The organism is Natronocella acetinitrilica (genome assembly GCF_024170285.1).
Lineage (GTDB): Bacteria > Pseudomonadota > Gammaproteobacteria > Nitrococcales > Aquisalimonadaceae > Natronocella > Natronocella acetinitrilica.
Genome location: NZ_JALJXV010000001.1, coordinates 56,670 through 167,738, shown reverse-complemented (window position 1 = coordinate 167,738; position 111,069 = coordinate 56,670). Strand labels below are relative to the sequence as shown.

The following is a 111,069-nucleotide window of genomic DNA, read 5'->3' as shown; positions in this document are numbered from 1 at the left end:
CCGGCAGTCCTTTCCCGCCGATGGCTGGGTGGAACACGATCCCGAAGAGATCTGGCAGAGCACCAGCGAGGTTTGCCGCGAGGCCATTCACGCCGCCGGCGATACCTTTGCGCTGGCCGGCATCGGCATTACCAACCAGCGTGAGACCACGGTGATCTGGGATCGCGCCTCCGGCGAACCCATTTATCCGGCAATCGTCTGGCAGGACCGCCGGACCTCTGCCGTTTGCCGCCGTCTACGTGATCAGGGCCAGGAGGAGATGGTCAGCGAGCGGACCGGCCTGTTGCTGGATCCCTATTTCTCCGCCACCAAGGTGGCCTGGATACTCGATCATGTGGAAGACGCCAGAGAGCGTGCAGAGCGAGGGGAACTCGCCTTCGGCACCATAGACAGCTGGCTGATCTGGAAGCTGACAGATGGTGCCGTCCATGCCACCGATGCCACCAACGCCTCGCGGACCATGCTGTTCAATATCCATGAGCAGCGCTGGGATTCCGACTTGTTGCAGCTGTTTGGCGTGCCCGAGGCGCTGCTGCCGGAAGTGAAAGACTCAGCGGCGGATTTCGGCACCGCGGTCCGTGGCATCGGTGGACGCGAGTTGCCCATTGCCGGCGTTGCCGGTGACCAGCAGGCAGCCCTGGTGGGGCAGGCATGCTTCACCCCGGGCATGGTCAAGAGCACTTATGGCACAGGCTGCTTTGCGCTCATGAACACCGGCGAGCAGGCGGTCCGGTCACGCAACCGCCTCCTTACCACCGTGGGCTATCGCATCAACGGGCGCACGACTTACGCGGTGGAGGGGTCGATCTTTGTCGCGGGTGCGGCGGTGCAGTGGCTGAGGGACAAGCTCGGCATCGTGCGCAGCGCTGCGGAAACCGAGGGGCTGGCGGCGGGCCTGGAGTCCAACCGCGGCGTGTATCTCGTCCCGGCGTTCACGGGCCTCGGCGCTCCGTACTGGGATCCCGACGCCCGTGGCGCGCTGATCGGCCTGACCCGGGATACCGGGCGGGCGGAAATCGCCCGTGCCGCCCTGGAGGCGGTCTGTTACCAGACCCGTGATCTGTTCGAAGCAATGGCGGATGATGCCGGCGAGCGACCGGCCGCGCTGCGAGTGGATGGTGGCATGGTGGTCAACGGCTGGCTGGTGCAGGCATTGGCGGACATCGTCGATGTTTCCGTCGAGCGCCCCGCGGTGGTGGAGACCACCGCCCTTGGGGCAGCGCGGCTGGCGGGACTGCAGCTGGGGCTGTTCTCGCGGCTTGACGATGTGGCCGACGCCTGGCGCCGTGATGTGGCCTGTGAGCCGGCGATGGATCCGCGGGATAGGGAACGGGCCCTGAGAGGCTGGCGAGCGGCAGTGGAGCGAGTGCGGAGCGAACGCGGCAATGGCTGAGTGTGGAGTATCCGGCCTGGCGGGGGCGCGCGTGCTGGTTACCGGCGGCGGCAAGGGGATCGGTGCAGCAGTGGTGCGCGGTTTCGCGCAGGCCGGGGCCCGCCTGGTGATTCACTGTTACCAAAGCCGCCAAACGGCGGAGAGCCTTGCGCAATCCATTCGCGATGAGGGTGGTGACGCCCATGTGGTGTCCGGCGATCTTCGCTTGCGGGGCGAAACCGAGCGTGTCGTTGCCGAGGCTGTTGCGGTGCTGGGCGGGCTTGATGTGCTGGTCAACAATGCCGGTGCCATGGTGGGGCGAAAACCTCTGGAGGAGATCGACGACGAATTTCTGGATGCCGTACTGGATCTCAACCTTCGGCCCGTGGTGCACGCATGCCGGGCCGCCGCTGCGGCACTCAGCGTCACTGGTGGCTGCATCATCAATGTCAGCTCGATTTCCGCCCGCACCGGTGGCAGTCCGGGTTCCAGCATCTACAGCGCCGCCAAGGCCTTTGTCAGCACCTTCACCCGCTCCCTGGCGCGTGAGTTGGCGGATCGCGGAGTTCGTGTGAATGCGGTCTCACCGGGTACCGTGACCACGGATTTCCATCGCGAGTACTCCACACCGGAAAAGCTCGAGAACACCCGGCGGGCGATTCCGCTGCAGCGGCTCGGCACGGCGGAGGACTGCGTCGGCAGTTTTCTCTACCTGGCTTCGCCCACGTTGAGCGGCTATGTCACCGGGCAGGTGCTGGAGGTGAACGGCGGCCAACTATTGGCGTGATTGCGCACCAGGTTTGTGCGAAATGAACTAAAGTGGTGCAAATTTTTCGCTTGGAAGCAGGGTGCCGTTCAGCTCTCCAGGGCAAGTTTCCTGTCTAAACAGGCCGTTGCATCCTCTGGCAGAGCACTTGCAGCGCTCAGGCTGCAGTCGCAGGGTATCGCAAGCCGTTTGGCTTCGAGCGTCGATAGCCGCGCTCTTACAATCTGGAACACCAATGGGTGACTAGGGTTCCGGCCCGCGTAGGCGGGTGGCTGGTCCGAGAGTCGCCGACCTCTCCCCGAGGGGTTACACGGCGGGACAAAAGCCCGGGAGATCATGCGTGATGCTCCTGTGCTGCGTTCAACCGGTAAGCCTCAAGGGAGAGGGACCATGCAAAGCCTCAAACACGCCTTTCAGCGCTACACCCTCGCTTTTCTTGTCAGCGTCGGCCTACTGACTGCCTCCGCCGCGCCGGTTCAGGCACAGGAACGCGACAGCTTCCGCATCGCCTGGAGCATCTATGTGGGCTGGATGCCCTGGGGCTATGGTGCTGCCGAGGGCATCGTGCAGAAGTGGGCGGACAAGTACGGCATCGAGATCGAGGTCGTGCAGATCAACGACTACATCGAGTCCATCAACCTCTATACCGCCGGCAGCTTTGATGGTGTCACTGCCACCAACATGGACGCCCTGACCATCCCCGCCGCCAGTGGCGTCGACACCACCGCGCTGATTGTCGGTGATTTCTCCGATGGCAATGACGGCGTGGTGTTGAAAGGCACCGATAACCTGGAGGACATTGCCGGCAAGCGTGTTCACCTGGTGGAGCTTTCCGTTTCCCACTACCTGCTTGCCCGGGCGCTGGAATCCGTTGGCATGACCGAGCGGGATATCCGTGTGGTCAACACCTCCGACGCCGACATCGTCGCTGCATTCACCTCATCCGACGTGGAGGCCATCGTGACCTGGAATCCCCAGCTCGGCGAGGTCCGCCGCATGCCGGAAGCAGAGGTGGTGTTCGACTCCTCGCAGATCCCCGGTGAGATCATGGATCTGCTGGTGGTGAATAGCGACGTGCTTGAGGCGAATCCGGACTTTGGCAAGGCCCTGGCCGGCGCGTGGTACGAAATCATGAGCATCATGTCCGGCGACGACGAAGCCGGCGAGGCGGCCCGCGCCGACATGGGTGAGGCTGCCGGCACCGATCTCGCCGGATATGAGGCCCAGCTGGCATCCACCACCATGTTCTACGATCCCGCCGAAGCGGTGGACTTCGTGGAGAGCGAGCTACCCGCGGAAACCATGGAAAATGTTCGCCAGTTCGCCTTCGAACACGGCCTGCTGGGTGAGAACGCCCCCAGCCCGGATTTCGTCGGCATTCAGTTCGCCGACGGCTCGGTGCTGGGCAGCGAGGGCAATGTGCGGTTCCGCTTCAACGCCGACTACATGCGAATGGCGCGGGACGGCGAACTCTGAGCGGTGGCTTACGGAGGCGGTGACGCGCTGTCGGGGCGCCGTTGACGGGTTTCCCTGTCCGGGACACGCCGTAAATACGTCCCTGTAGGCTCGACAGCGACATCCCTGTCGCTGACGGTCCCGTACAGGGAATCCCGTCACCGTCACCCCGACAGCGCTCCCGAACCAAGCCATTGGTGGTGGAATGAAGCGATTCATCAACCGAAAACCCGGACCGCCGGTGGCCATCGGCCTCGGTCTGCTGCCCTTCGTGGTGGTGCTGCTGGTGTATGTCGCGGCCTCGGCGGCGCGGCTTGCCGAGAACCCCGACGATCGCCTGCTGCCCTCGCTCATGTCCATGGCAGCGTCCATCGAGCGGCTGGCGACAGAGCCGAGCCGGCGCACCGGCGAGCTGATTCTCTGGGTGGATACCGCCGCCAGCCTCACCCGGCTCGGTCTGGGTGTGCTGATCAGCATGGCCATGGGCCTGGTGGTGGGGGTGGTGACCGGGCTCATTCCCTACATTCGCCGGACGTTTGCACCCTTCGTCACGGTGATCTCCATGATTCCACCGCTGGCGGTGTTGCCGATCCTGTTCATCGCCTTCGGGGTAGGAGAACTGGCCAAGGTGGTACTGATCATCTTCGGTGTTGCTCCCTTTCTCATGCGCGATATCCAGCAGCGGGTGGAGGAGCTGCCCGTGGAGCAACTGGTCAAGGCGCAGACCCTGGGGGGCTCCACCTGGCAGATCATGTTGCGGGTGGTGCTGCCCCAGGTCTTCCCCCGGCTGCTGGACGCAACCCGGCTGGCCCTGGGCTCCGCCTGGCTGTTCCTGATTGCCTCCGAAGCCATCGCCGCCACCGAAGGGCTGGGCTACCGGATCTTCCTGGTGCGGCGCTATCTGGACATGGAGACCATCCTGCCGTACGTCGCCTGGATCACTCTGCTGGCCTTCCTGCTGGACATCGCGCTGCGCATGGTGAACCGGATTCTCTTTCCCTGGTATGGCGGGAGGAAGGGCTGATGAGTGCCGTTCAGGTCAGGCAGCTCTGGAAGGCGTATGGCGACGACGTGGTGCTGGAGAACGTCAACCTCGAGGTGCGCTCCGGCGACTTCGTCACCATTGTCGGTGCCTCCGGCTGCGGCAAGACCACATTCCTGCGCATGCTGCTGGGCGAGGAGGCACCGAGCCGGGGAGAGCTGCTCATGGACGGCCGGACCATGCCCGGTGAGCCCGGTCCGGACCGGGGTGTGGTCTTCCAGAAGTACTCGGTGTTCCCGCACCTCACCGCGCTGCGTAACGTCATGCTCGGCGAGGAGCTGGCCCGGTCGCCATTGCTTGGTCGCCTGTTCGGCGGCGCCCGGCGGCGGGCCCGGGACAAGGCCATGGAGATGCTCGAGGCGGTGGGCCTGGAGCAGGCGGCGGGCAAGTACCCGGCGGAACTCTCCGGCGGCATGCAGCAACGCCTTGCCATCGCCCAGGCCCTGATGAAGAACCCGAAGATCCTCTTGCTGGACGAGCCTTTCGGCGCGCTGGATCCGGGTATCCGCAAGGACATGCACGGGCTGATCCTGGATCTCTGGCGCCGCCGCGGGCTGACGGTGTTCATGATCACCCACGATCTCAAGGAAGGGTTCTACCTGGGCACGCGCCTGCTGGTTTTCGACAAGGTGCGGGATGACCCCCAGGCCCCCGGCGCTTATGGTGCCACCATCACCTACGACATTCCCCTGGGCGAAACCGATGACGGCCTGTACCGGGAAATCCGTGAATCCGTCGGTCTGCCCGAGGAGCCGGATGTTGCGTTCATCGCCGAGCACAGAGAAATAGAGGAGAAATCGTCATGACCACCCGTGCGGATATCAGTGATCGCACTGTCCACCGGGATCGCATCCCGGGTGGCCGCTATTGGTCCATGGTGCTGAAGCGTGGCTTCAGCCTGCGCCTCATCGACCCCGAGGGCGGCGGCAACGCCGCCATGCTGCTCTACAACCCGGCCAACCTGCTGGAGCGCTACAACATGGCCGACACCCTCAAGGGCCAGCACACCTCGCGGTTGACGGCGGGCAACATGCTCTACTCCGACATGGGGCGGGTCATGCTTTCCATCGTGGCGGATACCTGCGGCTGGCACGACGCCATCGGCGGGTTCAGCACGGCGGCGGACGTGCGCCGCAAGTACGGCGAGGCCCGCTATCAGGAGCACCGCAACGATTTTTACCGCAACGGCCGCGAGCTGTTTCTCGTCGAACTGGGCAAGTGGGGGCTGGGGCGCCGCGACCTGGTGCCCAACATCAATTTCTTCAGCAAGGTCCACGCCGACGAGCAGGGAGCCCTGCATTACACGCCAGGCAACAGCGCCGCCGGCAGCTTCGTCGATCTGCGCGCGGAGATGGACACCCTGGTGGTGATGCAGACCGCGCCCCACCCCATGGATCCGTCATCGGTCTACGCCCCCGGGCCCGTGGATCTCGCCATCTTCCGCTCCGAGCCGGTGACCGAGGAGGATCTCTGCCGCACATTCCGGCCGGAGAACGAGCGCGCCTGGCGCAATACCGCCATTTTCAACTGTCAGGGGTGAGCACCATGAGCGGACAGACACTGACGCAAAGCACACTGAACCCGGAGCAGGCCCTGCGCCGCGAGGTGGTACCCGCCGGCGAGCCATGGATGACCGAACTCAGGAAAGGGCAGACCCTGCGCATTCTGGATCTTGAAGGAAACCAGGCGGCTGACACCCTGTTCTACAGCCTGGAGCGGCCCACCGTCGAGCACTACAGTGCCATCGGCACCATCCGCGCCCAGGGAAACGTCTACCTGACCACCGGCACACGGCTCATGTCGAACCAGGGCAACGCGATGCTCACCATCACGGCAGACACCTGCGGCCGCCACGACACCCTGGGCGGTGCCTGCGCCGCAGAGTCAAACCAGGTGCGGTATGCCCTGGAGAAAAAGCCCATGCACTCCTGCCGCGACAATTTCCTCACCGCGATTCAGGACAGTGACTACGGCCTCACCAAGCGGGACATACACAGCAACATCAATTTCTTCATGAATGTGCCGCTGACGCCGGACGGGGGGTTGACCTTCGAGGATGGTATTTCCGACGCGGGCAAGTACGTGGAGATGCGCGCCGAGATGGACGTGATCGTACTGGTCTCGAACTGCCCCCAGCTGAACAATCCGTGCAACGCCTACAACCCGACGCCGGTGGAAATGATCATCTGGGATGCATGAGTTGCGTCGGACGTTCATGCCGGAATGGGCGGGTTCGGCCGCTGCGGGATTCTGCACGGTCGGTCACTGGGTGTCCCGGTCCAGGACACGCCGTAAACCCATCCCTGGGGGCTCGACAGCGGCATCCCTGCCGCTGACGGTCCTGGACCGGGACACCCCATGCCCGACCTCGGCTGGTGCAAAGTTCACCGCTACCCATCGGGGACGACCCCGGTGTGGACTCGACCACCGCGGGACGACCCGCGGAGCGCGACGGGAAAGACCATGTTCACCAAGGTACTGATCGCCAATCGTGGCACGATTGCCTGCCGCATCATCCGCACCCTCCGAAGGCTGGGGGTGCAATCCGTGGCGGTGTATTCCGAGGCGGATCGGCACTCGCTGCATGTGGAGCAGGCCGACGAGGCCGTTTGCATCGGCGAGGCGCCGGCGGCGCAATCCTATCTGGATGGCGAGCGCATACTCGCTGTGGCCCGGGAAACCGGTGCCCAGGCCATCCATCCCGGCTATGGCTTTCTCTCCGAGAACGCCGATTTTGCCGAAGCGGTGGAGGCGGCGGGGCTTGCCTTCATCGGCCCGACACCCCTGCAGATGCGGGAATTCGGCCTCAAGCATACCGCCCGCCAGCTGGCGGCGGATAACGACGTGCCATTGCTCCCCGGCACTGGCTTGCTGGGCAACGTTGACGAGGCCCTGGAGGCCGCGCTGGAGATCGGCTACCCGGTGATGCTGAAGAGCACCGCCGGTGGCGGCGGGATTGGCATGCAGCTTTGCCGCGATGCACAGAGCCTGCGCGACGCTTTCGATTCCGTGAAGCGATTGTCTGCCAACAACTTCTCCAATGGCGGCATCTTTGTCGAGAAGTACGTGGAGCACGCCCGCCACATCGAGGTGCAGCTCTTCGGTGACGGACGGGGCACAGTGCTGGCGCTGGGTGAGCGCGATTGCTCCCTGCAGCGCCGTAACCAGAAGGTGGTGGAGGAGACACCGGCACCGAACCTGGCGGATGACGTTCGTCAGGCGCTGCTGGAGACCGCCGAACGGCTTGGCCGGGGTGTGGCCTACCGCTCGGCGGGCACGGTGGAGTACATCGTCGATGCCGATACCGGCGCCTTCTACTTCCTGGAAGTGAACACCCGGCTGCAGGTGGAGCACGGTGTCACCGAGGAGGTCACCGGTGTGGACCTGGTGGAGTGGATGATACGTGCCGCCGCCGATTGCCTGCCGGAACTGGCACTGCCGAAAGCGCCGCCCGGCGGCCATGCCATCCAGGTCCGACTTTACGCCGAGGATCCCGGTCGGGCATTCCAGCCCTGCACCGGGCTTCTGACCGAGGTGCGGTTTCCCGAGCAGGCCCGGGTGGAGACCTGGATCAGCCGCGGTACGGAGGTCACCCCGCACTATGACCCCATGATCGCCAAGCTCATCGTCCATGCCGGGGATCGGGCGGCGGCGCTGCGGCAACTCCATGCAGCCCTTGACGAGACGGCCCTGGCGGGGGTGGAGACCAATCTTGCCTATCTCCGGCAGGTGGTGGCCGGCGAGGTGTTCACCGCGGGTCGGCACACCACCCGCAGCCTGGATGGTTTCGACTATCGGGCGGACACGCTGGATGTGGTCAGCCCCGGCACCCAGACCACCATTCAGGACTGGCCGGGTCGTGTTGGCTACTGGGATATCGGCGTGCCGCCGTCCGGCCCCATGGACGCGCTGGCGTTCCGCCTCGGTAATCGCCTGTTGGGCAACGCCGAAGATGCCGCCGGGCTGGAATGCACCGTCACCGGGCCGACCCTGCGCTTCAATACCGATAGGCGGATTGCCCTCACCGGCGCCGACATGGGCGCCATGCTCGATGGCGAGCCCGTCGCAAACTGGCAGGTCCTGCCGGTGCAGGCCGGGCAGACGCTGGCTCTGGGCAAGGTGACGGGCGGTGGCGCCCGCACCTACGTGTTGCTGGCCGGCGGTCTGGACGCGCCCCGTTATCTCGGCAGCCGGTCCACCTTTACCCTCGGCCAGTTCGGTGGCCACGGCGGGCGTGTGCTACGGGCCGGTGATGTGCTGCATCTGGCGGCGGGCCAGTCCGGACCTTCGGGTGAGCTTGATCCTGACCTGTTGCCCGACTACGGCGCAGACTGGGCGCTACGCGCGGTCTACGGCCCCCACGGCGCGCCGGATTTCTTCACTGCCCGGGACATCGACACGTTCTTCAACACGGAATGGGAAGTCCACTACAACTCCAGCCGGACCGGCGTGCGGCTAATTGGGCCCAAGCCCGAATGGGCCCGGGAGGACGGTGGCGAGGCCGGCCTGCATCCCTCGAACATCCACGACAACGCCTATGCCATCGGCACAGTCGACTTCACCGGCGACATGCCCGTGATCCTGGGGCCGGATGGTCCCAGCCTGGGTGGCTTCGTCTGCCCCGCCACCGTGATCAGCGCCGACCTCTGGAAGCTGGGTCAGTTGCGCCCGGGTGACCGGGTGCGCTTCGTGCCGGTCTCCATGGACGACGCCAACCGTCTCCAGGTGGCGCAGAATGCCGCCATCGGGCGGCTGGAGCCCAGTCCGCTGCAGGTTGACGCCGCCCCGGCGGAGACGGCCGTGTTGCAGGCCAGGGAGACCCCTGATCATCCGCTGGGGGTCACCTACCGGCCCGCCGGCGACAAGTATCTGCTGGTGGAATACGGCCCTATCGTGCTCGACCTCAACCTGCGCTTTCGGGTGCAGGCGCTGCTCGACTGGCTGCGAGCCCAGCAGATCAACGGCATCGTCGAGCTCACGCCGGGTGTGCGCAGCCTGCAGGTCCACTACGAGCCCCGGCGCTTGCCCCTGCGTCGGCTGATGGCGTTGCTGGAGCAGGCCGAGGACGAACTGCAGGATCTCTCCAGTGCCGAGATGCCGTCGCGCATCGTTCACCTGCCCCTCGCCTGGGATGACAGCCAGACCCGGCTCGCCACCCGCAAGTACATGCAATCGGTACGTGCCGACGCACCCTGGTGTCCCCGCAACATCGAGTTCATCCGGCGGATCAACGGGCTGGAGAGCGAGGAGGCCGTCAAACGGATCGTGTTCGATGCCTCCTACCTGGTCATGGGGCTCGGCGATGTTTACCTCTCGGCACCGCTGGCCACGCCGGTGGATTCGCGCCACCGCCTGGTCACCACCAAGTACAACCCGGCCCGGACCTGGACGCCGGAGAACGCGGTGGGCATCGGTGGTTCCTACCTTTGCATCTATGGCATGGAAGGCCCGGGTGGCTATCAGTTCGTCGGCCGCACGCTGCAGATCTGGAATCGCTATCACCGCACCAGGGAATTCGAGCAACCCTGGCTGCTGCGGTTTTTCGACCAGATCCGCTTCTACGAGGTGAGCGAGGCGGAACTGTTGCAGATGCGGGAGGACTTCCCCCGGGGCCGCGTCTCCATAGCGATCGAGGAGACCACCTTTTCCCTGGCCCGGTACAACCGGTTTCTGGAAGAGAACGCCGAGAGCATCGGTGCCTTCAAGGCCCGCCAGCAGGCGGCTTTCGAGACCGAGCGGCAGCGCTGGATCGATAGTGGTCAGGCCAATTTCGAGGCCGGCGCAGAGCCACCCGCCGAAGACACCGACGAAGTCGAGCTGGCAGACGGGGAGTTCGCCGTGGAGGGTCACGTACACGGCAGTCTGTGGGCGCTGAATGTGGCCGAGGGCGACATTGTCGAGGCGGGGCAGACCCTGCTGGTGCTGGAATCCATGAAAATGGAAATCCCCGTTGCCGCCGAGCGCCCCGGCCGGGTGAGCCGGCTGCTCTGCAAGGAGGGCGCACAGGTGACGCCCGGTCAGGTGCTGCTGGTGATCAAGGGATCGACGCCACCGAATTCCGTGAACACGCGAGGTTGACCCATGGCCGTACCCACCATCACCGAACTGCTTGACGCCTATCGTGCTGGCCGACGCTCTCCCCGGCAGGTCCTGGCCGAGGTCATGGCCAAGGTTCGTGGCGAGGACGCGCATAACGCCTGGATTCGCCCGCTCGCGGATCAGGAGCTTGAGCCCTATCTTGCCAGGCTTGAATCAGAGCGCCCGCACGCACTGCCACTCTACGGCGTGCCTTTCGCCATCAAGGACAATATCGACCTCGCCGGCATTCCCACCTCTGCGGGGTGCCCGGCTTACGCCTACACGCCGGATCGCTCCGCCTTCGTGGTGCAGGCCCTCATCGATGCCGGCGCCGTGCCGGTGGGCAAGACCAACCTTGATCAGTTCGCCACCGGCCTGGTGGGTGCCCGCTCGCCCCATGGCCCTGGTCGAAACACCTTTGACCCGGACTATGTCTCCGGGGGGTCCAGCTCCGGGTCCGCCGTCAGTGTTGCCCTGGGGCAGGTCTGTTTCAGCCTCGGGACGGACACTGCTGGCTCCGGTCGTGTGCCAGCGGCGTTCAACAACCTGGTGGGCGTCAAGCCCACCTGCGGCCTGCTCAGCAATAGCGGTGTGGTACCGGCCTGCCGCAGCATCGACACGATTTCCATTTTCGCCACCACCGCTGCCGATGCACAGGCGGTGCTGGATGTGGCGGGGCGTTTCGACCAACAGGATGCCTACGCCCGACCGGATGCCACGCCAGAGCTCGGGCGGGGCAGTATCCCGGCGCACCGGTTCAGGTTCGGCGTGCCGCGTCCGAAGCAACTGGAGTTCTTCGGCAACACCGATGCCGCAAAGCTGTTCGAGCAGGCCGTGGCGAGGCTGGAGGCGCTGGGCGGCGAGGCGGTGGTGATCGACTTCGCACCGTTCCTGGAAGCCGCCCGCTTGCTCTACGAGGGGCCCTGGGTCTCGGAGCGTTACGCCGCCATCCGTCCGTTTATCGACGCACAGCCGGATGCCGTGATTCCGGTGACCCGGGAGATCACCCTGGGCGGGGCGAAGCCATTGGCGGTGGACGCCTTCCAGGCCCAGTACCGGCTGCAGGCGATCCGGCGCAGAACCGAGGCGGTGTGGGGCGAGCTGGATCTCGTCGTCACGCCCACGGCGGGCACCATCTACTCCATTGATGCGGTGCAGGCCGATCCCATTCGACTCAACAGCAACCTCGGCTACTACACCAACTTCATGAACCTGCTCGACTTCAGCGCACTGGCCGTCCCGGCAGGGCTGCAACGCGACGGGCTCCCCTTTGGCGTGACGCTGTTTGCGCCGGCCCACTACGATCAGGATCTGCTCGCTATTGGTGACCGCCTGCATCGGGCCGCCGGTTTGCCCCGCGGAGCGACCGGCGCGGCATTACCCGATGTGCCCCCGGTATTAGCCCGGCATGACCACGTTATCCCCGTGGCGGTTTGCGGCGCCCATATGCGGGGTCTGCCGCTGAATCACCAGCTCACCGATCGGCGGGCGCGCTTTGTCGAGGCCATTGCCTCAGCGCCGCGTTACCGCTTTTATGCCCTGCCGGGTGGCCCACCCCATCGACCCGGCATTGTGCGCGTGGCCGAGGGGGGTATCGCCGTGGAGCTTGAGGTATGGGCTGTGCCTGCGGATCAGTTCGGCTCCTTCGTCGCGGGCATTCCGGCGCCCCTTGGCATCGGCAAGGTCGAACTTGCCGATGGACTTGAGGTGCCGGGCTTCATCTGCGAGGCGGCCGCCACGGCCGGGGCGGATGATATCTCTGCGATTGGCTCCTGGCGGTCCTATCTTGAGACCGTGGCCGCAGAGCAGCAGTGATGGAGGAGTCTTTTGGCCAAGCTGAAGCTGGACCTGCATGACATCTACAATCGCGGATCGGATATCGACCGGGAACTGGATCGGATCATCCGCGAGGCGGTAGACAAGAAGATCAAGCTGGTGGAAATCATTCCCGGCAAGGGCTCCGGGCAGCTCAAGAAGCGGGTTCTGCGCTTCCTGGACCGCCCTGATATCAAGGCGCTCTATCACCGTATCGACAAGGACAGCCGCAACTTCGGGCGGCTGTTCGTGCGTTTCCGGCATTGATTCGGTCAGACGGAGACGGCTTCCTCCACCAGGCGCCGCGCATCGTCCGGCATGGACAGCGCCAGGGCGAGCTCATGGGCCTGTGGGGACATCTTTCGCCAGGTCTTGCGCAGTATGCGCACCATGTGGGCGTGATCGACGCGGCGCGAGAAGTCGGCGAAATAGTTCTCCAGAAAGACCAGGCAGGCACAATCCTCCAGGGACTGGGTGTCGGCGTCGGTACCCAGGCCTTCCTTGCGGATCAATGCAGCGGCACGTTCGGCATCGGTGGGGTCGTATCCGGCATCCCGCATGAGCGCCGCCGTGGTCTCGCCGGCCCGTTGCCCCTGGTCCCGCCGCCAGCTGAGATAGCCCTGGCGACCCGCAGGATAGTCGCTGCGGGGAACCCGCCAGCGCTGCAGGTGTTGGCCCCGCACCGCCAGGCGCAGAGTCTCGCTGGCATCCGGCCGGATGCGCTCCAGCCAGGCGCTCATCCGTTGCGCATGCCAGAGTTCCAGGGGCAGGGTTTGCGCGCCCGCTGCAACCTCTTTCGGATCGGCCGCATGAAGCGCGTCCAGGGCCTGTAAAGCCTGATCGAAACGGTTTTTCTGCATGAATATCAATCTCCCTGACGCGCAGCGATGAGTGTAACCCAGGTGGCAAGATTTCAGGGTGAAGGCAGGTAAACGTCGAAGCGGGTGCTGCGGCCCACGATCTGATGATGAGGGCTGGCACCGGCGAGCCGTTCTGCCTTCCGGGGCCGTTTCACGACCACGCGGGTGCGCGCATGCCGCAAAGCGGCGGTGAGCAGCGTTTCAGGGTCTGGTTGTGGTCCCAGCAGTTCCTGCAGGGCACGCATCTCCTTGCCCTGCATGGCGCGACGGTTCCTGTCCGGATACATGGGGTCCAGGTAGATCACATCAGCTGCGTCCAGTTCGTCCATCAGTGACTCCGCGTCACCTACTCGGAGAGCGAGGCGGGTCACTGCCTCCTTCAGCGCGGGCACCGGGTTGCCCAGCGCATGCTCCAACATGGCGGCGAGCAGCGCCGAGCGCTCGATCATGGTGACCTGGCAACCCGCGGCCGCCATCAGCAGCGCATCCCGTCCCAGACCGGCCGTCGCATCGATCACCGTGGGGCGCTGACCGCGGCGCGCTCCGATGGCCCGCAGCAGGCTTTCGTTGGCTGCCCCCACCTGACGATAGCGCCGGTCGTCATTGCCGGAGGCCGCCGCCACGCGCAGTGCGCCGGGCGCGCCGGGGCGGATGTCCTGCAACCGCAAGCCGTTGGCATCCACCAGCAATCGATAGCCCGCCGGCGGCGCCTCCGGTGGTGCCAGGGGGAGCTCGAGTCTGGCCGCCAGTTGCTCTGCGGTGACCCGCTGTGCTGCCGTCAGTGGCCAAACGGCACAGGCCGGCGGCGCATTCATGGTGCTGGTGAACGGATTGCTGCGAGCTGCTCTTGATTCACGTGAATAGTATCCTGTTCAGTGACTTGCGTGACTTGTGCGGCGCAATAACCGCTTGTTACAGCCGCTTTGCATGCAGTACCATGCGAGGCCTTGTGATGACCAGTCGCCTGCAATGGGCAGGTGCGCAAACACATCAACGCGGCCCCGCCGGGTTGCAACAGCCCCGCGGGGGCACACAGTAGAGGTGAAAGCATGACCGACAAGGCCAATGCGCCCGAGGGCGCCGACTCCGAAGAGCTCTCCAGAACACTGGTGGAGATCACGGAAAAGAGCCAGCAGTTGGTACAGGACTTCCTCGGCCGGGAGCAGAGCGCCCAGCACATCAGCATGGATGATGCCATGCACATGAGCTCCCTGTTCCAGGAGCTGACCACCCGCATGATGGCAAACCCCATGCAACTGGCCCAGGCCCAGATCAACTTCTGGCAGAACTACATGCAGTTGGTGAACAACGCCGCACTGCGCTTCTGGGGGCACCAGCAGGATCCGGTCATCTCGCCGAACAAGACCGACAAGCGCTTCCGGCATGAGGCCTGGGAAGAAAACCCCATTTTCGATTTCATCAAGCAGTCTTATCTTCTGGCCGCAGATTACGTCCATTCCTCGGTGAAAAACGTCGAAGGCATGGACGATCGCACCGCCAGGAAGATCGACTTCCATACGCGGCAGTTCGTGGATGCCCTGTCGCCCACCAACTTCGTCGCCACCAATCCGGAAGTGCTGCAGAAGACCATTGACACTCAGGGTGGCAACCTGCTGAAGGGGCTGAAGAACCTGCTGAACGACCTGGAAGCGGGCGAGGGCAAGTTGCGCATCCGCACCACTGATCAGGATGCCTTCGACGTGGGCCGTAACCTGGCGACCACGCCGGGTAAGGTTGTCTACCAGACCGACCTCATGCAGCTCATTCAATATGCGCCCAGTACCGAAAAAGTGTACAAGCGGCCGCTGCTTTTCGTTCCGCCGTGGATCAACAAGTTCTACATCCTGGACATGCAGGAGAAGAATTCGTTGATCAAGTACATGGTCGATCAGGGCCACACGGTGTTCGTGGTGTCGTGGAAGAATCCCCAGAAGGAGCATGCCGAGAAGACCTTCACGGATTACATGAAGGAAGGTCCGCTGGCTGCCGTGGACGCCATCACCCAGGCGACCGGCGAAGAAGAGATCAACTGTGTCGGTTACTGCCTGGGCGGCACTCTGACCGGCGCCACCCTGGGCTACATGGCCGCGCACAACGATGATCGCATCAAGAGCGTGACCTATTTCACCTGCATGCTGGACTTCGAGCAGCCCGGTGAGCTCGAGGTGTTCATCGACGAGGAGCAGATCCAGGCGCTGGAGAAGCGCATGGACAGCCAGGGCTTTCTCGAGGCGGGTGCGATGTCCAGCACCATGAGCAGCCTGCGGGCCAATGATCTGATCTGGTCCTTCTTCGTGAACAACTACCTGAAGGGTGATGATCCGTTCCCGTTCGACCTGCTGTACTGGAATCAGGATTGCACCAACATGCCCGCCAAGATGCACAGCTTCTACCTGCGCAACATGTACCAGCGCAATCTGCTGCGCGAGCCCGGCGGGATCACCCTGGACGGCACGCCCATCGATCTTCGCAAGATCGAGACACCGGCCTGTTTTGTGTCGGCAATCGAGGACCACATCGCCCCCTGGAAGACCACGTACCGTGGTGTGCACCTGCATTCCGGGCCGGCGAAGTTCATTCTCGGCGGATCCGGCCACATTGCCGGCATCATCAACCCGCCGGCGAAGAACAAGTATGGTTTCTGGACTAACAGCAAGAACCCGGAAGATGCCGACGCCTGGCTGGACGGTGCCACACATACCGAGGGCTCCTGGTGGCCGAGCTGGAATACCTGGTTGGTGCGCCGTGCTGGTGCCAAGGTGGACGCACGGCAGCCCGGCGACGGCAAACTCAAGCCCATCGAGGATGCCCCCGGCAGCTACGTCAAGGAAAAGGCCTGATTCGTTGATGGTTCGGGGGCCGCAATTCCCGGGCGGCCCCCGGTTACTCCCGCCCCCTTGTCTCCCACGGCCGCACGGTGTTCCATGGTGTGGTGTCCCCGCGCGGACACCAAGAGGCACACGTGACCTACGTGGACCTTGAGCTGGAAATCAGTCGTGACACCCTGATGCTCTACTATCAGGGAGTCGCAGCCAATGTGGTGACGCCGGCACTGGATGGCCGCAGTGTCAGTTTTCCGGCACGAATACTGCGCGATTTTGTGAACCATTCGGGTGTAAGCGGGCGATTCCGCCTCTATCATGACGAATCGGGTAGGTTCATTCGCATGGAACGCCTTCGCTGACCGGCCTCGCCGGTATCGTCTATGCACTCCCTGCACCGGCCTGGAAACTTCACAGCGACGAGGTTGGCTCTATGAGTCCCCCGGATATCAAGAAGCTGGATGCGCTTCCCGCCCTGCCGCGCGCTGTGCAGGAAATCTTTCATGTGGTCAACGACAAGGATGCGCCGCTCTCCGCCGTTGCCGAGGCGCTTGGTCGTGATCCGGCCACGGTTGCCCGTATCGTCGCAGCGGCCAATGCAGCGTTTTTCGTTGGCCACCACACCGTCTACACCGTTGATGACGCAGCCGTACGGCTGGGGCTGAACCGTGTCCGCGTGCTCGCGACCTCGACCCTGCTGGCCTCGCGATTTCGCCCGCAGGACTGCCCGGCCTTCGATCAGGGGCGGTTCTGGCTGCGGGCCATGAGTGTGGCCATGTGCGCCAGCAAGCTTGCCAATTACGTGCCGCTGGAAACCCCTTCGAGTGCGGCCTATCTGGCCGGCCTGCTGCATCACTGCGGCGTGCTTGCCCTGGCTTATGCCTATCCCAGGGAATGCGAGCGCCCACTGATGGCCTACGAAGTCGATCGTGACTCCCGTCGCCTGGATGATCGACTCTCCGAGGTGCTGGGCTTCGGCCATCACGCCGCCGGTGCCCACGTGCTGCGTAACTGGGGCGTGCCGGAGGCCGCTGCTGCCATTGCGGAGTCCTACAGTCAGGATGACTACGATGGTGACTATGCCCGTCTTCAGGCACTGATCAGGACCTGTATTGCCTGGTATCGCGAGGGGTATGGGGATATGCCGGACAGCCCGCTGTTACGAACCCTGCCCGACACCAAGATCGCGAATATCGGCGCGAGCTGTCGCCGGGAAGATGACCAGTTGCGTTCCTTTGCGCTGCAGCTTGCCTCGGCGGCCTGAGTAGGCCCGCCTCTCAGGCTCAGGCGAACTCGTCGATCAGCGTGCCCAGGGTCTCGTCGCTGGCCCGCACGATCGTGGCGCCGGCTGCAGCCAGGTTTGCGTCCACCGTTGATTGCACCAGGGCGGTGTTGACGTCCTCACTGCGGTCCAGCCCGGCGGAGCTGCGTGCGATCACCGAGGCACTGCGCTGCAGTCCTTCTTCAGCACGCTGAAAGGCCGTGATACCTGCATTGAAGCCCGCGTTGATATCCATGATTGGTGCCTGCGCCCCACAGGGGACGTGATTGATTGATAGACCAATGCACGGTCAGGATGCGCCGGCCCCGCCATCGATACTGCGAAGTCGGTCACGTTTTGCCGTGCCTGCCAGCCGCTTTCGGATCGCTGCAGCGATGCCGGCCGCATCCAGTCCGGCTTCTGCCAGCAGCGCCTCCCGGGAGCCATGGGGCAGATATTCGTCCTCAAGCCCGAGCTGCAACACCGGTACGGTGAGATGCTCGGCCTGGAGGAACTCCAGCACACCAGAACCCGCACCGCCGGCCACGGCATTCTCTTCAACGGTGACCAGCAGTGCGTGCTCTTCCGCCAGGCGCCGGATCAGATCTGTGTCCAGTGGTTTGACGAAGCGCATGTTGGCTACTGTTGCATCAAGCTCTTCGGCAGCTTCAAGAGCGGGTTGCAGCATGCTGCCGAAGGCAAGAATGGCGATTTCACGGCCTTCACTACGCAACTCGCCGCGGCCCACGGGCAGTGTCTCCAGGCCATCCGGAAGCGCTTCGCCCATGCCGTTGCCACGGGGATAGCGCACCGCGGAGGGCCCCTTGATCTCCAGGCCGGTACTGAGCATGCGATAGCACTCCGCCTCGTCGGCGGGTGCCATGATGGTCATGTTGGGAATGCAGCGCAGGTAACTGAGATCGAAGCTGCCGGCATGGGTCGGGCCATCGGGGCCCACCAGTCCAGCCCGGTCGATGGCGAAAACCACCGGCAGGTTCTGGATGGCCACATCGTGGATCAGCTGGTCATAGGCCCGTTGCAGAAAGGTGGAGTAGATCGCAACGACGGGGCGCAGGCCGTCACAGGCCATGCCTGCCGCCAGGGTGACGGAATGCTGTTCGGCGATGCCCACATCAAAGTAACGTTCGGGGAAACGCTCGGCGTACTCCACCATGCCGGAGCCTTCCCGCATGGCCGGTGTGATGCCCACCACCCGGGCGTCCGCCGACGCGGCATCACAGAGCCAGCGCCCGAACACGGCGCTGTAGCTCATGGCCTTCTTGGCGCCGCCGGACCCGGCGGCGATACCCTTGGCCGGGTCGAACGGACTCACGCCGTGGTATTTCACCGGATCGGCTTCAGCCGGCGCATAACCCTTGCCTTTGCGCGTGACGACGTGGAGCAGGCGTGGGCCCCGCTGCCTGACGAGATTGCGCAGCACCGGCAGCAGGGTTGGCAGATCATGGCCGTCAACCGGGCCGTAGTAATTGAAGTTGAGCTCTTCGAACAGCGTGCCAGGCACCGCCATGCCTTTCACATGTTCTTCTGCGCGCCGTGCCAGTTCCTTGACCGGCGGCACCTGATCCAGCATCCATTTGCTGCCTTCCCGCAGGCTGTTATAGAGCGGTCCGGACAGCAACCGGGTCAGATGGCTGGAGAGGGCGCCCACATTGGGGGAGATGGACATTTCGTTGTCGTTGAGGATGACCAGCAGGTCGGCGTCCACATCACCGGCGTGGTCCAGGGCCTCGAAGGCCATGCCCGCCGTCAATGCCCCGTCACCGATGACCGCGACGACCTTGCGGCGGCTCCCCGATTGTTCGGCCGCCAGGGCCATGCCCAGAGCCGCGCTGATGGAGGTGCTGGAGTGCCCTACGCCAAAGGTGTCGTAAGGGCTTTCCTCGCGTTTCGGGAACGGGGCCAGGCCACCGTCCTTGCGGATGGTGCCGAGGCGGTCGGCGCGGCCGGTGAGAATCTTGTGGGGATAGGTCTGGTGACCCACGTCCCAGACGATGCGGTCATCCGGGGTGTTGAGAATGTAGTGCAGGGCGACGGTGAGTTCCACGGTGCCAAGGCCGGCACCAAGATGGCCGCCACTCTGGGAGACACTCTCCAGCAGGTAGCCCCGCAGTTCATCGACGACTGCCGGGAGTCGTTGTTCGGGGAGGTCGCGCAAATCGCTCGGCGAATCGATGCCCGCCAGCAGCGGAAAGTCAGAACGGCTCATTGTCGGCTACCTCACCCCTTCGTGCTCTTCGAGCATTATGGCATGGCTCTTTGTGCCCCGCCTGCAGTAGACCACAGTCACCGGAGTTGATTCATGCCCGGGTTGCGATTCCCGGGCATGGCAATCGGCGGAGGAAGGCGCGTAAAATGCAGGGCTTTTTCCGCCTGGAGTCGAACATGAAGGATAGTCCGCTGGTCGGTGTCATCATGGGCAGCCGCTCCGATTGGGAGACCATGCGCCACGCCGACGAGGTGTTGACGGAATTCGGGGTCGCCCACGAATGCCGTATCGTGTCTGCCCATCGCACCCCGGATCTCATGGTCGAATATGCCCGTGAGGCGGAAGACCGCGGCCTGCAGGTCATCATCGCCGGAGCCGGTGGTGCCGCCCACCTGCCTGGCATGGTTGCCGCGCTGACGACGCTACCGGTGCTCGGTGTCCCGGTGGAGAGCCGCACCATGAAGGGTATCGACTCTTTGTATTCCATCGTGCAGATGCCCGGCGGCGTGCCCGTGGGCACGCTGGCCATTGGCAGTGCTGGTGCTCGCAACGCCGGCCTGCTGGCCGTCTCGATCCTGGCGAATCACGATGATGGCCTGCGTGCCCAGTTGAAGGTTTTCCGCGAGCGCCAGGCACAAAGGGTTGGGGAGGACAAGCTGCCGTGAGTGGCGTGATTGCGCCTGGATCCACCATCGGCGTCCTCGGCAGCGGGCAGCTCGGGCGCATGTTGGCCATGGCTGCGCGTCGTCTGGGCTATCGCGTCCATACCTTGTCGCCGGCCAGCGATACCCCCACCGGCCACCTGGCGGATGTTGAAATCACCGCCGACTACGACGACCTGGACGCGGTAGCGCGCTTTGCCGCCGCCGTGGACGTGGTGACCTTCGAATTCGAGAATGTCCTGTCCGCAACCACCGACTGCGCCGCGCGGCATGCGCCGGTGCGCCCGGCGGGCTCCGTACTGCACGTCTGCCAGCACCGCCTGCGGGAGAAGTGCTTTCTGCGGGACCGTGGGTTTCCGGTCACCCCGTTTCGCGCCGTGACCGATCTCGCCAGCCTGCGGATGGCCGCCCGGGAACTCGGCCTGCCAGCGGTCCTCAAGACTGCAGGTTTTGGCTATGACGGAAAGGGCCAGGTGGTGGTTCGCAGCGAAGCCGAACTGGACGGCGCCTGGGCGAAGCTTGATGCGCATGAGGCGGTACTCGAGGCCTTCATCGATTTCCAACGTGAAGTGTCAGTGGTCGCCGCCCGGGGTCTGGACGGCGATTTCTGTCACTGGGGTGTGGTGGAGAACGACCACCACAATCACATACTCGACGTCTCCACCCCGGACGCTCCTGTCACCCCGAGGCTGGCGCGAGAGGCGGTGGAAGTCGCCCGCGGCATACTCGAGGCGCTGGACCTGGTCGGCGTGCTCTGCGTGGAGTTTTTCATTGGCAGTGACGGCAGCCTGATGGTGAACGAACTGGCGCCGCGACCCCACAATTCCGGCCACTTCAGCTTCGATGCCAGCATGACCAGCCAGTTCGAGCAGCAGCTGCGTGCAGTCTGTGGCCTGCCGCTGGGTAGTACGGAATTGCTGCGGCCTGCTTCCATGGTGAATCTGCTGGGGGATCTCTGGGCCACCGGTGAGCCGCGCTGGGACGCGGCATTGGCTGATCCCCAGGTCAAGTTGCATCTCTACGGCAAGACGCCGCCGGCACCCGGCCGGAAGATGGGCCATATCGTTGCCTTCGGCAGCGACCGGGACGACGCCCGACGACGTGCCATCGCCGCCCGTGCCGCCCTCACCGGGGCTCGCTGACGACACCCCTGCAAACTCTCAACCGATAGGGATACCGCTCTCGCATGTGGTTCAAGAATCTGTGCCTGTACAAGCTCGAAACCGCCTTCCCCTACGATGCCGAAGCGCTTGAGGAGCGACTGGCGGCGGATCCGTTCCAGCCCTGTGGCAAGCTCGACCAGGAGTCGGCAGGCTTTGCGCCGCCCCTTGGCGATGGGCATGAACAACTGGTCCATGCCGCCAACGGCTATCTCATGGTTTGCCTGCGGGAGGAGAGCAAGCTGCTCCCCGCCTCGGTGGTGAAAGAGACCATGGATGAACGAGTCGGCGCCATCGAGGCCCAGGAGATGCGCAAGGTCCGCAAGCGCGAGAAGGATCGGCTCAAGGACGAGATCATTCTCGATCTTCTGCCGCGGGCCTTCAGTCGTAGCCGTCGTACCTATGCCTACATCGATCCGCGGGACGGCTGGATCGTGGTGGACGCCGCCACCTGGAAAAAGGCCGAAGAAGTCACCGAGCACCTGCGCGAGGTGCTGGGCAGCCTGCCCATCGCACCGCCGCAACTGGACACGGCACCCCAGGCGGTCATGACCCGTTGGGTGTCCGGGAAAGCCATGCCGTCGGACTTCGAGCTGGGTGATGAGTGCGTGCTCACCGACCCGCAGCTGGAGGGTGCCGAGGTGCGCTGCAAGCGGCAGGATCTGCACGCCAGCGAGATTGCCGCCCACCTCAAGGCGGGCAAGCGCGTCAGCCGTGTTGCCGTGCAGTGGCGGGAGCGTATGAGTTTCGTGCTTGACGCCGACATGAGCGTGAAACGGCTGCGTTTCAATGATGTGGTTCAGGAAGACACCGCCGATGGCGAGGCCGACAGCGCCGCGGAGCGGTTCGATAGCGACTTTTCCATCATGACCCTGGAACTGGCCGGGCTGATTCCGCGGCTGATGGAAGTCATGCAGGACACGACAGCAGATTGATCGCGCCCGGCCGGGGCTGATCGAACTTCAGCCCCGGATCATGGGTCTGAGCACCGTCCAGACATTATCCAGGATGACCGGTTGGGCGGCTTCTGATGGATGAATACCGTCCCCCTGGAACAGGTCGGCCCGTTCCTCGACTTCGGCGAGGATGCTGGGCAGCAGTGGCACATCGACGGCATCGGCCACGTCGTGGAATACCTGCTCGAAGCGTCGCGAATAGGCTGGGCCGTAATTGGCGGGAATGCGCACGCCGGCCAGCATGACCTCGGCACCGGCTTCGCGGCTGAGTTCGATCATGCGCTCCAGGTTGTTGCGGATCTCCACCGGCGGCAGGGCGCGCAGGCCGTCATTGCCACCAAGCGCAATGATAACGATGCTGGGGCGATGTTCGTCCAGCGCCCCGGGCAGGCGGCTGAGTCCGCCGCGGGTGGTATCCCCGGTTATGCTGGCGTTGGCGACGTTCCAGCCCGGCTGTTCGCTCTCGAGCCGCTGGTGCAGGAGATGAACCCAGCCCTGGTCCCGGTCCATGTTGTAGGCAGCCGAAAGGCTGTCACCGACGACCAGCACAGTCCGGGTGTCGGCGTGCACCACGGCCATCACGGGGACGAGCAACAGCAACAGCAACGGCAGGCGAAGGCCCGCCGACTTGAGGGTGGTCATGACAGCGAACAACGGGCAAAGCATTCTGCGAACTGAAGCACTGGGCATGATGTTCAACGGTCCGGACGGCGCCATACGCCTGTTCGAGGATCTTAGCCTCGACATCGGTCCGGGGGAAACTGTGGCCATACTGGGCGCCTCGGGTTCGGGGAAATCGACCCTGCTGGGACTGCTGGCCGGGCTGGATGTTCCCAGCCGGGGTCGGGTGTACATCGGCGATACCGACCTCACCAGCCTCAGCGAGGATGCCCGTGCCGGCGTGCGGGCGCGGGAACTGGGCTTCGTCTTCCAGGCGTTTCATCTGCTGGGTGGTCTCACGGCGCTTGAGAATGTGATGCTGCCGTTGGAACTGGCCGGCGAGAGCGACCCCGAGCCCCGGGCGCGGGATGTCCTGGGGCAGGTAGGGCTTGCCGCCCGCCTCGGCCACTATCCCAAGCAGCTCTCCGGCGGTGAGCAGCAGCGCGTGGCCATTGCCCGTGCCTTCGTAACGCGACCGCGCCTGCTGCTGGCCGATGAACCCACCGGCAACCTGGACCGGGACACCGGTCATCGCATCCAGGACCTGCTGTTCAGCCTGAACCAGGACTACGGTACCACCCTGGTGCTGGTCACCCACGACCCGGAACTCGCCCAGCGATGCGAGCGAGTGCTTTCCCTGGATGATGGTCAACTGGTGGCAGCTGCATGAATCCCGCCCGTTACGCGCTGAAGCTTCTGGTCCGGGACTGGCGGGCCGGTGAGCTGCGTTTGCTGGCGCTGGCCCTGGTACTGGCCGTCACCGCCATCACGGCGGTGGCCTGGCTGGCGGACAGGGTCGGAGCTGCCACCGAAAGTCGGGCCGCGGAATTGCTTGGCGGCGACCGCGCCCTGATCTCCGATCGTGCCATTCCCGAGGCATTCGATGCCGGTGCAGCCGAACTCGGCCTGTCCACCGCGAGAACGCTGGAATTCCCCAGCGTCGTACTGCTCGACGACATGACCCAGCTTGCTGCCATCAAGGCGGTCTCGGCGGGTTATCCGCTGCGGGGCGCCATGCAGGTGGGTGATCACCCCGACGACGACCGCCGGGTCGCCGACGGCATTCCCCCCCGCGGTGAGGTCTGGGCGGAGCCGCGGCTGCTCATTCAGCTGGATGCCGCCGTCGGTGATCAGGTGGAACTCGGCGCGGAGACGTTCCGGATCAGTGGTGTGGTGTTCGTCGAGCCGGCGCGGGGTGGTGGTTTCCAGAATCTGGCTCCGCGCCTGATGATGAATCTGGACGATGTCGCGGCCACCGAGCTGGTGCAGGATGCAAGCCGGGTGCGCTACGGCCTGCTGGTGGCCGGCAGCGGCGAGGCTGTCAGCACCTGGGTGGACGGTGTCAGCGGTGAGCTGGGCCGGCACATCAGCCTGGAGACCCCCGGCGAAGGCCAGCCCGGTGTGCAACAGATCATGGACGCGGCAAAACGCTTCCTGGGGTTGAGCGCCCTGCTGACGGTCGTGGTCGGTGGCGTGGCCATGCTGCTCACCATTCGGCGCTATGCATCGCGCCATCTGGACCGCGTGGCCATCATGCGCTGCCTGGGTGCGACCGGCGCCCAGATTGGCTGGATGCTGGGCTGGAAAATGGTGTTTCTCGGCCTGGCTTCGGGGGTTGTTGGCACCATTCTTGGCTACGGTGTGCACCTGCTCATGCTGGGTGTGCTGGCGGACCTGCTGCCGGATCTGCCCCCACCCAGTCTGCGGCCTGGTCTGACCGGTATTGCGGCGGCCCAGGTCATCCTGCTCGGCTTTGCACTGCCCACCATCCTGCGGTTGCGCCATGTGCCGCCCCTGCGGGTGCTCAGGCGTGACCTTGGTGACAATCTGTTCCGCGGCGGATGGGCCTATGTCAGCGCGCTGGCAGCCATCTTCCTGCTCATGTGGTGGCAGGCCGAGGAGTTGCGTCTTGCCGCCTATGTGTTTATTGCCGTGATCGGCACCCTGGGCCTGCTGGCGCTGGGGGCTGCGGGTATCGTCTTCTCCCTGCGTCGTGCGCGGCACCGGCGCGCCGGGATCGGCCTGCTGTTCTCCGGGCTGGCCCGCCGCCCGTGGACCGCGAGTATCCAGATCATGGCCCTGGGTCTCGGCCTGATGGCCTTGCTGTTGCTGTCCGTGGTGCGACAGGACCTGCTCGCCACCTGGCAGGATCGGGTGCCGGACGACGCGGCCAACTACTTCCTGATCAACATCCAGCCGGAAGAGGCGGACGATGTCGCCGCACGACTCTCCGCCCAGGGTATCGACGCCGAGGTGGTGCCCATGGTGCGTGGGCGGCTGGTGGGCATCAACGAGCGGGATATCCGGCCGGATGACTACACCGAGGCCCGGACCCGCCGCCTGGTGAGCCGGGAGTTCAACCTTTCCTGGCTCGAGGATCTGCCGTCCGATAACCGCATCCGCGCCGGCAGCTGGTGGAATGCTTCGGCGGCCAACGGCGACAGCGGCGAATTCTCCATGGAGACCGACATTGCCGAACGTCTCGGGGTAGGTGTTGGTGACGAACTGCGCTTCGACGCCGGTGGCCGCGAGTTCAGCGGTCGGATCACCAGCCTGCGCGAGGTGGAGTGGGACAGTTTCAACGTCAACTTCTTCGTGATCGCCTCCCCGGGCTTGCTGGACGAGGCGCCGGCCACCTACATCACCAGCTTCTATCTGCCGCCGGAGGACAACCGGTTCCTGTCCGTGCTGATTCGTGAGTTCCCCAGCATCACGCTGATCGATATCGGCGCAATCCTCGATACCGCCAGATCCATCATGGAGCAGGGGGCAAGGGTGGTGGAGCTGATGGCGCTGCTGACACTGCTCTCCGGTCTGGTGGTGTTGCTCGCGGCCCTGCAGGTGACCCGGGAGGAGCGTCAGTTCGAAAGCGCCCTGCTGCGTTCGCTGGGTGGTCGCCGGAGCCTGATTCGCCGAATCAACCTCGTCGAATTCGTGCTGCTGGGTGGTGCGGCCGGGCTGCTGGCGGGCGTAGGCGCCTCGGGTGCCGGATACGCCATGGCCAATGGCCTGTTCGAGCTGGAGTACGGTTTCAACTACTGGCTGCCGGTGCTCGGTGTCATCGCCGGTGCCGGTGTGGTGAGTCTGGCCGGTGTTGCGGCCACGCGCCGTCTGGTGCTGGTTTCACCGATGCGGCTGCTGAAAGGGGGCGAAGAGGGCTGACGACCCGGGCTCCATTCAGTATGCTGGGTGTAGTGCAGCGCAACATCCGCGGTACGGGGAACCTGTCGTCATGACCACCGGCTATACCTTCGAGCAACTGGAAGTGGGCCTGAGCGCGAGCCGCGGCCGCACCGTGACCGAGGCGGACGTGGTTGCCTTTGCCGGCATGAGTGGCGACTACAATCCCATGCATGTTGATGAGGAATTCGCCAGCAGCACCCGTTTCCAGGGGCGCATTGGCCACGGCATGTTTACCGCCTCCCTGCTGTCGGCAGTGCTGGGTATGGACCTGCCAGGCCCGGGCGCCATCTATGTGCATCAGACCCTGCACTTCAAGGCGCCGGTTCGGATCGGTGACACGGTCACGGCCCGCGTCGTCGTGCGGGAACTCAAGACCCACAAGCACATGGTCGTGTTCGACACTACCTGTCTGGTTCGCGGCGCCCCTGTATTGACGGGCGAGGCGGTGATGATGGTACCGCCACGAGAGACTGCGCCAGCGGTGTAGGCGCATGCGCCCTCCCACCGGAGCGAGCCGGATGCTAACCTCCGCGAGTTCCATGTCACAGGAGGCCAGCGGTGTCGGACACCAGCCAGTGGTTCGGTCAATTCAACCTCGAGCCCCATCACACCAGGACCTGGCGGGTTGGCCCGCTGAGTTTCTGGGTGAATCGCGCCTACCACGAGTGGCGCCTGCGGGTGGAGACCGGTGGCGACCCCTACTCGCCGTCGGTGGAACTGGACCTGTTCGAGGAGCGCCAGGCGGATGTGGAAGACCGCAAGGTGCAACGTTTCCTGGTCAGTGACGAATCCCGGCGTCTGGATATCGGCCTGTTGTTGCCGGACCGCCCCATCGTCTCAAGCCCCGCCAGCCCGGTGAGTATCCCCGGCGGCGAGTCGGTGCGCTTCTACCTCAGTTATCCGCTCTGGGTCAGCCTGTCGGCGGGTGATCCGGGCCGGACCTTGACGGAGTTCGCGAGCTACCGGCTGTCCGATACCTGGTTCGGCCCCAACACCCGTGAGGGCATGCTCTGCTACGCCACACGCAGCCGCTGTCGCCTGAATGTCTCCGATCACCCCTATCTGCCCTATCGCGCCATCACCCCGCTGGTCATCAGTAACCGGGCCAAGGACGCACTGCCACTGGACCGGGTCAAGCTACCGGTTTCCAGCCTCAGCCTGTACCGCTCCCGTGGCCCGGGCTGGTTGTGGACGCAGGACGTGACCTTGCTGCGGCAGGAGGGTGGCGACATGGCCGAGCTGCAACTCGGTCGCGGAGCACCGGAGGAGGCCGACGCGGCCGATCTGGTTGCCGGGGCCCGGGAATTGTCGCCACGCAATGCCATGGTCCGCGCATTCAGCGCCCTGTTCTGAGGAGAGATGACGTCGTGACCGATCTGCTCTGGCAACAGTTCATGGCAATCAACTGGCTGGGTATCTTCCAGGCTTTGCTGATCCTGGTGGTGGGGCTGGTGGCTGCGCGGCTGCTCTCCAGAACGGTGAGCCGTGCCATCGGCAAACGGGTGGGCGTGCACCAGTCGACGCTGATCCAGCGTTTCGTCTTCTACTTCCTGGCAGCGCTGATCATCGCCTCGTCGCTGCACCAGCTGGGTTTCAAGCTGGGGGTGCTGCTGGGCGCCGCCGGGATCCTGTCCGTGGCCATCGGCTTTGCATCCCAGACCTCCGCCTCCAACCTGATCTCGGGGCTTTTCCTGCTCGCGGAGCGGCCCTTTCAGATCGGCGACACCATCAAGGTGGCGGACAACACCGGTGAAGTGCTGGCCATTGATCTGTTGTCGGTAAAGCTGCGGACCTTCGACAACCTGTTCGTCCGCATTCCCAACGAAACCATGGTCAAGAGCCAGGTCACGAACTTCTCCCGATTTCCCATCCGCCGCTACGATCTGCAGCTCGGCGTCGCCTACCGGGAGGACCTGGCCCGGGTTCGCAAGGTGTTGCTGGATATTGCCGAGCGCAATCCCTTGTGTCTGCAGGAGCCCAAGCCGCTGGTCATCTTCCAGGGGTTCGGCAATTCTTCGGTGGATCTGCAGCTCTCTGCCTGGGTGCGGCGGGAGAATTTCCTCGACCTGCGCAACTCGATACCCGACGAGATCAAGACCGCCTTCGAGACTCATGGCATCGAGATTCCGTTCCCCCATCTCAGCCTCTACACCGGCAGCGAGACGCAACCTTTTCCGGTGCGAACAACGCAGTCGCCGCCGGCGGATGGGCATGCTGGCGATCCCGCCAGTTCAGGGAATGACATCGAGGGTGAGGGCGGCGCTCAACGATGAAATGATCCACATCAATGCACTACCGTGCAAAGCCGTGGGAACGTGACATGCTTAATGTGAGCACATCTCGGTGACCCGGGGAGGCACAATGAACGACGGCCTGAATCAATTCGGGCAGGATGCCCATTTCACCGATCGCATGCTCCACGCCCTGATCGGCCGCTGGACCAGCGGCATTTCACCCTACGCGCTTGCGTTGGCGGGCACGGATTGGCTGCTGCACCTGACAGCCTCGCCGGCCAAGCGGCACGAGTTGGCAGATAACATCCGCAATAACAGTCTGCGCTATTCAGCCTGGCTCGCGGCGATGAGCGGGGGTGGCGCACCGCCGCCGATCATCAAGCCGCTACCCGGCGATGAGCGCTTTACCGCCACCGATTGGCAGGTCTGGCCCTACTACCCGGTGCAACAGGCTTTTCTGCTCACCGAGCAGTGGTGGCGCCATGCGACCACAGACGTCCGGGGCATGACCCCGCATCACGAGGATGTGGTCTCGTTCACGGCGCGTCAGCTGCTGGACATGGTGTCTCCCTCGAATCTGCCGTGGATGAATCCGGAAGTGCTCAATCGCACTCGCAAGGAGGGTGGGCTGAACCTGGTGCGCGGCTTTCTCAACTGGCAGGAAGACACCATGCGGCAACTGGCCGGACAGCCTCCGGTGGGTGTCGAGGATTTCCGGGTCGGCCATGAGCTTGCGGTCACGCCGGGCAGTGTCATTCATCGCAACCCACTCATGGAGTTGATCCAGTACGCGCCTACCACGGGTACGGTCTACCGGGAGCCGGTTCTGATCTGTCCGTCCTGGATCATGAAGTACTACATTCTCGACCTGCGGCCGGAGAATTCCCTGGTCCGTTACCTGGTGGAGCGCGGACACACGGTCTACATGATCTCCTGGAAGAACCCTGGTCACGGCGAGCGCCACCTGGGCATGGAGGACTACCTCCGCCTGGGGCCGCTGGAGGCGGTGGACCAGGTTGCCGCGATTCATCCCGAGATCCCGATCCATTCGGTGGGCTATTGCCTGGGCGGCACCCTGCTCAGTATCGCCGCCGCCACCATGGCCCGGGGCGGCGACCAGCGTCTCGGCAGCATGACGCTGCTGGCTGCCCAGGTGGACTTCAGCGAGCCTGGTGAGCTGGATCTCTTTATCGATGAGAGCCAGGTGACTTTCCTGGAAGACGTGATGTGGGCAGACGGCTATCTCGACGCGCGGAAGATGGCCGGCGCCTTCCAGCTGCTGCGCTCCCAGGATCTCTTCTGGTCGCGTCTGCTGCATGACTATCTGCTGGGTGAACGTTCGCCGGTGTTCGACCTGATGGCCTGGAATGCGGATACCACGCGGATGCCGGCACGGATGCATTCCGACTACCTGCGCTCGCTGTTCCTGCGGAATGACCTGGTGGAGGGCCGCTACGAGGTCGACGGCCAGCCCGTTCACCTGGGGGATATCAAGGCTCCGGTGTTTGCCGTGGGCACGCAGAAGGACCATGTCGCCCCGTGGCAGAGCACCTACAAGGTTCATCGCCTGCTGCGTACGGACGTGACCTTCCTGCTGACCTCTGGCGGTCACAATGCCGGTATCGTGTCGCCGGCGGATCATCCAAGGCGGACGCACCAGATCATTGCCCGCAAGGCCACCGACCCCTGGGTACCGGCGGAGCGGTTTGCCGAAACCGCACCAGTGGAGGCCGGCTCCTGGTGGCCGGTCTGGGAGCGCTGGTTGCGCGATCGCTCCACCAGCCGACGGCAGCCGCCGCCAGCCATAGGTGTGCCGGGTCGCGAGCCGGCGGAACTCGCTCCGGCGCCGGGCACCTATGTACTGGAAAGCTGAAGCGGTTTCTCAACCATCAGGAGGTCACATTGCCGGATTTCTGTTCTCTGCAGGGTAAGCGCGGTCTGGTCATCGGTATTGCCAACCGCGACAGCATCGCCTTTGCTTGTGCGCGCCAGTTTCACGACCTGGGCGCTGAACTGGCTCTGACCTACGTGAACGAAAAGGCCCGGGGTTACGTTGAGCCGCTGGCCACCGAACTCGACTGCAAGTTGTTCGCACCCTGCGACGTGCGCGAACCGGGCCAGCTTGAAGGCTTGTTCGAACAGATACGCGAGCAGTGGGGCGGCCTCGATTTCCTGTTGCACTCCATTGCCTTCGCCCCGCGGGAAGACCTCCATGGCCGAGTGGTGGATTGCAGCCGGGACGGCTTTCTCACCGCCATGGATGTCTCCTGCCATTCCTTCATGCGCATGGCACACCTGGCGGAGCCGCTGATGCCCCAGGGTGGCACCCTGCTTACGGTGAGTTTCTATGGCGCCGAGAAGGTGGTGGAGGATTACAACCTCATGGGCCCCGTCAAGGCGGCGCTGGAGTGCAGCGTCCGCTACATGGCGGCAGAACTGGGGCCCAGGGGTATCCGCGTTCATGCCTTGTCGCCGGGGCCGCTGAAGACCCGTGCGGCCTCGGGGATCAGTCGTTTTGACGAACTCATGGAGCGCAGTCGCCAGCGCGCACCCCAGTACCAGCTCGCGGATATCGACGACGTGGGTGCGGCGGCGGCCTTTCTGGTCAGCGACCGGGCGCGTACCCTGACAGGCAACACAACCTATATCGATGCCGGTTACCACATCGTCGGTTAGTCATTGCGTTTGCCTGGAGGGCGTCAGTCGTGTCCGATGAGTTGGTCAGCATTCCCTACGATCAGATCGAGGTGGGGCAGAAGGCGAGCCTGGAGCGCAAGCTGACGTTGCAGGACTTGCAGTTCCGCAGCGACGGTGACGGGGGTCGCCTCGATCCGGCCCAGGTCACCAGCGATCTCTACCACCGCATCATCACCCAGGGCATGTGGGCCACGGGGCTCATCAGCGTGGCCATCGCCGCGCGTCTGCCGGGCCCGGGCAGCCGGCTGCTGCATAACGACCTGGACTACCACGCGCAACTGCGCCTCGGTGATTCGGTGCGGATCGACCTGGAGGTGCTGGAGAAGCGCTCGGAGCGGCGGGTTTTGCTTGATTGCCGCTGTGAGGACAGCGATGGCCGGCTCATCGTATCCGGTCGTGCTCTGGTGGAGGCCCCCGAGCACGCCATCACCGAGCCGGATGACCTGCTGGCCCAGAGCGGTGGCGGACTGCGACGGCAATTGCATCGGCTACTGGGGCTTGCCCGCGGCCTCCCACCGCTGCGTATGGCGGTGGTGCACCCGGTGGACGCCCACTCCCTGGGCGGCGCCCTTGAAGCCCACCGGCGGGGCCTGATCGAGCCGGTGCTGGTGGGGCCGGAGCAGCGGATCCGGGATGCCGCGGCCCGCAGCGAGCATGCACTGGACGGCATCGAAATCATCTCCACGGAACACAGCCATGCCGCCGCCGCACGCGCCGTCGAATTGGCCAGGAACAGGGACGTGGCAGCGCTGATGAAAGGCGCGCTGCATACTGACGAGTTCATGGGTGCGATCGTCGATCGCAAGGGTGGTCTGCGCACGGAGCGCCGCATGAGCCATGTCTGGGTCATGGATGTGCCCACCTACCCCCGGCCGTTGTTGATCACCGATTCGGCCCTGAACATTCGGCCGGATCTGACGGCGAAGGCGGATATCGCCCGCAATGCCATCGATCTGGCCCGGGCCATGGGCATCGAGCAGCCTCGGGTCGCGGTGCTGTCGGCGACGGAGGAGGTGAATCCGCAGATCCAGTCCACACTGGACGCCGCGGCACTCTGCAAGATGGTGGACCGGGGGCAGATCAAGGGTGGCCTGCTGGATGGACCGCTGGCCTTCGATAATGCCATTTCCGAGGTGGCGGCGCGCACCAAGGGTATCCGCTCCACGGTGGCGGGCCGTCCGGATATCCTGCTTGCGCCGGACCTAGAGTCCGCCAACATGCTTGGCAAGCAGTTGCACTATCTGGCTGATGCCGAGGCGGCGGGCATCGTGGTGGGTGCGCGGGTGCCCATCGTGCTGACTTCCCGCGCCGATGACACCTTGTCGCGGGTGGCAGCCTGCGCCGTGGCGCTACTGATGGCTCAGGGGGCAAAATGACGGAGCAGTTGCTGGTTATCAATGCCGGGTCGTCCAGCATCAAGTTCGCCATCTATCCGGCGGAGGCCGGTTCCGATCAGGCGCTGTTCCGCGGAGAGGCCGAGGGACTTGGGCCTGACGACCAGGGTGGTCATCTGCGCATTCAGAATTCCGGACGCGAGTGTGTGCTGGCCCGTGATCTGGACGGCAGCCACGAGTCCGCCCTGAAGGCGATGCTGGAGTGGCTGGATGCCGAGGTCGGCCCCCTGGCCGCGGTTGGGCATCGGGTGGTGCACGGTGGCTTGCGCTATGGCGAACCAGTGCGGCTGAACCCGGACATCATGCGCGATCTGGAGGCTCTGGGCAGCCTGGCCGTCTTGCATCAACCCCACAACCTCTCTTCGGTGCGAATCCTCGAGCGGCAGCGTCTTGGGTTGCCGCAGGTAGCCTGCTTTGACACCGCGTTCCACCGCACGCAGCCCTGGGAGGCGCAGCGCTTTGCCCTGCCGCGCAAGCTTACCGAGTCCGGCATCGTGCGCTATGGCTTTCATGGCCTGTCCTACGAGTTCATCAGTGAATATCTGCAACGCCATCATCCGCGACTTCACGGCGGACGGGTGCTGGTGGCGCACCTGGGCAACGGAGCCAGCCTCTGCGCCATGCACAATGGCCGCAGCATGGCCACCAGCATGGGTTTTACCGCGCTGGACGGGCTCCCCATGGGGCAGCGCTGCGGCAGCCTCGATCCCGGCGTTGTGCTTTATCTCATCAACGAGCGGGGTATGAGCGCCCGCGAGGTGGAGGACATGCTCTACCGGCAGTCCGGCCTGCTCGGCATGTCCGGCATCAGTCACGATATGCGAGCCTTGCTGGCGAGCGATGATCCCGCCGCCGCCGAGGCGGTGCAGGTCTACTGCTACCGGGCGGCGCGGGAGATCGGCTCGCTGGCGGCCGCGCTGCAGGGCCTGGATGGACTGGTCTTCACCGGTGGTGTCGGTCAGCACGCAGCGCCGGTCCGCGAGGGGATCTGTCAGCGGCTGGGCTGGTTGGGCGTTTACCTGGATGCGGAGCGTAATGCCGGGCATGCCGGCTGTATCAGTCGCGATGACAGTCTACCTGTGCTGGTCATTCCAACGGACGAGGAGCGCATCATTGCCCGGCACACCCGTCGCCTGGTTCTTGGTGTCGACTGAACTAGCCCGCGGCAGACCATCATGAAGTGCATCTACAGCAGCCATAGCCCCTTACTTGTCAGCCACATGCGGAATCTGCTGGAAGCCGCCGGCATTCGTTGCCAGACCCGCAACATGGGCCTTGCCGGGGCGGCCGGGGAGCTACCGCCGACTGCCATCTGGCCGGAGTTGTGGGTCGAGCGGGAAATCGATTATCAGCGGGCTGAACAGTTGGTGGAGGAGGCGCAACGGGATCCACCGCCGGGGCAATCCTGGCGCTGCCCTGATTGCGGCGAGACCCTGGAGGCACAGTTTGATCAGTGCTGGCAGTGCGGTGCGGAGCGACCCCGCTAACCTGGGGAGACTAGTCTGGTCTGCGTTCCAGCCAGCTCCGGGCCAGGTATAGCGCGGCGATGGAGCGGCCTTCGGTCAGTTCGTCACCATTGAAGATGAGGTCGTCCAACTCGTTCAGTGGGGTTGGCACCACTTCGATGGGTTCGGGTTCGTCGCCCTCTTCGCGCTGGGGGTAGAGGCCCTCGGCAAGCACGATCTGGGTGCGATGGCCCATGTAGGCCGGTGCCAGGCTCAGCGCCTGCAGGGGTGTCAGGGTGCGGGCGCCGTAACCGGCTTCTTCCATCAACTCCCGGTTGGCGGCTTCAAGCATGTCCTCATCCGGTTCGACCCGGCCCTTGGGCAGGCCCAGTTCGTAGCGTTCCAGGCCGACGCCGTACTCGCGGATCAGCAGCACGGTGTTTTCGTCGAGCATGGGTACGATGATCACGGCACCCACTTTGCCCGCACCCCGCAGGCGCTCATACTCGACCTCGACGCCGTTGGGAAAGCGCAGGTTGACGGCCTCGATGCGGAACAGGCGGGAGCTGGCCACTGTCCGGGTGTCGAGGATTTCCGGTTTCTTGCGCATGCCGACTCCAATGCTCTCGAGTGGGTTCCGGGCCGATATGCTAGCAGGAAACAAGCCCTGCAGGCCCCTCGACGACACCCAGTCGGTCCTGTGTTCATGGACCGTCAGCGACAGGGATGTCGCTGTCGAGCCTACATGGACGTATTCACGGCGTGTCCATGGACACAGGACCGACTGGGTGTCGTCGAGGGGTCGGGGCACCGTGGTCAGATCAGGCAGGCATCGGCTACGATCCGGGACGGGAACGCATGGGGCGGTAGACACTTGAAGACTCGCCGTAGATACATCCCTGTAGGCTCGACAGCGACATCCCTGTCGCTGACGGTCTTCAAGTGTCTACCGCCCCATGCGTTCGCTGTATTGCATGTTTTCAGGCGATTGGGGATTTTGGAATGATTGATTGGTCCAGAGTGGATACAGTCTTGCTGGATATGGACGGCACCCTGCTCGATCTGCACTTCGACAACCACTTCTGGCAGCAGGCCCTGCCCGCCGCCTATGCCGCCCGGCGAGGCTGGTCGCTGGCCGAAAGCCAGGCCCATGTGTTCGAGCAGATGCGGCGGGTGGAAGGCACCCTGGACTGGTATTGCCTGGACTACTGGCGACGATTGCTGGATCTGGATATTGTCGCGATAAAGCGGGAAATACAGCATAAAATCGGCTATCGGCCAGGAACAGAAGCGTTCTTGCAAGGCTTGCGGCGCAGGGGCAAGCGCACGGTGCTGGTCACCAACGCGCATCACGACAGCCTCAATCTCAAGCGCCAGCGGGTGCAGCTCGACCCGTATCTGGACGCCGTGCACTCCTCCCACGACCATGGTGCTTCGAAGGAGTCCCATCGCTTCTGGGACAGCTTTCAGCGGCTGGAGTCGTTTGATCCGGCGCGCACCGTCTTCGTCGATGACAGCCTGTCGGTGCTGCGCTCGGCCCATGGCTGGGGAATCGAGCAGGTCTACGGGGTTGCCCGGCCGGACTTGCAGGCACCGCCGTTACAGCCTCATGAGTATCCCATGCTGGATGATCTCAGCGAGGCGCTCTGAGGCTCACTGCAGGTAGCCCTGGAAGCCTGCCGGGTTGTTGATGTTGCCCTCGAAGCTGATGCGATTCTCGGCCTGTGGTTCGGGAATGCCGAGAAACTGCAGGCCCTGGACCATGTCCGGGTGGATGCCGTCCAGGGTCTGGTAGATCACCTCGCCGGTGACGGTGCCGTCCACTTCCAGGCGAAAATCGCCATCCACCCGCAGGGTCGCGTCGATGGTGGCCACCTCACCGTTGATGCGACCGTTGTCGGAGCGCAGGCGCACGGCGTAGTCGCCCAGGCGATAGGTTTCACCCACCGAGATTGCGCCACCGTGCCAGTTGATGATGCCGTCCACCGCCGTGGGCATGCCCGCCGCGTCGAGTTCGATGCGATTGAAGTAGCCGTCGATACGGCCGTGCACACCCACGGGCAGGGGTTGGGTGGAAAACCGGCGGACCAGATTGGCTGCGTCGGCATCGAAACGCACATCCTCGAGGCGCAGCTCCCCATGACGATTGCTGTTTGCCACTGCCCGCAGCGCGCCATCATCCAGCCGACCCTGTAGCCGATAGCGCAGTTCGCCGCCAAGCAGGGCCCGCGGTTCAAGTGTCCAGCGCACGGCCTCTATCTGGTTGCCTTCCACAATCACGCCGGCGGCTTCGCCATTCCAGACGGTGCCGCGCAGGCCATGCGCCTGAACGGGCAACTGGTTGCCGAACCACTGCCAGGCATGGGCTGCCGGTAATGTCATGACCAGGGAGGCGACGAAGACCAGCAGCCCCAGGCAGAGGAGTAGCGCGATACGAATCATGACGACTCCAGCACCAGCTGGACATCCACCCGACCCTCGATATCGGTACGCCGCAGGCTGACGGTGGTGGCGATGACGCCGTGGCGATCCCGGAGGGTGCCCAGCCAGCGCATCAGGTCATCGAAGGCAATATTCTCGAATTGCACCCGGGCGGCGGCCTGACCGCTGGGCTCCACACTGCGGAGCACCTGTTGCAGGCCCGCCTGCCGGGCGCTCTGGTCAGCCAGGGCAAAAAGCGCCTGGCCAGCGCTGCGGGGTTCTTCGCCCTCTGCGATAGGCTGTGCCCCCAGGCGTTGCCTGGCGCTCTCCAGGTAAACCAGCAACTCCTGGCGCTCCGCCAGTGTGGCTTGCAGCGTGTCCGTGCGTTCGTGAATGGGCTGCCAGACCAGGAAGAAAAACAGGATCAGCGCCAGGGCGGCACCGCCATAGGACACGGTTCGCTGCTCGCGGCTGCTGAGCCCGGTCCACCAGCGCTTGAGGCCGCTCATGAGCCCTGCCTCCTCACCACCATCCGACCCTGAACCGCATCCTCTTCCGACCGGGCCGAGCGCACTTCGGCGCCTATGCGGTCGGTGCGATCAAGCTCCTGCTGGAGTTGATCAAGCCGTTGCAGCGTATCTGTCTCGATTTCCAGCTCAAGCACGCCGCCGCGGTAGCTCAGGCCCTGCAGTCGGAAGCCGGTACCGTTGGCAAGCACCGGCCCGACCAGGCGCAGGGTATCGAGCATGTCCTCCTGGTCGGAATCGCCGCGGGCGCCCACCTGGCGGAGCCGGTTTTCAACCCGGGCGCGGGCCTGATCCAGATTGCCGGCGCCGGGGAACAGGTCCTGATAGGCGACCATGGCGCGGCTCTCGACTGCGGCGATATCGTTTTGCAATTGGCGCTGCTCCAGCAGGGCAAGGCCCGTGTCCAGGCACACCCAGATCGCGAACAGCACCGCCACGGGAATCCACGGTCGCCAGAGGTTGCGGCCCTGCCCCACTGGGGCATACCGGCCGGTGAGGAGATCCAGGGGAGCCTGATCGTGCCAGCCGCGCACCAGCAGGGTGCCGGCGCGCGTCGGTTCCAGCATGATCTCGGCGCCAAGGATGTCCGTCGGCAGCTCCGGGTCGACGCCGTCGGCAAGCACGCGCAGGTGCGCCGGCCGGCCCTCGCCGTGCTCTTCGATGGCTGCCTCCAGCAGCACTTCCAGGTTTTCTACGTCGCCGCCGAAGCCGTGTTGTGGCCCGGTACGAACCTGGAAACCCTGCTTGTCCACTAGCACCGTCCAGGCATCGTTCTCCTCCGGCAGGCAGAGAATTTCCGGTGCCAGTCTCTCGGGCCGCAGGCCGTGTTCATCCAGCAGACTCAGCCAGCGGTCAACCCAGGTTGTCTGCAGCACCGCAACTGCCCAGTTTCCGTCATGCTGGCTGCCGAGCACGAAGTGAGCGTCGTCGATGTCGCCGGCGAGTTGCTCTTCCAGGGCGTAAGGGATGGCGCGCAGCAGCTTCTGCCGACTTTGGGTGGGCACGCGGACGCTGGTCAGGAGCAGGTCGGTGCCGCTGACCAGGCCGATGACACGGCAACCGCGGGCGGCCTCGGCGATGGCGCCGAAATCGTCACTGACGCCCTCGGCCTCCACGGTGCCGTCACGGCCGGCACGAAGCCAGTGGATGGGGGCGTCTGCATCACTGCCCAGGCGTAGGAAAAGGTCAGCGCTCAAGGACGCACTCCGGGTCTGATCATGGCTGCATTGTCCGACCTCTGCGAGGCTTGCGCAATGCGCGGTAACGTGAAGCTGGTCCGGTCCGATGCAGTTCGGTGAAGCGGGCAGACCGCTCGGGGACACGCCGTAAATACCTCCCTGTAGGCTCGACAGCGACATCCCTGTCGCTGACGGTCCCCGACCGGTCTACCCGCTCCACCGAACTGCATCGGACCTCCCGATAGTTGCCTCCGCCAGCAAGCCGTGGGTGGCCCCGGGTCGGACTACTCGATAAACCCTTGTCGTCGCAAAATAACCCGGCTGGTGCCGGCATCGGCGCGGTACAGCACCGTCTCGGTGCGGACTTCCGTGCGCCCCAGCTCGACCACGGTGCGCAGCAGGAAGTAGTTGCTGCCCACAGAGAGCGTCTGCGGGTCCACGTCGCGCCCGGCCAGTGCAGGGTCCTGCAGGAAGTCGGTGACGCTGGGGTAGCCGTCCGCCGGGCGGGCCTCTGCCAGGGCTTCGGCTTCCCGCTCGGAAATGCCGTCCGCCAATGTGCGCAGCACCATGGGGGGCGCCGTGTTGACGTTGATGGTGGTGGCCTCTGGCAGCGCGGTGATGTAGGGCTGCAGCAGGCGGTAGGCCTCGTCATCCACCCCCCGGACCAGTCGCAGCTCGGTGGGGCTTGCCATGCGCTGGTTGGCGGTGCGATACGGGTTGTCCAGGCGGGAGTAGTAATCGTCTTCGGCACCGTCCGGAAAGCGCGGCTCGATGTTGTCATCGATCCAGTCTGCCGCGGCGGGCATGATGCTCGGGTCGAGTTCCAGGATCTGCAGCAGCCGCAGCAGATTGGCCATGGCGGGCTCATCGTCGCGCCCGTCGGGACGAACCAGGTTGTTCAGATTGATCCGGCCCTGCAGATCTTCCATCTGGAAGCGCAGTTGCACCGGGAGATCATCGAAGGGTGGCGGCACGATAGGCTGCGCCCACAGTTCGTTCAGGTGATCGATGCCGTCGCCATCCTCGCGGTTCGCGATCAGCACCTCGCTGGCCCAGGCCTCCGCCGCCAGGGCGAACTGCAGCGCCTGTTCACGCTCCAGCAGCGTGCTGTAGCGGGCGTTGTCGAAGTAGGCGCGGGCCGCAAGCTGTGTTGCCAGCATGGTGGCAAGCGCAACCACCAGCAAGGCCGTGATCAGCGCGGCGCCTCGTTGCAGGCGGCTCATGGCTGCCCCTGCTGCAGTGGGCCGTCGGGCAGGCGGAAGATGCGCACGATGGTGCCTAGGTCCTCCAGCTCCACGGTCATTTCGATGGCCCGGGGAATGACCGTGGTGCCACGGCCCTGTCCCGCCGGCGGCCATATTTCCTGCCAGGCGTTGCCGTCATCCAGATAACGGAAGGCAAGATCCTCGACCCCCTCAAGCAGGGGAGTATCGTCCCGGGGTGGTTCCACCTGCTGATCCAGTACACCCCAGGTGAGTCGCACCAGTTCACCCTCGTCGATGCGATAGGCAATGCGCACCAGTTCGCTGCGCACCTGGCCCAGTGGATTGCTGCGGCCGGAGCGGGTGAATTCCAGGTCGGCGATATCGTCACTGATCATGGCCGCCCGCGGGTCGCCAAAACCATCCCGGATGCTGCGCGCCACCGCGTGCTGGAAATCCCGCTCCACCACAATGAAAGCCTGCTGGACGATCTTGAGCCGTTCCGCCTGGGCGTCCAGGTGCTCACGGGCGTCGGCGACGGCGCGCAGCCCGGTGTAGGCCATGGCCGAGAGCACGGCGAAGATGGTCATGGCCACCATCACCTCGATCAGTGTAAAGCCGCGCTGGGCCCGCTCCATCAGCCGCCCCCCTGGAATTGCGGCAGGGGCGCGGTACTCGCCGGGTTCTGCAGCAGGCCGATGAGGCTGGTTACATGGTTGTCGTCGTCCGGATCGGCGTAGACGAAGATGTCCACCCGGCGCAGTCGTGGATTGGCGGTGTTGGCGACCCGGGCTTCCCAGAACCAGTCTCGCGGGCCCATGGTCATCTCGCCGGTCTGGCGACCGGTCTCCCAGTAGCGGGTGGCCTGCAGCTCGGTCATGACGTTCCCGGCCACCCAGTTGGCCAGAATGCGGTCACGGCTATGGCTGATGTTCCAGGTGAACTGGCTGGTGGCGGTGATCAGGCCGGCGAAGGCGATGGCCACCACCAGCAGCGCGATCATGACCTCCGGCAGGGTAAAGCCCCCTTGACGCTGGTGGACGATCATGGCCAGTCGTCTCCGTCATGGCGCTCAAGCTCCAGGCGCCCGATCAGGTTGCCCCGCAAGCGGTAGCGCTCCTGCTCGCCACCGACTTCGCTCAACAGCAGGCGAAATGGTGTCATTTCCCCACTGGAGAGCATCAGGATGGATGGGCGGTCATCCTCGCTTGCGCCCGGCTCGCGGTCGCCCGGCAGACCGTCAAGTTCCAGCTGCAGGCGGAGCTGGGGCGGGAACTCCCGTGGATTGAACTCCCGGCGTTCCGCGGCGGTGATACCGATCCACTGGCCGTCCACCAGCTCGGTGAAGCGATAGCCGTCCGGCTCAAGTATCAGCCCGAGTTCGCGGGCCTCGATCAGGGCGCGTTCGGCGGCCAGCTCCATGACTGCCTGCAGCCGGCGGGCCTCCCGCTCCAGAGTGTCGTCCCGGGAGAAGCTCACCGACAGGATAGCCACGCTGACCATGATGCCGATGATGAGCAGCACCACCAGCAATTCGATCAGCGTAAAGCCGCGGCTGCGGAGCATGGCTGTGGCGGGTCAGTCCAGATCGAAGTTGCTGATTTCCGCGTTTTCACCGTCACCGCCGGGCCTGCCATCGGCACCATAGGTGAAAATTCGCGGCCGATTGCCTTCGGTATCATCCGGCGACAGGTACTGATACTGGTTGCCCCAAGGGTCTGTAGGAACGCTGCGCATGTACTGGCGCCAGTTCCGCGGCTCCGGATCGCTGGTCGGGCGTTCCACCAGCGCCTGCAGGCCCTGGTCCGTGGTGGGGTAGCGGAAATTGTCGCCGCGATAGAGATCCAGTGACTGTTCGATGGCGCGAATATCGTGTTGCGCCTTGGTGATCCGCGCCCGCTCGGGGTTGTCCATCACGTTGGGCACGGCGAAGGCCACCAGTATCCCCAGAATGATCACCACCACCATGATCTCGATCAGGGTGAAACCCCGCTGGCTCCGGGGTCGGAAGTGGAACAAGTCTTGCGTTGCGTTCATGTCGTCCTCGCGAGGTCGGCGATCCAGCCGCTACATCAGTTGAGAAGGTCCGTCATCTGGAAGATCGGTAGCATAATAGACAGCACGATCAAAAGTACGATCGCACCCATGGTCAATATGATCAGTGGCTCCATCACTGTCAGGCTGGTGCTGATCAGTCCCTGGACTTCCCGCTCCTGGTTGGTGGCGGCCCGGTCCAGCATCTGCTCGAGCCGGCCGCTGTTCTCGCCGCTGGCCACCAGGTGCAGCATCATCGGCGGGAACTGCCCGGAGCGCTCCAGCGCCAGGCTGATGCCGGTGCCTTCCCGGACCATCACCGCCGCCGACTGCACGGCGTCGCGCATGGGCAGGTTGGTCACCACCTCCGATGATATGCGCATCGCCTCCAGCACCGGCACCCCGGCATTGGCGAGGATGCTGAACGTACGTGCGAAGCGTGCTGCGTTGGCCCCGCGCACCACGTGGCGAACCAGCGGCAGGCGCAGTTGCGCGGCGTGGAAGCGACGGCGAAAGCCCTGGTTGCGCAGGGCGTAGATAAAGCCGATCACCGCCGCCACCAATGCCATCACCAGCAACACGCCTCGCTCGCGCAGGAAGTCCGAGATGGCGATCATGCCCTGGGTCATGGCCGGCAAGGATTGACCGGCGGTGTCGAAGGCGTCCGTCACCTCCGGCACCACGAAGGTCATCAGCAGTACGATCACCAGTACCGCAACTGCCACCAGAATGGCAGGGTAGAACAACGCCAGGCGGATCTTCTGCTGCATCTCCTGGCGGCTCTCCGTGTAGTCGGCGAGACGCTCCAGCACCAGGTCCAGCTTGCCGGTCTGCTCGCCGGCGGCGACGGTGGCCCGGAACATCTCGGGAAATGCACGAGGAAACTGGCCGAGCCCGTCCGCCAGGCTGTAACCCTCCATCACCCTGGCCCGCACGGCGGTCATGATGGAGCGGGTGCGGGCTCTTTCATTCTGGCGGGCAGTGGCACGCAGCGCCTCTTCCAGGGGCAGCCCGGAGCCGATCAGCGTCGCCAGCTGCCGTGTCACCATGGCCAGTTCCGTGGCACTGAGGCCTCCGCCGATGCGCAGGCTGAGCCCGCTATCCCCGCCCGCGGTCTGCTCGGTGACCGCATCCACGCTGAGGGGAACCCAGCCCTTCTCCCGAAGCTGCTGACGCACCTGGCGGGCGGTATCGCCCTCCAGTACGCCCTTGAGCTCCTTGCCGTTTCCGTCGAGTGCCGAGTATTCGAAAGCCGCCATGATGGAAGTGCGCTTCGTTCCCTGTCGGTGGGTGCTCAGGCCTCGATGGGCGGAGTGTCGTCGGTGGTGACCCGCAAGACTTCCTCGACGGTGGTGCGGCCATCCAGGATGCGGCGGACCCCGTCCTGACGCAGGCTTGGTGTCCTCTGCCGGGCGTAGCGCTCGATCAACTGCTCGGACACACCGTCGTGGATCATGCCGCGGACATGGTCGTCCACGGGAACGAGTTCAAATATCCCGCCACGACCACGATAGCCGAGGCCGTTGCAATGCTCGCACCCCTGGGCGTGGTAGAGGGTGTATTCCTGGCTGGGGTCGAGGCCGAGGCGCTCGCAGTCGTGGCTGTTGGCGGTATAGGGCGACTTGCAGTGCTCGCACAGCAGGCGCACCAGGCGTTGCGACATCACGCCGATCAGGCTGGACGCCATCAGGAATGGCTCGACACCCATGTCCCGCAGTCGACTCACCGCGCCAACGGCGGTGTTTGTGTGCAGGGTGGAGAGCACGGTATGACCGGTCAGGGACGCCTGTACCGCGATTTCCGCGGTTTCCAGATCGCGGATTTCACCCACCATGACCACGTCCGGGTCCTGTCGCAGGATGGCCCGCAGCCCCCGGGCGAAGGTCATGTTCACCTTGCTGTTCACCTGGGTCTGGCCGATGCCCTCCAGGTAATACTCAATTGGGTCTTCCACCGTGAGTATGCTGCGGGAGGCGTCATTGAGCTGGGTGAGGGCCGCGTACAGCGTGGTGGTCTTGCCGGAGCCGGTGGGGCCGGTCACCAGCAGGATACCGTGGGGCCGGTGGATGATGTCGTGGAGCATGTTGCGCAGCCGCTCGGGCATGCCCAGGTGGCTGAGGTCGAGCCGCCCCGCCTGCTTGTCCAGCAAACGCAGCACCACCCGCTCGCCATGACCCGATGGCAGCGTGGAGACACGCACGTCCACCGCCCGTCCGGCGATGCGCAGGCCGATACGGCCGTCCTGGGGCAGCCGCTTTTCGGCGATATCGAGCCGCGCCATGACCTTGATCCGGGAAATCAGCAGCGGCGCCATGACCCGGGGCGGCTGCAGCACTTCGCGGAGGATGCCGTCCACCCTGAAACGCACAACCAGCTTGTGTTCGAAGGGCTCGACGTGGATATCCGAGGCGTTCTCCTTGATTGCCTCGCTCAATAGCGCATTGATCAGCCGGATGATCGGCGCATCATCCTCGCTTTCCAGCAGGTCGGCGGGCTCCGGCAGGGATTCGGCAATGCTGGAAAGATCCAGGTCGTCGCCCAGGTCCTCCACCATCTGCGCGGCTTCACCGCTGCCGCGCTCATAGTTGATGCGCAGGGCGTCCTCGAACTCCGCCGCCGTGGCACGCTTGAGCCGTAGCGGCATGCCGAGGCTGCGGCGCAACTCGCTGATGCCGGCGCTGGGCGCACCCGCGCGCATGACCACCACGGCCCGCTCATCCTCAATGCCCGTGACCACCAGGCCATGGCGACGTGCAAAGGCGAAGCTCGGTCGGTCGAACTGACGGACTCCGGAGGGCGGCGCAGCAACCGGCTGCGTCGCCACAGTCTCCGGTGTGTGCTCCTCGTCCGAAGCCAGCCTTAGCGGTATCACACGTTCAGTCATGGGTCGAATGGTCTCGGCAGTTCAGCGCGTTCCAGCGACGGCAGCACGCCGGGGCGGGTACCGCTGACCATGCTGACGCCCTGCTGCTGGCGATCCAGTTGCTGGGCCCGCATGAAGTTGTACTTGCGCCCGGAGAAATCGTCGGCAATGGCGCGGTCCCTGACAATTGTGGGCTGCATGAACACCATCAGGTTGCGCTTGGTGGTACTGGTGGAGCGATAACGGAACAGCTCGCCCAGAATCGGCAGTGAGCCAAGGCCTGGGACACGTTGCTCCTGCTCCTGCACGTCGTCGTCCATCAGGCCGCCCAGGGCGATGACCTGGCCATCGTCCACCAGCACATGGGTCTGGATGGTACGCCTGTTGGTGATCGGGCCCGCTGCGGTTGTGCCGATGACATTGGACGCCTCCTGCTCGATCTCCAGCTGGATGGCGTTGCCCTCGTTGATCTGCGGCTTGATCTTGAGAATGATGCCCACGTCTTCCCGGTCGATGGTCTGGAACGGGTTGGTGACGTTGCGCCCTTCGGAAGTGAACTGGCCGGTGACGAAGGGGCGATTCTCGGCGACGCGGATTTCCGCTTCCTGATTATCCATGGTCACCAACGATGGCGTGGACAGGATGTTGGTATTGCGGTCCGAGGCCAGCGCCCGGATAAAGGCCCCAAATCGGATGCGGCTGTCCAGATCGCCCACCACCATGCTCAGGCCGTCATCCACCTGGGGCTGGGAACTGCCCAGGGTCAGCAGCGAGCCAATGCTGGTGCCGACACCACCGAAGTTGGTCAGGCTGGCGAATCCCTCGCCGTCGCTGCCATCGACAAACCATTGCACACCGCGTTCGCTACCCCGTTCCTCGGAGATCTCGGCGATGGCGGCCTCGACGAGGATCTGTGCACGGCGGATGTCGAGCCGGTCGATCACCGAGCGCAGGGACTGCATCATGGCCGGTGGCGCCGTGATCACCAGGGAGTTGGTGGTTTCCTCCGCCTGGATGCTGATGGCACGGGCATCTCCATTCTGCCCAGCCTCTTCCTGGCGCTCGCGCATGCTCTCGGTCACGCCCTGCAACACCGTCACCAGATCTTCTGCCCGACTGTAGCGCAGGTAGATGACGTGGGTATCGCCCTCGTCCTCCATGGGGTCGTCGAGTTGCGCGATCAGAGCGCGCATGCGCAGCCGCTGTGCCCGGTCGCCGGAGAGCAGCACGCTGTTGGTGCGCTCGTCAGCGGCAATCTGTACCTGCTGCGCCGGGACGGTTTCTGCATCGGTGCGTCGCAGGCTGTTGAGTATCCGCACCATCTCTCCGACGGAGGCGTGCTGCAGGCGCACGATGTCGATCTCGTCGTCCCCGGCCCGGTCGACTTCCTGGACCAGTGCGGCGATACGCTCCACGTTACCGGACCTGTCGGAGACGATCAGCACATTGGTGGGTGGATAGGCGGCAAGATGGCCCTGCTGCGGCAACAGCGGGCGCAGGATGGGAACGAGCTGCGCCACCGGGACGTTCTCCACCTGGATTACGGTGGTCACGATATCGTCGCTGGCGGCGGCCGTGCCCATGTCCGGGCCGAGCTGCTTGGCGTTGGCGTCCGGGATGATCTTGATGACTTCTCCCGCCGGAACGGTGGCGAAGCCGTGGACCTGCAGGACTGACAGGAAGGCGCGATAGAGTTCGTCCGGCTCCATGGGTGCACGGGATATCAGTGTGACCTGGCCGCGTACCCGTGGATCGATGATGAAGTTTCGCCCGGTGACTTCTGCAACGGTATTGATCAAGGCCCTGATGTCGGCGTCCTTGAGGTTGAGTGTTACCGGCTGACCCCGTTCCACGCGTTCCTGCTGCGCGGCGATGGGGCCCGCGGCAAGGGTGAGCAGCAGGCCCAGAATACAGGTGCTGGCCAACGCTCCAACCCGCCGTCCCTTCAGTGTCCCCATGCCCATCATTCGGCCCGCCATCAGTTGTCGAATTCGATCGTAATGGTTCGGGTTGCCCCATCGCGAAGTATCGTCAGATCAAGACGATTCTGCTCGGCTGCATCGCGCAGCGTGGCGATCCCCACCTGGGGATTGTCCAGGAGTTGCCCGTTGATTTCCGTGACGATATCGCCGGCCTCCAGGCCGACGGACTGCATGACCTGCGGGTCCGATCCGGCTTGTAGCCGGAATCCGCGGAACTCGCCGTCCACCATATACGGTTGTGGCTGCACGTAGCGGGTGAAGTCGTCGGGGTTCTGCAACAGTGTCTGGCGCATGTCGTCATCCATGCCTGTGCCAGCGTCGTCGATACCGACGTTGTCCTCGCTGATCTCCGGGGCTCCCCCGGGCAGGGTGTCCAGCGCCACCGGCGTGCCACCGCGTATCTGGTCCTCAGGCAGGCGCAGTGTCTCATGGCGCCCCTCGCGCAACAGGATGACCCGATCCTGCATAATGGCGTCGATCGTAGCGCCGCCTGTCAGCTCGTCGCCGACCCGGTAGACATCTTCGTTGCGGCCGCCGGTGGCAATGATCACGCGGGCGAGTTGATCGCCCGGGTCGTACAGCACGCCGCGCAAGGTGAGGTTCAGACGGGTGTCCGGCGCATCCACGGGGATCTGCCGGACGCTGCCGCCGTTGAGGGCACCCGGAGCACCGAACAGACGCAGCGCGGCAACGGTGTCTCCGGCGCTGGGCCTGTCAGAGGAACTGCTGGGGCTCTCCTGGCGTGCGGCAGGTGGTGGCGCCGCGCTCTGTTCCACGGGCAGCAACTGCCAGGTGAGTTCGGCCAGCGTATAGGCAAGCGCCACCACCAGCACCACGGTGCCAGCCACCACGCCAACGCGGGAGCCGGTGCCGGAGAGGGCTGATCGAACTGCGGTGCTGATGCCTTGCATACCTGTCCCGTGGCGTGCCAAGCCGTGGAGTGGCCGCCCCTTGTTTCTGTCTCGCCCGCGCCGTTCTGCGCGGTGCGGAAAGCCACGCGTTGTAATGGCCTCTCCGGTAATGTATCAGACCTGCAAAGCAGCGGTTTGTTTTCGCTGCGTTGTCGCCGGAGGTGTTCGCCACCGCTGCTGCCGATTGACAACGGTTTTCACGGGAGCTAAGGTTCCGACATTACTCAACGACGCCGACAACGGTGCGTCCGCAGGGTCCCCGCTTTTGCAGCCCGAATTCCACCCGACAGCGAATGGCCTAGGTCACGCGCATTACTCCGAATCCGAAGATATTGCTGGAGGCTCGACACCGTGAGCGGAGAGATAGTGTACGTCACCGATGACAACTTCGAAGATGAGGTTCTCAAATCGGATGGTCCTGTTCTTGTAGATTACTGGGCCGAGTGGTGTGGGCCGTGCAAGATGATTGCGCCCATACTTGATGAAGTCTCTCAGGAGTATTCCGGTCGCCTGAAAGTGGCGAAGCTGAATATCGACGAGAATCCCGAGACTCCACCGAAATTCGGCATCCGTGGCATTCCAACGCTGATGCTCTTCAAGGGCGGAGCGGTGGAAGCCACCAAGGTGGGCGCCTTGTCGAAATCGCAGCTAACGGCGTTCATCGACAGCAATCTCTGATTATCGCCCCGATGGCCGGCGGCCATCCCAACGCCGCCGGCAGACTTAATACAGACGCAAGTATCCCGACCGCCTCAGGCTCCGGCCCCGTGCAGTGCGGAACACGGAGAGCGACATCCCTGGTGGCAGTGCGCCCAGCCAGGCGCGGCGGAGATCTTGCCAAGAGTAATCACAGATTGGTCCGGCTTGCCGCCGGAGCCCATTCCACATCGAGACCAGAAGCAAAGTCATGAATCTGACCGAATTGAAGAAAATGCCGGCGAGCGAGCTGGCCGAGTTGGCCCAATCCTTCGGTATTGAGGGTGTGGCCCGGTCCCGCAAGCAGGACATGATCTTCTCGATCCTGAAGGCCCAGGCAAAAAAGGGTGAGGACATTCACGGCGATGGCGTACTGGAGATCCTCCAGGACGGCTTCGGCTTCCTCCGCTCCGCCGATAGCTCCTACCTCGCCGGCCCCGATGATATCTATGTCTCCCCCAGTCAGATTCGCCGCTTCAGTCTGCGCACCGGCGATACGGTTGCAGGCAAGATTAGGCCGCCCAAGGAGGGTGAGCGCTACTTCGCGCTTCTCAAGGTCAGCGAGATCAATTTCGAGGCCCCGGAAAGCGCGAAGCACAAGGTCTTGTTCGAGAATCTCACGCCGCTGTTCGCCAAGGACCGCTTCATACTCGAGCGTGGCAATGGCAGTACGGAGGATCTCACCGCCCGCGTCATCGACATGTGCGCGCCCATCGGCAAGGGCCAGCGCGGCCTGATCGTCTCGCCGCCCAAGGCCGGCAAGACCATGCTCCTGCAGAACATTGCCCAGAGCATCACCTCGAACAATCCCGAGTGTTACGTGATCGTGCTGCTGATCGATGAGCGGCCCGAGGAAGTGACGGAGATGCAGCGCACAGTGCGCGGCGAAGTGGTGTCCTCCACCTTCGACGAGCCCGCCAGCCGCCATGTCCAGGTCGCCGAGATGGTCATCGAGAAGGCCAAACGGCTAGTGGAGCACAAGAAGGATGTCGTCATCCTGCTGGACTCCATCACCCGCCTCGCGCGCGCCTACAACACCGTGGTGCCCTCATCCGGCAAGGTCCTCACCGGCGGTGTCGACGCCAATGCGTTGCATCGGCCCAAGCGCTTCTTCGGTGCAGCCCGGAATATCGAGGAAGGTGGCAGCCTGACGATTATTGCCACTGCGCTGGTGGAGACCGGCTCGCGCATGGACGACGTGATCTACGAGGAATTCAAGGGCACCGGCAACATGGAAATCCATCTGGATCGCCGCATCTCCGAGAAACGGATTTTCCCGTCCATCAATATCAACCGCTCCGGAACGCGCCGCGAAGAGCTGCTGATCAAGGCGGATGAGCTGCAGAAGATCTGGATCCTGCGAAAGGTGCTGCATTCCATGGACGAGCTTGCCGCCATCGAGTTCGTGCTCGACAAGCTCAAGGACACCAAGGTGAACAGCGAATTCTTCGAATCGATGAAGCGCTGACCTGCGCATCGACCCCGCTACGGTGCGGGAACCAGCAAGTCGCTGCTTCGCGGTGAGCTGCCCTGGTCCAACCTGACCAGGGCAAAACCGTCGTCACCGTAGCCCTCGATGACCAGACGGGCCACCGCCGTACCGGGCATCCAGGACACGGGCTCCCCCAGCACATTCCGCAAGGTTCTATCGCCGCGCAGGGCAATCAGGCTATCCCCCGGGGAAAGTCCGTCGGATTCCCGGACGTTGATCCGCCACAGGCCATTCTGCGAACCGGCAATCCCGGCGCTCCAGGGGAGTAGGCGGGCCCGGTCGGTGATCTCAAGAAGCATGTTGTCTGCCAGTTGATCCAGGCTTGCGCGCGGCACTGTCCCGTTTGCAATGGGCAGCGCGACGTTGCGGATGCGCCCCGCATGGCCCATGCGCAGTTCGTAGTGGCGCAGCCGCAGTCGTGCCTCACCGGCGCCTTCGATGACCAGCAATCCATGGCTGGGCGTTTCATCCCGCAGTGCCGCCAGGCACTCGCTGGACAGATCCAGGGCTGCGCAGTCTCCGATCGTCGCCGGTAGTGCATCCCACTGCTCAGCGACGGTGATCGGGTAGTCCAGGCTCACCGCCACCAGTCGCTGCGCCAGTCGTGGGTCCACCGTAGGGTCGATCAGCAGGGTGACCGAGGTGTTGCGACCAAGGGTGGCGCCTTCCCGATCGCCATCACGGTCCGTGGGCTCCTCATCGGCATCCAGCGTCAGCAGATCCTCGAGTCCAACGGTTTCAATGGCATCGCCGCTGCCAATCAGGTTTTCCTGCGCGGGCTGCTGCAGAAACTCTGCCGCCGTTACCGGCGCTGACTCGGGCTCGGGTGTGGATGTACAGGCGGCCAGGATCAGCGCGCTGGAAAGGACTACGGGTGGCAATAGACGGTTCATGGTCGAGTGACTCCGGCGGGTGCCATGCGGATCAGAGTCGGCAGCATAGGAAACGGGGCTCTCCTTGGCAAACGCCATGCGGTTCTGATGGAGCGCGGCGGCCGTGTCTGAGGTCACCGGCTGCAAGCCGCCTCGTGGGGCTTCTGCAGCGTGGTTTGCATGAGATTGATGCGTCCGATGCGAAAGCCTGCTTCACAGTAGCTCAGGTAATAGCGCCAGATGCGCTGGAAGTGCTGGTCGTAGCCGAGTTCCTCCACGCGATGCAGAGCATCGAGGAATTGCTGATGCCAGCGCCGCAGCGTGCGGGCGTAATGTTCCCCGAAAAAGCCCATGTCCGCGACCTTGAGCCCGGTTGCCCCGGCGATGCGTGTGAACTGTTCCACGGTGGGCAGCATGCCGCCGGGGAACACGTAGCGCTGGATGAAGTCCGGCGTCGACCGATATTGCTGGTACCAGTCCTCGTCGATGGTGATGACCTGCAGCGCGGCTCGTCCACCGGGGCGAAGCGAGCGCGCAACGCTCTCGAAATAGGTGGGCCAGTACTCCTCGCCCACGGCCTCGAACATCTCGATGGAGACGACATGATCGAAATGTCCGGTCACATCCCGGTAGTCCTGGAGTCGCAGATCGATGGCCTCATCCAGGCGGAGCTCGGTGACCCGTTCCCGGGCGTAGGCCAATTGTTCCTGCGAGAGGGTAAGGCCGGTAACCCTTGCCCCGCGCCGTGCCGCAGCGATGGCCAGTCCGCCCCAGCCGCAACCGATTTCCAGAATATGGTCACCAGGGGACAGGTCCAGGCGGTCGAGTATGCGTTGGTACTTACGGTTCTGGGCTGCCTCCAGTGCGACGTCCGGCACCTCGAAGAGAGCCGAGGAGTAGGTCATGGTGTCGTCCAGCCACTCCCTGTAGAAAGCGTTGCCAAGATCGTAGTGGGCCGCAATGTTCCGCCGACTGCCCCGGTGGTTGTTGCGGTTGCCGCGGTGCTCGAGCAGCAGCCTGCTGCGGGCAAGCGCGTTTGGTCGGGTGGAGCGACCGAGGTAGGGTTCGTTCACCGCGAGCAGTTCCAGCAGTGCCGTGAGGTCATCGGTTTCCCAGTGACCGGCGAGATAGGATTCGCCTAACCCCAGCGCGCCATGTCCCCACAGCCTTGTCAGGAATGCCCAGGGTCGATGCAACCGCAGGTGAGCCTCCGGGCCTGCGGCTTCGCCCCGGATCATGCTGTGATGGTCATTGATCTGGATGGTCAGCGTGCCATGCCGGATTCGCCGCGCCATGGCCTGCAAGACTCGTCCGGAAAGGCCCGGCAAGTCCCCGGCCACGGCGCTCGCCCCCCTGGACCCCTCCATCAGTTGATCTCCTGTTCCGGTCGGGGTGGCTTTCGATGAAAGCGCGCACCCCGCAACCACAGCTTCAGCGCCTGCCAGTGTATCGCTGCGATCACCTTGATGGACTGCAGGGGCTGCGTGACAGCCAGGCGCAGCAATCTGGCATCGGTCAAATCGTAGCGCTCTCCAACCTGGCTCGCCAGCATTCGGGGGCTACCATCCTGATCGAGGCGAATCACCGTGGACAGTCGTTGCGACGGCGGGGTGAGACGGAATGCGTAACTGCCGCTGACCGGGAAGAACGGTGACACGTGGAAGCACTTCCGCTTGCTGGAGTTGATCACGCCCTGCAGGGGGGCGCCGCCGTCGTGCAGCAGGTAGCCATGCCATTCACCGAAGGTGTTCCTGACCTCGCAGAGCACGGCCCGCAGCGTGCCATCGCTGTGGTGACAGTACCAGACGCTGAGCGGATTGAAGCCGTAGCCCAGTACCCGCGGCATGCACAACAGCCGAACGCGGCCGCCCGCCAGGTCCAGCCCGAAGCGCGCCAGCGTCGCGTCGATCCAGGGGCGCAGAGCCGTGCCATCCTTGGGACCGTGGTCCCGATCGTGAAAACTGAACACATTGAAGCGGTTGCGTGAGAGTAGCCGTAGCGCCCGCAGATCGCGGTCAATGGTGTCGATATCCAACAGCAGCTGGAACAATCGATAACGGAAACCATACAGCGGCGGCACGAACCTGCGATGCATCACCGTGCCGAGGTAGAGAGACGCGTTCATGCGCTCAGGATACCTGCAGATCGGCTCCGGGGTCGCGAATGGATTCTCCGACACCCTCGGGTTCCAGTTCCGGGGGTGTGGTCCACGGCTCTGTGATGCCCAGGGCGCGACCGACTTCCACCGCGGAGCGCAGGGCGTCTTCGTGGAAGCCATAACCGAAGTAGCTGCCACAGAACCAGATACGATCGCGGCCCTGGATCTGGTGCAGCATGCGCTGGGCCCGCATGGCCGCGGTGTTGAACACCGGGTGATCGTAGCTGAAGCGGCGCAGCACCGTGTCTGGCGCCGGTTCGCGTTCGGGGTTGAGGGTCACGAAGTAGTCCCGGCTACCGGGCAGCCCCTGCAAGCGGTTCATCCAGTAGCTCACGGCGGGCGGTGCATCGCCGGCATTGGCCAGGTAATTCCAGGAAGACCAGACCCGCGGCATGCGCGGCATCAGGGTGCTGTCGGTGTGCAGCCAGGCGTCATTGGGCTGGTAGCCGAAACTGGAGAGCAGGGTGTGTTCCCAGAAATGCGGCCGGTCAAGCATTTCCAGCGCCTGGTCGGCGTGGGCGGCTACCACCACCTGATCGAACTCGCCCAGTTCACCGTGCTGGCCATACAGCCGCACACCCTTTTCGGTGCGCACGATTCGCTTGATGGGCATGTCAGTCTCGTGACCGCCGGAGATGCCCGGCAGCATGCGTCGCACGTACTGTCTGGCGCCATTGGCCACAGTGCGCCAGACGGGGCGATTGAACAGGTCGATCAGGCCGTGATTATTGAAGAATTTCAGGAAGCGCTGCGCCGGGAATGCCAGCATGTCGTGCTGCGGACAGGACCAGATCGCCGCGGCCATGGGCAGCAGGTAGTGGTCCCGCAGTGCCGGCCCGGTTTCCGTGTACTCCAGGTAGTCGCCGAGTGTGAGTTCGTCGTCCGGCGTTTCCTGCAGGTAGCGCTTGGACAGGCGGTTGAAGCGCACAATGTCGGCGGTCATGCGCCAGAATGCCGGCCGAAACAGGTTATGCCGCTGCGCGAAAACCGTGTTCAGGCTGTCGCCGGCCCATTCGAGCCCGGTCTGTGCCGAGGAGAAGGAAAACGACATGTCGCTGTCGCGGCTTTCAACGTCCAGATGCCGCAGCATGCCGGTCAGGTGGGGGTAGTTGCGCTCGTTGTAGACGATGAAGCCCGTATCTATTGGAATCGAATCATCGCCCGGACCCTGCACATCGACGGTATTGGTATGGCCGCCGACGTAGTGATTTGCCTCGAAAAGAGTGACCTGATGGGCCTTGCTGAGCAGCCAGGCGGCAGTCAAACCGGCCACTCCGCCGCCGACGACGGCGATTCTTGATTCATGCATCTATCGAGTACCCCAAAAGCCTGTACAACAATTGTACATTATCGATGCGCCAAAGCCAGTGTTCCATGTGGATCGTGCGCATTCAATCTTGACAGGCACGTGTGTCAGGAAAGCATGACACTTTTTGTGCGGTTAAGGTAAGTTTTTACATCGGAGCTCGGCCCTGCTGAGGGCGCGCCCATGGGCGACAGACAAGGGGTGCTTGGGTATGCTGGCCCAGTATCCAGGCTAAAGACTCCGGGCACGGGGTGTTGCTTGTGGCGGTAAGGAGTGGATCGACGGCATGGCATCGGTCTCTGGGCGAACAGGTCGCGCTGCTGGCGCGCGCAGCGACGCCACGCTGGCGGATCTGGCTGCATTTTCGGCCGGCGTTGGTGATGTCGCTGGCGTGCGTGAACTGTGTGAGAGGGTGACGCGGGCGCTTGGCCTGGACTACTTCCTTTACGGTTTGCACGTGCCGTCGTCCATGACCGATCCGGATATGCTGGTGATCGATGGCTTTCCAGCGGGTTACGTCGAGTCGGTTTACCGGCCTCGCAACTACGTGCAGATCGATCCCGTGGTACATCATCTGTTCAGGTGTGTGACGCCGGTGCTCTGGCGTGATCTGCATGACCTCCCTCTGGGCGATGGCCGACAGTTTGCCGATTTGCTCCATGAGGCTGAAAGCTACGGCCTGGTTACCGGTGCAGCGCTGCCAATGCACGGACCGAGAGGGACGATTTCCCTTTATTCCATTGCCAGTCGCCAGCGCGGGCCGAAAGCGGAACGGATGCTGCGACAATGTCTCCCTGACGCCCTGCTCGCGCTCACGCACATCCACGAGGCTGCGATGCGGGTTACCCGCCAGGATGAGCTTGAACACGAGGCCCTGACTCCGCGGGAACTGGAATGCCTGGCCTGGTGTGCCGAAGGCAAGACATCCTGGGAAACGGCGCGCATCCTCGGAATTGCCGAGCGCACCGTGGTTTTTCACCTGCAGAATGTGAACATGAAACTGCGCGTCTCCAGCCGGCAGCAGGCCGTCGCCCAGTCCATCGCCATGGGTCTGGTCAACCCGACGCCGCGACGTCTGCCCAAGTCCGACGTCGGCGACGCCTGAAGGTACACTGGGCTTGCGTTTGCGTTCGAGTTACTGTTTGCCATGGCCCGACCAGATCCTGAATTGCAGCGATTGCGGCACCTGGCGCTGCGCGTCTACGACTGGCTTGGCCGCATCCTCGCTGGCATCGCGGCGGTGTGGCTGTTCGGCTTGTTGTGGTTGCCCCTGGGGCTGGCCGTGGGCTTCGCGGTGGATCGTGGGCGACGCATCGCCGCTTTCCGGCTGGCACGGTGGAATGCCTTGGCTGCGGATGCCGATGATCGCCGGTACATACTCACTGCAGCCGCCACGATGGGCTTTGTCGCGAAGGCGGACGGGCGGGTCAGTTCGGCGGAAATCGCTGCAGCCGGCGAGGTATTCGATGTGCTCGAGTTACACGGCCTGGCTCGCCGGCAGGCCATCCGGCTATTCGGGTTGGGCAAGCGGCCGGGTTTTCCGGCCTACCTGCTCGGGCGACACTTTCGCCGCCGCTTTGGCCGTAATGAGGCGGCCACGTCCTGTCTGATCGAATACCTGGTCGCCGTGGCGGTGGCCGATGGCCGGTTGCCGGATCAGACGGAGCGGGCGCTGCGTCGGGTACTCCGCGGCCTGGGGCGCCGGCCCGAGGCTCTCGATACGCCCTTGCGCAAGGCGCTGTTCGGGGGAGGGCTGACGCTGCAGCCTATCCCCCGATCGCCCTATCTGCTGCTCGGTATCGAGCCCACGGCCAGCGACGCCGAGATCAGCCAGGCCTATCGGCGCCTGGTGGGCAGGCACCATCCTGACCGATTGCAGGCCCAGGGCATGAGTGCCGAGGACGTGCGTGCCGGCGCAGAGCGCGTGATGGCCGCGCGGCGCGCCATGGAGGCCATCCGTCGTGAAAGGGCTTCTGCCTGAGCGGCAGGCCCTCAGAAGCTCAGCAGCCCGAAGCGCCCGCCGCTGGCAATCGCGACAACGACCAGGCCGAGCACCAGGTTGATTCCCACCAGGCGACGGATGGCTCCCAGGGCCTCGGCACCGGTTGCCCAGTCACGGGCATCCACCGCCGCACGCAGGCGCCTGAAGGGCAGGAAGAACACCAGCAGGAAGAGCAGCACCATGACCAGGCCCAGACCATGCATCAGGTGGATGTGCAGCGGCCACTGGGCCATGCGGCCGCTCATGGTGAAAGCCAGCCAGTAGCCACTGAATGGCACGATGATGGCGGCCTTCCAGACCCAGACGAAGAACTTCGCCAGTACCCGTCGCCACAACATCAGCCTTTCCGGCGGCTCCAGGGTCGCCACCGCTACAGGTCGCAGTATGACCCAGGCGAAGAACATGCCGCCTACCCAGATAACGGCGAACAGCACGTGCAACAGGTTGGCAATGCTCATCAGTGGGGTCCTTGTTGGTTCCGAGACGATCGACGCCACAGTGTAACAGCCCCTGCCACAGGCTGGACGTGGCCCGTAAGCAGGCTTTTCGTTAAAGTGCCCAACTTCCGTTATGGGACACGAGCGAACCGCCGGGGTTTATGCAGATGACCGACTACCGCATTGCGCCTTCCATCCTGTCAGCCGATTTCGCCCGCCTGGGTGAGGAAGTGGATGCCGTGCTGGCGGCGGGAGCGGACATGGTCCACTTCGATGTGATGGATAATCACTATGTGCCCAATCTCACCGTGGGTCCGCTGGTCTGCAAGGCCCTGCGCGATTACGGTGTGACCGCCGATATCGATGTCCATCTGATGGTCAGGCCAGTGGACCGCATCATCCCGGATTTTGCCGAGGCGGGGGCCACCTGGATTACGTTCCACCCGGAGGCCACGGACCACCTGGACCGCAGCCTGCAACTGGTGCGCGACTGCGGCTGCAAGTCGGGGCTGGTTTTCAATCCGGCCACCTCGCTGGACCATCTGCGCTACGTCATGGACAAGATCGACATGATACTGCTGATGTCCGTCAATCCGGGCTTCGGTGGCCAGTCGTTCATTCCCTCGACCCTTGCCAAGCTGCGCGAGGCGCGGGCACTCATCGACGCCTCCGGTCGGCAAATCCGCCTTGAGGTGGACGGCGGCATCAAGGTCGACAACATCGCCGAGGCAGCCCGCGCCGGCGCCGATACCTTTGTTGCCGGCTCGGCCATCTTTGGTCAGCCCGACTATCCCACGGTCATCGCCGCCATGCGCGAGCGGTTGGCCATAGCGAGGTCCGTGTGATGGTGCCGAGCTCGCGGGACATCCTGCTGTTCGACCTGGACGGCACCCTGGTTGATTCCGCCCCGGACATGGCCGACGCCGTGGACGCCATGCTCGTGCAGCTGGGAAAGCAGCCGGTGGGTGAGGCGCGGGTGCGCGACTGGGTTGGCAACGGGGCGCGACGTCTGGTGATGCGCGCGCTGACCGGCGACATGGACGGTGAGGTGGAGGCGGCGAGGGCGGATCAGGCCTTGACGCTTTTCCTGGAGGCCTATCGCGCCGCGCTGTGCGTCCGCAGTCGCCTCTACCCAGGTGTTCGCGAGGGTCTCGATGCGCTGCGCGGCGCCGGCTTTCGGCTTGCCTGCGTCACCAACAAGCCGGAGTTGCTGGCGGTTGACCTGGTTAATCAGCTCGGCCTCGCTGCACACCTCCCGGTTGTCGTCGGGGGTGATACAACGGCCGAGCGCAAGCCGTCAGCGCAGCCCCTGCTGCATGCGTTGCGCCAACTCGACGGCTCCCCGCAACGGGCCATCATGGTGGGGGATTCGGTCAACGACATCAGTGCCGGTCGGAATGCTGGCATGCCCGTCTATTGTGTGCCCTACGGTTACAATCACGGGATGAATATCCGTGACGCTGGCGCCGACGCCGTGGTGGATGACATCATGGCGCTTTACCGGCTGCTGGGCTCTGCAAGCGAGCGCAGCCCTTCGCAATTACACGGTACCGGTGGAATGGGATAGTGACCTGCAACGCAATGGATCTACAGGACACCCGGTTGATGGTGGACCGGCAGGCTGACGATCGGCGGCGATGGCGATTCTGAGCCATTGCAGCCGCGTCATGCCGCACCCATTTGCAACCAACGGTCCGAAAGATGAATCAGGAACAGTTTCAGGAACTGGCCCGACAGGGTCATAACCGCATTCCCGTTGTCCGCGAGGTTCTGGCCGATCTGGACACACCGCTGTCCACCTACCTGAAGTTGGCCGACGGCCCCTATTCCTTCCTGCTGGAGTCGGTGCAGGGCGGCGAGAAGTGGGGCCGCTACAGCATTATCGGTCTGCCCAGCCGCACCGTGGTCCGGGTATTCGACCATGAAATCACCGTCACCACCGACGGCCAGGTGGTGGAGCGTGAGCGGGTGGACGACCCCCTGGCGTGGATCGAGGCCTTCCATGGTCGCTACGAGGTGCCGCAACCGCCGGGGCACCCCCAGTTGCCCCGCTTCATTGGCGGGTTGGCGGGCTATTTCGGCTACGACACCATCCGCTATATCGAGCCGCGTCTCAAGGCGCGGCGCCAGCAGGACGATCTGGGCGTGCCCGACATCCTGCTCATGGTGGCCGATGAAGTCCTGGTGTTCGACAACCTGGGTGGTCGGCTGTATCTGGTGGTGCATGTGGACCCGCAGGTGCCCAACGCCCTGGAGTCGGGCCAGGCCCGGCTGGATGAACTGGTGCAGCGCCTGCGTCGTGCCACCACCGACTACCAGCCGGAACACCAGCGCCGCCACGTGGCCGAGGCGGATTTCACCAGCAACATGACGCAGACTGGCTTCGAGGCGGCGGTGGACCGCATCAAGCGGTATATCGTCGATGGCGACGCCATGCAGGTAGTGCCCTCCCAGCGCATGAGCGTGCCCTATCAGGCGGCGCCGCTGGATCTCTACCGCGCCCTGCGCTGTACCAACCCGTCCCCCTACATGTACTTCCTCAACCTGGAAGACTTCCAGGTGGCCGGCTCGTCGCCGGAAATCCTGGTGCGGCTGGAGGACGATGAAGTGACCGTTCGGCCGATTGCCGGAACGCGGCGGCGGGGTCGCACCGAGGCCGAGGACGAGGCGCTGGAGCGTGAATTGCTGGCCGATCCCAAGGAAATCGCCGAGCACCTGATGCTGATCGATCTGGGCCGCAACGATGTCGGCCGGGTCAGCGAGATCGGCACTGTGCGCGTGACCGACCGGATGAGCATCGAGCGCTATTCCCACGTCATGCACATCGTCTCCAACGTCACCGGCCGTCTGCGTCCCGGCCTGACTCCGCTGGATGTGCTGCGTGCGACATTCCCCGCCGGCACCCTGAGTGGCGCGCCCAAGATCCGCGCCATGGAGATCATCGACGAACTGGAGCCCACCCGCCGCGGTGTCTATTCCGGCGCCGTTGGCTACTGGTCATGGAGCGGCAACATGGATACGGCCATCGCGATTCGCACCGCCGTGATCAAGGACGGTATGCTGCATGTGCAGGCCGGCGCCGGTGTGGTGCATGACTCCGTGCCCCGCCTCGAGTGGGAGGAAACCCTGAGCAAGGGGCGTGCGATCATGCGTGCCGTGGCCATGGCCGAGCAGGGTCTCGATCGCCTGGATCAAGCCTGAAGGAGCGCACCGTCATGCTGGTGATGATCGACAACTACGACTCCTTTACCTACAACCTGGTGCAGTATCTCGGCGAGCTGGGTGCCGACGTGCGGGTCTACCGCAACGATGACATCGATCTGGACGCGCTTGAGCGTCTGGCACCGAGCCACCTGGTGATCTCCCCCGGCCCCTGCACCCCGAACGAGGCGGGTATCTCCATCGATGCCATCCTCCGGTTCGCGGGACGCATCCCGGTGCTTGGCGTCTGCCTTGGTCATCAGGCAATCGGCCAGGCCTTCGGGGGATACGTCATCCACGCCGGTCGGGTCATGCACGGCAAGACCTCGGATATCTATCATCAGGACCAGGGTGTGTTTCGTGGCCTGCCGAATCCCATGGTGGCCACCCGATACCACTCCCTGGTGGTGGATCAGTCCCGCCTGCCGGATTGCCTTGAAATCACGGCCTGGACGCAGCAGCCCGACGGCAGCATGGAAGAGATCATGGGGCTGCGGCACCGGGAGCTGGATGTGGAAGGCGTGCAGTTCCACCCCGAGTCGATCCTGACCCGGGAAGGGCACGACCTGTTGCGCAATTTCCTGAACCGGCGACCGCCCGCCGACCGTGCTGCCTGACTGCGAGGACACAGACATCATGAACATGCAGGGCGCCATACGCGCCGTCACCGAAGGCCGGGATCTCAGCCATGACGACATGACCGCCGTCATGCGCACCATCATGACCGGCGAAGCCACCCAGGCGCAGATCGGCGGGTTTCTGGTGGGTTTGCGCATGAAGGGCGAGACGGTGGAGGAAATCGCCGCCGCGGCTGCCGTCATGCGTGAGTTGGCCACCCGGGTCAACGTCGGGCGGGAACACCTGGTGGATACCTGCGGCACCGGCGGTGATGCCAGCGGCACGTTCAACGTCTCTACCGCCACCGCCTTCGTCGTGGCCGCCGCTGGCGGCAAGGTGGCCAAGCATGGCAACCGCTCCGTGTCCTCATCCTCCGGCAGCGCTGATGTGCTTGAGACCGCCGGCGCCCGCCTTGATCTCACCCCCGAGCAGGTTGCCGAGTGCGTGGAGACGGTGGGCGTGGGCTTCCTGTTCGCACCGCTCTATCACTCGGCGATGAAGCACGCCATCGGCCCGCGCCGGGAAATGGCAGTGCGCACCATCTTCAATCTGCTCGGCCCGCTGACCAATCCCGCCGGTGCCCCGAATCAGCTGCTGGGCGTGTTTGCCGAGCACTGGGTGCGACCCGTGGCCGAGGTGCTCAAGGCCCTGGGTAGCGAGCGGGTGCTGGTGGTGCATGCGGCGGACGGACTGGACGAGATCAGCATTTCCGGCGCAACCCATGTGGCGGAACTGCGCGATGGCGAGGTGCGTGAGTACACCGTCACGCCGGAAGATTTCGATCTGCCCCCCGCGCCTCTCGAGAGCATCCGGGTGAGTAGTGCCGAGGGTAGCCTCGGCTTGATCCGTAGCGCCTTTGCCGGTGAACCGGGAGCGAATGCCGACATCATCAGCCTCAACGCCGGTGGTGCAATCTACGCGGCCGGCCTGGCAAGCAGCTTCGCGGCGGGCGTGCAGCGGGCCCGGGAGTTGCTTGCATCCGGTGCCGCTGCCGACAAGCTTGACGAGTTTGTCGCCTACACCAAGCGTTTCGGATAGGAGGGCCGGCCCATGGATACCGCAGATGTATTGAAGACGATTCTGGCGCGCAAGGCCGAGGAGGTGGCCGAGCGCAGCCAGGGGCTGGATATGCAGACCCTGCGCCACGAGGCCATGCACGCCGACCGACCGCGCGGCTTTCGCGGGGCACTGATCGATGCGATCGCCGCCGGGGGCAGCGGAGTCATTGCGGAGATCAAGAAGGCGTCTCCCAGCAAGGGCCTGCTGCGGCCGGATTTCGACCCCGAGGCCATTGCCCGGAGCTATGCGCGGGGCGGCGCCACCTGTCTGTCGGTGCTGACCGACGAAGACTTCTTCCAGGGGCACGATCTCTACCTGCAACAGGCGCGCAAGGCCTGTTCGCTACCGGTCTTGCGCAAGGATTTCGTGATCGATCCATTCCAGGTCTGGGAAGCCCGCATGCTCGGGGCGGACTGCGTGCTGCTGATCGTCTCTGCTCTCAGTGACAGCCGCCTCGCGGAACTCGATGACCTGGCCCGTCACCTGGGCATGGATGTACTGGTGGAGGTGCATGATGAGGCGGAACTCGATCGTGCACTGGCCATCAAGCCCGACATGGTGGGCATCAACAACCGAAATTTGCATACCTTCGAAACGGATATCCGCACCACCGTGCGATTGCGGGAGCGCGTGCCCGAGGGCGTGCTGATTGTTACCGAGAGTGGGATCGGTACCCGCGAGGATGTTGAGCTGATGCACCAGCAGGGCGTGCACAGCTTTCTGGTCGGTGAGAGTTTCATGCGCGCCAGCGATCCCGGTGAAAAGCTGGCCCAGCTGTTTGGCAACTAGCAGCTATTCAGCTAGCGCGTGTTGAAGATCACCATGGTCTTGCCGGCCACGGAGATGAGTTCCTGTTCTTCGAGATCTTTCAGTACCCGGCCAACCATTTCCCGGGAGCAACCGACGATACGCCCCAGTTCCTGACGGGTGATTCTGATTTGCATGCCGTCCGGGTGCGTCATGGCGTCGGGTTCGCGACACAGGTCCAGCAGGGTTCGGGCCACGCGACCGGTGACATCCAGGAAGGCCAGGTCGCTGACCTTGCGACTGGTTCGCCGCAGGCGCTCCGCCATCTGGCCCGCCAGGAACATGATGATCTCCGGGTCTTCCTTGGATACCTGGTGGAAGCGGCTATAGCTGATTTCAGCGATTTCGCAGGCGGTGCGGGTACGCACCCAGGCGCTGCGTTTGCTTTCCGCCGAAAACAGGCCCAGCTCGCCGAAGAAGTCCCCCGCGTTGAGGTAGGCGAGCACGATCTCGTGGCCGTTCTCATCCTCGATGATGACGCTGACGGAGCCTTCGGTGATGTAGTAGAGCGCGTCGGGTTGGTCGCCGGCATAGATGATGCCGGTCTTGGCGGGGTAGCGTCGCCGGTGGCAGTGGCGTAGCAGGTTGTCGATGGACCAGTTGGTTCGTGTTCTTGGCAGTTCACGCGTCATCCGCATTGGCGCACACACCTTTTGTTTTCTGATTGGGTCGGGCCGTGCCCGCCGACCGATCCCGTTGCTCCGCCCGCGTTGTGCGGATAGCTTACGTGGTCCGCTTGGCCAACGCGCGGCCATGTTGATCTTACCGTGTCCAGTGACTGTGTCACAGTCCGAGAAAAAATTCCTGTATTCGCCGCTGCAATGGAGGCTGGCCCAGGGAATCGGATTCGCACGACCATGGCGTTCGCCCCGAGGGCGCTTGTATAATCGCCCGCCCGTTGGGCATGCTGCCCGGCGGCATTCGACGCCAACTGGAGTCAGTCATGCGCGCAAGTATCAAGTGGGCCGGCGGTGCGAGCTTCGAGGCCCGCTCGGAAACGGGACACACGGTCATCATGGACGGGCCGCCGGACATGGGTGGAGAGAACCGCGGCGCCAGGCCGATGGAGATGCTGCTCGTTGGTCTGGGTGGCTGCAGCGCCTTTGATGTGGTGCATATCCTGCAGCGCGGTCGTCATTCAGTGACTGATTGCCAGGTGGAGGTCACCGCCGAGCGTGCCGAGGAGCCACCCAAGGTGTTTACCCGTATCCACATGCACTATCGCGTGGAGGGGGACAACCTGCCGGATGCCGCAGTCAAGCGTGCGGTCAGCCTGTCGGCTGAAAAGTACTGCTCAGCGTCTATCATGCTCGGCAAGACCGCAGAGATCACCCACGACTACGAGGTCGTGGCGACAGTCACAGGCCGCTGATCCGTGGCAGCGAATCGGGAGGACGGACCGTTGAGCGTATCGGAAAGACTGCGGCTGCACGGTTTTAACAACCTGACCAAGTCCCTGAGCTTCAATATCTACGATGTCTGCTACGCGCGCAATGCCGAGCAGCGTCAGGCGTACATTGCCTACATCGACGAGGTCTACAACGCCGAGCGATTGACCCAGATCCTGACCCAGGTGGCGAATATCATCGGCGCCAACATACTCAATATTGCCCGGCAGGATTATGACCCGCAGGGGGCCAGCGTGACCATCCTCATCGCCGAGGAGGATGAGGTCGAGGAATCCCGTGTGGCGGGTGCCGAGCCCGGACCCCTCCCCGACACGGTGCTTGCCCACCTGGACAAGAGCCATATCACCGTGCACACCTACCCGGAGACCCATCCCGAGAACGGCGTTAGCACCTTTCGGGCGGATATCGATGTCTCAACCTGCGGTGTGATCTCGCCGCTGAAGGCCCTGAATTTCCTGATCCACTCCTTCGACTCCGACATCGTGACCATGGATTACCGGGTGCGCGGTTTCACGCGGGATGTGGAGGGCCGCAAGCACTTCATCGATCACGAGATCAACTCGATCCAGAATTATCTGTCGGAAGATACCAAGGAGCGGTACCACATGATCGACGTGAACGTTTACCAGGAGCACATGTTCCACACCAAGATGCTGCTGCGCGAGCCGAATCTGAGCAATTACTTCTTCGGCGAGTCGGCCGAGGATTTCTCGGACGAGGACAAGGGCGAGATTCGCCGCCAACTGCGCCGCGAGATGGCCGAGATTTTCTATGGCCGCAATCTGCAGCCCGGGCAGGAAGTCGCCCTCGGGCTCGACTTCAAATAGTCATCGGATCAGTCGAGACGAGCCATGTCCTACTATCGCTATCATGTATTTGTCTGCACCAACCAGCGGGAAGACGGCCGTGAGTGTTGTGCCAGTTGTGGCGCCGACGATGCCCGCGCGTATGTGAAGGATCGCGTCAAGGCGCTGGGGCTTGCCGGAAAGGGTGGTGTCCGCATCAATAACGCCGGCTGCCTGGATCGCTGCAGCGAGGGGCCGGTACTCGTCGTCTATCCGGAGGAGACCTGGTACACCTACGTCGATCGGGAAGATCTCGATGAGATTGTCGACAGCCATCTGGCGGATGGCCAGCCCGTCGAGCGGCTACGCATCTGAACGCCCCGCATCGTGCACTGCAAAAAAACACTTGACTGCCGCACTGCAACATTCGATACTGAAGCTGTCGGTTACGGGGTTCTCCGCCCCTCCCGACGCTACTCCTCCATCCTCCTTAATTGGTGGATTTGAAGGCGCGGCAACCCTCCATTTGCCGCGCCTCTTTTTTTTCTCCCGAAACACCCACGTAGCGCGTGATGCGCATGGTTGAACGGCCATGACCTTTGGGGTACCATTCCGGCCCTTCTCACAGGTTGATGGCTCTCGGAGTAGAGTTCGCATGAAGACGTTTAGCGCCAAACCGGCAGAAGTCGAGCGCGACTGGTTTCTGGTCGACGCCAGCGGTAAAACCCTGGGTCGTCTTGCCAGCGAGATTGCGCGCCGCCTGCGGGGCAAGCACAAGCCCGAATACACGCCCCACGTGGACACCGGCGATTACATCGTCGTCGTCAATGCCGACAAGGTGGAAGTCACCGGGCGCAAGACCACCGACAAGATGTACTACCGGCATACCGGTTACATCGGCAATCTGAAGAGCGTGAATTTCGAAAAGCTGCGGGCAGAACACCCGGAGCGGGTGATCCAGCTCGCGGTCAAGGGCATGCTGCCGAAGAACCCCCTCGGCCGTGCCATGATCAAGAAGCTGAAGATCTACGCCGGCACCGACCATCGGCACACGGCGCAGCAGCCGAAGCCGCTGGAACTCTAAGCGCCCTGCACAGGAACAGGAATGAAGCATGGCTGAACAACAGTATTACGGAACTGGTCGCCGCAAGACTTCTGCCGCTCGTGTATTCCTGCGGCCGGGTAAGGGCGACATTCGCGTCAACGGCCGTTCGCTTGACGAATATTTTGGCCGCGAAACGTCGCGGATGGTCGTGCGTCAGCCCCTGGAACTGGTCGAGGCTGTCGATACCTTCGACATCCACGTCAATGTCTCCGGCGGAGGCGCCAGCGGCCAGGCCGGCGCGATCCGGCACGGTATCAGCCGCGCCCTGATGCAGTACGACGAAAACCTGCGAGGCGTGCTGCGCAAGGCTGGCTTCGTCACGCGTGACGCCCGCATGGTCGAGCGTAAGAAGGTCGGCCTGCACAAGGCCCGTCGCGCCACGCAGTTCAGCAAGCGCTAAGGCTCGACATCCGTCCCGTGTTTTCTTGGGGGATCGTCTAGCGGTAGGACTACGGACTCTGACTCCGTCAACCCAGGTTCGAATCCTGGTCCCCCAGCCAATATCGAAGGGGTCACGCGAAAGCGTGATCCCTTCGTGTTTTTGGGGACTGCTGGCGCTGGTTCAGCCTTTTCCCAGATCCGCCGCCCGCCACAGATACCAGGCCGCCACGCTGCGATAGGGTGCACACACCGCACCGAGCTGCCGCATGCGCGATGCCGTCGGCAAGGTATCCAGCCCCTTCAGCCAGCGATAACCGCTGCGTACACCGAAGTCATCCGCAGGCATGACGTCCGGCCTGCCCAGGGTGTAGATCAGCAGGATCTCCACCGTCCAGCGGCCGATCCCCGACAATTGCACCAGTTGCCCGATCAACTCCTCGTCCGGCAGCGCAGCGGCGGCTTCGAGATCCGGAATCCTCCCCTCCAGCCGGGCCTCGGCAAGGCCGCGGATGGTGGTGATCTTGCGATGGGAGAAGCCGCATGTCCGGAGCGTGTCCACGTCCTGTGCCAGCAGTTGTCGCGGTTCGGGAAACGCGTCACCGGGAAACAGGGCAAGAAACCGCCCCAGGATGGCCGCCGCCGCCCGACCGTGGAGCTGTTGATAGGCCACCGCCCTCACCAGCGCCTCAAAAGGCTCCCGCGCGGGCCGCAACTCCATGGTGCAGGGCCCGACCCGCTGTATCAGGCGGGCCCAGTCCTCGTCGACAGTTGCAAGGTGTCGGCTGGCGGTTGCGTAATCGTAGGGCGTATGCAACATGAATCAGGTTCTCCCAGGGCAAATGGCACAAATGGAGGACGGGTTCGCCGATCAGAGACACGCCGTAAACCCATCCATGGGGGCTCGTATGCGAGGTCCCTCTCGCATACGGTCTCTGATCGGCGAACCCGTCCTCCATTCCCCGACCTCAGCAGTACAGCAATCGCCCAAATCCCATGCAGGCCACACCATCGCCTGCTAGTGTTCCATCATGGAAGTTCTGCTTCAGGATACCGGGCCATACGGATGCCATCACCATGACTGCCATCGACCGACGTTCCCACTCCCAGTCCACCCCCAAACAGCGCCCCGACAGTGAGCCGCCGATTCGCTATGCATTTGGCGCCACCGCCATGGGCCATGTGCTCGTCGCGGCCACACAGCGCGGCGTCTGCGCCATCGCCCTCGGGGATGACAGCAAGGCCCTGGTGGCCGAGCTGCAGGACCGTTTCCCCGCCGCCACCCTGATCCATGACGAGCCCGGCGTGGCGGACCTCTACGGCCGGGTCACGGCCTGGATGGAAACGCCGGGCGCCCTGGTGGACTTCCCCCTGGACATCCGTGGCACGCCGTTCCAGCGAAGTGTGTGGGATGCACTGTGCCGGATTCCAACTGGGCAGACCGTGAGCTATAGCGAACTCGCCGAACGGGTTGGCCAACCCCGGGCAGTGCGTGCCGTGGCTGGTGCCTGTGGCGCTAATGCCCTCGCCGTTGTAATTCCCTGTCACCGGGTCGTGCGCAAGGACGGTGGCCTGTCCGGCTATCGTTGGGGCGTGCAGCGTAAGCGCCTGCTGTTGAGCCGGGAACAGGAGGTCACTGCTCAAGCATGATGCAGGACCTGTTCGATGGGGTGGAGACCGCCGAATGGCGGGAGGAACTGTGCCCCGGTGCCGTGGTGTTGCACGGCTTGGCGTTGCGCCATGAAAAGGCAATTCTCGCCGCCGTTGAGCAGGTCTCCCGGGCTGTCCCGTTTCGCAGGATGGTCACCCCGGGCGGACACACCATGTCCGTGGAAATGACCAATTGCGGGAGCCTGGGTTGGGTCACGGACGAAACCGGCTATCGCTACGCGGAGCGTGACCCGCTCTCCGGGCAGCGCTGGCCGCCGCTGCCGGAACCGTTTTCCCAGATGGCCGCCGAAGCGGCGGACCTATGCGGTTTTCCGGGCTTCGAGCCGGACGCCTGTCTGGTGAACCGCTACCGCCCCGGGACCCGCCTGTCCCTGCACCAGGATCGCAACGAGCGGGATTTCGACCAACCCATCGTGTCCGTCTCCCTGGGGATCTCTGCGGTCTTTCTTTTCGGTGGTCTGCGCCGCCGGGACAAACCCCATCGTGTACCCCTGCGTCACGGCGACGTTGTGGTCTGGGGTGGGCCGGCCCGCATGCGCTATCACGGTGTGATGCCGCTCAAGCCGGACCGGCATCCGTTGCTGGGGGACTGTCGCATCAACCTAACGCTGCGTCGGGCGGCCTGAGGGGCTGGGTTTCAGCGGCGGAACAGCCAGAACAAGAGTGATGCCAACACACTGATGACCAGGCAGGTCATGATGGGGAAGTAGATCGTCGAGCCGCCGCGCTCGATCACGATATCGCCGGGCAGCCGGCCGAGCCCGAGCTTGCTGATCCACGGCCACAGCAAGCCAATGGCGATCAGGGCTATGCCGAGGATGATGAAAACCCTGCTCATTCAGGTTCTCCTCAGGCGCGACGCATTTCCTGTACACCTTCAGGGCCGCCCAAAAGCAGCAGATCGGCGGCGCGATGGGCGAACAGCCCGTTGGTGACGACGCCGACGATATTGTTGAGCTTTTCCTCCAGCGTGAGTGGCTCATCGATACGAAGTCCGTGCACGTCGAGGATCACGTTGCCGTTGTCGGTGACGACACCTTCCCGGTATACCGGACGGCCACCGAGCTTGACCAGTTGGCGGGCCACGTAACTCCGCGCCATGGGAATCACCTCCACCGGCAGGGGGAATTCGCCCAGCGTGCCCACCAGCTTGCTCTGATCGGCAATGCAGATGAACTGCTTGCTCACTGCGGCGATGATCTTTTCCCGGGTCAGGGCGCCGCCACCGCCCTTGATCATCTGCAGGTACTTGTTGATCTCGTCGGCGCCGTCGACGTACACCTTGATCTCCGCCACCGAGTTGAGATCCTCCACGGTGATGCCGATTCGCTTGAGACGCTCCGTCGAGGCTTCGGAACTCGACACCGCTGCGGGAATCTGGTCACGCAGTGGCGCCAGGGCATCGATGAAGTAATTGACCGTGGAGCCGGTACCCACCCCGATCACGCCGTTGCGGGGCAGGTGTGCGATAGCGGCCTCTGCCGCCGCCTTTTTCTGTGCGTCTGCGTTCATGCTGACTCTCCTGGCGGCAAATGCCGCTCATCATACGACCGGGTTCAGCGTCCTGAAACACGGGCCACGGATGCAAGGAGCCCGCAGCTTCCCTACACTACTGCCTTTCCCCGCGGATCGCACAATATCTCGCAACAAGACACCGGGGCTCCATGCACGCAACGGAAGGTACGGATGACCAAGCCCTATCTGGAACGCATACTCACCGCCCGGGTTTACGATGTGGCGCGCCACACCAGCCTCGATCCGGCGCCGAATCTCTCCACGCGACTGGGCAACAGCGTATTCCTGAAGCGTGAAGACCAGCAGCCGGTGTTTTCCTTCAAGCTGCGGGGCGCCTACAACAAGATATCCCGATTGTCAGAGGAACAGCGCGCGCGGGGGGTGATTTGCGCCTCGGCGGGCAATCACGCCCAGGGTGTCGCGCTGTCCGGCAAGGAACTCGGCATCAAGGCGGTGATCGTCATGCCCCGCACCACGCCCCGGATCAAGGTGGATGCGGTGCGTCGCCTTGGCGGGCGCGTGGTGCTCCACGGCGACAGCTACGACGAGGCCGCCGCCCATGCCCGCAAGCTGATGGAAGAACGCGGCATGACCTGGATTCCCCCCTTCGACGATCCTGACGTGATCGCGGGGCAGGGGACGGTGGGGATGGAAATCCTGCATCAGCATCCGGAGCAGCTGGACGCGGTGTTCGTCTGTGTTGGTGGTGGTGGCCTGATCGCCGGCATCTCGGTCTATATCAAGCATCTGCGCCCGGATATTCGCATCATCGGTGTGGAGCCGGAGGATGCCCCTACGCTGCACCAGGCCCTGGCCAAGCAGCGTCGCGTCAAGCTCGATCAGGTGGGGCTGTTTGCCGATGGCGTCGCTGTCAGCCAGATCGGCAAGGAGACGTTCCGGGTCGCCCGCAAGCACGTGGACGAGGTGATCCTGGTCTCCACCGACGAAATCTGCGCCGCCATCAAGGATATTTTCGACGATACCCGCACCGTGATGGAGCCCGCCGGTGCCCTGTCCGTGGCCGGCCTCAAGAAGTACGTGGAGCGCGAGGGGGTTCAGGGCCAGCGGTTCGTCGCCATCGCCAGCGGCGCCAACATGAATTTCAGCCGGCTCGGCCATGTGGCGGAACGGGCCGAAGTGGGTGAACACCGTGAAGCGGTGCTGGCGGTAACCATTCCCGAGCGGCCCGGCAGCTTCCGGCAGTTCTGCCAGACCATCGGTCAGCGGGGAATCACCGAGTTTAACTATCGCTATGCCGACCCGGATACGGCGCATGTGTTCGTCGGCGTGCAGTTGAACGACGGCCTCAGCGAACGGGACGCCTTGATCGAGGAATTACGTGCCGCCGACTACCCCGTGCTGGATCTCACCGAAAACGAACTGGCCAAGGGCCATATCCGTCACATGGTGGGCGGGCACGGGAATCTGGTGGAAGACGAGGTGCTATACCGCTTCGAATTCCCGGAGCGACCGGGGGCCCTGCTCAGGTTTCTCACCAAGCTGGGCAAGACCTTCAACATCAGCCTGTTCCATTATCGCAACCATGGCGCCGCCTATGGGCGGGTGCTGGTTGGCGTGCAGGTGCCGCCGAACCAGCGCAAGCGCTTTGCCGAATTCCTGGAGAAACTCGAGTACCGCTACCACGAGGAAACGGGTAACCCGGCCTACGAGCTGTTCCTCGCCTGACGCCTTCGCGGTGTGATCTCCGCTATCGCTTCTTGGCCTGGGAGAACGCCGCCGCCAGGGCGCCCTGCTGGGCAGCCGCCGCTTTGTCACGGCCACGGTCCGCCGGCTTCCCTGGCTTGTCGCGCCGCACCTGATCCTTGCGCGCCGCGTTGCCCTCGTGCGTCTTCCGGTCTCCGGGCAGGGCGTCCTGCAGGCGCATGCTGAGTCCGATACGACGGCGCTTGAGGTCCACCTCCATTACCTTGACCTTGACCACGTCGCCGGAGCGGGTGATCTCCCGTGGGTCCTTGACGAAACGATCGGACAGGGCGGAGATGTGGACCAGCCCATCCTGATGCACGCCGACGTCCACGAAGGCGCCGAAGTTGGTGACGTTGGTCACCACGCCCTCGAGGATCATCCCGGGTTCCAGGTCTTCCGGCTTTTCCACGCCGTCGCGGAAGCTTGCGGTACGGAACTCAGGGCGCGGATCGCGGCCGGGTTTTTCCAGTTCGCTGAGAATGTCCCGCACGGTGGGTTCGCCAAAGCGGTTGTCGGTGTAGTCCGCCGCATTCACCGATTGCAGGAACTGACGGTCACCGATGACCTGCTCCAGCCTTCGGCCGCTGATCTTTAGCAGGCGCTTCACCAGGGGATAGGCTTCGGGATGCACGGCGGATGCATCCAGTGGCTGCGTGCCGCCACGGATGCGCAGAAACCCGGCTGCCTGTTCGAATGTTTTCTCACCCAGGCGCGGGACCTGCTTCAGTGCCGCCCGGTTCGGGAACGGCCCGTGGGCGTCCCGGTGGGCAACCAGGTTTTCCGCCAATGTCTCGCTGAGCCCGGAAACACGCCGCAGCAGTGCCGCCGAAGCGGTGTTCAGGTCGACGCCCACGGCGTTCACGCAGTCTTCCACCACCGCCTCCAGGCTGCGTGCCAGACGGCTCTGACTGACGTCGTGCTGGTACTGGCCGACACCGATGGCCTTGGGGTCGATCTTGACCAGTTCCGCCAGGGGGTCCTGCAGTCGTCGGGCAATGGAGACGGCGCCCCGCAGAGAGACGTCCAGTTCGGGGAATTCCCGGGCGGCAAGTTCCGACGCGGAATACACCGAGGCACCCGCCTCGGATACCATCATCCAGGTCAGGCGAAGCGCGCCATGGCGCTTGCTGAGGTCTGCCACCAGCTTGTCAGTCTCACGAGAGCCGGTGCCATTGCCGATGGCGACCAGTTCAACACCGTGACGTTCGCAAAGCGCCGCCAGCACGGCGATGGATTCATCCCAGGCCTTGCGGGGAGGGAGCGGATAGATGGTCGCCGTTTCCACCACCTTGCCGGTGGCGTCTACCACCGCCACCTTGCAACCGGTGCGGATACCCGGGTCGATACCCATCACGCAGCGCGGTCCTGCCGGGGATGCCAGCAGGAGATCCTTCAGGTTGCGGGCGAACACGTCGATGGCCTCATGCTCCGCCTGTTCCCGCAATACGCCCAGCAGGTCTGTTTCGAGGCGCGTGAAGAGCTTGATACGCCAGGTGAAGCGGGCGACGCCGGCCAGCCAGTTATCGGCTGCACGTCCCCGTTGTTCGATTCCTGCATGACGGGCGACCCGTGCCTGGCAGTCGTCGGCAACGCTCGCATCGGTTCCGGCTTCGAGAATGAGCCGCAACACGCCCTCGCGGCGACCGCGGAACAGGGCCAGCGCCCGATGCGAGGGTATGCGCTGCAGTTTCTCGCTGTAATCGAAATAGTCGGAGAACTTTGCGCCCGCCTCACGTTGCTCGGGAACGACTTCCGAACGGAGCACGCCGTGTCGTAGCACCAAATCACGGAGTTCACCCACCAGGTCCGCCGATTCGGCGATGCGCTCGGCGAGCAGGTGCCTGGCACCCTCCAGTACCGCATCGGCATCCGCAAAGCCATGATCAGGTGCCAGGTAGTCGCCGGCGGCGCTAGTGGGCTTGATGTCCGGTTGCGACAGCAGCAGATCAACCAGGGGCTCCAGTCCGGCCTCCCGGGCGATCTGGCCGCGGGTCCGCCGCTTCTTTCGGTAGGGCAGGTAAAGGTCCTCAAGCCGTTGCTTGGTGTCGGCACTGCGCACGGCCCGCTCCAGTTCCGGGGTGAGCTTGCCCTGTTCCCCGATCTGCTCGAGCACCGTCCGCCGGCGTTCCTCGAGTTCGCGCAGGTAACCAAGTCGCTCCTCAAGCTGGCGGAGCTGGGTATCGTCCAGGCCACCAGTGGCCTCTTTGCGATAGCGGGCGATGAAGGGCACCGTGGCGCCGCCGTCCAGCAGGTCGACGGCTGCCTGTACCTGTTGCGGGCGCACGGTCAACTCGTCCGCGATGCGCCGGGTCAGTGTTTCGGTCATGGCTGTTCTGTTGGCTCCCGGTGGGTCGATTGCTGCGACTCGGCCCTCACCATACACCGGAGCAGGTTTCCGGTCATCGGGAGTCCTCAGCGGGATATCATCACGCCGACGCCGAACCGCACTCGGGGTTCAGCGGGTGCAGTCGCCCCACGGGCGGGCCATAGGTGCAGGGCGTCGGGCTCGATCACGGGAAATCGGTAATCGGCCTCGCCGATCTGTCCGGATACGATCTCGACGATCTCTCCCCGCACCGTGATCATGCGCCCGGCACGGTAGTCCTCCGGTTCGAGAAAGTCGGATTCCCGGACCAGAAACCGGCCCTGGGCGCTGGTGTCGGTACGCGGTTCCTCGTTGCGGTTGAGAGGGTAGGCGAGCACCTCCAGCAGGCTGCCGTCCTCCAGGCTGCGATTGTCGATGACCCGCCCGCCCCAGACCACGCGATCCCCGATAGCGCCATCACGGGCGGCCTGGGAGGCAATCAGCGTGGTGTTCAGCCCTTCCTCCCGGGACAGCCCCGGGCCGCTGGCGCAGCCGGTAAGCAGCAGCGCGATCAGGCTCGTTCCGATCAGAATCAATGCGTAACGGTTTAGCATGTCGGCCTACCAGCGTCTGAACGGGCGATAATGGGGGTGCCAGGGGTCATCCCACCAGGGGCGGTACCAGGGGTCATGCCAGCCATAGGGTGGTGGCTCCCGATAGACCAGCACCGGCTTCGGCCAGAGGTGATGACCTTCTACCTGCACTCGCGGGTAGTTGTAGCGGTAGTCGCCAACCTGCCGCCGCGTCGCACCGTCCAGGTGGCCGGACACGGTGATGTCCCGCCCCTGCTCGTAGATCGCCGGATCAACAAAGCCGGGAATGACTGCAAGGAAACGGCCGTCGCTGGTATCGGTGGTCCGGGGTCGGCTGTCCCGGTCCAGCGGTCTGAAGACGACTTCCACCAGCGTCTGGTCAGTGCGGTTTTCGACTCCGGCGATGGTACCACCCCAGCGGATACGCTTGCCGCGATGGGTGTCCGCATCCCGTGCCGCCGCGGCAAGGCCGGGGGCGTCGTCGTCGGGTGGCGCCTCCACGGCTGCCGGGATGGCGGCACAGCCGAGCAGCAGGCCGACGGGCAGCAAGAGCAAGAGCAGACGGATCACCACGGCCATATCCCTGACGACGATTAGTCGCTTGGACTGCTGAAACGACGGCGGTGTTCCCGCAGCCCGGCAGTGGCAACCAGGTAGACGCCCAGAACGATGAGCCCGAGGCCTGCAAGGCTGTTCAGGGTGATGGTCTCGCCAAGGGACAGGCTCGCGGCCACCAGGCCCACCGCCGGCACGCCCAGCGCCCCGACGGAGGTTGTCACGGCGGGCAGGTAGCGGGTGACCGTCAGCATGGCCCAGAAGCCGAAGCCTGCCGTGATCGGGCCGTTGTAGATGAGGATGGCGATGAATCCGGCGTGTTGCCAGGGCACTGGTTGCCAGCCTTCGAACCACAAAGTCAGTGGAACAATGCAGATGAGGCCGGCAAGAAACTGCCAGGGCGCCAGGGCCAGTGGAGAGCCCTTCTGACCCCGCGCCCGGACCATCACGATGGCAAGCGCCCAGCCCAGGGCGCCAAGCAGCAGCATCAGGTGTCCGGCGACCATGCCGGGTGTGGACCAGTCAAAGCCCCAGGGGCTCAGCATCACCAGCACGCCAAGCAGGCCGGCAGCGACGCCCAGGGCCCGCAAGTAGCCCAGGGTTTCCCCCAGGATCAACACACTCATGGGGGCGACCCAGACCGACATGGTGTAGCCGAGTATGGCGGATCGGCCTGCCGGCACCGTCTGGAGTGCCATGCTGACCAGGGCCAGATAGCCGGCCATCTGCAGTACACCCACCACGATCACCATGGGCCAGTCACGTCGGTGCGGCAGGCGCAGATCGCCCAGCAGGTAGGCAATGACCATGACGCTGAGCAGGCCGCTCAACAGGCGCAGGGATACAAAGGTCAGCGGTGACACCATTTCCAGTGCCACCTTCATGATGGGCCAGTTAATACCCCAGAGGACCACGACCACTGCGAACAGCAGGGCAGCGCGCGGCGTGGTCACGAGTTCAGTCGTCGCTTAGCAGTGCCAGCTGGCTGTTGGTCATTTCCTGCAGCTGGGCGAGCATGTTGCCGGTCTGGGAGCGGAAGTCGGCGATATACTGACTCGACACCGGTTCGCCGTTGGGCAGATTCACGGACATCGGGTTCTGGTGCGCGCCGTTGACCTTGAACTCGTAGTGCAGGTGTGGCCCGGTGGCGAGACCGGTGGCGCCCACGTAGCCGATCACCTGCCCCTGCTCTACCCGGGAACCATTGCGCAGGCCGTTGGCGTAGCGGGACATGTGCGCGTACAGCGTACGGATCTGGTTGGTGTGTTGAATGACCACGGTGTGGCCGTAGCCCCCGCGGCGACCCACATGCACCACGCGACCGTTGCCACTGGCCATGATCGGCGTACCCGTCGGTGCGGCAAAGTCGGTGCCGAGATGGGGGCGGCGGACCCCGAGCACCGGATGCTTGCGATTGCGATCAAAGCTGGAGCTGATGCGGGCATTCTGCACCGGGCGCCGGATGAAGGCCTTGCGCAGGTTCTCGCCGTTGGGCCCGTAGTAACCGCGGTTGCCGTCCGGATCCTCGTAGAACACCGCTTCGTGGCGTCGCCCGCGGTTGATGAAAGTCGCGGCCAGGATGCGGCCATCGCGGACCTTCTCGCCGTTCAGGAATTCTGCTTCGTAGATGATGGAAAACGCATCGCCGCCCCGGATATCCCGGTTGAAGTCCACCTGCCATTCGAAAATGGTCATCAACTCCATGATGTGGCGGTTTGACAGGCCGGCGCGCCGGCCGGATAGGTAAAGGGACCGGTCGATGGTGCCGGCTGCCTGCAGCTGGCGTGTCTCCAGCACTTCCTCATGCACGCTAACCGCGAACCCGCCGTCCTCATCCCGGTCGATCTGCAGGGTGCGGGTGTTGTCGAGCTTGTAACGCAAGGCGGCCAGCCCGCCTTCGTCGTGAAGGCGGAACAGAATCTCGTCGCCGGGGTAGATCCGGGTGAGAGCCTTCGCCTGATCATCGGCGTTGACCACCCGATGCAGCTCCGCCGCGCTCAGCCCCGCCCGGGAGAAAATCGCTGCCAGGCTGTCGCCACGCCGCACCTCCACGCGCTCGAAACTTTCTTCCGGCGGTGGCAGGCGCGCGGCGAGTTCGGAGACGATTGCGTCCACGGACGGGTCTGCAACGAACGGCAGGAAAGGCTCCATCCAGGCCTGCATTCCGGCCCAGCCGTTGCCCGCATCAGACGCGCCATTTTCCATCGGCCGTGGCACGGCAACTTCTCGCTGGGCCTCGTCAGCGCGACGCAATCTCAGTGATACAGGCCAGAAGCCCGAATCGTTGCCATCGTCGTAGTCGGCCCGGCCGTTGGCGTGATGTTCCTGCGGCTTGTCATCAACCCGCTTGTCTTCCGTCGATCCGTTGCTTGCGGCGGGCAGCGCGGTCAAGTGCTCGCCGTTCAGTGCAGGCAGCTCCAGCGGCAGCGATGTTCGCGTGGATTCCGCAGGGTGTGTCGGGCTGGCGGATGGTGTGGCCGCCGTCTCCTCGATACTGATGGCCGCCTGTTCACCTGGCGTCATGGCCAGGGCCAGCATGCCGGCGGCGGCCACTGCGACCGCGATGAAGACGGGTTTTCTGCGATTTGTGACGAGGCGCTGAACCGGTCCGCGCCGCCGCGAGGAGTCTTTGAAATCGAGATCGGTCAGTCGTGGTGGTCGCAAAATGACTCCTCCGGCGCGCTTCGCTCCGTGCTGGCTAGGCGCGGGATCCGTATGCTGGCTGTAACCCTATATCAGGGCTCTTTAGCGCTCAAGCACAAATGTTTTGCAAAATACTGGAACTGTTGGCTTTTGGCTACATGCCATCGCTCTCGGTTTGGAGGATGACCGTATTGTCTGCCGGCCATAATTCCAGCGTTTCATCCAGATCGTTGAGACTGTTGTAACGAATCATCGATTGGATTTCCGCGACGTAGTCCTCGCCTCGCTCGGAATAATTGGTCAGCGTGGTGGCCAGTTGCTCGCCACGCGGGACAGCGTCGGCACCGCGTGCCTGCGCCCGCATCAGGCGAAATTCGTGATAGGCATCGCCCACGTTGATGGTGTAGACGTAGTTGCGCACTGAAGCCTGCAGGTTGGGGAAGATGCGCACCCGATGGGTCGCCCCCTCGGCTCGCTGCTCTGGTACCAGGCCCTGGTCCGGCTGCCAGGTCCACACGCCGAACAGATTGTTTGCCTCGCGGGTAAACCGTGAGGTTCCCCAGCCGCTTTCGTTGGCGGCCTGAGCCAGGGCCATGTCCACCGGCACGGCATCGATACGGCGTAGCAGAGACTCGCGAAAAGCGTCGTCGTTGGGGTCACCGTCGACGCGAAACCGCTGCCCCAGGGTGGCCAGGGCGCGGTAGTCGGACGATTCCTCGGCGATCATGCCTTGAGCGAGCATCTCCTCCACACGCTGCCGGGTTTCCAGCATGCGCTGGTTCTCGGCCATGATCATGGGTAGCAGGCTGCGGAAGAACAGGGCCTTGCGGCGCTCCACCTCCAGCTCATCCATGGCTTGCGGGAAAGTCATGATCGCCACTGCCGGCACAGGACCCTCGGGCGGCCAGGCGAATTCAAGTGCGTCGAAGATGCGCTCGATTTCATCTGCCGACGCCGCCGGAAGTTCGATCATGCTTGGCAGCAGGTCAGCCCGCTCTCCGTAGGTCAACTCCGAGGGCAAGGGCGGAATGTCGTCTGGTAGTTCGGTTTCATCCTCCCGCAGCATCTGGGCGCCCACACTCAGCTGATGGGAGGCCAGACTCAGCCAGCCGAACCAGAGCGCGACACTCATCAGCACGAGTGCACCGCCAAGTACCAGCGTATGGCGCGCCCAGCTCCGGTGCGTCGTTGCGTTGTCCACGTTGCTCATAGTCGAACCTCTTTGGCTCCGGTGCCGCTCGAAGCGCCGCGGGGCGTGCAGCGGCCTGCCTGTCGTCGGGCTACTCCAGCGTCAGGATGTGACGCCATTGCTCCTCGGTGACGGGCATCACCGACAGACGATTACCGCGGCGAACCAGTGCCATGCCCTCGAGGGCCGGGTCCGCCTTCAACTCCGGCAAGGGAATGGTGCGCTTCAGGTGGCGCACGTAGCGAAGATCCACCATGAACCAGCGCGGTGCGTCCGGATCGCTCTTGGGGTCGTAATGGGGGTCGTTGGGATCGAAGGCGGTGTGGTCCGGGTAGCCTTCCCGCGACACCTCGGCGATGCCCACGATTCCCGGCACCTTGGTGTTGGAGTGATAGAAGAATACCTGATCGCCAACGCGCATCTCGTCACGCATCATGTTGCGTGCCTGGTAATTGCGCACCCCGTCCCAGTGTTCGGTCTGCTTGGGGCGGCCCTGCAGATCGTCGATACTGAATTCGTCGGGTTCGGACTTCATCAGCCAGTACTGCATGAATCTCTCCGCCTGCCAAAAGGCCGAGATTTTACACTATCCTGCGTGTTTGCTCAGTTGTCTGCCCGGTGGCGACGAATCCGCGATCCGTGGCAATGGCTGCCATCGCGACGTCCCACGACTCCGCCGGCACCTCGGGGCTTTGCTGGCAGCCGTGGGCCAGCCCGATGAGCAAGGGGCGTCCCCAGCGATGGCGCCGATGCAGGAAAGCGAAGGTCCGGTCGTAGAAGCCGCCACCCATACCCAGTCGATTACCCTGTGTGTCGAAGGCCACCAGAGGCATGAACACGCAGTCCATGCGGGATGGCGGCAGCAGCCGCGTGTTGACGGGTTCCGGAATGCCCAGAGGATTCCGCCGCAGGATGGTGCCGGGACGATAAAGCGCAAACCGCAGGCTACGGTCGCGGCGCAGTACTGGCAGGTAGACCCGCTTGCCAAGACGCCAGGCCATGGCGACCAGTTCGGCGGGATCGAGTTCGCCGTCGTTGGCAAGGTAGGCGGCGATATGGCGAGCTCGCAAGAAGCTGCGGGATCGGCTTACCAGCTTTGCCAGACGCGCTGCGGCGAGCCGCTGTTCACGGGGTGACAGCGCCCGGCGTCGCTGGCGCATGGCGCGCCGCAATCGGCTACGCAAATCGGAATGGCTTGCCATGGTCACGCTGTACGAAAGAGGTGGGCACCCCCCGCCTGCGCCGTGCGGAGCTCGCCCCTTGAACCCGACGGTTCAGGTGGGGACGATGAGCCATGCTTTAGGCTTTCCGCTCGTGGCGGACATGCGCACCAGACATGGCCACATCAGTTCCCCGGGCGATATCGTTGAGGGTCAAGGATTGCAATGCCCGCTCTCGAACGCCGCAGGGGATGCCTCACGAGCTATGGTGGGGGTTTGTGGCGGTAACTGCAAGCGGCGCGGCTCAGCCTTCGACTGTGCCGTTCAGCGCGGCAGCCAGCCGTTGATCCATGGTCCGGACGCGATCTTCTACCAGCGCGAGTACGCCGTCGTGTCGGGATTCAAGTTGCAGCATCTCGTGGGAGATGTTGAGTGCGGCCATGACCGCGATACGGTCCGCGCCCACGACCTTGCCTGAGTCACGGATCTCCTTCATGCGACGATTCAGGAATCCCGCAGCCCGCAGCAGCCCTTCACGCTCGTCTTCCGGGCAGGCGATCAGGTACTCCTTATCGAGAATCATGACCTTGACGGGTTCGGTGGACGCCTTCATCAATGCTGCTCCATCGCCTTCAAGCGGCTGATCATTGCCTCGATACGGGAGCGGGCGACCTCGTTTTTCTCAAGCAGGCCGGCTCGCTCAGCGTTCAGGGATTCCTGGGATTGGCGCAGCACCCGGTTCTCTTCGTCAAGACGACGACAGCGCTGCACCAGCACCTCGATGCGGTCCTCGAGTCGCCGGAGCTCTTCCCTGATATGTGTTGTGGCTTCGTCTGTCATGCCTGACCCCCACGCCCGCGGATGACCCGTCACGCGGTGCAACGATGCTAGGATAGCCGTTTTGGCCCCTGTTTCATACGTGAGCACAAGCGCTGCGGAGCGAGGCATGCAGAACACGCCCATTGACTACGACGATGTTCAGGCCGCGCTGTCCGCTGTCGGTTCTCCGATGGATGCTGCCGAGGCCCACGGCATACTCTGCGGCCTGTTTGCGGCGGCGGGTCAGGCGGACGCCGCCGGCTGGATGGCGCAGGTGCTGGACGGTACAGAGCCCCGCGGTGAGGAGGCCCGCCGCGTACTCGAAAGACTGGCATCGACCTACGATGAAACTCGCCGTGGTCTGGATGACTCCAATCTGTCGTTCGACCTGTTGCTGCCGGGTGACGCTACACCGCTGCACGAGCGGGCGGCGGCGCTGGGCGGCTGGTGCAGTGGCTTCCTGTTCGGTTTGGGAAGTGGCTCCGAGGCCAAAGCCCTGCCCAGCGGCGGCGATGTGGAAGAGGCGGTTGCCGGGCTTGCCGAGATCGCCCGGGTGGATGCCGAGGCCGCCGACGGCAGCGACGAAGCGGCATACTCCGAACTGGTCGAATTCGTGCGGGTGTCGGCGCTGATGATCCGCGAAAATCTGCAGCCGGTGACCCGCGCGAAGCCAGTCGATGTGCCGGGCGCGCCAGGCGGGCAGCGGCTTCATTGAGCCCCGGGCTCCATCGTTACACGAATCTGGAGGACACATGCAGCAGCAGGAATTCAGCCGACGCCGTCAGGAACTCATGAGCCTGATGGGCGAAGGCAGCGCCGCGGTGCTGGCCGCCGCGCCGGAGCGTATTCGCAATCGTGATGTGCACTATCGCTTTCGACAGGACAGCGACTTCCACTACCTGACGGGTTTCTCCGAGCCCGAGGCGGTACTGGTACTGGTGCCCGGGCGACCCCAGGGGGAGTTCATCCTGTTCTGTCGTGAACGCGACCCGGACCGGGAGATCTGGGATGGGCCACGCGCTGGACAGGACGGTGCCGTGCGGGACCATGGCGCTGACGATGCCTTTCCAATCGACGATATCGACGAGATCCTCCCCGGCCTGCTGGAGGGCAAGGAAAAGCTCTATTGCGTGCTCGGTGTCGACCCGGAGTTCGATCACGCCCTGTTCGGCTGGGTCAACCAGATTCGCGGTCGGGCCCGGGCCGGTGCCCGCGCCCCCGGCGAGTTCGTTGCGGTGGAGCATCATCTCCACGAAATGCGCCTGATCAAGAGCGCGGCGGAGATCGAGTTGATGCAGGAGGCGGCCACGGTTGCCGCTGCTGCTCATCGACGGGCCATGGAAGTCACCCGACCGGGCATGCATGAGTTCGAAGTCGAGGCGGAGTTTCAGGCCATCTTCCGCCGCCACAACGGCGAACACGCCTATCTGCCCATCGTCGGCGGTGGCCGCAATGGCTGCGTGCTGCATTACATCAACAATAATGCGGTGCTGAACGACGGCGAGTTGTTGCTCATCGACGCGGGCTGCGAACTGGATTGCTATGCGTCGGACATTACCCGCACCTTTCCGGTCAACGGGCGTTTCAGCGGCGAGCAGCGCGCCGTCTACGAGGTCGTCCTCGAGGCGCAGTTGCAGGCCATCGCCGCAGTGGCTCCCGGGGCGCACTGGAATCGCGCCCACGAAGTCGCCGTGCGGGTGTTGACCCAGGGCCTGAAGGATCTCGGTCTGCTCGAGGGGGAACTCGACGGGCTCATCGAGAGCGAAGCCTATCGGCCGTTCTACATGCACCGCACCGGCCACTGGCTGGGCATGGACGTCCATGACGTCGGCGACTACAAGCTCGGCGGGGAATGGCGGGAGCTCGAGCCTGGCATGGTGCTGACCATCGAGCCGGGGCTCTACATCAGCGACAGCATTCCCGAGGTGGACTCCCGCTGGCACAACATCGGCATTCGTATCGAGGATGACGTGGCGGTGACCCGCGACGGCCATCTGGTGCTCAGCGCCGCCGCGCCCAAGACCATGGACGACATTGAAAACCTGATGCGGCACTGAGCCTTCCATGCAGACCATGCCTGAAGTGGACGTATTGATCGTCGGCGGCGGCCTGGTGGGCGCGAGCCTGGCTCGCGCCCTTGCCGGTAGCCCGCTGCGCATCGCCTTGGCAGAGGCTGTGCCACCGGCCGACCCCGGTCAACCCAGCTTTGACGATCGCAGCACGGCTCTTGCCCCTACCAGCAGGCGCCTGTTCCAGGCCCTGGGGCGTTGGTCGGAGATTGCGCCGGAAGCTGCGCCGATCCGTGGCATTCACGTGTCCGATCAGGGGCGTTTCGGCGTCACCAGGCTGCGGGCAAGCGACGAGGGCCTGGAGACCCTGGGCCATGTGGCTCCCAATCGGGTTCTGGGGCGTGCCCTGGCTGCAGGGCTGGAAACCCAGGCCAACCTGCACTTGTATGCCCCGGCGAGGGTCACGGAGGTTGAGCAGAGTGACGCCGGTGTACGCGTAGGGCTCGATGGAGACGCGGTTCCCGAGCGCATTCATGCCCGGCTGGTGATTGCCGCCGATGGCAGCCGCTCCCGGTTACGCAAGCGACTGGGCCTTGCCCTCACGGAGCGCGATTACGGGCAGTCCGGCATCGTTGCCAATGTCGCGCCGGCCCGGGATCACGGTGGCTGGGCCTACGAACGGTTCACCCGGGAAGGTCCGCTCGCCGTGTTGCCCCAGACCGGTGGCCGCTGCGCGCTGGTGTGGACCATGAACACCGAGCGTGCAGATGCCGTGATGGCGCTGGATGACGATGCGTGCCTTGCGCAGTTGCAGCAGGCCTTCGGCTATCGCCTCGGTGCCTTTGTCAGGCTGGGTCGGCGTCAGGCCTACCCATTGCAGTTGCTGCGCATGCCCCGCCGGGTCGCCGGGCGGGTGCTGTTTGTTGGCAATGCGGCCCGCACGTTGCACCCAGTGGCCGGTCAGGGCTTCAACCTGGCTCTGCGGGACGTGGCGGAATTGGCTGAACGTCTTCACGCCGTCGCCTGTGCTGGTGGTGATCCCGGTGCGGCCGGCGTCCTGCACGACTACGAGCGCGCCAGGCAGGCCGACGAGGGCAGAGTGGTGGCGCTGACCGATGGGCTGGTTCGCCTGTTTTCCAACGCCAACCCGTTCCTGGCCCTGGGCCGCAACCTGGGCCTGTTGGCCATGGACCTGTTGCCGACGCTGCGCCGGGAGTTCGCCCACCAGGCCATGGGCCGCCGCGCGCGCTTGCCGCGACTCTCCCGGGGCCTGCCCCTGCAGATGATGGTGGACGATGGCACGTCCTGATTTCGATGTCTGTATTGCCGGTGGCGGCATGGTCGGCGCGGCAACCGCACTGGCCCTGGCTGACCATGGGCTGCGTATCGCCGTGGTCGAACCCAGGGGGGGCGCCAGGTGGCAGCAGGACGTCATGGATGAACGGGTGTCCTCGATCACCATTGCCAGTTGGCGACTATTGGTGCGCCTCGGCGCCTGGGACTTCATTCAAGCACGACGGGCATCACCCTTCGAGGCGATCCACACCTGGGATGACGATGGTGCCGTGCGCTTCCGGGCAGCGGATATTGGCGAGCCGCGCCTGGGCTGGATTATCGAGAACAGCCTGTTGCAGACGGCGCTGCTGGAACAACTCCAACTACGTGACGATGTGGAAATGCTGGCAGGGGCGGCGATTGCGGGCTGGACGCGCGAAGCCGACGGCCTGCGTGTGCGCCTGTCCGACGGCCGCCGGCTGGTCAGTCGTCTGCTGGTGGCCGCCGACGGCGGACGGTCCGCCGTGCGGGAGCAGGCCGGTATCGAGGTCCGGGAGCATGCCTACGGTCAGCAGGGTATCGTCGCGACGGTGACCACCGAACAGGGCCACGGCGGCATTGCCCGGCAGCGCTTTCTCGCCAGCGGCCCGCTGGCCCTGTTGCCCCTGGCGGACGGGCGCACGTCCCTGGTCTGGTCGGCGGACGACGGCACCGCCCGCGCCCTGCTTGCCATGGGCGATGCGGCCTTTGCCGAGGCGCTGGCGGATGGCATTGAGCGGGTGCTCGGCGCGGTGCTGTCGGTGACGCCGCGATTGGCGTTTCCACTACAGTCCCGCCTGGCGCAACGCTACATCGGCGAGCGCATCGCATTGGTGGGTGACGCCGCCCATGTGATCCATCCGCTGGCCGGGCAGGGTGTGAACCTGGGGCTGCTGGATGCTGCCGCCCTGGCGGAGACCGTTTGTCGGGGTGTGGCTGGTGCCGGTAGGCGGGATCCGGGTCGCGCCAGTGTGCTGCGGCGTTATGAACGCTGGCGTCGTGGAGACAATCGGCGCATGCAGTTTGCGATGGACGGTTTTCACTGGCTGTTTGCCAATGACGACCCCATCCGTCGGCGAGCGCGCAATCTTGGGTTCCAGTTGACGGATCGTTGCCCCCCGGCGAAGGCGTACTTCATGCGCCACGCCATGGGCCTGCGAGGAGAACTGCCGGCATTGATGCGGGAGCCTGTCTCTGCAGAATGCTAGGGCGAGACCGAACCGAACAGGATTTCCTGCATTTCGATGGCCTGCAGGTCGGCTTCGAGTTGAAGCTGTTCCGCAAGGCGCATGTCCACCATGATATGCGCCCGGGCGAAGGGGTGCAGGCGGGGTAGCCCGGTCTCTGCCTGGCGCGGCAGCACATGGCCTGGCTCTGCCTTGTCGGTCAGCGCGTCGGCGACGTGAATGACGCTGACCTCCAGCGGATAGCGAGCCGCACTATCCGGTGTATGGTGAAAGGCTGCTGCCTCGCGGTAGAGGTCCGGCAGACGCCAGTGTCGCAGCAATGCATCGCCCACCTGGCAGTGATCGAAGCCCAATGCCTCACGCTCCAGCCGGTAAAGGGGGCGCTCACCCTCTGCGCAGCGTTGCAGAATCTGGCGACTTTCTTCCTGCAGGCGATGGTAGATCGCCAGTTTGCCCAGGTCGTGCAACAGCCCGGCAATGAACAGGCTTTCCGGATCGCGATAGCCGATGTGGTTGCCGAGCCCCCGTGCCATGAGCCCGCAGCGAATGCTGTGGTGCCAGTAGCCTTCCAGGTCGAGCACGTCGGTGTCCAGGTGACGTAGCGCGCTGGACACCGACACGGTCAGCAACAGGTCGCGCAGCCCACGGGCTCCGAGGATGGTGACCGCCATGGGGATGTTGGTGATTCGGGAGGGGAATCCGTAGTAGGCAGTATTGACCACGGACAGCAACCGCCCTGTCAGCGCCGGATCCTGGGCCACCACCTGCGCCACGTCCGCCGTCGTCGAACCGGGGTCATCCAGCATTTGCGAGACGCGATAATAGACCGCCGGCAATGCGGCAAGCTTGGTCACGTCCTTGGCGAGGCTGTCGGGCGTCATCGCGGATCCAGTTATTGAAAACTATTCGAGTATAGCCCCGGCGTGTGTCAGGCCGTCACGCTTGATGTCACGTTCGCTTGCCGCGTTGTGAACTGGTTCACGCTTGACCCCCCCGGTGGTAGACAGTGTCGAGCAATGCGTCCAGTGAATCCAGTGGCGGTCCATGATGGCTGCTGCGGAACACCCAGGCGCGGCAGCCGTCGCCATCGCGCTGTTTGTCGGCCAGGGCCGTGGTGTCCGCGCCCGCACCGGGCGGCAGGCTGTAGGTGGCAAGCCCTGGCTGGTAGTAGCGTTCAAGGGCACGTCGCCAGGCGCTGGTATCCGCAGGTTCGCCGCGAAGCACAACCTGCCGGGGCGCATGCAGATGTTCGTCCAGCGCCTGCGCCAGCGAGGGGCAGGCGCCAGGCTGCTCCTCGAGGATGTCCCAGGCGGCGCGCAACGCCCGGTCGGCGGCATTGAGGTAACGCGGCTCACTCAGCAGGCAGCCGAGCCGGCGAAGCCCGGAAACTGCCGCGGAGGTCGCCGTGGGCATGCCATTGTCCGCCAGAGCGGTGGCGTAGTCCTTCACGGGAGCCTCGCCGCCGGCGTCGGTAGCCAGCAGCGTGCCGTCTTCGCCCTGGAAGTCATCGACAAGGTCATCAGCAAGGCGCTGGGCCAGTTGCAGGGCCTCGTCTGACCAGCGACTCTGCAGCAACTCCAGTGTCGCCGTCAGCATGAACGCCGTGTCTTCGAGGAACCCGTTTTTGGCGATATCCTCACCCCGACGCTCGCTGCACACGCGATCCGCCCTGCACACGGTGTCGTGCAGGGCCTGCCACGCGCCTTCAGCCGCGTCGATCCAGTGCTGCTCTTCCAGTATGCGGCCAGCTCTGGCAAGCGTCCTGACCGCGAGCGCGTTCCAGCTCGTCCGTACCGTCTGATCCAGGCTGGGTCGGGGTCGTCGCAACCGCGCCGTATACAGTTTGTGGCGAGCACGCCGCAGTCTTTCAAGCACCAGGTCGCGGGGCTCGCGCAGACGCTTGCTCAGTTCCGACACCGAGGCATAAACGTGGAAGTGCCAGCGATCACCGACATTCGGATCGTCATCCAGCCCGAAGCGCCGTTCGATCAGCCGGTACTCCGCCGCGTTGAGCACACGCCTTGCCTCGTCTGGCGTCCAGGTATAGTAGCGGCCCTCACCGCCATCGGACTCGGCTGCCAGTGTCGAGTAGAAGCTGCCCTGGTCGTCCCGCATCTCCCGTAACAGCCACTCGGCGGTCTCCCGGGCAATGCGGGCATAGAAGTCGTCGCCGGTGGCCTGGTAGGCGTCGGCGTACAGGCCGAGCAGCAGGGCGTTGTCGCTCAGCGTCTTCTCGAAGTGGGGGACCATCCACCAGGGATCCACCGAATAGCGTGCAAAGCCACCGCCGATCTGGTCATTGATACCCCCCAGGGCCATGCGTCGCAGTGTCGTGCATGCCATGTGCAGGGCCTGGCGGTCACCGTGGCGGCCGTAGCGCGCCAGCAGGAAGTCCAGTGTTGACGCCTGGGGATACTTGGGTGGATCGCTGAAGCCGCCGAGGTGGCCATCGAAGGCCGCTGCGATGTCGGCCCGGGCCTGCTCGATGGGCATGGACGACAGCGGGGCTTCCTTGCTCATGCCGGCTCCTTTGGTGTCATGACGGGATGCTACCATGTGGACATGTCTCGCGAACCAATGGATTACCGCCCAGCATGCAACTCGAAGCGGACGGTTGGCTGACGTCGGTCCGGCGGCTGGCGTCGCCTAATGCCGATGAACGGCCGCCGGGAACCAGCATTGATCTGCTCGTCATCCACTGCATCAGCCTGCCGCCTGAACGATACGGGGGGCCATGGATCGATGCCCTGTTCACGAATACCCTCGATTGCGACGCCCACCCCTATTTCGAGGGGTTGCGCGGCCTGCGTGTCTCCAGCCATCTGCTGCTCCGTCGCGATGGCAGCCTGACCCAGTATGTGGCCCTGCATCGGCGTGCCTGGCATGCCGGTGTGTCTGTCTGGGAAGGCAGGGAGCGATGCAATGACTATTCCATCGGCATCGAGCTCGAGGGGGATGAACAAACCCCCTACACCGTGCGCCAGTACCGGCGCCTCGCAAGCCTGACACGGGTGCTCACCAGGGCCTATCCGGCGATTACGCCTGCGCGGATCGTGGGACACAGCGATATTGCTCCGGATAGAAAGACTGACCCGGGTCCGAGCTTCAATTGGGAGCGTTATCGTCGTTCATTGCACCAGCTTGGGGCTTGAATCGTCCTGGCCGGGGGGCTGGCGGATCAGGCCGGCTTCATGGCTACGGGACATTTCACGGTGGTGCGGCGGGCGTCGGCATCCAGTTGAATCGCGGTGAGCTCACCGCCCCAGAGACAACCGGTATCAATGGAGATCACGTCCGGCTGGTCATAGAAGCCGAGGGTGGACCAATGGCCGGTTACCAGGCGGGTGCCGGTGGGCAGCGGGTGCCGATGGGGGACATGAAACCAGGGCAGGTAGTCCGGGGGCTGGCTGCCGGGTTCGCCCTTGAAATCCAGCAGCAGGCTCCCGTCCGGTGCGCAGTAACGCATGCGGGTCAGTGCGTTGATGATGTAACGCTGCCGATCCCAGCCCCTGAGGGCGGGATCCCACTGTGCCGGATCATTGCCGTAGATTTCTGCCATGAACAGGTTGAACTCGTCTCCCCGTAGTACCTCTTCGGCCTCCCGGGCGCAGGCCCGGGCAACGTCCAGCGTCCACGGCGGGGCGATACCGGCATGGGTCATGACATAGCCAAGTGTGGGATCTTCATGCATGAGCGGTTGGCGCCGAAGCCAGTTCATCAGCTCGTCTCGGTCAGGTGCCTGGAGTACGTCCGCCACAGTGTCCGAACTCTTGAGCCCGGAGGCGCCGGCCCAGATAGCGAGCAGGTGCAGGTCATGGTTGCCGAGCACGGTCACCACGTGATCGCCCATTGCCTTTACGTAGCGCAGGACTTCCAGGGACTGCGGACCGCGATTCACCAGGTCGCCGGTCAGCCACAGGCGATCCCGCCCCGGACGGAAATCAAGCCGTTCCAGCAGTTCGAGGAACTGCGGATGACAGCCCTGGATGTCGCCAATGCAGTAGGTCGCCACGATCAACTCCGGCAGTGGTGGGCGAGGTCTCGCATCAATGCAGCGTTCTGGGCATGGCCAGCGTGAAAGCCGGAATGGCGGCGGTAAAGGTGGTGCCGTCATCGGCGATCAGTTCATAACTGCCTTCCATGCTGCCCACCGGCGTATTGAGCATGGCACCGCTGGTATAGCGGAACTGATCCCCCGGGCCGAGCAGGGGTTGTTCGCCGACAACGCCTTCGCCACTGACTTCCCGCCGCTCGCCATTGGCATCCGTGATGATCCAGTGCCGACGCACCAGTTTTGCCGCCATCTCGCCCAGATTTTGAATGGTCACCGTATAGCTGAATACGTAACGATCCTCCTGGGGAGCGGACTCCTGGTCCAGATAGGCGGGTTCCACCTCAACGCGGATGCTGTAGCGAGACGAGTCGGTCATCGGTCGCGGGTCTTCCTGTGCTGAACGTGTCGATTCGGTGAGTGGCGCCGGTTGCAGGGCGCCGTCTCCAGCATGAGCAGTGTAACGGCAGTGGTGCAGTGCGGGAAAGTCGGCCCTTGGCGATCCGGTCCCGAGAGCCGTTTTCGGACATGAAACAGACAGATAATCAGCGGGATGCGACGGACGTCCGTTGATAAATGAGACCGTTGACACAGTCTCCGGGCGGTCAATGCCTTATAAAACTGGACCATGGACTACAAACAACGACGTTATCCCCGGCCTGATCCGGTGCTCCTGCTCGCCGTCGGCGTCGCCGTGGCTGTGCTCCTGACCCTGCTGTAGGGCCGGGCAGGTAGACAGGGAATTCTCTAGATGCGCACTGCGAGCACGTCGCAGCGTGCACCTTGCAGCACCGCGCTGGCTGTGGACCCCAGCAGCAGCGCCAGCCCATGCCGGCCGTGACTACCCACCACGATCAGGTCGCAGCCCAGTGCTTCGGCGTGATTGACGATTTCCTGTCGGGTGTAGCCTGCGGTGACGGTACGGTCGGCATCGGGAAACCCCATGCGTGCGGCAGTGCGCTTCAGGCGATCCTCGGCGCTGCGCAGCATGCCCTCGTGGACGTCCACCTGTGGCGGCCCAAGAAACTCCCCCACCGCGTCTACTGGCACATGCTCCACCACATGCAGCAGGTGCAGCGGCGCATCATGACGCCTTGAAATGTCCGCAGCGCGGGCGCAAACGCGATCGGCATCTTCGCTGAAATCCACGCACAGCATGATGCGTGTGTACTTGGGGGCTTGTTCCATGCAGTTCGTCCTCCAGGCTCATGCGCCGTCAACCGAGCGGCTCTCTGCCCAGTATACGTATCGACAGTTTCGGCGGAAGTCCGTTGCGTCAGGGCGGGGAGGATGCGTTGGCCAGCCGGACAAACTGCCCCACGGTGAGCTGTTCAGCGCGGGCCCCGGGATCGATGCCGGCGGTGCTGATCAACCCGGCGTCGATCACGCCTGCAAGGGCACGGCGCAGTGTCTTGCGCCGCTGTCCGAAGGCGGCGGCAACCACGGTGGCGAGGCGTTGCTGGTCGCATGCAGGCAGATCAGGCGACTTCGGCGTGAGCCGGACAATGGCCGATTCTACCTTGGGTGCGGGGTTGAAGGCGCCGGGCGGCACCCGGAACAGGGCTTCAACCTCGCAGGCGTACTGGATCATCACCGACAGACGACCGTAGGTTTTGCTGCCTGGCTGGGCGGCCATGCGTTCCACTACCTCTCGCTGCAGCATGAAGTGCATGTCCAGCACCAGGTCGGCCTGTTTGAGCAGGTGGAAGAGCAGCGGCGTGGAAATATTGTAGGGCAGGTTGCCGATCAGCCTTAGGCGACCTGCCCCGCCGTGGCACTGACGGAAGTCGAAGCGCAGGGCGTCGCCCTGATGAAGGACGAGCTCGCCATGTCCGGCGCAGCGTGCTTGCAGGCGCGGTACCAGGTCACGGTCCATCTCCACAGCCTCGAGGCTTCCGGCGGCATCAAGCAGGGGCAGGGTGAGCGCCCCCTGGCCAGGTCCGATCTCCACCAGGTGATCGCCGGGGCGGGGCTGTACGGCGGCGATGATTCGCTGGATGACGCCACGGTCGTGGAGAAAATTCTGTCCGAAGCGTTTGCGGGCCCGATGGCCGGCGAAGTCGTTCATTGCGAGCGGCTTGCATGCACCATGGCAATGGCGCTGTGCAGAGCGGCCACCAGGCTGCCGGCATCCGCCCGACCCGTGCCGGCCAGATCGAGGGCCGTGCCGTGGTCCACCGAGGTGCGGATGATGGGCAGCCCCAGGGTGATATTCACGGCGTGGCCGAAACCCACGTGTTTCAGAACCGGAAGGCCCTGGTCGTGGTACATGGCCAGCACCGCGTCGGCGCCCTCAAGGACGCGTGGGGTGAACAGTGTATCGGCGGGTAACGGGCCCACCAGGTCCAGGCCTTCGGCGCGAAGTCGCTCCAGGCAGGGGATGATGATATCGAGCTCTTCCCGGCCCAGGTGCCCGCCCTCCCCGGCGTGGGGGTTGAGGCCACAGACCAGGATGCGGGGCGTCTCCAGGCCCATGCGCGCGCGTAGATCCCGATGCAGGATACGCAACACCTCGCTGAGCCCCGGCTCGTTGATGGCGTCGGCGACCTCTCTCAGGGGCAGATGCGTGGTGGCAAGGGCAACCCGCAGGTTGTCAGCGGCCAGCAGCATCACCGGCCGCGGCGCGCCGGTGAGTTCGGCGAAGAACTCGGTGTGGCCAGTGAAGTGAATGCCTGCGTCATTGATGACGCTCTTTTGAACCGGACCGGTGACCACGGCGTCGTAGACCCCGTCGAGGCAGCCCTGCCCGGCCTGTCGCAGCATGTCGAGCACAGCCTGGGCGTTGCGCTGGTCGAGGTGACCGGCGGCAACCGCCACCGCCGTCGGGCAGTCTGCGAGGCGCAGCGTTCCCGGTCGATGGGGTTCGGCGTTGCCGTCGTCGCTGATCAACTCCAACGGCATATCCAGTTCCACGGCCCTGGCCCTGAGCGTTTCACCGCAGCCGACGGCAACCAGGCTGGCTTCCCATGGCTGCTGTGCAATGGCCAGACAGAGGTCCGGGCCAATGCCCGCCGGCTCACCCAGGGTGAGTGCGATGCGCGGCGCTGCTGACTGGCCCATGGTTTCCACTATTCCGCCAGGCGGTTTTCCACGTAGGCTTCATCACGCAGCCGCCGTAACCAGCCCTCCACGACTTCGTCGCTCTTGCGCTCGCGGATCTGCTGTGCCGCCTGCATGCGACGGTAGTCCTCGGTGCTGTCCCGCTCGCGGCGGTCCTCGACCTTTACCACATGCCAGCCGAACTGGGTTTCGAAGGGTTGGCTGATCTCGCCCTCACCCAGGTTGTCCATGACGCGCTCGAAAGCGGGCACCAACTGTCCGGGGCTGACCCAGTCCAGGTCACCACCACGAGAGGCGGTACCGCTGTCGTCCGAGTGCACCCGGGCGAGGGCGCTGAAGTCCTCGCCGTTTTCTATCCGGTCCAGCAGGCTTTCCAGCCGCAGGCGCGCGTCTTCGTCGGTGACAACCTCGCTGGTGCGGATGAGGATGTGGCGGGCCCGGGTCTGCTGGACCAGCTGTGCGTCCTCGCTGCGGACATCACGCAACAGCACGATGTGGAAGCCGCTGCCGCTGCGAATCGGCCCGGCAATGTCGCCGGGCTGGAGGCCGAGCACATCGTCCTGGAACACGCTGGGCAGCTCACCGCCGGCGCGCCAGCCCAGATCGCCACCTTCCAGGGCGCGCTGACCGTCTGAGACGCGTGCGGCGGTTTCGGCGAAGTCGGCGCCATCGCGAAGTTCCGCGACAATCTCCTCTGCCCGCTGCCGGGCGGTATCCAGTTGCTCGGGGCTCGCGGCTTCCGGCGTGGATATCAGAATGTGGGAGACCCGGTATTGGAGATCCTGGGACGCCGCCTCGCTGGAGAGAAATTCCTCGATCTCCTGCTGCGTGATTTCCACCTGGCGCTCAACCTCGCGCTGGTGCAGGCGTGACAGCAGGATGTCCTCGCGGAGATCCTCGCGGAAGGCCGCGAAGGACATGCCCTGGCGTTGCAGGGCCTGCTGGAACTGGGGCAGGTTCATGTTGTTCTGCGCTGCCACCTGGCGGACCGCGGCGTTGAGGGTTTCCTCATCGACGGTGATGCCGACGCGCTGTGCGTAGGCCAGCTGCAGGCGCTTGAGGATCAGCCGATCCATGACCTGCCGCTCCAGTTCGGCACCGCTGGGCAGGCGTACGTTGCTGCCCTGGAACTGCTGTCGGACGGACTGGATTTCCGCCTCCAGTTCCGATGCCAGAATGATGTCATCGTTGACGATGCCAACAATGCGGTCGAGGCTCTGGCTTGCGCCGGCCAGTGTGGCCAGCGTCATGCTGGAGGCTGCCAGCGCGCAGATGCCGAGCTGCCTGATCTTGTCCCCGATCATGGTTACCTCATGTCCTGATAGCCGTAGATACTGTCCTGCAGGAAGTCCTCGATACGGTCTCCGACACTGCCGAGACCTCGGAATTCGAACTGCAGCATGACGGAGCGCTCCGGCTCCTCGAGTATGTCATCCCGATAGTAGCGATTCACGAGCCGCAGGCTCCAGCAACAATCGCGATATTCTAGACCGCCGAACGCCTCCAGTGTTCGATCTTCGAGCATGGAATAGCGCCAGCCGCCGAACACGTGCCAGCGCTGGAACACTGGCCAGACCATGGCGATGTCGCGCTGCTCCAGCGTCAGTTCGCCGTTGTCGCGGCGTGCCCGGTAGGCGGTGGAGATCACGGCATCGTTACGTGGCTGGTAGTTGATGCGCGCGCTGGTGAAGCGGGTTTCTTCCGCATCAGGATCCCAGACCACCTCGCCGCCGACCGAAAAGCCCGCCGGCAACTGCGCCCGCGCCTCACCGATGATATCCGAGCGGTTGGTCTCGTCGATGGGGTCGGAGGCCCGCAGTTGCACCTCTCGGTCGTCGAAATAGCGGATCTGCCCCACGCCGACGCGAAAGTACTCGGCTCCGGTCGCCCTGTCCACAAAACGGCTGGTCAGCCCGGTGGTGAGTTGATTCGCGTCACCCATGCGATCGGCGCCTATGAAGCGGTTCTCCGAGTAGAACTGGAACAGCGTGGGCTGAGCCGCGGTGGTGTCGAACAGCGGAAAGTCGGATTGATCCCGCCGGGGCACGTAAAGGTAGTAGGCCCGGGGTTCCAGGGTCTGTCGCAGGGGCCTGTTGAACGCCTGGAAGTGGCGTTCCAGGTAGATCCCGGCGTCGAGACTGGAGATGGGGGTTGTTCGGCTGAGGTTTTCGTCCTCCTCGCCTTCGACCCGGTCCAGATCGTACTGCGTGTGGCGCAGGGCCACGGAGGGGCGGATGAAACCGGCCTGGCGTTCATAGGGCAATGCCAGCCGTGGCGTGATGTCGAGCCGGGTTCCCGTGTCGCGCAATCGGGGTTCCGGATGGTCGAAGCGCACGGCCTCGGCGTCCAGGCGGTAATCCAGCGCCACCGGGCCCAGGTCGGCCCGCCAGGGTGTGTAGCTCATCACCACCTGTGGCAGTCGCTCGTAGGGCCGGTTGCCGGCGGAGATGGTCGGTGACAGGGTCTGGAACCAGTCGGCGCGGGCGGTGCTGGTCCAGTCACCCTGGCGGTGGCGGAGCTGGGCCCGGCTGCGCAGATGGGTGGTGCTGGACTGGTCGAAGCTGCTGCCGAAATCGCGAAAGTAGTCCTCGTCGCTCACCCGGTTGACGTCCAGGCTGCCGCTGACTCCCCGGGCCAGGTTTGCCCGTTGCTGGACCGACAACGCCCAGCGATCGCGTTCCAATTCATTGTCGTCTGGCAGGTAGGCACCGCGTACTTCGCCGGAATTCCAGCTCTGCAGATGGCGGAACTCGCCCTCCATCATGTAGCCGCGCTGGCTCATGTAGCGGGGCGTGAAGGTGGCGTCGTAGTTGGGTGCGATATTCCAGTAATAGGGTAGGGCGAAGTCCGTGCCGACGCGCTCGGACTGGCGGAACGTGGGCGGCAGCAGACCGCTCTTGCGGCGCTCGTCGATGGGAAAGTTCATGTAGGGCACGTAGGCCACCGGGGTGCCGAACAGGGTCATGCGTGCATCCCAGGCCTCGCCGACGCCGGTATCCCGGTTCAGTCGCAGCCGGCTGACCCGCAGTTGCCAGAGTTCGTTGCCGGGCTCGCAGGTGGAGTAGGTGGCACCGGAGAGGTGAACCACCCCGTCTTCATCGAGGCGGATGCGGTCGGTCTCGCCCTGGGTCAGTGTTTCCGGCACCAGATAGCGTGCCCGGTCCAGTTTGCCGCTGCCTGCGCCGAGCAGCATGTAGCCCTGCTCGGCGAACAAGCGCAGGCCTTCCTCGCCGTAGAGCAGCGACCCGCGGGCATCCACCCGGTCTTCCATTTCCCGGTACAGCACCTCGTCCGCCCCCAGCCACTGGTCGGCCCGTTCCAACGAGACGTCGCCGCTGAACGAATAGCGTCCCTCGGTGGTTTCATAACGCATGCGGTCGGCGTCGATGCGGGTGGCGACGTCCGGGCCCCGGCGTGCGGCGCGATCGGCCCTGATGGTGGGTACGGCGGGTCTGTCCAGACAGGCGGCCCATTGATCGCCGGGCGAGGGCATGGCGGGCCAGACGTCACGCGGGGGTGGTTCAGCCGCCATCGCCGGTGACAGGCCGAAGGTCAGCATCATGGCTGCCAGCGGTCCGGCAAGCCGCCGTGGCGCAAGGGGGCGCTCCGGTCGAGACACGATACTCCTTTCCCCGTGGTCAGGCTGGCGAATGGACGGGGGCCGCTCCGGACTGGCCAGGCGCGATACACTTGTGTCTCGGACCATGGCGCGCGTAGCGCCGGCAAACATCAACCCCGGAGGTGGCCATTGAACCATTCCCCGCAGCTGGAAGCGAGCCTTTCGCCCTCCCGTGAAGCGGCCCTGCGTGCCTGGGTGGAATCCTGCCTGGATTCCGCCATAGACGTGCTCGAGCCGGCCTCATCGGATGCAAGCTTCCGCCATTATTTCAGGCTGCGGCACCAGGGAGTGTCCTACATCATCATGGATGCCCCACCTGCCCATGAAGACGTAAAGCCCTTCATGCACGTCGCTGGACTGATGCAGCAGGCCGGGCTCAATGTCCCCGTGATCCACGCCGCCGATGTCGAACAGGGCTTTCTGTTGCTGTCGGACCTGGGTCGCCACACCTATCTGGAAGTGCTCTCGGAGAGCAATGCCGACGCGCTGTATTCCCTGGCCATCGACGCGCTCGTGGACTGGCAGGCGGCAAGCCGGCCGGATCAGTTGCCGCCCTATGATGAAGCCCTGTTGCGCCGGGAACTGGCGCTGTTTCCGGACTGGTATCTGGCGAAGCACCTGGAGATCACCCCCGATGCCGCGGAGGCCGCACAGCTGGAGCAGGTCTGCTCGCGGCTCGTTGAGCACGCCCTGTCCCAGCCCCGGGTGTATGTCCATCGTGACTACATGCCGCGCAACCTGATGGTCAGCAAACCGATGCCCGGGGTACTGGACTTCCAGGACGCTGTGTACGGCCCGGTGAGTTACGACCCCGTCTGCCTGTTCATGGACGCCTTCATCAGTTGGCCTGCGGAACGGGTGGAGGGCTGGCTTGAGACCTACCACCATCGGGCTTTGGCCGCCGGCGTGCCGGTTCCGGGAGATGCTGCGGAGTTCCTGTCCTGCTGTCGCTGGATGGCGGTACAGCGCCACCTGAAGGTGCTCGGCATCTTTGCCCGCATTCGCCATCGCGACGGCAAGCCACGCTATTTGGAAGACGCACCGCGCTTCTTCGCTTACTTGGACTGGGCCATCGCCGGGGAACCGGAGCTCGCGCCGCTGGGTGAGTTGCTGGCCCGCTGGAGGCGGCCGGAGACCGCATCGTGAAAGCGATGATCCTTGCCGCCGGGCGGGGTAAACGCATGCGGCCGCTGACGGATCAAACGCCCAAGCCGTTGCTTGAAGTCGGCGGCAAGCCGCTTATTGTCTGGCACCTGCAGGCGCTGGCCGAAGCGGGTTTCACCGAGGTGGTGATCAACCACGCCTGGCTGGGACAACAGATTCCGGCCCGGCTTGGAGAGGGCAGTGAATTCGGCCTGCACATCCGCTACTCGCCGGAAGGGGAAACCGGTCTTGAGACCGGTGGAGGTATTTACCGGGCACTGCCGTTGCTGGGTGACGCACCTTTCCTTGTCGTCAATGGCGATATCTGGACGGACATGGACTTCACCACGCTGCAGCTTGCCCCGGGTGACCTCGCCACCCTGGCGCTGGTGGCGAATCCGGCCCACAACGCCGAGGGGGACTTCGGTCTGTACCCGGATGGCCGGGTCGGGAATGCAGGCGGACGCCGGCTGACCTACAGTGGAGTAGGCGTGTTTGCACCGGCCCTGTTCGCCGGGTGCGAGCCCGGGTTCTTCCCGCTGGCGCCGCTGCTGCGGCGGGCCGCAGATGCTGGGCTGGTGGGCGGTGTCCACCATCGGGGCGCCTGGGAAGACATCGGCACCCCGGCCCGGTTGCAGGCACTGGACCAGACTCTGCGGGAGCAAAGCGACTGACCATCGCAGGAGGCGCATGGGCAACGAGATCAATCGGGATCGATTCACCCGTGAGGACTTCCACAGGTTCTCCAACTGCCTGCGGGCCGAGACGACACTGCTCGGCGACTGGCTACGCAGCGGTCGGGTGGCTGCCGAGCCCTTGCGCATGGGCTACGAGCTGGAGGCCTGGCTGGTAGACCCCACCGGGCACCCGGCGCCCATCAATCAGCAGTTTCTCGACCGGCTCGCCCACCATGACGTGGTGCATGAGCTTGCGCAGTTCAACGTGGAACTCAATGGCGCGCCGCATCTGTTGCGGGATGACCCCTTTCGCCGAACCCATGCCGATCTGGATGGTTTATGGAACCGCTGTTCCCGCGTCGCCCGGGAACTCGAAGTCCGACCGGTGATGATCGGTGTGCTGCCCACGGCGCGGGTCGAGGATTTCACGCTGGAATCCATGTCGCCGCTGCAGCGCTATCGGGCACTCAATCTGCAGGTGCTCGAACTGCGCAATCGTCGACCGCTGCATGTGGAGATCCATGGTGACGCGGAATCCCTGTCCCAGGATCGGCAGGATGTGATGCTGGAGGCCGCCGCCACCTCCCTGCAACTGCATCTGCAGGTGCCACCGGACCGGGCCGGCCGTTTCTTCAATGCGGCCATGCTGCTGTCGGCTGCCAGCGTGGCGCTGGCGGCGAATTCGCCGTATCTGTTTGGTCGACGGCTGTGGCAGGAGACCCGCGTGCCCCTGTTCGAGCAGGCGGTGGCCATCGATCCCGTGGATGGCGCCCATGGCGTGGGCGCGCCGGGACGGGTGACCTTTGGCACTGGCTATGTCCGCGAAGGGCTGCATGAGCTGTTCCGGGAGAACGCCGAGCGTTATCCGGTGTTGCTGCCCCAGTGCAGCGATGCGAAGCCGGCGCAGTTGTCGCACCTGCAGTTGCATAACGGCACGATCTGGCGCTGGAACAGGCCTCTGGTGGGCTTCGGGGATGACGGGCAATGTCATCTCCGCCTGGAGCACCGGGTGATGGCGGCAGGCCCGACGGTTGCCGACGTGATGGCCAACGCCGTCTTTTTCTACGGCGCGTTGCTTGCCTGCGTCGGTCGTCGGCAGCCGTTGGAGAAAGAGCTGCCGTTTCAGGCTGCGGCGAGAAACTTCTACGCTGCCGCCCGGGATGGGCTGCGGGCCGAAGTGGAATGGCTGGGTGGCCAGAAGGTGGTGCTGCGTGAGCTTCTGCTGCAGAGCCTGATCCCAAAGGCCGACGCGGCGCTCGCCGAGTCGGGGCTTGCGCCCGACGCCTATCGCCCGTACCTGGAAATTGCCCGGGCACGGGTCGCCAGCGGCCATACCGGCGCCGCCTGGCAGATCGGCTGGGTGCAGCGTCATGGGCGTGACTTTGCCGGACTGGTTCAGGCGTATATGGCGCATGCCGATTCCGGGCACCCGGTTCACGAATGGGAGCTTTAGGAGTGTTGATGATCCATGGCTGAAGTATCGGCTTTGCAGTTGTATCGGGAATTGCCCGGCGGGTTCCTTGATGTCCAGGCGAGGGACATCCATGCCCTGCTGGGCGGTCCCAGCCTCATCGAGCTGCCCGGCCGCCGCGAGCCGCCGTTGTTCGTCTCCGTGCTTCTGCACGGCAACGAGACCACGGGCCTGCATGCCATCCAGCAATTGCTCAGACGGTATCAGGGCAAGACCTTGCCGCGATCGCTCTGTCTATTCGTCGGTAATACCCAGGCCGCACTGGCCGGCGTTCGCCGGCTTGATGGCCAACCCGACTTCAATCGTATCTGGCCCGGGGGGCAGGATGCCGACGCGCCGGAGGCCCGGCTGGTGCGCTCGGTCTGGGAGCGCATGCGTGATCGCGGCCTGTTCGCCAGCATTGATGTGCACAACAACACCGGCATCAATCCCCACTACGGATGCATCAACCGCCTTGAGCCGGCGTTTCTGGGTCTTGCGGCCCTGTTCAGCCGAACCATCGTCTATTTCACCCGCCCGCAGGGTGTGCAATCCCTGGCCTTCTGCCAGTTGGCACCGGCGGTGACCGTCGAGTGCGGCCGTGCCAGCGAGGTGGAAGGGGTTGCCCATGCCGCCGAATTCATTGATGCGGTCCTGCGGCTGGAGAACCTTCCCAGGCAGCCGCGGCCCGGCGAGTTCGGGTTGTTCCACACGATTGCCCGGGTGACCATTCCGGAAACTCAGCGGTTTCACTTTGGCGATGGTGCGGATGGTCTCGCCCTGCTGCCGGATCTCGAAGGCTTCAATTTTCGCGAGCTGCCGGCGGGTACGGAATTTGGCAGTTATTCAGGTGAGGCGGTGCCGTTGCTGGTGGAGGATGAGCGCGGTCGTGACGTGGCGGAGCGGTACTTCACCATGGACGATGGCCGTCTGATGACGCGAAGCCGGGTCATGCCGAGCATGCTCACCACCGATGCCCGGGTGATCCGCCAGGACTGCCTGTGCTATCTCATGGAACGGATGGATCCGGATCAGCGGTAGAGCAGCCGGTACCAGGCACTGCCCAGATGCTCGTGAAGTGCCGCTGTGCTGCGCTGCAGTGAGTGCCGGTCGGGCAGCAGCGCTGCCGCCCTGATGAGGGGTTCGTCGGCTGGTCGACCCAGGAAACCTGTCGGTGCCGGTGTTACCCGGGATACGCCGGCGCGCTCGAAAGCCTTCACGGAGCGGGGCATGTGCAGCGCCGATGTCACCAGGATCACATGGTCGATACCGGCATCCTGCAGGATGCCAGCCGAAAAATAGGCATTCTCCTGGGTGTTGCGGCTGCGTGGCTCCAGCCATGTTACCGGCGCGCCGAAGTCTTCCTCCAGGGCCGTCGCCATCAGCGCTGCCTCGGCCACCTGGTCGTCACCCGGCGTACCGCCACTGACCAGCAGCGGCAAGCCCAGTTGCCGGTGCAGCCGCGCGCCATAGCGCACCCGCTCCAGAGACCACCAGTTCACCGTGTCGGCGCCGTACTCCGGAGCCGCCATGCGGCGACCACCGCCAAGGACAACGATAGCGGCAGGCTCGCCGATATCGGGCAGGTCATCCACCGGTAAGGCAGCGGTGCGCTCGAGGGGCGACACCAGGGCAAAGCTGAGCAGCGGCGTGGACAGCGCATAGAGGCTGGCCAGGCTGAGCACCACCAGCCCCTTGCCAAGCTTGCGGCGCCACAGCAGCAGGCCGATCAGCCCCAGGATCACCGGCCCGCCCGGCGGCAGGACCAGCTGACTCAGGGATGACCACCACATCACGGCGCCGACGCCAAGGTTTCAGGAGTGAGCCGCCGCAGGATCTGCTGGAGCAATCCTTCGGCCATGTCATCGAGGGTCGCGTCGGGGGTCAGGTCTCGCACCTGGATGACCTGCATGCCGGCGTGGCCACAGGGGTTGATGCGGCTGAAGGGCTCCAGGTCCATGGCCACGTTCAGTGCCACACCGTGGTAGCTGGCACCACGGCGAATCCGCAGGCCCAGGGCGGCGATCTTGGCGTCGTCCACGTAGACGCCGGGCGCGTCCGGGCGGGGGTAGGCGGTAATGCCGTAATCTGCCAGCAGGGCGACGACGGTCTCTTCAAGCAGGGTTACGAGCTGGCGCACGCCGAGCCGGCGGCGGCGCATGTCCAACAGGGGATAGATCACCACCTGGCCGGGGCCGTGGTAGGTGACCTGGCCGCCGCGGTCCACGTTGACGACCGGGATGTCGCCGGGGGCGAGCACATGTTCCGGCTTGCCGGCCAGCCCCAGGGTGAAGACCGGCGGGTGTTCCACCAGCCAGATCTCGTCCGGGGTGTCCGGGCCGCGGTCGTCGGTGAATGCCTGCATGGCGCGCCAGGTGGGCTCGTAGTCGGCCAGGCCCAGCCGGCGCACCAGCGGGATGCCGCCCTCGCTCAAAGCGTCATCACCACCTGGTCATCGGCATTCAGCGCCAGGTAGACGGCGTCGATCTGGGCCTGGCTGATGGCCGTAAATGTGATCGTCACCGAGACATAGTTGCCCCGGCGGCTGGCGCTGGTGGCGACCCGCGACTCGTCAAGGTCCGGCACGTGCTCCCTCACCAGCTCCACCACCCGCAGCACGAAGTCCTCATCGGCGCGACCCATGGCCTTGACGGGAAACTCGCAGGGGAATTCCAGCAGGGTTTCGCGATCATCACTCATGACATCAAGCTTACTGGAACATCAACCAGAGTTCGTCAATCATGCGGCCGAAGAATCCGCCTTCGGCGATGTCTTCCAGGGCAATCAAGGGCGCCCGGGCAATGACCTCGCCCTCCAGTCGCACTTCCACGTCACCCACCTGCTGGCCCTGGCTCACCGGTGCGATCAGGGGTGTATTGAGCTGCATGCTGGCATCCAGGTTGTCGTACTGGCGCTGGGGAATGGTCACCATCAGCGACTCGGCCACGCCCACCGGTACCGTGTCTTCCGCGCCTTTCCACAGTTTCGGTCGCGACAGTTCACGCCCGCCTGCATAGAGCTCGTAGGTCTGGAAGAAGCGAAAACCGTAATTGAGCAGGGACTGGCTCTGATCAGCTCTTGCCCTGGGGCTTTCCGTACCCATGACCACCGACACCAGCCGCATGCCGTCGCGCTGGGCGGAGGTGACCAGATTGTAGCCGGCGGTGCTGGTATGACCGGTTTTCAGGCCATCCACGCTGTCATCACGCCAGAGCAGCTGGTTGCGGTTGCGCTGGGTGATGTCGTTGAAGGTGAACTCCCGCTCCGAGTACATCCGGTAGTACTCCGGGAAGTTGCGGATCATGGCCTGGGCCAGCAGCGCCATGTCCCGGGCGCTGGTGTACTGGTTTTCGTCCGGCCAGCCGGTGGAGTTGGTGAAGTTGGTGTTCTGCATGCCGATCTGGTCGGCGTACTGGTTCATGAGCTGGGCGAAGGTGCGCTCGTCTCCGGCTACATGCTCGGCCAGGGCGACACTGGCATCGTTGCCGGACTGGATGATGACGCCCCGCAGCAGGTCCTCGACGCTGACGCTGCGATTGACTTCCACGAACATCCGCGACCCACCCATGCGCCAGGCCCGCTCGCTGATGATCACCGGGTCGCTGAGCGACAGGTGCCCGCTGTCGATCTCGCTGAACACGACGTAGGCCGTCATCACCTTGACCAGGCTGGCGGGCTCGCGCCGTTCGTCCGGATTGCGCTCTACCAGCACCTGACCGCTGCCGCTGTCCAAAAGAATGTGGCTCGGCGCCGCAATGCTGGGAGGTGCTGGCACCGGCACGGGCATGGACTGCGCGACCACCGCCGAGGTGAACGTCAGGGACAGGGTCAGAAGGCACAGACTACGACACAGGCGTTTCATAGGGATTGATCACTTCTCACGGATTAGCGGGCATTGTCGGGGGAAACGATATTGGCGGGGCCAAGGCCACGGGACGCCAGCCGATCGCGCAGGGCTTCAGCAGCCTCGCGGGAGTCCACCGGGCCGATCCAGACCCGGTGCGGCCCTTCGTCCCCGGAGGAGCGAATCACCACCGAGGCCAGGTCTTCCGCCTCCAGGCGCGCACGCATGCGCTCGGCGTTGGTGCGGTCACCAAAAGCTCCCGCCTGGAGGAACCAGTCCTCGCGGTTGACCGAGGACTGGACACGGGGTGCCGCGCGCACATCCGGCGCCGCGGTGCGCTCGCCGCTGTCGGCAACGCGCATGGCGCCGTTGCCGGTACCAGCCGTTGTGTCCTCGGCGTCCAGGTTGCGGGTCAGCGTCTCGACGCGAACCCGCGCCGTGCCGGAGTCCACCATGTCCAGCCGGTAGGCCGCCGCATAGGACATGTCGATGATGCGATCATGGGCGAAGGGGCCGCGATCGTTGATGCGCACCACCACGCTGCGACCGTTCTCCAGGTTGGTTACCCGGGCATAGATGGGAATCGGCAGCTTCTTGTGGGCAGCGGTCATGGCGTACATGTCATAGGGCTCGCCGCTGGATGTGCGTCGGCCATGGAATTTCTTGCCGTACCAGGAGGCGATACCTTCTTCCACATGCCCTTCACCCTGTTCCATCAGGCGATAGGTCACACCGAAAACCTCGTAGGTCTCCGGGTTGCCCCAGCGGCTGCGGGGCTCATCCCTTGGCTCGGGCTCGGTCACACCGCTTAAATCCGGTGTGTAGTCGGGGCCGTAATCCGGGTCACCATCATCCCAGGGCGCCCGTTCCGGGGCAGGCTCGGGTTCCGGGGTCGGTCCCGGGGTGGGCGCGCTTGCACAGGCGGCGAGGGCGAGGGCGGCGATGGCTGGCAGCAGGTAGCCCGAACGTGTCACTGCTTCTCCTCCCGAATGGCCTGGGCGAGCTGATAGACGGCCAGGGCGTAGAGCGGGCTGTGGTTGTACCGGGTGATGACGTAGAAGTTGTGCAGACCGATCCAGTACTCGGTGCCGGCCTCACCTTCCAGTGCCATCAGCGTGGCGGCGGCATCGTCGGCGACGTCGCCCATGGGCTCGATGCCGGCGGCACGCAGTTCGCCAACGGTGGTGTAGGGCTGTCGGCCCTGATTGGCCAGGGCATCAGCGCGAGCCGGTTCGGCCACTTCGGCGGGAAAGACCACCGCCTCGCCCTGCCGCCATCGATGCGCCTTGAAATAGTTGCCCACACTGGCAACGGCGTCGGCCACGTTGCCCACCAGGTCGCGCCGGCCATCGCCGTCACCGTCCACGGCGTAATGGCGGTAACTGCTGGATATGAACTGGGGGATGCCCATGGCACCGGCGTAGGAGCCGCGCACTTCCAGCGGGTCGATGGCTTCCTCGTCCACCAGCAGCATGAACTGCTCCAGTTCACGGCGGAAGAAATCGGCCCGTGGCGGGTAACCGAAAGCCAGGGTGACCAGGGCGTCCAGCACGCGATGCCGGCCGCGGTGCATGCCGTAGCGTGTCTCAACGCCGATGATGGCCACGATGATGGCCTCGTCAACACCGTATTCCTCGGCGGCGCGGCTGATCAGTGCTTCGTGTTCAACCCACCACGCGGCACCTTCGCGGATGCGGTCCTCGCCCAGGAAGATGGGCCGATAACGCCGCCAGGGCATGGCCTCGGCCGGGCGTGAAATGGCGTCGATGATGTCCTGCTTGTGGCGGGCTTCCTCGAGCAGCGACTCGACCATGGCCGGGTCCAGGCCGTGACGCTCGCTTGCCTCGTCGATGAAATTGCGGATCTCGCTGCTGCCGGTGTCCAGGGGGACGGCCTGGGTGCCGGCTGACAGGGCCAACAGCATGGCTGCAAGCCCTCCGGCCACGAAGTGATGCCTCATGCTCCGACTCTCTCTCGCGCTTGGTTGCAATGTGCCCGCACCGGCCTGGAGGCGGCTGGTTCGGCATCTGTATGACGAGCGTTCCCGACTGCCATGAAGACTCCTCAGGACGCCCAGAGTTTCCGGTGCGTGTGAATGGACATGAGAATACCGAAGCCCGCCATGATGGTCACCATGGAGGTGCCGCCATAGCTGATCATTGGCAGTGGCAGACCCACCACCGGCAACAGCCCGGACACCATGCCCACGTTCACGAACACATAGACAAAAAAGGTCAGCGAAAGGCTGCCGGCCAGCAGGCGCGAATAGGTGTCCTGTGCCTGGGTGGCGATGTACAGCCCGCGGGCGATGATGAACAGGTACAGGGCCAGCAACTGCACCACCCCCACCAGCCCGAACTCCTCGCTGAATACCGCGAAAATGAAGTCGGTGTTCCGCTCCGGCAGAAAGTCGAGCTGCGATTGGGTGCCGTTCAGCCAGCCCTTGCCGAATACCCCGCCGGAGCCAATGGCAATGGTGGACTGGATGATGTGATAACCGCTGCCAAGTGGGTCCCGGGTCGGGTCGAACAGGGTAAGAATGCGGGTCTTCTGGTAGTCGTGCATGAGGAAAAACCAGAACACCGGCGCCAATGCGGCGATCAAGGCGCCGGCGGCGAGCATCAGCCGCCAGCGCAGCCCGCCGAGAAACAGTACGAAAAGCCCCGAGGCGGAAACCAGCAGCGCCGTGCCCAGGTCCGGCTGCATGATGATCAGCGCCGCCGGGATGCCCGTCAGCACGAGGGCGACGAGCACGTGCATGATGCGGGGTGGCAGGTGCTGGCGGGACAAAAACCAGGCCACCATCATGGGCAGTGCGATTTTCATGATCTCCGCTGGCTGGAAGCGGAAGAACCCCACGTCGAGCCAGCGCTGCGCGCCCTTGCCGGTGACTCCGATCAACAGCACCAGCACCAGCATGGCCAGGGCCCCGAGAAACACCCAGGGTGTCCAGCGGCGCAGGATAGCGGGGCTCACCTGGGCAATCATCACCATGACCGAGAAAGCAATGCCGAGCCGGATCAGCTGTCGCTGAATGTCGCCCATGCTCTGGTTCGATGCACTGTAAAGCACCACCAGACCAACCCCGGAGAGGATCGCCAGGGCGGTCAGCAACTGACCGTCGATGTGCAGGTGACGCTGCACGAACGTCTGCCGGTTGGCGATGGCGAGTTCAGACATGACGCGCCTCGTCCTCGGCATCGTCGCCGGATTCCGGCTCGGCAGGCAGCAGAGCCATGCAGGCGTCCATGACCTTGCGTGCCATGGGCGCTGCGACAGCGCCGCCGCTGCCGCCGTTCTCGACGATCACCGCAATGGCGTAGCGGGGTGCGTCCGCCGGTGCGAAAGCGTTGTAGAGCGCATGGTCGCGCAGGCGCTTCTCGATCTCGTCGGCATCGTATTCTTGATCCTGCGCCAGGCTGAACACTTGGGCCGTACCGGTCTTGCCGGCCATGCGATAGTCCAGATCGGCGGCAATGGAGCGAGCGGTGCCCCGGCTGCCATGGACCACCTTTTCCATCTGCTCGAAAGTGAGCTTCCAGTACTCCTCGCGACTCACCTCTACCGATCGTTCCGCCGGTGCCGCTGCAACCGGGCGAATCTCGCCGTTACCCAGCGGGCGGAGGGCCTTGAGAATCCGAGGTGGCCTGTACTGGCCACGATTGGCGAGTACGGCGGTAGCCTGGGCCAGTTGCAGGGGTGTGGTCAGGAAATAGCCCTGGCCGATCCCGGTAATGATGGTCTCGCCATGGAACCAGGATTCGCCCCGGTGAGCCCGTTTCCACTCCCGTGACGGCAGGATGCCCGCCAGTTCCCCTGGCATGCCGAGCCCCGGTCGATGGCCGAACCCGAAACCGTCCAGGAAGGCATGCATCCGGTCGATGCCGAGCTTGTAGGCCAGATCGTAGAAGTAGACGTCGCAGGACTGGGCCATGGCGTCTTCCATGTTCATGTGCCCATGGCCGCGGCGCTGCCAGCAGCGCCAGCGATGATTCACGCCCTGGATGGTGTAGAAGCCAGGGCAGAAGACCCGATCACTGGGGCGGAAAATATTGTGTTGCAGCGCGGCCAGGCTGAAAAACGGCTTGATGGTGGACCCTGGCGGGTATTGCCCCCGCAGTGCCCGATTGAACAACGGCCGGTCGATATCATCCTGCAGTTCGCGATAGGTCTCGACGTCGATACCATGGACAAACAGGTTGGGGTCGTACATCGGCTTGCTGGCCAGGGCCAGTACATCGCCGTTGCGGACATCGATGACCACGATGGATCCCGCGAAGTCCTCCAACGCGTCTTCGGCCACCCGCTGAATGCGGCTGTCGATGGTGAGGTACATGTCCTGGCCGGGGTTCGGTGCCACCCGCTCCAGGGGCCGGATCACGCGACCCAGGGCGTTGGTTTCCACCCGCTCGAGCCCGGCATGGCCATGTAGGCGCTCCTCGAACTGCAGTTCGACGCCGGTCTTGCCAATGTGGCTGGTCCCGGCGTAGCGACTGCTGTCGATGCGCTGCAACTCGCGCTCGTTGATGCGACCCACGTAACCGATGGCATGCACCGCATGGGGGCCGTGGGGGTAATGTCGGGTCAGGCGGGCTTCGACCTCTACCCCCGGGAATCGATGGCGCTGGGTGGCGAAGGCCGATACTTCCTTCTCGGTGAGGCGGAATTTCAACGGCAGGGCCTGGAAGCGCCGTGAGCGCCGTGCCAGGGTCCGAAAGCGCTCCAGTTCCGCCTCGCTGATCTCGACGATGCGCCCCAGGCCATCCAGCGTGGCCTGCATGTCGTCGATCTGTTCCGGGGTGAGCAAGAGCTGGAAGGTGGGCCGGTTCTCCGCCAGTACCACGCCGTTGCGGTCAAAGATCAGTCCGCGGTTCGGCGGCACGGGGACCAGCTTGACCCGGTTGGCCTGGGACATGGTCATGTAACGCTGGTGCCCGGTGACCTGCAGTTGTCCCATGCGCGCGCCCAGCAGGCCTAGCAGGCCCAGCACGCCGACACCGGCCACCACGGCGCGACGCGTGAACAGGTGTTTCTCCTGTCGCGAATCCCGCAGCTCGTTCGGTGTTCTTGTCATGGCTGTTCCATCAGAGCGGCACCGCTGGATGCCGCGGCATGAACCGGATCAGGCGATTGCGTAACGTCTGCGCACCGCGCGCATGATGATGAAAATCCAGGGCCACATCAGCGTACCGACCAGTGGTGCCAGCCAATAGGCTGCCGGCGGTGGCGGACGGCCCACCAGCCCGTTCACCCACAACTGGGCAAGATGAATCATGGTGAGCAATATGAGCACGATGATCGACTGCTGCCCCAGGGGATAGACCCGAATGCGCTGATGCAGTTTCAGCACCAGGAAAGCAGCGATCGCATAGCTGAAGGCGTGCTGCCCCAGCAGGGTTGATTGCAAGGCGTCCTGCGCCAGCCCCGCCAGCCAGGCCACACCCACGCCGACACGGTGCGGCACCGCCAGGCACCAGTAGATCAGCACCAGTGCCACCCACTGCGGACGCGCGCCGGTTGCCCAATCCGGCAGCGGCACCACGGTCAGCGCGTAGGCGATCAGCAGGCTGCAAAGGATGATCCAGGCGGCCCGCCCAGGGCCTGCATTCACGAGCCATCCCCCGGCTCCTCCGGTAATCGATAAGCGGCAGAGGCGTCGATGTCCTCGGCATCCTGGAATTGCGTGCGCACCAGCAGCATTTCACGACTGCGATCGAGTTCGGCCAGGGGTTCGGCGGTGATCCGGGCGAACGCATAGCCGGGTTCCTGGCGCACATCGGTCACCCGTGCCACCGGATACCCGGCAGGGAATCCACCACCGAGACCCGAGGTGATCAACAGGTCACCGACCTGGACATCTGCGTTGTTCGGCAAATGGGGCAGGTCGAGTTCGCGAAGACGACCGGTGCCGTAGGCAATGGCGCGCAGACCGTTGCGGTTGACCTGCACCGGAATCGCGTGACTGGGGTCGGTAATGAGCCTGACCACGGCGCTTGACCGACCGATGCGGTCCACCTGTCCCATCACGCCGCGGGCGTCGATCACCGGCTGCCCGGAGAACACCCCGTGGCGACTGCCCTTGTCGATCTGCAGCATGTGACGGTACGGGTCCAGGTCAACACGCATCAGCTCGGCAATCAGCACCGAGTGCTCCACCTCGTAGGCAGACTCAAGCAGCCCCTGCAGGCGGATGTTCTCGCGCTCGAGCTGGTCGAGCCGTTGCAGCCGGGCCTCGTTGAGCAATTGCTGATTACGCAGCCGTGCATTCTCTTGCAGCAACGCATTGCGACTGCTGGCGTGCTCGCTTGCCAGTTCTGCCAGCTCGAAAGGCAGGTTCACCGCAAAATGCAGGGGGTAGGCAATGGTCAGCGCCGCTTCCTGCACGGGTGCCGACAAGTGCTGACGGTGGTCGAGTGTCATGAGCCCCACCGACATCAACGCCAGCAGGATGACCCGGGTAGTCAGCGATGGGCCGCGTCCAAATAACGGTTTGATGATAGACCCCGCGACTGAATAGCTGCCGATCACATGCCTCTGCGCGACTTTCTGCAAGCAACTGCTGAGCAGTATGGCTTAGTCTATTGAGGCACCGATGATTTATGAGCGAGCGTACTCCAGCCCGTGCGTGCAGGCAATTCCCTGACGGGTTGCCCGGGCGCCACAATGGCGACAGTTTTCGGCACGCCCGGCTGAGCGGCCCCTGTTACTCGACGGTGAACAGGTCCAGGCCCTGTTCATCCATCAATTCAAGCGCCCGGCCGCCACCGCGGGCGACACAGGTCAACGGGTCGTCGGCGATGACCACCGGCAACCCGGTTTCTTCCATGATCAGACGGTCGAGATTGCGCAGCAGCGCGCCGCCGCCGGTGAGCACGATGCCGCGCTCGGCCACATCCGCCCCCAGTTCCGGTGGGGTCTGCTCCAGGGCCGTCTTCACCGCCCCGACGATGCCGGACAGGGGCTCCTGCAGGGATTCCAGGATCTCGTTGCTGTTCAGCGTGAAGCTGCGCGGCACGCCCTGCGCCAGGTTACGACCTCGAACGTCGATCTCCATGACCTCGGTGCCAGGGAAGGCAGTGCCGATTTCATGCTTGACCCGCTCGGCGGTGGATTCACCGATGAGAATGCCGTAATTGCGACGCACATAATTGATGATGGCTTCGTCGAAGCGATCACCGCCAATGCGTACCGACGCCGAGTAGACGATGCCGTTCAACGACAGCACGGCCACTTCCGAGGTGCCACCGCCGATGTCCAGCACCATGGAACCGCGGGCTTCGTCCACCGGCATGTTGGCGCCAATCGCAGCGGCCCGGGGCTCCTCGATCAGGTAGACCTCGCGTGCACCGGCGCCCAGAGCCGACTCCTTGATGGCACGCCGCTCAACCTGGGTAGCGCCCCAGGGCACACACACCAGCACCCGCGGGCTGGGCCGGAAAAAGCGCGCCTCGTGCACCTTTTTTATAAAGTGCTGCAGCATCTTCTCGGTGACGGTGAAATTGGCGATCACGCCGTCCTTGAGCGGGCGGATCGCCTTGATGTTGCCGGGCGTGCGGCCGACCATGCTCTTGGCCTCTGCGCCAACGGCGGCGATGGTTTTGGGGCCGCCGTCCCGATCCTGGCGGATGGCCACCACAGAGGGTTCGTTCAGCACGATACCCTGCCCACGCAGATAGATCAGCGTGTTGGCCGTCCCCAGGTCAATGGAGAGGTCATTGGAAAAAAGTCCGCGTATGCCCTTGAACATTCTAATGTCCCTGTCCCAGCGAAGGCGCTAATCTAACAACGGCGGTATGGTTGGGCAAGCAAACCCGGGCGGTGTGGATCAGGCCCGGGCAGGGCCGTCCCATCCACTGGACTCGCGCATTCCTGATTGGTTTCTGATTCTGGTCGACGACCATCGTCGCCAGGCTGATGGGCCGAGTATCCACATGATCGAGAGAGAATTCAGTGTACTCCGTCTCACTCGCGTTGGGACCGATGCACAGTTTGCCATCGCCCCCATCTTGATCGAGAATGCCCGGTTTCCGCACTTTTGCCCGTGGAGTCATGCACATGTCTCTCAGCAATGATGACGTCAGGCAGATCGCGCATCTGGCCCGGCTTGGGGTTGATGAGCAGGATCTGGATGGCTACGCCCGCAACCTGACCAGCATTCTCAATTTCGTGGAAGCCATGAGCGCGGTGGATACTACCGGCGTGGAGCCGCTTGCGCATCCCATCGACATGGCGCAACGACTGCGGCCCGATGTGGTCACCGAAGAGAACCAGCGTGAGCTGTTCCAGGGCATCGCCCCCGCCGTGGAAGACGGTCTCTACCTCGTGCCACGGGTTATCGAGTGACCGGCCGTCACCTTCAGCGCTTCCTCAACCGAATCGGGACATCAACGTGAGCCTGCATAGCCTGACAATCGCAGAACTCTCCCGCGGTCTCGCCGCCGGGGAGTTCTCCAGCCGTGAGCTGACCGAACACCTGCTCGGCCGCATCGAGGGCAAGGGCGCCGAGCTGAATGCGTTCATTTCGGTCACGCCGGACCAGGCCCTGGCGGCTGCTGATGCCGCCGACGCCCGCCGTGCCGCCGGCCAGGCCGGGCCGTTGACCGGTGTGCCCATGGCCCACAAGGACATCTTCTGCACCCGTGGTGTGCGCACCAGTTGTGGCTCGCGCATGCTCGACAATTTCATCTCGCCCTACGACGCCCATGTGGTGGAGCAGATACAGGCCGCCGGCATGGTCTGCCTGGGCAAGACCAACATGGACGAGTTCGCCATGGGGTCGTCCAACGAGACCAGCTACTATGGGCCGGTGCGCAACCCCTGGGAGCCGACGGCCGTGCCTGGCGGCTCGTCCGGCGGTTCTGCCGCGGCGGTGGCGGCCGGGTTGGTGCCCGCTGCCACGGCTACCGACACTGGTGGCTCGATCCGCCAGCCGGCTGCGCATTGTGGCGTCAGTGGCCTCAAGCCTACCTACGGGCGGGTCAGCCGCTACGGCATGATCGCGTTCGCATCCAGTCTCGACCAGGCCG

The 111,069-nt window shown here is 64.4% G+C and carries 113 protein-coding genes, 1 tRNA gene, 1 other RNA gene and 1 riboswitch (2 of these 116 running past the window's edge); of the genes, 57 read left to right on the top strand and 58 right to left on the bottom strand.

The annotated features are described in order from the left end of the window. From glpK to J2T57_RS00805, 10 genes are all read left to right on the top strand, one after another. Positions 1-1,393 carry the 3' portion of a glycerol kinase GlpK gene (gene glpK / locus J2T57_RS00850; protein WP_253472814.1) on the top strand. The gene continues 107 nt to the left of window position 1, outside the view, so the window shows 1,393 of its 1,500 coding nt (coding positions 108-1,500); its start codon lies off the left edge, out of view; the stop codon is at positions 1,391-1,393. After that, a complete protein-coding gene (locus J2T57_RS00845) occupies positions 1,386-2,159 on the top strand; it encodes an SDR family NAD(P)-dependent oxidoreductase (protein ID WP_253472811.1) in 774 nt (257 codons plus the stop codon). Before glpK ends, J2T57_RS00845 begins: the two co-directional genes overlap by 8 nt. Before the next feature lie 211 nt (positions 2,160-2,370). Continuing rightward, positions 2,371-2,473: riboswitch (guanidine-I (ykkC/yxkD leader) on the top strand. Positions 2,474-2,528: 55 nt separating this feature from the next. Next, the gene (locus tag J2T57_RS00840) at positions 2,529-3,614 is read left to right on the top strand and encodes a putative urea ABC transporter substrate-binding protein (protein WP_253472808.1); all 1,086 of its coding nucleotides are present in this window, start codon (positions 2,529-2,531) and stop codon (positions 3,612-3,614) included. A gap of 184 nt (positions 3,615-3,798) precedes the next feature. Beyond that, positions 3,799-4,617 carry an ABC transporter permease gene (locus J2T57_RS00835; RefSeq protein WP_253472805.1) on the top strand — a complete coding sequence of 273 codons (819 nt, stop codon included), beginning with the start codon at positions 3,799-3,801 and terminating at the stop codon, positions 4,615-4,617. After that, complete coding sequence (locus tag J2T57_RS00830; protein ID WP_253472802.1) at positions 4,617-5,441, top strand: ABC transporter ATP-binding protein; 825 nt, start codon at positions 4,617-4,619, stop codon at positions 5,439-5,441. The genes J2T57_RS00835 and J2T57_RS00830 overlap by 1 nt, the downstream gene beginning before the upstream one ends. Continuing rightward, on the top strand, positions 5,438-6,175 hold the full coding sequence (locus tag J2T57_RS00825; protein WP_253472799.1) for an urea amidolyase associated protein UAAP1: 738 nt from the start codon (positions 5,438-5,440) through the stop codon (positions 6,173-6,175). Before J2T57_RS00830 ends, J2T57_RS00825 begins: the two co-directional genes overlap by 4 nt. A 5-nt stretch (positions 6,176-6,180) precedes the next feature. Continuing rightward, complete coding sequence (locus J2T57_RS00820; protein WP_253472796.1) at positions 6,181-6,834, top strand: urea amidolyase associated protein UAAP2; 654 nt, start codon at positions 6,181-6,183, stop codon at positions 6,832-6,834. Between the two features lie 264 nt (positions 6,835-7,098). Next, positions 7,099-10,713, top strand: a complete 3,615-nt coding sequence (gene uca, locus J2T57_RS00815; RefSeq protein ID WP_253472793.1) for an urea carboxylase — start codon at positions 7,099-7,101, stop codon at positions 10,711-10,713. 3 nt (positions 10,714-10,716) lie between these two features. Next, complete coding sequence (gene atzF, locus J2T57_RS00810) at positions 10,717-12,528, top strand: allophanate hydrolase (RefSeq protein ID WP_253472790.1); 1,812 nt, start codon at positions 10,717-10,719, stop codon at positions 12,526-12,528. Between the two features lie 12 nt (positions 12,529-12,540). Next, positions 12,541-12,795: a Smr/MutS family protein gene (locus J2T57_RS00805; protein ID WP_253472787.1), complete on the top strand. Its 255-nt coding sequence runs from the start codon at positions 12,541-12,543 to the stop codon at positions 12,793-12,795. Positions 12,796-12,800: 5 nt separating this feature from the next. On the opposite strand, the gene J2T57_RS00800 is transcribed toward J2T57_RS00805, so the two are convergent. Continuing rightward, a complete protein-coding gene (locus tag J2T57_RS00800; RefSeq protein ID WP_253472784.1) occupies positions 12,801-13,388 on the bottom strand; it encodes a DUF4202 domain-containing protein in 588 nt (195 codons plus the stop codon). A 53-nt stretch (positions 13,389-13,441) separates the two neighbouring features. Continuing rightward, a complete protein-coding gene (locus J2T57_RS00795; protein WP_253472781.1) occupies positions 13,442-14,203 on the bottom strand; it encodes a class I SAM-dependent methyltransferase in 762 nt (253 codons plus the stop codon). A 234-nt stretch (positions 14,204-14,437) separates the two neighbouring features. Between J2T57_RS00795 and J2T57_RS00790 the strand changes: the two genes are divergently transcribed. The 3 genes from J2T57_RS00790 (at position 14,438) to J2T57_RS00780 (ending at position 17,474) form a co-directional block, all read left to right on the top strand. Further along, the gene (locus J2T57_RS00790; RefSeq protein WP_253472778.1) at positions 14,438-16,228 is read left to right on the top strand and encodes a PHA/PHB synthase family protein; all 1,791 of its coding nucleotides are present in this window, start codon (positions 14,438-14,440) and stop codon (positions 16,226-16,228) included. 122 nt (positions 16,229-16,350) lie between these two features. Further along, positions 16,351-16,572 carry a DUF2835 family protein gene (locus J2T57_RS00785; protein ID WP_253472775.1) on the top strand — a complete coding sequence of 74 codons (222 nt, stop codon included), beginning with the start codon at positions 16,351-16,353 and terminating at the stop codon, positions 16,570-16,572. Positions 16,573-16,643: 71 nt separating this feature from the next. Further along, a complete protein-coding gene (locus J2T57_RS00780) occupies positions 16,644-17,474 on the top strand; it encodes an HDOD domain-containing protein (protein WP_253472772.1) in 831 nt (276 codons plus the stop codon). A gap of 19 nt (positions 17,475-17,493) precedes the next feature. Here the strand turns inward: J2T57_RS00780 and J2T57_RS00775 are convergent, their stop codons facing one another. Beyond that, positions 17,494-17,727: a hypothetical protein gene (locus tag J2T57_RS00775; protein WP_253472769.1), complete on the bottom strand. Its 234-nt coding sequence runs from the start codon at positions 17,725-17,727 to the stop codon at positions 17,494-17,496. A 54-nt stretch (positions 17,728-17,781) separates the two neighbouring features. Then, the gene (dxs, locus tag J2T57_RS00770; RefSeq protein ID WP_253472766.1) at positions 17,782-19,698 is read right to left on the bottom strand and encodes a 1-deoxy-D-xylulose-5-phosphate synthase; all 1,917 of its coding nucleotides are present in this window, start codon (positions 19,696-19,698) and stop codon (positions 17,782-17,784) included. A gap of 176 nt (positions 19,699-19,874) precedes the next feature. Here dxs and purE point away from each other — a divergent pair, with 176 nt between their 5' ends. From purE to rdgC, 3 genes are read left to right on the top strand one after another with little or no spacing between them, the layout of a single operon-like run. Next, entirely contained in the window at positions 19,875-20,363 is a 489-nt protein-coding gene (gene purE / locus J2T57_RS00765) for a 5-(carboxyamino)imidazole ribonucleotide mutase (RefSeq protein ID WP_253472763.1), read from the top strand. Next, the gene (locus tag J2T57_RS00760) at positions 20,360-21,502 is read left to right on the top strand and encodes a 5-(carboxyamino)imidazole ribonucleotide synthase (protein WP_253472760.1); all 1,143 of its coding nucleotides are present in this window, start codon (positions 20,360-20,362) and stop codon (positions 21,500-21,502) included. The genes purE and J2T57_RS00760 overlap by 4 nt, the downstream gene beginning before the upstream one ends. Before the next feature lie 44 nt (positions 21,503-21,546). After that, positions 21,547-22,455, top strand: coding sequence for a recombination-associated protein RdgC (gene rdgC, locus J2T57_RS00755; protein WP_253472757.1), 909 nt, complete (start codon positions 21,547-21,549; stop codon positions 22,453-22,455). A gap of 27 nt (positions 22,456-22,482) precedes the next feature. Here rdgC and J2T57_RS00750 read toward each other — a convergent pair whose 3' ends face one another. Beyond that, positions 22,483-23,118: an arylesterase gene (locus J2T57_RS00750; RefSeq protein WP_253472755.1), complete on the bottom strand. Its 636-nt coding sequence runs from the start codon at positions 23,116-23,118 to the stop codon at positions 22,483-22,485. Here J2T57_RS00750 and J2T57_RS00745 point away from each other — a divergent pair. From J2T57_RS00745 to J2T57_RS00700, 10 genes are all read left to right on the top strand, one after another. Next, complete coding sequence (locus J2T57_RS00745; RefSeq protein WP_253472752.1) at positions 23,117-23,806, top strand: ABC transporter ATP-binding protein; 690 nt, start codon at positions 23,117-23,119, stop codon at positions 23,804-23,806. The genes J2T57_RS00750 and J2T57_RS00745 overlap by 2 nt on opposite strands. Then, complete coding sequence (locus tag J2T57_RS00740; protein ID WP_253472749.1) at positions 23,803-26,298, top strand: ABC transporter permease; 2,496 nt, start codon at positions 23,803-23,805, stop codon at positions 26,296-26,298. Before J2T57_RS00745 ends, J2T57_RS00740 begins: the two co-directional genes overlap by 4 nt. Before the next feature lie 70 nt (positions 26,299-26,368). Beyond that, positions 26,369-26,806: a MaoC family dehydratase gene (locus J2T57_RS00735; RefSeq protein ID WP_253472746.1), complete on the top strand. Its 438-nt coding sequence runs from the start codon at positions 26,369-26,371 to the stop codon at positions 26,804-26,806. Between the two features lie 71 nt (positions 26,807-26,877). Beyond that, positions 26,878-27,672 carry a DUF432 domain-containing protein gene (locus tag J2T57_RS00730; protein WP_253472743.1) on the top strand — a complete coding sequence of 265 codons (795 nt, stop codon included), beginning with the start codon at positions 26,878-26,880 and terminating at the stop codon, positions 27,670-27,672. Between the two features lie 41 nt (positions 27,673-27,713). After that, positions 27,714-28,592: a mechanosensitive ion channel family protein gene (locus tag J2T57_RS00725; RefSeq protein WP_253474184.1), complete on the top strand. Its 879-nt coding sequence runs from the start codon at positions 27,714-27,716 to the stop codon at positions 28,590-28,592. A gap of 88 nt (positions 28,593-28,680) precedes the next feature. Then, positions 28,681-30,426, top strand: coding sequence for a PHA/PHB synthase family protein (locus J2T57_RS00720; RefSeq protein ID WP_253472740.1), 1,746 nt, complete (start codon positions 28,681-28,683; stop codon positions 30,424-30,426). A gap of 29 nt (positions 30,427-30,455) precedes the next feature. After that, positions 30,456-31,229, top strand: a complete 774-nt coding sequence (gene fabI, locus J2T57_RS00715) for an enoyl-ACP reductase FabI (protein WP_253472738.1) — start codon at positions 30,456-30,458, stop codon at positions 31,227-31,229. 29 nt (positions 31,230-31,258) lie between these two features. Then, positions 31,259-32,626: a bifunctional enoyl-CoA hydratase/phosphate acetyltransferase gene (locus J2T57_RS00710; RefSeq protein WP_253472736.1), complete on the top strand. Its 1,368-nt coding sequence runs from the start codon at positions 31,259-31,261 to the stop codon at positions 32,624-32,626. Further along, entirely contained in the window at positions 32,623-33,798 is a 1,176-nt protein-coding gene (locus J2T57_RS00705; protein WP_253472734.1) for an acetate/propionate family kinase, read from the top strand. The genes J2T57_RS00710 and J2T57_RS00705 overlap by 4 nt, the downstream gene beginning before the upstream one ends. 21 nt (positions 33,799-33,819) lie before the next feature. After that, the gene (locus tag J2T57_RS00700) at positions 33,820-34,131 is read left to right on the top strand and encodes a putative signal transducing protein (protein ID WP_253472732.1); all 312 of its coding nucleotides are present in this window, start codon (positions 33,820-33,822) and stop codon (positions 34,129-34,131) included. Positions 34,132-34,141: 10 nt separating this feature from the next. Here J2T57_RS00700 and nudE read toward each other — a convergent pair whose 3' ends face one another. After that, complete coding sequence (nudE, locus tag J2T57_RS00695; protein ID WP_253472730.1) at positions 34,142-34,699, bottom strand: ADP compounds hydrolase NudE; 558 nt, start codon at positions 34,697-34,699, stop codon at positions 34,142-34,144. Between the two features lie 392 nt (positions 34,700-35,091). On the opposite strand from nudE, the gene yrfG reads away from it, so the two are divergent. Then, entirely contained in the window at positions 35,092-35,739 is a 648-nt protein-coding gene (gene yrfG / locus J2T57_RS00690) for a GMP/IMP nucleotidase (RefSeq protein WP_301289035.1), read from the top strand. A gap of 3 nt (positions 35,740-35,742) precedes the next feature. Here yrfG and J2T57_RS00685 read toward each other — a convergent pair whose 3' ends face one another. The 12 genes from J2T57_RS00685 to gspC all read right to left on the bottom strand — a co-directional run bounded on the left by J2T57_RS00685 (position 35,743) and on the right by gspC (position 47,207). Then, positions 35,743-36,531, bottom strand: coding sequence for a type II secretion system protein N (locus tag J2T57_RS00685; RefSeq protein ID WP_253472726.1), 789 nt, complete (start codon positions 36,529-36,531; stop codon positions 35,743-35,745). After that, positions 36,528-37,019 carry a type II secretion system protein M gene (locus J2T57_RS00680; RefSeq protein ID WP_253472723.1) on the bottom strand — a complete coding sequence of 164 codons (492 nt, stop codon included), beginning with the start codon at positions 37,017-37,019 and terminating at the stop codon, positions 36,528-36,530. The genes J2T57_RS00685 and J2T57_RS00680 overlap by 4 nt, the downstream gene beginning before the upstream one ends. Then, positions 37,016-38,233, bottom strand: a complete 1,218-nt coding sequence (gspL, locus tag J2T57_RS00675; protein ID WP_253472720.1) for a type II secretion system protein GspL — start codon at positions 38,231-38,233, stop codon at positions 37,016-37,018. Before gspL ends, J2T57_RS00680 begins: the two co-directional genes overlap by 4 nt. Before the next feature lie 266 nt (positions 38,234-38,499). Next, complete coding sequence (gene gspK / locus J2T57_RS00670; RefSeq protein WP_253472717.1) at positions 38,500-39,438, bottom strand: type II secretion system minor pseudopilin GspK; 939 nt, start codon at positions 39,436-39,438, stop codon at positions 38,500-38,502. Then, complete coding sequence (gene gspJ / locus J2T57_RS00665; RefSeq protein WP_253472714.1) at positions 39,435-40,055, bottom strand: type II secretion system minor pseudopilin GspJ; 621 nt, start codon at positions 40,053-40,055, stop codon at positions 39,435-39,437. Before gspJ ends, gspK begins: the two co-directional genes overlap by 4 nt. Continuing rightward, complete coding sequence (gene gspI / locus J2T57_RS00660; RefSeq protein WP_253472711.1) at positions 40,055-40,465, bottom strand: type II secretion system minor pseudopilin GspI; 411 nt, start codon at positions 40,463-40,465, stop codon at positions 40,055-40,057. The genes gspJ and gspI overlap by 1 nt, the downstream gene beginning before the upstream one ends. Continuing rightward, entirely contained in the window at positions 40,462-40,983 is a 522-nt protein-coding gene (gene gspH / locus J2T57_RS00655) for a type II secretion system minor pseudopilin GspH (RefSeq protein WP_253472707.1), read from the bottom strand. The genes gspI and gspH overlap by 4 nt, the downstream gene beginning before the upstream one ends. A gap of 12 nt (positions 40,984-40,995) precedes the next feature. Beyond that, the gene (gspG, locus tag J2T57_RS00650; protein WP_253472704.1) at positions 40,996-41,454 is read right to left on the bottom strand and encodes a type II secretion system major pseudopilin GspG; all 459 of its coding nucleotides are present in this window, start codon (positions 41,452-41,454) and stop codon (positions 40,996-40,998) included. A gap of 35 nt (positions 41,455-41,489) precedes the next feature. After that, the gene (gene gspF / locus J2T57_RS00645) at positions 41,490-42,710 is read right to left on the bottom strand and encodes a type II secretion system inner membrane protein GspF (RefSeq protein WP_253472700.1); all 1,221 of its coding nucleotides are present in this window, start codon (positions 42,708-42,710) and stop codon (positions 41,490-41,492) included. A 35-nt stretch (positions 42,711-42,745) separates the two neighbouring features. Beyond that, positions 42,746-44,335, bottom strand: a complete 1,590-nt coding sequence (gspE, locus tag J2T57_RS00640) for a type II secretion system ATPase GspE (RefSeq protein ID WP_253472697.1) — start codon at positions 44,333-44,335, stop codon at positions 42,746-42,748. Continuing rightward, positions 44,332-46,293: a type II secretion system secretin GspD gene (gspD, locus tag J2T57_RS00635; RefSeq protein WP_253472693.1), complete on the bottom strand. Its 1,962-nt coding sequence runs from the start codon at positions 46,291-46,293 to the stop codon at positions 44,332-44,334. The genes gspE and gspD overlap by 4 nt, the downstream gene beginning before the upstream one ends. Further along, the gene (gene gspC / locus J2T57_RS00630) at positions 46,293-47,207 is read right to left on the bottom strand and encodes a type II secretion system protein GspC (RefSeq protein WP_253472690.1); all 915 of its coding nucleotides are present in this window, start codon (positions 47,205-47,207) and stop codon (positions 46,293-46,295) included. The genes gspD and gspC overlap by 1 nt, the downstream gene beginning before the upstream one ends. A gap of 351 nt (positions 47,208-47,558) precedes the next feature. Between gspC and trxA the strand changes: the two genes are divergently transcribed. Continuing rightward, entirely contained in the window at positions 47,559-47,885 is a 327-nt protein-coding gene (gene trxA / locus J2T57_RS00625) for a thioredoxin TrxA (RefSeq protein ID WP_253472687.1), read from the top strand. A gap of 229 nt (positions 47,886-48,114) precedes the next feature. Then, positions 48,115-49,371, top strand: a complete 1,257-nt coding sequence (gene rho, locus J2T57_RS00620; RefSeq protein ID WP_253472684.1) for a transcription termination factor Rho — start codon at positions 48,115-48,117, stop codon at positions 49,369-49,371. Positions 49,372-49,388: 17 nt separating this feature from the next. On the opposite strand, the gene J2T57_RS00615 is transcribed toward rho, so the two are convergent. From J2T57_RS00615 to J2T57_RS00600, 4 genes are all read right to left on the bottom strand, one after another. After that, the gene (locus tag J2T57_RS00615; protein ID WP_253472681.1) at positions 49,389-50,288 is read right to left on the bottom strand and encodes a hypothetical protein; all 900 of its coding nucleotides are present in this window, start codon (positions 50,286-50,288) and stop codon (positions 49,389-49,391) included. 113 nt (positions 50,289-50,401) lie between these two features. Next, positions 50,402-51,634: an SAM-dependent methyltransferase gene (locus J2T57_RS00610; protein WP_253472678.1), complete on the bottom strand. Its 1,233-nt coding sequence runs from the start codon at positions 51,632-51,634 to the stop codon at positions 50,402-50,404. Then, complete coding sequence (locus J2T57_RS00605; RefSeq protein ID WP_253472675.1) at positions 51,634-52,392, bottom strand: DUF1365 domain-containing protein; 759 nt, start codon at positions 52,390-52,392, stop codon at positions 51,634-51,636. The genes J2T57_RS00610 and J2T57_RS00605 overlap by 1 nt, the downstream gene beginning before the upstream one ends. Positions 52,393-52,396: 4 nt before the next feature. Beyond that, positions 52,397-53,734 (bottom strand): NAD(P)/FAD-dependent oxidoreductase, encoded by a 1,338-nt coding sequence (locus J2T57_RS00600; RefSeq protein WP_253472672.1) that lies wholly within the window; start codon positions 53,732-53,734, stop codon positions 52,397-52,399. Between the two features lie 283 nt (positions 53,735-54,017). Here J2T57_RS00600 and J2T57_RS00595 point away from each other — a divergent pair, with 283 nt between their 5' ends. Then, positions 54,018-54,836: a helix-turn-helix transcriptional regulator gene (locus tag J2T57_RS00595; protein ID WP_253472669.1), complete on the top strand. Its 819-nt coding sequence runs from the start codon at positions 54,018-54,020 to the stop codon at positions 54,834-54,836. A 42-nt stretch (positions 54,837-54,878) separates the two neighbouring features. Beyond that, complete coding sequence (locus tag J2T57_RS00590; RefSeq protein WP_253472666.1) at positions 54,879-55,712, top strand: TerB family tellurite resistance protein; 834 nt, start codon at positions 54,879-54,881, stop codon at positions 55,710-55,712. A gap of 11 nt (positions 55,713-55,723) precedes the next feature. Here J2T57_RS00590 and J2T57_RS00585 read toward each other — a convergent pair whose 3' ends face one another. Further along, complete coding sequence (locus tag J2T57_RS00585; RefSeq protein WP_253472663.1) at positions 55,724-56,191, bottom strand: CopD family protein; 468 nt, start codon at positions 56,189-56,191, stop codon at positions 55,724-55,726. A 146-nt stretch (positions 56,192-56,337) separates the two neighbouring features. On the opposite strand from J2T57_RS00585, the gene rpe reads away from it, so the two are divergent. The 6 genes from rpe (at position 56,338) to trpC (ending at position 61,837) form a co-directional block, all read left to right on the top strand. Continuing rightward, positions 56,338-57,015 carry a ribulose-phosphate 3-epimerase gene (gene rpe / locus J2T57_RS00580; protein WP_253472660.1) on the top strand — a complete coding sequence of 226 codons (678 nt, stop codon included), beginning with the start codon at positions 56,338-56,340 and terminating at the stop codon, positions 57,013-57,015. Beyond that, positions 57,015-57,737, top strand: a complete 723-nt coding sequence (locus J2T57_RS00575; protein WP_253472658.1) for a phosphoglycolate phosphatase — start codon at positions 57,015-57,017, stop codon at positions 57,735-57,737. The genes rpe and J2T57_RS00575 overlap by 1 nt, the downstream gene beginning before the upstream one ends. A gap of 134 nt (positions 57,738-57,871) precedes the next feature. Then, positions 57,872-59,371 carry an anthranilate synthase component I gene (trpE, locus tag J2T57_RS00570; RefSeq protein WP_253472656.1) on the top strand — a complete coding sequence of 500 codons (1,500 nt, stop codon included), beginning with the start codon at positions 57,872-57,874 and terminating at the stop codon, positions 59,369-59,371. Positions 59,372-59,385: 14 nt separating this feature from the next. After that, complete coding sequence (locus J2T57_RS00565) at positions 59,386-59,988, top strand: anthranilate synthase component II (protein ID WP_253472654.1); 603 nt, start codon at positions 59,386-59,388, stop codon at positions 59,986-59,988. 19 nt (positions 59,989-60,007) lie between these two features. Next, the gene (gene trpD / locus J2T57_RS00560; RefSeq protein WP_253472652.1) at positions 60,008-61,027 is read left to right on the top strand and encodes an anthranilate phosphoribosyltransferase; all 1,020 of its coding nucleotides are present in this window, start codon (positions 60,008-60,010) and stop codon (positions 61,025-61,027) included. 12 nt (positions 61,028-61,039) lie between these two features. Next, complete coding sequence (gene trpC / locus J2T57_RS00555; protein WP_253472650.1) at positions 61,040-61,837, top strand: indole-3-glycerol phosphate synthase TrpC; 798 nt, start codon at positions 61,040-61,042, stop codon at positions 61,835-61,837. Between the two features lie 11 nt (positions 61,838-61,848). On the opposite strand, the gene crp is transcribed toward trpC, so the two are convergent. Further along, positions 61,849-62,493 carry a cAMP-activated global transcriptional regulator CRP gene (gene crp, locus J2T57_RS00550; RefSeq protein WP_494546283.1) on the bottom strand — a complete coding sequence of 215 codons (645 nt, stop codon included), beginning with the start codon at positions 62,491-62,493 and terminating at the stop codon, positions 61,849-61,851. A 305-nt stretch (positions 62,494-62,798) separates the two neighbouring features. On the opposite strand from crp, the gene J2T57_RS00545 reads away from it, so the two are divergent. From J2T57_RS00545 to J2T57_RS00520, 6 genes are all read left to right on the top strand, one after another. Continuing rightward, positions 62,799-63,227 carry an OsmC family protein gene (locus tag J2T57_RS00545; RefSeq protein WP_253472648.1) on the top strand — a complete coding sequence of 143 codons (429 nt, stop codon included), beginning with the start codon at positions 62,799-62,801 and terminating at the stop codon, positions 63,225-63,227. Positions 63,228-63,257: 30 nt separating this feature from the next. Beyond that, the gene (gene speD / locus J2T57_RS00540; RefSeq protein WP_253472646.1) at positions 63,258-64,091 is read left to right on the top strand and encodes an adenosylmethionine decarboxylase; all 834 of its coding nucleotides are present in this window, start codon (positions 63,258-63,260) and stop codon (positions 64,089-64,091) included. 24 nt (positions 64,092-64,115) lie between these two features. Next, entirely contained in the window at positions 64,116-64,424 is a 309-nt protein-coding gene (locus J2T57_RS00535; RefSeq protein ID WP_253472644.1) for a (2Fe-2S) ferredoxin domain-containing protein, read from the top strand. 280 nt (positions 64,425-64,704) lie between these two features. Further along, positions 64,705-65,133: a 50S ribosomal protein L13 gene (gene rplM, locus J2T57_RS00530; protein ID WP_253472642.1), complete on the top strand. Its 429-nt coding sequence runs from the start codon at positions 64,705-64,707 to the stop codon at positions 65,131-65,133. A 28-nt stretch (positions 65,134-65,161) separates the two neighbouring features. Next, positions 65,162-65,554 carry a 30S ribosomal protein S9 gene (rpsI, locus tag J2T57_RS00525; protein WP_253472640.1) on the top strand — a complete coding sequence of 131 codons (393 nt, stop codon included), beginning with the start codon at positions 65,162-65,164 and terminating at the stop codon, positions 65,552-65,554. A 26-nt stretch (positions 65,555-65,580) separates the two neighbouring features. Beyond that, a tRNA-Gln gene (locus J2T57_RS00520) sits at positions 65,581-65,654 on the top strand. 62 nt (positions 65,655-65,716) lie between these two features. On the opposite strand, the gene J2T57_RS00515 is transcribed toward J2T57_RS00520, so the two are convergent. Then, positions 65,717-66,352: a DNA-3-methyladenine glycosylase family protein gene (locus tag J2T57_RS00515; protein ID WP_253472638.1), complete on the bottom strand. Its 636-nt coding sequence runs from the start codon at positions 66,350-66,352 to the stop codon at positions 65,717-65,719. A 257-nt stretch (positions 66,353-66,609) separates the two neighbouring features. On the opposite strand from J2T57_RS00515, the gene J2T57_RS00510 reads away from it, so the two are divergent. Beyond that, complete coding sequence (locus tag J2T57_RS00510; protein WP_253472635.1) at positions 66,610-67,182, top strand: methylated-DNA--[protein]-cysteine S-methyltransferase; 573 nt, start codon at positions 66,610-66,612, stop codon at positions 67,180-67,182. Continuing rightward, a complete protein-coding gene (gene alkB / locus J2T57_RS00505; RefSeq protein ID WP_253472633.1) occupies positions 67,179-67,829 on the top strand; it encodes a DNA oxidative demethylase AlkB in 651 nt (216 codons plus the stop codon). The genes J2T57_RS00510 and alkB overlap by 4 nt, the downstream gene beginning before the upstream one ends. Before the next feature lie 11 nt (positions 67,830-67,840). Here alkB and J2T57_RS00500 read toward each other — a convergent pair whose 3' ends face one another. Together J2T57_RS00500 and rpiA are read right to left on the bottom strand one after the other, a co-directional pair. Then, a complete protein-coding gene (locus J2T57_RS00500) occupies positions 67,841-68,041 on the bottom strand; it encodes a DUF2905 domain-containing protein (RefSeq protein WP_253472631.1) in 201 nt (66 codons plus the stop codon). Positions 68,042-68,052: 11 nt separating this feature from the next. Beyond that, on the bottom strand, positions 68,053-68,715 hold the full coding sequence (gene rpiA / locus J2T57_RS00495) for a ribose-5-phosphate isomerase RpiA (RefSeq protein WP_253472630.1): 663 nt from the start codon (positions 68,713-68,715) through the stop codon (positions 68,053-68,055). On the opposite strand from rpiA, the gene ilvA reads away from it, so the two are divergent. Beyond that, positions 68,665-70,404 (top strand): threonine ammonia-lyase, biosynthetic, encoded by a 1,740-nt coding sequence (gene ilvA, locus J2T57_RS00490; protein ID WP_436262670.1) that lies wholly within the window; start codon positions 68,665-68,667, stop codon positions 70,402-70,404. The two genes, rpiA and ilvA, sit on opposite strands and share 51 nt — an antisense overlap. A gap of 22 nt (positions 70,405-70,426) precedes the next feature. Here the strand turns inward: ilvA and J2T57_RS00485 are convergent, their stop codons facing one another. The 11 genes from J2T57_RS00485 to J2T57_RS00435 form a co-directional block, all read right to left on the bottom strand. Continuing rightward, positions 70,427-72,751, bottom strand: coding sequence for a Tex family protein (locus J2T57_RS00485; RefSeq protein ID WP_253472626.1), 2,325 nt, complete (start codon positions 72,749-72,751; stop codon positions 70,427-70,429). An 86-nt stretch (positions 72,752-72,837) separates the two neighbouring features. Further along, positions 72,838-73,344 (bottom strand): Slp family lipoprotein, encoded by a 507-nt coding sequence (locus J2T57_RS00480; RefSeq protein WP_253472624.1) that lies wholly within the window; start codon positions 73,342-73,344, stop codon positions 72,838-72,840. A gap of 6 nt (positions 73,345-73,350) precedes the next feature. Next, positions 73,351-73,902, bottom strand: a complete 552-nt coding sequence (locus tag J2T57_RS00475) for a Slp family lipoprotein (RefSeq protein ID WP_253472623.1) — start codon at positions 73,900-73,902, stop codon at positions 73,351-73,353. A 14-nt stretch (positions 73,903-73,916) separates the two neighbouring features. Further along, on the bottom strand, positions 73,917-74,831 hold the full coding sequence (locus tag J2T57_RS00470; protein ID WP_253472621.1) for a DMT family transporter: 915 nt from the start codon (positions 74,829-74,831) through the stop codon (positions 73,917-73,919). Between the two features lie 4 nt (positions 74,832-74,835). After that, positions 74,836-76,431: an OapA family protein gene (locus J2T57_RS00465; protein WP_253472619.1), complete on the bottom strand. Its 1,596-nt coding sequence runs from the start codon at positions 76,429-76,431 to the stop codon at positions 74,836-74,838. A 244-nt stretch (positions 76,432-76,675) separates the two neighbouring features. Continuing rightward, positions 76,676-77,731, bottom strand: coding sequence for a glucosaminidase domain-containing protein (locus tag J2T57_RS00460; RefSeq protein WP_253472617.1), 1,056 nt, complete (start codon positions 77,729-77,731; stop codon positions 76,676-76,678). A gap of 70 nt (positions 77,732-77,801) precedes the next feature. Continuing rightward, on the bottom strand, positions 77,802-78,260 hold the full coding sequence (locus J2T57_RS00455) for an EVE domain-containing protein (RefSeq protein ID WP_253472615.1): 459 nt from the start codon (positions 78,258-78,260) through the stop codon (positions 77,802-77,804). Positions 78,261-78,291: 31 nt separating this feature from the next. Next, the gene (locus tag J2T57_RS00450) at positions 78,292-78,894 is read right to left on the bottom strand and encodes a 5-formyltetrahydrofolate cyclo-ligase (protein ID WP_253472613.1); all 603 of its coding nucleotides are present in this window, start codon (positions 78,892-78,894) and stop codon (positions 78,292-78,294) included. Between the two features lie 42 nt (positions 78,895-78,936). Further along, positions 78,937-79,124, bottom strand: a non-coding RNA gene (gene ssrS / locus J2T57_RS00445) — 6S RNA. A 50-nt stretch (positions 79,125-79,174) separates the two neighbouring features. Next, the gene (locus J2T57_RS00440; protein WP_253472611.1) at positions 79,175-79,483 is read right to left on the bottom strand and encodes a cell division protein ZapA; all 309 of its coding nucleotides are present in this window, start codon (positions 79,481-79,483) and stop codon (positions 79,175-79,177) included. After that, the gene (locus J2T57_RS00435) at positions 79,483-79,710 is read right to left on the bottom strand and encodes a TIGR02449 family protein (RefSeq protein WP_253472609.1); all 228 of its coding nucleotides are present in this window, start codon (positions 79,708-79,710) and stop codon (positions 79,483-79,485) included. The genes J2T57_RS00440 and J2T57_RS00435 overlap by 1 nt, the downstream gene beginning before the upstream one ends. A 106-nt stretch (positions 79,711-79,816) precedes the next feature. Between J2T57_RS00435 and J2T57_RS00430 the strand changes: the two genes are divergently transcribed. From J2T57_RS00430 to J2T57_RS00415, 4 genes are read left to right on the top strand one after another with little or no spacing between them, the layout of a single operon-like run. Next, complete coding sequence (locus J2T57_RS00430; RefSeq protein WP_253472607.1) at positions 79,817-80,404, top strand: UPF0149 family protein; 588 nt, start codon at positions 79,817-79,819, stop codon at positions 80,402-80,404. Between the two features lie 37 nt (positions 80,405-80,441). Beyond that, complete coding sequence (locus J2T57_RS00425; RefSeq protein ID WP_253472605.1) at positions 80,442-81,746, top strand: aminopeptidase P N-terminal domain-containing protein; 1,305 nt, start codon at positions 80,442-80,444, stop codon at positions 81,744-81,746. Between the two features lie 7 nt (positions 81,747-81,753). Next, positions 81,754-83,007, top strand: a complete 1,254-nt coding sequence (gene ubiH / locus J2T57_RS00420; protein WP_253472603.1) for a 2-octaprenyl-6-methoxyphenyl hydroxylase — start codon at positions 81,754-81,756, stop codon at positions 83,005-83,007. Further along, positions 82,994-84,220 (top strand): UbiH/UbiF/VisC/COQ6 family ubiquinone biosynthesis hydroxylase, encoded by a 1,227-nt coding sequence (locus J2T57_RS00415; RefSeq protein ID WP_253472601.1) that lies wholly within the window; start codon positions 82,994-82,996, stop codon positions 84,218-84,220. The genes ubiH and J2T57_RS00415 overlap by 14 nt, the downstream gene beginning before the upstream one ends. Here the strand turns inward: J2T57_RS00415 and J2T57_RS00410 are convergent. After that, positions 84,217-85,080 (bottom strand): HDOD domain-containing protein, encoded by an 864-nt coding sequence (locus J2T57_RS00410; RefSeq protein ID WP_253472599.1) that lies wholly within the window; start codon positions 85,078-85,080, stop codon positions 84,217-84,219. The two genes, J2T57_RS00415 and J2T57_RS00410, sit on opposite strands and share 4 nt — an antisense overlap. A 97-nt stretch (positions 85,081-85,177) precedes the next feature. Beyond that, positions 85,178-86,719 (bottom strand): thioredoxin domain-containing protein, encoded by a 1,542-nt coding sequence (locus tag J2T57_RS00405; RefSeq protein ID WP_253472597.1) that lies wholly within the window; start codon positions 86,717-86,719, stop codon positions 85,178-85,180. A gap of 74 nt (positions 86,720-86,793) precedes the next feature. Between J2T57_RS00405 and ampD the strand changes: the two genes are divergently transcribed. Further along, positions 86,794-87,351 (top strand): 1,6-anhydro-N-acetylmuramyl-L-alanine amidase AmpD, encoded by a 558-nt coding sequence (gene ampD / locus J2T57_RS00400; RefSeq protein ID WP_253472595.1) that lies wholly within the window; start codon positions 86,794-86,796, stop codon positions 87,349-87,351. 26 nt (positions 87,352-87,377) lie between these two features. Here ampD and J2T57_RS00395 read toward each other — a convergent pair whose 3' ends face one another. From J2T57_RS00395 to J2T57_RS00365, 7 genes are all read right to left on the bottom strand, one after another. After that, on the bottom strand, positions 87,378-88,211 hold the full coding sequence (locus J2T57_RS00395; protein WP_253472592.1) for a symmetrical bis(5'-nucleosyl)-tetraphosphatase: 834 nt from the start codon (positions 88,209-88,211) through the stop codon (positions 87,378-87,380). A gap of 34 nt (positions 88,212-88,245) precedes the next feature. Beyond that, positions 88,246-88,629 carry a Co2+/Mg2+ efflux facilitator ApaG/CorD gene (gene apaG / locus J2T57_RS00390; RefSeq protein WP_253472589.1) on the bottom strand — a complete coding sequence of 128 codons (384 nt, stop codon included), beginning with the start codon at positions 88,627-88,629 and terminating at the stop codon, positions 88,246-88,248. A gap of 368 nt (positions 88,630-88,997) precedes the next feature. Beyond that, on the bottom strand, positions 88,998-89,438 hold the full coding sequence (locus J2T57_RS00385) for a universal stress protein (RefSeq protein ID WP_253472586.1): 441 nt from the start codon (positions 89,436-89,438) through the stop codon (positions 88,998-89,000). Between the two features lie 88 nt (positions 89,439-89,526). Beyond that, complete coding sequence (rsmA, locus tag J2T57_RS00380) at positions 89,527-90,318, bottom strand: 16S rRNA (adenine(1518)-N(6)/adenine(1519)-N(6))-dimethyltransferase RsmA (RefSeq protein ID WP_253472583.1); 792 nt, start codon at positions 90,316-90,318, stop codon at positions 89,527-89,529. Beyond that, positions 90,315-91,310 (bottom strand): 4-hydroxythreonine-4-phosphate dehydrogenase PdxA, encoded by a 996-nt coding sequence (gene pdxA / locus J2T57_RS00375; protein WP_253472580.1) that lies wholly within the window; start codon positions 91,308-91,310, stop codon positions 90,315-90,317. The genes rsmA and pdxA overlap by 4 nt, the downstream gene beginning before the upstream one ends. Before the next feature lie 8 nt (positions 91,311-91,318). After that, positions 91,319-92,614, bottom strand: coding sequence for a peptidylprolyl isomerase (locus J2T57_RS00370; protein ID WP_301289030.1), 1,296 nt, complete (start codon positions 92,612-92,614; stop codon positions 91,319-91,321). Positions 92,615-92,616: 2 nt separating this feature from the next. After that, positions 92,617-94,929, bottom strand: coding sequence for an LPS-assembly protein LptD (locus tag J2T57_RS00365; protein ID WP_253472577.1), 2,313 nt, complete (start codon positions 94,927-94,929; stop codon positions 92,617-92,619). 129 nt (positions 94,930-95,058) lie between these two features. Here J2T57_RS00365 and J2T57_RS00360 point away from each other — a divergent pair, with 129 nt between their 5' ends. The 4 genes from J2T57_RS00360 to J2T57_RS00345 are packed head-to-tail and all read left to right on the top strand — an operon-like array spanning position 95,059 to position 99,240. Next, on the top strand, positions 95,059-96,075 hold the full coding sequence (locus J2T57_RS00360; RefSeq protein WP_301289029.1) for an aminoglycoside phosphotransferase family protein: 1,017 nt from the start codon (positions 95,059-95,061) through the stop codon (positions 96,073-96,075). After that, positions 96,072-96,746 carry an N-acetylmuramate alpha-1-phosphate uridylyltransferase MurU gene (gene murU / locus J2T57_RS00355; protein WP_253472574.1) on the top strand — a complete coding sequence of 225 codons (675 nt, stop codon included), beginning with the start codon at positions 96,072-96,074 and terminating at the stop codon, positions 96,744-96,746. The genes J2T57_RS00360 and murU overlap by 4 nt, the downstream gene beginning before the upstream one ends. Before the next feature lie 16 nt (positions 96,747-96,762). After that, positions 96,763-98,202, top strand: a complete 1,440-nt coding sequence (locus tag J2T57_RS00350; RefSeq protein ID WP_253472571.1) for a glutamate-cysteine ligase family protein — start codon at positions 96,763-96,765, stop codon at positions 98,200-98,202. A 15-nt stretch (positions 98,203-98,217) separates the two neighbouring features. Continuing rightward, complete coding sequence (locus tag J2T57_RS00345; protein ID WP_253472568.1) at positions 98,218-99,240, top strand: M14 family metallopeptidase; 1,023 nt, start codon at positions 98,218-98,220, stop codon at positions 99,238-99,240. Here the strand turns inward: J2T57_RS00345 and J2T57_RS00340 are convergent. The 11 genes from J2T57_RS00340 to J2T57_RS00290 form a co-directional block, all read right to left on the bottom strand. After that, positions 99,231-99,992 carry a YdcF family protein gene (locus J2T57_RS00340; RefSeq protein ID WP_253472564.1) on the bottom strand — a complete coding sequence of 254 codons (762 nt, stop codon included), beginning with the start codon at positions 99,990-99,992 and terminating at the stop codon, positions 99,231-99,233. The genes J2T57_RS00345 and J2T57_RS00340 overlap by 10 nt on opposite strands. Further along, on the bottom strand, positions 99,992-100,564 hold the full coding sequence (gene lipB, locus J2T57_RS00335; protein WP_436262675.1) for a lipoyl(octanoyl) transferase LipB: 573 nt from the start codon (positions 100,562-100,564) through the stop codon (positions 99,992-99,994). Before lipB ends, J2T57_RS00340 begins: the two co-directional genes overlap by 1 nt. A 65-nt stretch (positions 100,565-100,629) precedes the next feature. Then, a complete protein-coding gene (locus J2T57_RS00330) occupies positions 100,630-100,899 on the bottom strand; it encodes a YbeD family protein (RefSeq protein WP_253472558.1) in 270 nt (89 codons plus the stop codon). Positions 100,900-100,909: 10 nt separating this feature from the next. Continuing rightward, positions 100,910-102,061, bottom strand: coding sequence for a D-alanyl-D-alanine carboxypeptidase family protein (locus J2T57_RS00325; protein WP_253472555.1), 1,152 nt, complete (start codon positions 102,059-102,061; stop codon positions 100,910-100,912). Positions 102,062-102,084: 23 nt separating this feature from the next. Then, positions 102,085-103,017: a septal ring lytic transglycosylase RlpA family protein gene (locus tag J2T57_RS00320; protein ID WP_253472552.1), complete on the bottom strand. Its 933-nt coding sequence runs from the start codon at positions 103,015-103,017 to the stop codon at positions 102,085-102,087. Continuing rightward, positions 103,014-104,003, bottom strand: coding sequence for a lytic murein transglycosylase B (mltB, locus tag J2T57_RS00315; RefSeq protein WP_253472549.1), 990 nt, complete (start codon positions 104,001-104,003; stop codon positions 103,014-103,016). The genes J2T57_RS00320 and mltB overlap by 4 nt, the downstream gene beginning before the upstream one ends. Positions 104,004-104,107: 104 nt before the next feature. Continuing rightward, entirely contained in the window at positions 104,108-105,223 is a 1,116-nt protein-coding gene (rodA, locus tag J2T57_RS00310; protein ID WP_253472546.1) for a rod shape-determining protein RodA, read from the bottom strand. Further along, the gene (gene mrdA / locus J2T57_RS00305) at positions 105,216-107,117 is read right to left on the bottom strand and encodes a penicillin-binding protein 2 (protein WP_253472543.1); all 1,902 of its coding nucleotides are present in this window, start codon (positions 107,115-107,117) and stop codon (positions 105,216-105,218) included. Before mrdA ends, rodA begins: the two co-directional genes overlap by 8 nt. A gap of 48 nt (positions 107,118-107,165) precedes the next feature. Beyond that, positions 107,166-107,654, bottom strand: coding sequence for a rod shape-determining protein MreD (gene mreD, locus J2T57_RS00300; protein ID WP_253472539.1), 489 nt, complete (start codon positions 107,652-107,654; stop codon positions 107,166-107,168). Further along, positions 107,651-108,571 carry a rod shape-determining protein MreC gene (gene mreC, locus J2T57_RS00295; protein ID WP_366519058.1) on the bottom strand — a complete coding sequence of 307 codons (921 nt, stop codon included), beginning with the start codon at positions 108,569-108,571 and terminating at the stop codon, positions 107,651-107,653. Before mreC ends, mreD begins: the two co-directional genes overlap by 4 nt. Positions 108,572-108,746: 175 nt before the next feature. Beyond that, positions 108,747-109,790 carry a rod shape-determining protein gene (locus J2T57_RS00290; RefSeq protein WP_253472536.1) on the bottom strand — a complete coding sequence of 348 codons (1,044 nt, stop codon included), beginning with the start codon at positions 109,788-109,790 and terminating at the stop codon, positions 108,747-108,749. Between the two features lie 308 nt (positions 109,791-110,098). Here J2T57_RS00290 and gatC point away from each other — a divergent pair, with 308 nt between their 5' ends. Together gatC and gatA are read left to right on the top strand one after the other, a co-directional pair. Beyond that, positions 110,099-110,386 (top strand): Asp-tRNA(Asn)/Glu-tRNA(Gln) amidotransferase subunit GatC, encoded by a 288-nt coding sequence (gatC, locus tag J2T57_RS00285; protein WP_253472533.1) that lies wholly within the window; start codon positions 110,099-110,101, stop codon positions 110,384-110,386. 52 nt (positions 110,387-110,438) lie between these two features. After that, positions 110,439-111,069 carry the 5' end (the start) of an Asp-tRNA(Asn)/Glu-tRNA(Gln) amidotransferase subunit GatA gene (gatA, locus tag J2T57_RS00280; protein WP_253474169.1) on the top strand. Its footprint extends 824 nt past the window's final position, so 631 of the gene's 1,455 nt are visible here — the first part of the coding sequence; its start codon is at positions 110,439-110,441; its stop codon lies beyond the right edge, outside the window.

Excerpts from the sequence above, each read along its gene's own strand:
- J2T57_RS00845 (WP_253472811.1), top strand. The coding sequence starts at position 1,386 with ATGGCTGAGTGTGGAGTATCCGGCCTGGCGGGGGCGCGCGTGCTGGTT.
- J2T57_RS00840 (WP_253472808.1), top strand. The coding sequence starts at position 2,529 with ATGCAAAGCCTCAAACACGCCTTTCAGCGCTACACCCTCGCTTTTCTT.
- J2T57_RS00835 (WP_253472805.1), top strand. The coding sequence starts at position 3,799 with ATGAAGCGATTCATCAACCGAAAACCCGGACCGCCGGTGGCCATCGGC.
- J2T57_RS00830 (WP_253472802.1), top strand. The coding sequence starts at position 4,617 with ATGAGTGCCGTTCAGGTCAGGCAGCTCTGGAAGGCGTATGGCGACGAC.
- J2T57_RS00825 (WP_253472799.1), top strand. The coding sequence starts at position 5,438 with ATGACCACCCGTGCGGATATCAGTGATCGCACTGTCCACCGGGATCGC.
- J2T57_RS00820 (WP_253472796.1), top strand. The coding sequence starts at position 6,181 with ATGAGCGGACAGACACTGACGCAAAGCACACTGAACCCGGAGCAGGCC.
- uca (WP_253472793.1), top strand. The coding sequence starts at position 7,099 with ATGTTCACCAAGGTACTGATCGCCAATCGTGGCACGATTGCCTGCCGC.
- atzF (WP_253472790.1), top strand. The coding sequence starts at position 10,717 with ATGGCCGTACCCACCATCACCGAACTGCTTGACGCCTATCGTGCTGGC.
- J2T57_RS00800 (WP_253472784.1), bottom strand. The coding sequence starts at position 13,388 with ATGCAGAAAAACCGTTTCGATCAGGCTTTACAGGCCCTGGACGCGCTT.
- J2T57_RS00795 (WP_253472781.1), bottom strand. The coding sequence starts at position 14,203 with ATGAATGCGCCGCCGGCCTGTGCCGTTTGGCCACTGACGGCAGCACAG.
- J2T57_RS00790 (WP_253472778.1), top strand. The coding sequence starts at position 14,438 with ATGACCGACAAGGCCAATGCGCCCGAGGGCGCCGACTCCGAAGAGCTC.
- J2T57_RS00780 (WP_253472772.1), top strand. The coding sequence starts at position 16,644 with ATGAGTCCCCCGGATATCAAGAAGCTGGATGCGCTTCCCGCCCTGCCG.
- J2T57_RS00775 (WP_253472769.1), bottom strand. The coding sequence starts at position 17,727 with ATGGATATCAACGCGGGCTTCAATGCAGGTATCACGGCCTTTCAGCGT.
- dxs (WP_253472766.1), bottom strand. The coding sequence starts at position 19,698 with ATGAGCCGTTCTGACTTTCCGCTGCTGGCGGGCATCGATTCGCCGAGC.
- purE (WP_253472763.1), top strand. The coding sequence starts at position 19,875 with ATGAAGGATAGTCCGCTGGTCGGTGTCATCATGGGCAGCCGCTCCGAT.
- rdgC (WP_253472757.1), top strand. The coding sequence starts at position 21,547 with ATGTGGTTCAAGAATCTGTGCCTGTACAAGCTCGAAACCGCCTTCCCC.
- J2T57_RS00745 (WP_253472752.1), top strand. The coding sequence starts at position 23,117 with ATGACAGCGAACAACGGGCAAAGCATTCTGCGAACTGAAGCACTGGGC.
- J2T57_RS00750 (WP_253472755.1), bottom strand. The coding sequence starts at position 23,118 with ATGACCACCCTCAAGTCGGCGGGCCTTCGCCTGCCGTTGCTGTTGCTG.
- J2T57_RS00740 (WP_253472749.1), top strand. The coding sequence starts at position 23,803 with ATGAATCCCGCCCGTTACGCGCTGAAGCTTCTGGTCCGGGACTGGCGG.
- J2T57_RS00735 (WP_253472746.1), top strand. The coding sequence starts at position 26,369 with ATGACCACCGGCTATACCTTCGAGCAACTGGAAGTGGGCCTGAGCGCG.
- J2T57_RS00725 (WP_253474184.1), top strand. The coding sequence starts at position 27,714 with ATGGCAATCAACTGGCTGGGTATCTTCCAGGCTTTGCTGATCCTGGTG.
- J2T57_RS00720 (WP_253472740.1), top strand. The coding sequence starts at position 28,681 with ATGAACGACGGCCTGAATCAATTCGGGCAGGATGCCCATTTCACCGAT.
- J2T57_RS00705 (WP_253472734.1), top strand. The coding sequence starts at position 32,623 with ATGACGGAGCAGTTGCTGGTTATCAATGCCGGGTCGTCCAGCATCAAG.
- J2T57_RS00700 (WP_253472732.1), top strand. The coding sequence starts at position 33,820 with ATGAAGTGCATCTACAGCAGCCATAGCCCCTTACTTGTCAGCCACATG.
- nudE (WP_253472730.1), bottom strand. The coding sequence starts at position 34,699 with ATGCGCAAGAAACCGGAAATCCTCGACACCCGGACAGTGGCCAGCTCC.
- yrfG (WP_301289035.1), top strand. The coding sequence starts at position 35,092 with ATGATTGATTGGTCCAGAGTGGATACAGTCTTGCTGGATATGGACGGC.
- J2T57_RS00685 (WP_253472726.1), bottom strand. The coding sequence starts at position 36,531 with ATGATTCGTATCGCGCTACTCCTCTGCCTGGGGCTGCTGGTCTTCGTC.
- J2T57_RS00680 (WP_253472723.1), bottom strand. The coding sequence starts at position 37,019 with ATGAGCGGCCTCAAGCGCTGGTGGACCGGGCTCAGCAGCCGCGAGCAG.
- gspK (WP_253472717.1), bottom strand. The coding sequence starts at position 39,438 with ATGAGCCGCCTGCAACGAGGCGCCGCGCTGATCACGGCCTTGCTGGTG.
- gspJ (WP_253472714.1), bottom strand. The coding sequence starts at position 40,055 with ATGGAGCGGGCCCAGCGCGGCTTTACACTGATCGAGGTGATGGTGGCC.
- gspI (WP_253472711.1), bottom strand. The coding sequence starts at position 40,465 with ATGATCGTCCACCAGCGTCAAGGGGGCTTTACCCTGCCGGAGGTCATG.
- gspH (WP_253472707.1), bottom strand. The coding sequence starts at position 40,983 with ATGCTCCGCAGCCGCGGCTTTACGCTGATCGAATTGCTGGTGGTGCTG.
- gspG (WP_253472704.1), bottom strand. The coding sequence starts at position 41,454 with ATGAACGCAACGCAAGACTTGTTCCACTTCCGACCCCGGAGCCAGCGG.
- gspF (WP_253472700.1), bottom strand. The coding sequence starts at position 42,710 with ATGGCGGCTTTCGAATACTCGGCACTCGACGGAAACGGCAAGGAGCTC.
- gspE (WP_253472697.1), bottom strand. The coding sequence starts at position 44,335 with ATGACTGAACGTGTGATACCGCTAAGGCTGGCTTCGGACGAGGAGCAC.
- gspD (WP_253472693.1), bottom strand. The coding sequence starts at position 46,293 with ATGGCGGGCCGAATGATGGGCATGGGGACACTGAAGGGACGGCGGGTT.
- gspC (WP_253472690.1), bottom strand. The coding sequence starts at position 47,207 with ATGCAAGGCATCAGCACCGCAGTTCGATCAGCCCTCTCCGGCACCGGC.
- rho (WP_253472684.1), top strand. The coding sequence starts at position 48,115 with ATGAATCTGACCGAATTGAAGAAAATGCCGGCGAGCGAGCTGGCCGAG.
- J2T57_RS00615 (WP_253472681.1), bottom strand. The coding sequence starts at position 50,288 with ATGAACCGTCTATTGCCACCCGTAGTCCTTTCCAGCGCGCTGATCCTG.
- J2T57_RS00610 (WP_253472678.1), bottom strand. The coding sequence starts at position 51,634 with ATGGAGGGGTCCAGGGGGGCGAGCGCCGTGGCCGGGGACTTGCCGGGC.
- J2T57_RS00605 (WP_253472675.1), bottom strand. The coding sequence starts at position 52,392 with ATGAACGCGTCTCTCTACCTCGGCACGGTGATGCATCGCAGGTTCGTG.
- J2T57_RS00600 (WP_253472672.1), bottom strand. The coding sequence starts at position 53,734 with ATGCATGAATCAAGAATCGCCGTCGTCGGCGGCGGAGTGGCCGGTTTG.
- J2T57_RS00595 (WP_253472669.1), top strand. The coding sequence starts at position 54,018 with ATGGCATCGGTCTCTGGGCGAACAGGTCGCGCTGCTGGCGCGCGCAGC.
- J2T57_RS00590 (WP_253472666.1), top strand. The coding sequence starts at position 54,879 with ATGGCCCGACCAGATCCTGAATTGCAGCGATTGCGGCACCTGGCGCTG.
- J2T57_RS00585 (WP_253472663.1), bottom strand. The coding sequence starts at position 56,191 with ATGAGCATTGCCAACCTGTTGCACGTGCTGTTCGCCGTTATCTGGGTA.
- rpe (WP_253472660.1), top strand. The coding sequence starts at position 56,338 with ATGACCGACTACCGCATTGCGCCTTCCATCCTGTCAGCCGATTTCGCC.
- J2T57_RS00575 (WP_253472658.1), top strand. The coding sequence starts at position 57,015 with ATGGTGCCGAGCTCGCGGGACATCCTGCTGTTCGACCTGGACGGCACC.
- trpE (WP_253472656.1), top strand. The coding sequence starts at position 57,872 with ATGAATCAGGAACAGTTTCAGGAACTGGCCCGACAGGGTCATAACCGC.
- J2T57_RS00565 (WP_253472654.1), top strand. The coding sequence starts at position 59,386 with ATGCTGGTGATGATCGACAACTACGACTCCTTTACCTACAACCTGGTG.
- trpD (WP_253472652.1), top strand. The coding sequence starts at position 60,008 with ATGAACATGCAGGGCGCCATACGCGCCGTCACCGAAGGCCGGGATCTC.
- trpC (WP_253472650.1), top strand. The coding sequence starts at position 61,040 with ATGGATACCGCAGATGTATTGAAGACGATTCTGGCGCGCAAGGCCGAG.
- crp (WP_494546283.1), bottom strand. The coding sequence starts at position 62,493 with ATGCGGATGACGCGTGAACTGCCAAGAACACGAACCAACTGGTCCATC.
- J2T57_RS00545 (WP_253472648.1), top strand. The coding sequence starts at position 62,799 with ATGCGCGCAAGTATCAAGTGGGCCGGCGGTGCGAGCTTCGAGGCCCGC.
- J2T57_RS00535 (WP_253472644.1), top strand. The coding sequence starts at position 64,116 with ATGTCCTACTATCGCTATCATGTATTTGTCTGCACCAACCAGCGGGAA.
- rplM (WP_253472642.1), top strand. The coding sequence starts at position 64,705 with ATGAAGACGTTTAGCGCCAAACCGGCAGAAGTCGAGCGCGACTGGTTT.
- rpsI (WP_253472640.1), top strand. The coding sequence starts at position 65,162 with ATGGCTGAACAACAGTATTACGGAACTGGTCGCCGCAAGACTTCTGCC.
- J2T57_RS00515 (WP_253472638.1), bottom strand. The coding sequence starts at position 66,352 with ATGTTGCATACGCCCTACGATTACGCAACCGCCAGCCGACACCTTGCA.
- J2T57_RS00510 (WP_253472635.1), top strand. The coding sequence starts at position 66,610 with ATGACTGCCATCGACCGACGTTCCCACTCCCAGTCCACCCCCAAACAG.
- alkB (WP_253472633.1), top strand. The coding sequence starts at position 67,179 with ATGATGCAGGACCTGTTCGATGGGGTGGAGACCGCCGAATGGCGGGAG.
- J2T57_RS00500 (WP_253472631.1), bottom strand. The coding sequence starts at position 68,041 with ATGAGCAGGGTTTTCATCATCCTCGGCATAGCCCTGATCGCCATTGGC.
- rpiA (WP_253472630.1), bottom strand. The coding sequence starts at position 68,715 with ATGAACGCAGACGCACAGAAAAAGGCGGCGGCAGAGGCCGCTATCGCA.
- J2T57_RS00485 (WP_253472626.1), bottom strand. The coding sequence starts at position 72,751 with ATGACCGAAACACTGACCCGGCGCATCGCGGACGAGTTGACCGTGCGC.
- J2T57_RS00480 (WP_253472624.1), bottom strand. The coding sequence starts at position 73,344 with ATGCTAAACCGTTACGCATTGATTCTGATCGGAACGAGCCTGATCGCG.
- J2T57_RS00475 (WP_253472623.1), bottom strand. The coding sequence starts at position 73,902 with ATGGCCGTGGTGATCCGTCTGCTCTTGCTCTTGCTGCCCGTCGGCCTG.
- J2T57_RS00460 (WP_253472617.1), bottom strand. The coding sequence starts at position 77,731 with ATGAGCAACGTGGACAACGCAACGACGCACCGGAGCTGGGCGCGCCAT.
- J2T57_RS00455 (WP_253472615.1), bottom strand. The coding sequence starts at position 78,260 with ATGCAGTACTGGCTGATGAAGTCCGAACCCGACGAATTCAGTATCGAC.
- J2T57_RS00440 (WP_253472611.1), bottom strand. The coding sequence starts at position 79,483 with ATGAAGGCGTCCACCGAACCCGTCAAGGTCATGATTCTCGATAAGGAG.
- J2T57_RS00435 (WP_253472609.1), bottom strand. The coding sequence starts at position 79,710 with ATGACAGACGAAGCCACAACACATATCAGGGAAGAGCTCCGGCGACTC.
- J2T57_RS00430 (WP_253472607.1), top strand. The coding sequence starts at position 79,817 with ATGCAGAACACGCCCATTGACTACGACGATGTTCAGGCCGCGCTGTCC.
- J2T57_RS00425 (WP_253472605.1), top strand. The coding sequence starts at position 80,442 with ATGCAGCAGCAGGAATTCAGCCGACGCCGTCAGGAACTCATGAGCCTG.
- ubiH (WP_253472603.1), top strand. The coding sequence starts at position 81,754 with ATGCAGACCATGCCTGAAGTGGACGTATTGATCGTCGGCGGCGGCCTG.
- J2T57_RS00415 (WP_253472601.1), top strand. The coding sequence starts at position 82,994 with ATGGCACGTCCTGATTTCGATGTCTGTATTGCCGGTGGCGGCATGGTC.
- J2T57_RS00410 (WP_253472599.1), bottom strand. The coding sequence starts at position 85,080 with ATGACGCCCGACAGCCTCGCCAAGGACGTGACCAAGCTTGCCGCATTG.
- J2T57_RS00405 (WP_253472597.1), bottom strand. The coding sequence starts at position 86,719 with ATGAGCAAGGAAGCCCCGCTGTCGTCCATGCCCATCGAGCAGGCCCGG.
- ampD (WP_253472595.1), top strand. The coding sequence starts at position 86,794 with ATGCAACTCGAAGCGGACGGTTGGCTGACGTCGGTCCGGCGGCTGGCG.
- apaG (WP_253472589.1), bottom strand. The coding sequence starts at position 88,629 with ATGACCGACTCGTCTCGCTACAGCATCCGCGTTGAGGTGGAACCCGCC.
- J2T57_RS00385 (WP_253472586.1), bottom strand. The coding sequence starts at position 89,438 with ATGGAACAAGCCCCCAAGTACACACGCATCATGCTGTGCGTGGATTTC.
- rsmA (WP_253472583.1), bottom strand. The coding sequence starts at position 90,318 with ATGAACGACTTCGCCGGCCATCGGGCCCGCAAACGCTTCGGACAGAAT.
- pdxA (WP_253472580.1), bottom strand. The coding sequence starts at position 91,310 with ATGGGCCAGTCAGCAGCGCCGCGCATCGCACTCACCCTGGGTGAGCCG.
- J2T57_RS00370 (WP_301289030.1), bottom strand. The coding sequence starts at position 92,614 with ATGATCGGGGACAAGATCAGGCAGCTCGGCATCTGCGCGCTGGCAGCC.
- J2T57_RS00350 (WP_253472571.1), top strand. The coding sequence starts at position 96,763 with ATGGGCAACGAGATCAATCGGGATCGATTCACCCGTGAGGACTTCCAC.
- J2T57_RS00345 (WP_253472568.1), top strand. The coding sequence starts at position 98,218 with ATGGCTGAAGTATCGGCTTTGCAGTTGTATCGGGAATTGCCCGGCGGG.
- J2T57_RS00340 (WP_253472564.1), bottom strand. The coding sequence starts at position 99,992 with ATGTGGTGGTCATCCCTGAGTCAGCTGGTCCTGCCGCCGGGCGGGCCG.
- lipB (WP_436262675.1), bottom strand. The coding sequence starts at position 100,564 with ATGCAGGCATTCACCGACGACCGCGGCCCGGACACCCCGGACGAGATC.
- J2T57_RS00330 (WP_253472558.1), bottom strand. The coding sequence starts at position 100,899 with ATGAGTGATGATCGCGAAACCCTGCTGGAATTCCCCTGCGAGTTTCCC.
- J2T57_RS00325 (WP_253472555.1), bottom strand. The coding sequence starts at position 102,061 with ATGAAACGCCTGTGTCGTAGTCTGTGCCTTCTGACCCTGTCCCTGACG.
- mltB (WP_253472549.1), bottom strand. The coding sequence starts at position 104,003 with ATGAGGCATCACTTCGTGGCCGGAGGGCTTGCAGCCATGCTGTTGGCC.
- rodA (WP_253472546.1), bottom strand. The coding sequence starts at position 105,223 with ATGTCTGAACTCGCCATCGCCAACCGGCAGACGTTCGTGCAGCGTCAC.
- mrdA (WP_253472543.1), bottom strand. The coding sequence starts at position 107,117 with ATGACAAGAACACCGAACGAGCTGCGGGATTCGCGACAGGAGAAACAC.
- J2T57_RS00290 (WP_253472536.1), bottom strand. The coding sequence starts at position 109,790 with ATGTTCAAGGGCATACGCGGACTTTTTTCCAATGACCTCTCCATTGAC.
- gatC (WP_253472533.1), top strand. The coding sequence starts at position 110,099 with ATGTCTCTCAGCAATGATGACGTCAGGCAGATCGCGCATCTGGCCCGG.